Annotated in this window: 113 protein-coding genes and 2 pseudogenes (2 of these 115 running past the window's edge); 40 read left to right on the top strand and 75 right to left on the bottom strand. The window is 35.7% G+C overall.

The genetic code is table 11. The features are described 5' to 3' along the window. Window positions 1–619, top strand: the 3' portion of a protein-coding gene (locus BW951_RS14540; RefSeq protein ID WP_076394096.1) for a hypothetical protein. It extends 59 nt beyond the left edge of the window; only the last 619 of its 678 coding nucleotides appear in the window; the start codon falls outside the window, past its left edge; it ends in the stop codon at window positions 617–619. Continuing rightward, complete coding sequence (locus BW951_RS14535) at window positions 576–1,121, top strand: GNAT family N-acetyltransferase (protein WP_076394095.1); 546 nt, start codon at window positions 576–578, stop codon at window positions 1,119–1,121. The genes BW951_RS14540 and BW951_RS14535 overlap by 44 nt, the downstream gene beginning before the upstream one ends. A 130-nt stretch (window positions 1,122–1,251) precedes the next feature. Here the strand turns inward: BW951_RS14535 and bcp are convergent, their stop codons facing one another. After that, entirely contained in the window at window positions 1,252–1,698 is a 447-nt protein-coding gene (gene bcp / locus BW951_RS14530) for a thioredoxin-dependent thiol peroxidase (protein ID WP_076394094.1), read from the bottom strand. A gap of 33 nt (window positions 1,699–1,731) precedes the next feature. Between bcp and BW951_RS14525 the strand changes: the two genes are divergently transcribed. Then, window positions 1,732–2,352, top strand: a complete 621-nt coding sequence (locus BW951_RS14525; RefSeq protein WP_076394093.1) for an endonuclease III domain-containing protein — start codon at window positions 1,732–1,734, stop codon at window positions 2,350–2,352. Between the two features lie 96 nt (window positions 2,353–2,448). Here the strand turns inward: BW951_RS14525 and BW951_RS14520 are convergent, their stop codons facing one another. The 4 genes from BW951_RS14520 to BW951_RS14505 form a co-directional block, all read right to left on the bottom strand. Then, window positions 2,449–2,889: a DinB family protein gene (locus tag BW951_RS14520; RefSeq protein ID WP_076394092.1), complete on the bottom strand. Its 441-nt coding sequence runs from the start codon at window positions 2,887–2,889 to the stop codon at window positions 2,449–2,451. Between the two features lie 8 nt (window positions 2,890–2,897). Further along, on the bottom strand, window positions 2,898–3,494 hold the full coding sequence (locus BW951_RS14515; protein WP_076394091.1) for a hypothetical protein: 597 nt from the start codon (window positions 3,492–3,494) through the stop codon (window positions 2,898–2,900). A gap of 63 nt (window positions 3,495–3,557) precedes the next feature. Beyond that, window positions 3,558–3,947, bottom strand: coding sequence for a DUF1398 domain-containing protein (locus BW951_RS14510; RefSeq protein ID WP_076394090.1), 390 nt, complete (start codon window positions 3,945–3,947; stop codon window positions 3,558–3,560). A 311-nt stretch (window positions 3,948–4,258) separates the two neighbouring features. Beyond that, the gene (locus BW951_RS14505; RefSeq protein WP_076394089.1) at window positions 4,259–6,055 is read right to left on the bottom strand and encodes a DUF885 domain-containing protein; all 1,797 of its coding nucleotides are present in this window, start codon (window positions 6,053–6,055) and stop codon (window positions 4,259–4,261) included. A 393-nt stretch (window positions 6,056–6,448) separates the two neighbouring features. Between BW951_RS14505 and BW951_RS14500 the strand changes: the two genes are divergently transcribed. From BW951_RS14500 to BW951_RS14480, 5 genes are all read left to right on the top strand, one after another. Next, on the top strand, window positions 6,449–8,599 hold the full coding sequence (locus BW951_RS14500; protein ID WP_076394088.1) for a hypothetical protein: 2,151 nt from the start codon (window positions 6,449–6,451) through the stop codon (window positions 8,597–8,599). Window positions 8,600–8,808: 209 nt separating this feature from the next. Next, window positions 8,809–9,270: a hypothetical protein gene (locus BW951_RS14495; RefSeq protein WP_076394087.1), complete on the top strand. Its 462-nt coding sequence runs from the start codon at window positions 8,809–8,811 to the stop codon at window positions 9,268–9,270. 174 nt (window positions 9,271–9,444) lie between these two features. Continuing rightward, the gene (locus tag BW951_RS14490; protein ID WP_076394085.1) at window positions 9,445–10,149 is read left to right on the top strand and encodes a MotA/TolQ/ExbB proton channel family protein; all 705 of its coding nucleotides are present in this window, start codon (window positions 9,445–9,447) and stop codon (window positions 10,147–10,149) included. 57 nt (window positions 10,150–10,206) lie between these two features. Continuing rightward, window positions 10,207–10,605 (top strand): ExbD/TolR family protein, encoded by a 399-nt coding sequence (locus tag BW951_RS14485; RefSeq protein ID WP_076394083.1) that lies wholly within the window; start codon window positions 10,207–10,209, stop codon window positions 10,603–10,605. 26 nt (window positions 10,606–10,631) lie between these two features. Then, window positions 10,632–11,516 (top strand): energy transducer TonB, encoded by an 885-nt coding sequence (locus BW951_RS14480; RefSeq protein WP_076394081.1) that lies wholly within the window; start codon window positions 10,632–10,634, stop codon window positions 11,514–11,516. Window positions 11,517–11,531: 15 nt separating this feature from the next. Here the strand turns inward: BW951_RS14480 and BW951_RS14475 are convergent, their stop codons facing one another. From BW951_RS14475 to BW951_RS14430, 10 genes are all read right to left on the bottom strand, one after another. Beyond that, window positions 11,532–11,924, bottom strand: a complete 393-nt coding sequence (locus tag BW951_RS14475) for a hypothetical protein (protein ID WP_076394079.1) — start codon at window positions 11,922–11,924, stop codon at window positions 11,532–11,534. Then, a complete protein-coding gene (locus tag BW951_RS14470) occupies window positions 11,911–12,210 on the bottom strand; it encodes a hypothetical protein (RefSeq protein ID WP_076394077.1) in 300 nt (99 codons plus the stop codon). The genes BW951_RS14475 and BW951_RS14470 overlap by 14 nt, the downstream gene beginning before the upstream one ends. A gap of 2 nt (window positions 12,211–12,212) precedes the next feature. Then, window positions 12,213–13,616, bottom strand: coding sequence for a nucleoside recognition domain-containing protein (locus BW951_RS14465; protein ID WP_076394075.1), 1,404 nt, complete (start codon window positions 13,614–13,616; stop codon window positions 12,213–12,215). Window positions 13,617–13,762: 146 nt separating this feature from the next. Continuing rightward, the gene (locus tag BW951_RS14460) at window positions 13,763–14,275 is read right to left on the bottom strand and encodes a DUF6973 domain-containing protein (protein WP_076394073.1); all 513 of its coding nucleotides are present in this window, start codon (window positions 14,273–14,275) and stop codon (window positions 13,763–13,765) included. 54 nt (window positions 14,276–14,329) lie between these two features. Then, the gene (gene accD / locus BW951_RS14455; RefSeq protein WP_076394071.1) at window positions 14,330–15,187 is read right to left on the bottom strand and encodes an acetyl-CoA carboxylase, carboxyltransferase subunit beta; all 858 of its coding nucleotides are present in this window, start codon (window positions 15,185–15,187) and stop codon (window positions 14,330–14,332) included. A gap of 94 nt (window positions 15,188–15,281) precedes the next feature. Next, the gene (fbaA, locus tag BW951_RS14450) at window positions 15,282–16,352 is read right to left on the bottom strand and encodes a class II fructose-bisphosphate aldolase (protein WP_076394069.1); all 1,071 of its coding nucleotides are present in this window, start codon (window positions 16,350–16,352) and stop codon (window positions 15,282–15,284) included. A gap of 71 nt (window positions 16,353–16,423) precedes the next feature. Continuing rightward, window positions 16,424–17,290 (bottom strand): NAD kinase, encoded by an 867-nt coding sequence (locus BW951_RS14445; protein WP_076394067.1) that lies wholly within the window; start codon window positions 17,288–17,290, stop codon window positions 16,424–16,426. Window positions 17,291–17,296: 6 nt separating this feature from the next. Continuing rightward, window positions 17,297–17,872 carry a CBS domain-containing protein gene (locus tag BW951_RS14440; protein WP_228408181.1) on the bottom strand — a complete coding sequence of 192 codons (576 nt, stop codon included), beginning with the start codon at window positions 17,870–17,872 and terminating at the stop codon, window positions 17,297–17,299. A gap of 260 nt (window positions 17,873–18,132) precedes the next feature. Further along, the gene (locus BW951_RS14435; RefSeq protein WP_076394063.1) at window positions 18,133–18,663 is read right to left on the bottom strand and encodes an RNA methyltransferase; all 531 of its coding nucleotides are present in this window, start codon (window positions 18,661–18,663) and stop codon (window positions 18,133–18,135) included. 61 nt (window positions 18,664–18,724) lie between these two features. Beyond that, window positions 18,725–19,606 carry a bestrophin family protein gene (locus BW951_RS14430; RefSeq protein ID WP_076394061.1) on the bottom strand — a complete coding sequence of 294 codons (882 nt, stop codon included), beginning with the start codon at window positions 19,604–19,606 and terminating at the stop codon, window positions 18,725–18,727. 409 nt (window positions 19,607–20,015) lie between these two features. Between BW951_RS14430 and BW951_RS14420 the strand changes: the two genes are divergently transcribed. The 3 genes from BW951_RS14420 to mutS all read left to right on the top strand — a co-directional run bounded on the left by BW951_RS14420 (window position 20,016) and on the right by mutS (window position 24,224). Next, window positions 20,016–20,879 carry a cupin-like domain-containing protein gene (locus BW951_RS14420; protein ID WP_076394046.1) on the top strand — a complete coding sequence of 288 codons (864 nt, stop codon included), beginning with the start codon at window positions 20,016–20,018 and terminating at the stop codon, window positions 20,877–20,879. A 169-nt stretch (window positions 20,880–21,048) separates the two neighbouring features. Beyond that, complete coding sequence (locus tag BW951_RS14415; RefSeq protein ID WP_228427548.1) at window positions 21,049–21,333, top strand: hypothetical protein; 285 nt, start codon at window positions 21,049–21,051, stop codon at window positions 21,331–21,333. A gap of 299 nt (window positions 21,334–21,632) precedes the next feature. After that, window positions 21,633–24,224 carry a DNA mismatch repair protein MutS gene (gene mutS, locus BW951_RS14410; protein ID WP_076394044.1) on the top strand — a complete coding sequence of 864 codons (2,592 nt, stop codon included), beginning with the start codon at window positions 21,633–21,635 and terminating at the stop codon, window positions 24,222–24,224. 8 nt (window positions 24,225–24,232) lie between these two features. Here mutS and BW951_RS14405 read toward each other — a convergent pair whose 3' ends face one another. Continuing rightward, entirely contained in the window at window positions 24,233–24,664 is a 432-nt protein-coding gene (locus BW951_RS14405; RefSeq protein ID WP_076394043.1) for an energy transducer TonB, read from the bottom strand. 40 nt (window positions 24,665–24,704) lie between these two features. Continuing rightward, window positions 24,705–25,136, bottom strand: coding sequence for a hypothetical protein (locus BW951_RS14400; RefSeq protein WP_076394041.1), 432 nt, complete (start codon window positions 25,134–25,136; stop codon window positions 24,705–24,707). A gap of 267 nt (window positions 25,137–25,403) precedes the next feature. On the opposite strand from BW951_RS14400, the gene BW951_RS14395 reads away from it, so the two are divergent. After that, complete coding sequence (locus tag BW951_RS14395) at window positions 25,404–25,814, top strand: ribosomal maturation YjgA family protein (RefSeq protein WP_076394039.1); 411 nt, start codon at window positions 25,404–25,406, stop codon at window positions 25,812–25,814. 110 nt (window positions 25,815–25,924) lie between these two features. On the opposite strand, the gene BW951_RS14390 is transcribed toward BW951_RS14395, so the two are convergent. From BW951_RS14390 to BW951_RS14380, 3 genes are all read right to left on the bottom strand, one after another. Continuing rightward, window positions 25,925–26,842, bottom strand: coding sequence for a YARHG domain-containing protein (locus tag BW951_RS14390; RefSeq protein WP_084196445.1), 918 nt, complete (start codon window positions 26,840–26,842; stop codon window positions 25,925–25,927). Further along, a complete protein-coding gene (locus tag BW951_RS14385; protein WP_076394037.1) occupies window positions 26,839–27,477 on the bottom strand; it encodes a DUF2306 domain-containing protein in 639 nt (212 codons plus the stop codon). The genes BW951_RS14390 and BW951_RS14385 overlap by 4 nt, the downstream gene beginning before the upstream one ends. Window positions 27,478–27,751: 274 nt before the next feature. Then, entirely contained in the window at window positions 27,752–28,954 is a 1,203-nt protein-coding gene (locus BW951_RS14380) for a BaiN/RdsA family NAD(P)/FAD-dependent oxidoreductase (RefSeq protein ID WP_076394035.1), read from the bottom strand. A gap of 177 nt (window positions 28,955–29,131) precedes the next feature. On the opposite strand from BW951_RS14380, the gene BW951_RS14375 reads away from it, so the two are divergent. Together BW951_RS14375 and thiL are read left to right on the top strand one after the other, a co-directional pair. Continuing rightward, window positions 29,132–29,626, top strand: coding sequence for an acyl-CoA thioesterase (locus BW951_RS14375; protein WP_076394033.1), 495 nt, complete (start codon window positions 29,132–29,134; stop codon window positions 29,624–29,626). A 73-nt stretch (window positions 29,627–29,699) separates the two neighbouring features. After that, window positions 29,700–30,761 carry a thiamine-phosphate kinase gene (thiL, locus tag BW951_RS14370; RefSeq protein WP_076394030.1) on the top strand — a complete coding sequence of 354 codons (1,062 nt, stop codon included), beginning with the start codon at window positions 29,700–29,702 and terminating at the stop codon, window positions 30,759–30,761. A gap of 58 nt (window positions 30,762–30,819) precedes the next feature. On the opposite strand, the gene BW951_RS14365 is transcribed toward thiL, so the two are convergent. Both BW951_RS14365 and pepT read right to left on the bottom strand, forming a co-directional pair. Continuing rightward, complete coding sequence (locus tag BW951_RS14365) at window positions 30,820–31,107, bottom strand: hypothetical protein (RefSeq protein WP_076394028.1); 288 nt, start codon at window positions 31,105–31,107, stop codon at window positions 30,820–30,822. A gap of 406 nt (window positions 31,108–31,513) precedes the next feature. Next, the gene (gene pepT / locus BW951_RS14360; RefSeq protein WP_076394026.1) at window positions 31,514–32,761 is read right to left on the bottom strand and encodes a peptidase T; all 1,248 of its coding nucleotides are present in this window, start codon (window positions 32,759–32,761) and stop codon (window positions 31,514–31,516) included. A gap of 190 nt (window positions 32,762–32,951) precedes the next feature. On the opposite strand from pepT, the gene BW951_RS14355 reads away from it, so the two are divergent. The 3 genes from BW951_RS14355 (at window position 32,952) to BW951_RS14345 (ending at window position 35,145) form a co-directional block, all read left to right on the top strand. After that, the gene (locus tag BW951_RS14355; protein ID WP_076394024.1) at window positions 32,952–33,800 is read left to right on the top strand and encodes a hydroxymethylglutaryl-CoA lyase; all 849 of its coding nucleotides are present in this window, start codon (window positions 32,952–32,954) and stop codon (window positions 33,798–33,800) included. 28 nt (window positions 33,801–33,828) lie between these two features. Further along, window positions 33,829–34,230, top strand: coding sequence for an OsmC family protein (locus BW951_RS14350; RefSeq protein ID WP_076394022.1), 402 nt, complete (start codon window positions 33,829–33,831; stop codon window positions 34,228–34,230). Between the two features lie 78 nt (window positions 34,231–34,308). After that, window positions 34,309–35,145: a sulfurtransferase gene (locus BW951_RS14345; RefSeq protein ID WP_076394020.1), complete on the top strand. Its 837-nt coding sequence runs from the start codon at window positions 34,309–34,311 to the stop codon at window positions 35,143–35,145. Between the two features lie 67 nt (window positions 35,146–35,212). Here the strand turns inward: BW951_RS14345 and BW951_RS14340 are convergent, their stop codons facing one another. The 7 genes from BW951_RS14340 to BW951_RS14310 all read right to left on the bottom strand — a co-directional run bounded on the left by BW951_RS14340 (window position 35,213) and on the right by BW951_RS14310 (window position 40,217). After that, window positions 35,213–36,514: a C2 family cysteine protease gene (locus BW951_RS14340; RefSeq protein ID WP_076394018.1), complete on the bottom strand. Its 1,302-nt coding sequence runs from the start codon at window positions 36,512–36,514 to the stop codon at window positions 35,213–35,215. Between the two features lie 12 nt (window positions 36,515–36,526). After that, window positions 36,527–36,916, bottom strand: a complete 390-nt coding sequence (locus BW951_RS14335; RefSeq protein WP_076394016.1) for a hypothetical protein — start codon at window positions 36,914–36,916, stop codon at window positions 36,527–36,529. 160 nt (window positions 36,917–37,076) lie between these two features. Continuing rightward, entirely contained in the window at window positions 37,077–37,403 is a 327-nt protein-coding gene (locus tag BW951_RS14330; protein ID WP_076394014.1) for an SUF system Fe-S cluster assembly protein, read from the bottom strand. A gap of 3 nt (window positions 37,404–37,406) precedes the next feature. Then, window positions 37,407–38,111 carry a 3'-5' exonuclease gene (locus BW951_RS14325; protein WP_076394012.1) on the bottom strand — a complete coding sequence of 235 codons (705 nt, stop codon included), beginning with the start codon at window positions 38,109–38,111 and terminating at the stop codon, window positions 37,407–37,409. A 75-nt stretch (window positions 38,112–38,186) separates the two neighbouring features. Further along, on the bottom strand, window positions 38,187–38,534 hold the full coding sequence (locus BW951_RS14320; protein ID WP_076394010.1) for a tRNA-binding protein: 348 nt from the start codon (window positions 38,532–38,534) through the stop codon (window positions 38,187–38,189). Then, entirely contained in the window at window positions 38,531–39,040 is a 510-nt protein-coding gene (locus BW951_RS14315) for a hypothetical protein (RefSeq protein WP_076394008.1), read from the bottom strand. Before BW951_RS14315 ends, BW951_RS14320 begins: the two co-directional genes overlap by 4 nt. Before the next feature lie 247 nt (window positions 39,041–39,287). Continuing rightward, entirely contained in the window at window positions 39,288–40,217 is a 930-nt protein-coding gene (locus tag BW951_RS14310) for a DUF3078 domain-containing protein (protein ID WP_076394006.1), read from the bottom strand. A 256-nt stretch (window positions 40,218–40,473) separates the two neighbouring features. Here BW951_RS14310 and BW951_RS14305 point away from each other — a divergent pair, with 256 nt between their 5' ends. The 4 genes from BW951_RS14305 to BW951_RS14290 all read left to right on the top strand — a co-directional run bounded on the left by BW951_RS14305 (window position 40,474) and on the right by BW951_RS14290 (window position 44,658). Then, window positions 40,474–41,244 (top strand): rhomboid family intramembrane serine protease, encoded by a 771-nt coding sequence (locus BW951_RS14305; RefSeq protein WP_076394004.1) that lies wholly within the window; start codon window positions 40,474–40,476, stop codon window positions 41,242–41,244. A 36-nt stretch (window positions 41,245–41,280) separates the two neighbouring features. Then, on the top strand, window positions 41,281–42,390 hold the full coding sequence (dprA, locus tag BW951_RS14300; protein ID WP_076394002.1) for a DNA-processing protein DprA: 1,110 nt from the start codon (window positions 41,281–41,283) through the stop codon (window positions 42,388–42,390). Window positions 42,391–42,580: 190 nt separating this feature from the next. After that, a complete protein-coding gene (gene gdhA / locus BW951_RS14295) occupies window positions 42,581–43,939 on the top strand; it encodes an NADP-specific glutamate dehydrogenase (RefSeq protein ID WP_076394000.1) in 1,359 nt (452 codons plus the stop codon). 353 nt (window positions 43,940–44,292) lie between these two features. Then, window positions 44,293–44,658: an iron chaperone gene (locus tag BW951_RS14290; RefSeq protein WP_076393998.1), complete on the top strand. Its 366-nt coding sequence runs from the start codon at window positions 44,293–44,295 to the stop codon at window positions 44,656–44,658. A 216-nt stretch (window positions 44,659–44,874) separates the two neighbouring features. Here BW951_RS14290 and BW951_RS14285 read toward each other — a convergent pair whose 3' ends face one another. The 4 genes from BW951_RS14285 to BW951_RS23050 form a co-directional block, all read right to left on the bottom strand. Continuing rightward, window positions 44,875–45,219, bottom strand: coding sequence for a hypothetical protein (locus BW951_RS14285; protein ID WP_076393996.1), 345 nt, complete (start codon window positions 45,217–45,219; stop codon window positions 44,875–44,877). Between the two features lie 116 nt (window positions 45,220–45,335). Next, complete coding sequence (locus tag BW951_RS14280; protein ID WP_076393994.1) at window positions 45,336–45,824, bottom strand: YkgJ family cysteine cluster protein; 489 nt, start codon at window positions 45,822–45,824, stop codon at window positions 45,336–45,338. Next, window positions 45,825–46,796 (bottom strand): ion channel, encoded by a 972-nt coding sequence (locus BW951_RS14275; RefSeq protein WP_076393992.1) that lies wholly within the window; start codon window positions 46,794–46,796, stop codon window positions 45,825–45,827. A gap of 147 nt (window positions 46,797–46,943) precedes the next feature. After that, window positions 46,944–47,087, bottom strand: a complete 144-nt coding sequence (locus BW951_RS23050) for a hypothetical protein (RefSeq protein WP_228427547.1) — start codon at window positions 47,085–47,087, stop codon at window positions 46,944–46,946. A gap of 249 nt (window positions 47,088–47,336) precedes the next feature. On the opposite strand from BW951_RS23050, the gene BW951_RS14270 reads away from it, so the two are divergent. The 6 genes from BW951_RS14270 (at window position 47,337) to BW951_RS14245 (ending at window position 54,927) form a co-directional block, all read left to right on the top strand. Next, the gene (locus BW951_RS14270) at window positions 47,337–51,068 is read left to right on the top strand and encodes a caldesmon family protein (protein WP_076393990.1); all 3,732 of its coding nucleotides are present in this window, start codon (window positions 47,337–47,339) and stop codon (window positions 51,066–51,068) included. A 75-nt stretch (window positions 51,069–51,143) separates the two neighbouring features. Next, window positions 51,144–53,054, top strand: coding sequence for a zinc metalloprotease (locus BW951_RS14265; protein ID WP_076393988.1), 1,911 nt, complete (start codon window positions 51,144–51,146; stop codon window positions 53,052–53,054). 2 nt (window positions 53,055–53,056) lie between these two features. Continuing rightward, entirely contained in the window at window positions 53,057–53,665 is a 609-nt protein-coding gene (locus BW951_RS14260; RefSeq protein WP_139326163.1) for a hypothetical protein, read from the top strand. Window positions 53,666–54,033: 368 nt separating this feature from the next. Next, on the top strand, window positions 54,034–54,210 hold the full coding sequence (locus BW951_RS22790; RefSeq protein ID WP_175608826.1) for a hypothetical protein: 177 nt from the start codon (window positions 54,034–54,036) through the stop codon (window positions 54,208–54,210). A gap of 16 nt (window positions 54,211–54,226) precedes the next feature. Beyond that, window positions 54,227–54,439, top strand: coding sequence for a hypothetical protein (locus tag BW951_RS14250; protein ID WP_076393982.1), 213 nt, complete (start codon window positions 54,227–54,229; stop codon window positions 54,437–54,439). 107 nt (window positions 54,440–54,546) lie between these two features. Then, window positions 54,547–54,927: a group III truncated hemoglobin gene (locus BW951_RS14245; protein ID WP_076393980.1), complete on the top strand. Its 381-nt coding sequence runs from the start codon at window positions 54,547–54,549 to the stop codon at window positions 54,925–54,927. A 41-nt stretch (window positions 54,928–54,968) separates the two neighbouring features. On the opposite strand, the gene BW951_RS14240 is transcribed toward BW951_RS14245, so the two are convergent. The 11 genes from BW951_RS14240 to BW951_RS14190 form a co-directional block, all read right to left on the bottom strand. Beyond that, entirely contained in the window at window positions 54,969–56,039 is a 1,071-nt protein-coding gene (locus BW951_RS14240; protein ID WP_076393978.1) for a calcium:cation antiporter, read from the bottom strand. A gap of 65 nt (window positions 56,040–56,104) precedes the next feature. Further along, complete coding sequence (locus BW951_RS14235; RefSeq protein WP_076393976.1) at window positions 56,105–56,443, bottom strand: DUF6122 family protein; 339 nt, start codon at window positions 56,441–56,443, stop codon at window positions 56,105–56,107. A 14-nt stretch (window positions 56,444–56,457) separates the two neighbouring features. Next, window positions 56,458–57,687, bottom strand: a complete 1,230-nt coding sequence (locus BW951_RS14230) for a hypothetical protein (RefSeq protein ID WP_228427546.1) — start codon at window positions 57,685–57,687, stop codon at window positions 56,458–56,460. Continuing rightward, window positions 57,687–59,738, bottom strand: coding sequence for a hypothetical protein (locus tag BW951_RS14225; RefSeq protein ID WP_076393972.1), 2,052 nt, complete (start codon window positions 59,736–59,738; stop codon window positions 57,687–57,689). The genes BW951_RS14230 and BW951_RS14225 overlap by 1 nt, the downstream gene beginning before the upstream one ends. Window positions 59,739–59,753: 15 nt before the next feature. Further along, entirely contained in the window at window positions 59,754–60,422 is a 669-nt protein-coding gene (locus BW951_RS14220) for a hypothetical protein (RefSeq protein ID WP_076393970.1), read from the bottom strand. A 182-nt stretch (window positions 60,423–60,604) separates the two neighbouring features. Continuing rightward, entirely contained in the window at window positions 60,605–61,324 is a 720-nt protein-coding gene (locus BW951_RS14215) for a DNA alkylation repair protein (RefSeq protein ID WP_076393968.1), read from the bottom strand. A 15-nt stretch (window positions 61,325–61,339) separates the two neighbouring features. Next, window positions 61,340–62,626 carry a cation:proton antiporter gene (locus BW951_RS14210; protein ID WP_076393966.1) on the bottom strand — a complete coding sequence of 429 codons (1,287 nt, stop codon included), beginning with the start codon at window positions 62,624–62,626 and terminating at the stop codon, window positions 61,340–61,342. Between the two features lie 27 nt (window positions 62,627–62,653). Next, on the bottom strand, window positions 62,654–63,283 hold the full coding sequence (locus BW951_RS14205; protein WP_076393964.1) for a DUF4919 domain-containing protein: 630 nt from the start codon (window positions 63,281–63,283) through the stop codon (window positions 62,654–62,656). After that, a complete protein-coding gene (locus tag BW951_RS14200) occupies window positions 63,280–63,666 on the bottom strand; it encodes a hypothetical protein (protein ID WP_076393962.1) in 387 nt (128 codons plus the stop codon). Before BW951_RS14200 ends, BW951_RS14205 begins: the two co-directional genes overlap by 4 nt. Window positions 63,667–63,669: 3 nt before the next feature. Beyond that, entirely contained in the window at window positions 63,670–64,911 is a 1,242-nt protein-coding gene (gene hflX, locus BW951_RS14195; protein ID WP_076394132.1) for a GTPase HflX, read from the bottom strand. 740 nt (window positions 64,912–65,651) lie between these two features. Continuing rightward, a complete protein-coding gene (locus BW951_RS14190) occupies window positions 65,652–66,086 on the bottom strand; it encodes an META domain-containing protein (RefSeq protein WP_076393960.1) in 435 nt (144 codons plus the stop codon). 87 nt (window positions 66,087–66,173) lie between these two features. On the opposite strand from BW951_RS14190, the gene BW951_RS14185 reads away from it, so the two are divergent. The 3 genes from BW951_RS14185 (at window position 66,174) to BW951_RS14175 (ending at window position 69,635) form a co-directional block, all read left to right on the top strand. Continuing rightward, a complete protein-coding gene (locus BW951_RS14185) occupies window positions 66,174–68,375 on the top strand; it encodes a S46 family peptidase (protein ID WP_076393958.1) in 2,202 nt (733 codons plus the stop codon). 98 nt (window positions 68,376–68,473) lie between these two features. Then, window positions 68,474–69,148 (top strand): hypothetical protein, encoded by a 675-nt coding sequence (locus BW951_RS14180; RefSeq protein ID WP_076393956.1) that lies wholly within the window; start codon window positions 68,474–68,476, stop codon window positions 69,146–69,148. 10 nt (window positions 69,149–69,158) lie between these two features. Continuing rightward, window positions 69,159–69,635: a YdeI/OmpD-associated family protein gene (locus tag BW951_RS14175; RefSeq protein ID WP_076393954.1), complete on the top strand. Its 477-nt coding sequence runs from the start codon at window positions 69,159–69,161 to the stop codon at window positions 69,633–69,635. Window positions 69,636–69,728: 93 nt separating this feature from the next. Here BW951_RS14175 and BW951_RS14170 read toward each other — a convergent pair whose 3' ends face one another. Further along, entirely contained in the window at window positions 69,729–70,067 is a 339-nt protein-coding gene (locus BW951_RS14170; RefSeq protein WP_076393953.1) for a hypothetical protein, read from the bottom strand. A gap of 159 nt (window positions 70,068–70,226) precedes the next feature. Beyond that, window positions 70,227–70,913 (bottom strand): annotated as a pseudogene (locus BW951_RS14165) (ATP-binding protein); the annotation flags it as partial. A 115-nt stretch (window positions 70,914–71,028) separates the two neighbouring features. On the opposite strand from BW951_RS14165, the gene BW951_RS14160 reads away from it, so the two are divergent. From BW951_RS14160 to BW951_RS14145, 4 genes are read left to right on the top strand one after another with little or no spacing between them, the layout of a single operon-like run. After that, complete coding sequence (locus tag BW951_RS14160; protein ID WP_175608825.1) at window positions 71,029–71,676, top strand: TnsA endonuclease N-terminal domain-containing protein; 648 nt, start codon at window positions 71,029–71,031, stop codon at window positions 71,674–71,676. Then, window positions 71,673–73,508, top strand: a complete 1,836-nt coding sequence (locus tag BW951_RS14155) for a Mu transposase C-terminal domain-containing protein (protein WP_084196444.1) — start codon at window positions 71,673–71,675, stop codon at window positions 73,506–73,508. Before BW951_RS14160 ends, BW951_RS14155 begins: the two co-directional genes overlap by 4 nt. Beyond that, window positions 73,496–74,392 carry a TniB family NTP-binding protein gene (locus tag BW951_RS14150; protein ID WP_076393950.1) on the top strand — a complete coding sequence of 299 codons (897 nt, stop codon included), beginning with the start codon at window positions 73,496–73,498 and terminating at the stop codon, window positions 74,390–74,392. The genes BW951_RS14155 and BW951_RS14150 overlap by 13 nt, the downstream gene beginning before the upstream one ends. Next, a complete protein-coding gene (locus BW951_RS14145; RefSeq protein ID WP_076393949.1) occupies window positions 74,379–75,368 on the top strand; it encodes a TniQ family protein in 990 nt (329 codons plus the stop codon). The genes BW951_RS14150 and BW951_RS14145 overlap by 14 nt, the downstream gene beginning before the upstream one ends. On the opposite strand, the gene BW951_RS14140 is transcribed toward BW951_RS14145, so the two are convergent. After that, window positions 75,358–77,049, bottom strand: coding sequence for a hypothetical protein (locus BW951_RS14140; protein WP_076393948.1), 1,692 nt, complete (start codon window positions 77,047–77,049; stop codon window positions 75,358–75,360). The two genes, BW951_RS14145 and BW951_RS14140, sit on opposite strands and share 11 nt — an antisense overlap. A 315-nt stretch (window positions 77,050–77,364) precedes the next feature. Between BW951_RS14140 and BW951_RS14135 the strand changes: the two genes are divergently transcribed. The 4 genes from BW951_RS14135 (at window position 77,365) to BW951_RS14125 (ending at window position 80,471) form a co-directional block, all read left to right on the top strand. Next, complete coding sequence (locus tag BW951_RS14135; protein WP_076393947.1) at window positions 77,365–78,432, top strand: helix-turn-helix domain-containing protein; 1,068 nt, start codon at window positions 77,365–77,367, stop codon at window positions 78,430–78,432. Next, window positions 78,429–78,857 (top strand): hypothetical protein, encoded by a 429-nt coding sequence (locus BW951_RS14130; protein WP_076393946.1) that lies wholly within the window; start codon window positions 78,429–78,431, stop codon window positions 78,855–78,857. Before BW951_RS14135 ends, BW951_RS14130 begins: the two co-directional genes overlap by 4 nt. 190 nt (window positions 78,858–79,047) lie before the next feature. Further along, on the top strand, window positions 79,048–79,221 hold the full coding sequence (locus tag BW951_RS22785) for a hypothetical protein (protein WP_175608824.1): 174 nt from the start codon (window positions 79,048–79,050) through the stop codon (window positions 79,219–79,221). Between the two features lie 8 nt (window positions 79,222–79,229). Beyond that, window positions 79,230–80,471, top strand: coding sequence for a hypothetical protein (locus BW951_RS14125; protein WP_076393945.1), 1,242 nt, complete (start codon window positions 79,230–79,232; stop codon window positions 80,469–80,471). Window positions 80,472–80,533: 62 nt separating this feature from the next. Here the strand turns inward: BW951_RS14125 and qatD are convergent, their stop codons facing one another. From qatD to BW951_RS14075, 10 genes and pseudogenes are all read right to left on the bottom strand, one after another. Next, complete coding sequence (gene qatD / locus BW951_RS14120) at window positions 80,534–81,268, bottom strand: Qat anti-phage system TatD family nuclease QatD (protein WP_076393944.1); 735 nt, start codon at window positions 81,266–81,268, stop codon at window positions 80,534–80,536. A gap of 7 nt (window positions 81,269–81,275) precedes the next feature. Then, entirely contained in the window at window positions 81,276–82,607 is a 1,332-nt protein-coding gene (qatC, locus tag BW951_RS14115; protein WP_076393942.1) for a Qat anti-phage system QueC-like protein QatC, read from the bottom strand. Next, the gene (gene qatB / locus BW951_RS14110; RefSeq protein WP_076393940.1) at window positions 82,607–83,485 is read right to left on the bottom strand and encodes a Qat anti-phage system associated protein QatB; all 879 of its coding nucleotides are present in this window, start codon (window positions 83,483–83,485) and stop codon (window positions 82,607–82,609) included. Before qatB ends, qatC begins: the two co-directional genes overlap by 1 nt. 10 nt (window positions 83,486–83,495) lie before the next feature. Beyond that, a complete protein-coding gene (locus tag BW951_RS14105) occupies window positions 83,496–85,349 on the bottom strand; it encodes a KAP family P-loop NTPase fold protein (RefSeq protein ID WP_076393938.1) in 1,854 nt (617 codons plus the stop codon). A gap of 229 nt (window positions 85,350–85,578) precedes the next feature. After that, window positions 85,579–86,340: pseudogene (locus BW951_RS14100) on the bottom strand (YifB family Mg chelatase-like AAA ATPase); the annotation flags it as partial. A 244-nt stretch (window positions 86,341–86,584) separates the two neighbouring features. Beyond that, window positions 86,585–87,892 carry a Fe-S cluster assembly protein SufD gene (gene sufD, locus BW951_RS14095; protein ID WP_076394128.1) on the bottom strand — a complete coding sequence of 436 codons (1,308 nt, stop codon included), beginning with the start codon at window positions 87,890–87,892 and terminating at the stop codon, window positions 86,585–86,587. Between the two features lie 102 nt (window positions 87,893–87,994). Further along, window positions 87,995–88,741: a Fe-S cluster assembly ATPase SufC gene (gene sufC / locus BW951_RS14090; protein ID WP_076393926.1), complete on the bottom strand. Its 747-nt coding sequence runs from the start codon at window positions 88,739–88,741 to the stop codon at window positions 87,995–87,997. Between the two features lie 124 nt (window positions 88,742–88,865). Further along, window positions 88,866–89,246: a GxxExxY protein gene (locus BW951_RS14085; RefSeq protein WP_076393924.1), complete on the bottom strand. Its 381-nt coding sequence runs from the start codon at window positions 89,244–89,246 to the stop codon at window positions 88,866–88,868. A gap of 152 nt (window positions 89,247–89,398) precedes the next feature. Further along, window positions 89,399–90,847 carry a Fe-S cluster assembly protein SufB gene (sufB, locus tag BW951_RS14080; RefSeq protein WP_076393922.1) on the bottom strand — a complete coding sequence of 483 codons (1,449 nt, stop codon included), beginning with the start codon at window positions 90,845–90,847 and terminating at the stop codon, window positions 89,399–89,401. An 81-nt stretch (window positions 90,848–90,928) separates the two neighbouring features. Beyond that, complete coding sequence (locus BW951_RS14075) at window positions 90,929–91,258, bottom strand: HesB/IscA family protein (RefSeq protein WP_076393920.1); 330 nt, start codon at window positions 91,256–91,258, stop codon at window positions 90,929–90,931. A 273-nt stretch (window positions 91,259–91,531) separates the two neighbouring features. Between BW951_RS14075 and BW951_RS14070 the strand changes: the two genes are divergently transcribed. Then, window positions 91,532–92,386, top strand: coding sequence for a GLPGLI family protein (locus BW951_RS14070; RefSeq protein WP_076393918.1), 855 nt, complete (start codon window positions 91,532–91,534; stop codon window positions 92,384–92,386). A 55-nt stretch (window positions 92,387–92,441) separates the two neighbouring features. Here BW951_RS14070 and ypfJ read toward each other — a convergent pair whose 3' ends face one another. From ypfJ to BW951_RS14005, 13 genes are all read right to left on the bottom strand, one after another. Continuing rightward, the gene (gene ypfJ / locus BW951_RS14065; protein WP_076393916.1) at window positions 92,442–93,293 is read right to left on the bottom strand and encodes a KPN_02809 family neutral zinc metallopeptidase; all 852 of its coding nucleotides are present in this window, start codon (window positions 93,291–93,293) and stop codon (window positions 92,442–92,444) included. Window positions 93,294–93,374: 81 nt separating this feature from the next. After that, window positions 93,375–95,459, bottom strand: a complete 2,085-nt coding sequence (locus BW951_RS14060; protein ID WP_076393914.1) for an LTA synthase family protein — start codon at window positions 95,457–95,459, stop codon at window positions 93,375–93,377. A gap of 162 nt (window positions 95,460–95,621) precedes the next feature. Then, the gene (ribH, locus tag BW951_RS14055) at window positions 95,622–96,140 is read right to left on the bottom strand and encodes a 6,7-dimethyl-8-ribityllumazine synthase (RefSeq protein WP_076393912.1); all 519 of its coding nucleotides are present in this window, start codon (window positions 96,138–96,140) and stop codon (window positions 95,622–95,624) included. A gap of 3 nt (window positions 96,141–96,143) precedes the next feature. Continuing rightward, the gene (locus BW951_RS14050; RefSeq protein ID WP_076393910.1) at window positions 96,144–96,839 is read right to left on the bottom strand and encodes a YfgM family protein; all 696 of its coding nucleotides are present in this window, start codon (window positions 96,837–96,839) and stop codon (window positions 96,144–96,146) included. Window positions 96,840–97,079: 240 nt separating this feature from the next. Beyond that, window positions 97,080–97,616, bottom strand: a complete 537-nt coding sequence (locus BW951_RS14045; RefSeq protein WP_076393908.1) for an adenine phosphoribosyltransferase — start codon at window positions 97,614–97,616, stop codon at window positions 97,080–97,082. A gap of 3 nt (window positions 97,617–97,619) precedes the next feature. Continuing rightward, complete coding sequence (locus tag BW951_RS14040) at window positions 97,620–98,828, bottom strand: NTF2-like N-terminal transpeptidase (RefSeq protein WP_076393906.1); 1,209 nt, start codon at window positions 98,826–98,828, stop codon at window positions 97,620–97,622. 50 nt (window positions 98,829–98,878) lie between these two features. Then, window positions 98,879–99,892 carry a hypothetical protein gene (locus BW951_RS14035; protein ID WP_076393904.1) on the bottom strand — a complete coding sequence of 338 codons (1,014 nt, stop codon included), beginning with the start codon at window positions 99,890–99,892 and terminating at the stop codon, window positions 98,879–98,881. A 161-nt stretch (window positions 99,893–100,053) separates the two neighbouring features. Beyond that, window positions 100,054–101,385 (bottom strand): quinol:cytochrome C oxidoreductase, encoded by a 1,332-nt coding sequence (locus BW951_RS14030; protein WP_076393902.1) that lies wholly within the window; start codon window positions 101,383–101,385, stop codon window positions 100,054–100,056. 8 nt (window positions 101,386–101,393) lie between these two features. Then, window positions 101,394–102,110: a c-type cytochrome gene (locus BW951_RS14025; protein WP_076393900.1), complete on the bottom strand. Its 717-nt coding sequence runs from the start codon at window positions 102,108–102,110 to the stop codon at window positions 101,394–101,396. After that, the gene (locus tag BW951_RS14020; protein ID WP_076393898.1) at window positions 102,103–102,624 is read right to left on the bottom strand and encodes a DUF3341 domain-containing protein; all 522 of its coding nucleotides are present in this window, start codon (window positions 102,622–102,624) and stop codon (window positions 102,103–102,105) included. The genes BW951_RS14025 and BW951_RS14020 overlap by 8 nt, the downstream gene beginning before the upstream one ends. Beyond that, window positions 102,611–104,008 carry an NrfD/PsrC family molybdoenzyme membrane anchor subunit gene (nrfD, locus tag BW951_RS14015; RefSeq protein ID WP_027381049.1) on the bottom strand — a complete coding sequence of 466 codons (1,398 nt, stop codon included), beginning with the start codon at window positions 104,006–104,008 and terminating at the stop codon, window positions 102,611–102,613. Before nrfD ends, BW951_RS14020 begins: the two co-directional genes overlap by 14 nt. Window positions 104,009–104,033: 25 nt before the next feature. Continuing rightward, window positions 104,034–107,093 (bottom strand): TAT-variant-translocated molybdopterin oxidoreductase, encoded by a 3,060-nt coding sequence (locus tag BW951_RS14010; RefSeq protein ID WP_076393896.1) that lies wholly within the window; start codon window positions 107,091–107,093, stop codon window positions 104,034–104,036. Window positions 107,094–107,116: 23 nt separating this feature from the next. Continuing rightward, window positions 107,117–108,481 (bottom strand): c-type cytochrome, encoded by a 1,365-nt coding sequence (locus BW951_RS14005; protein ID WP_076393894.1) that lies wholly within the window; start codon window positions 108,479–108,481, stop codon window positions 107,117–107,119. Window positions 108,482–108,665: 184 nt separating this feature from the next. Here BW951_RS14005 and BW951_RS14000 point away from each other — a divergent pair, with 184 nt between their 5' ends. Then, window positions 108,666–109,205 (top strand): sporulation protein, encoded by a 540-nt coding sequence (locus BW951_RS14000; RefSeq protein WP_076393892.1) that lies wholly within the window; start codon window positions 108,666–108,668, stop codon window positions 109,203–109,205. Between the two features lie 100 nt (window positions 109,206–109,305). Here BW951_RS14000 and BW951_RS13995 read toward each other — a convergent pair whose 3' ends face one another. The 5 genes from BW951_RS13995 to BW951_RS13975 form a co-directional block, all read right to left on the bottom strand. Further along, a complete protein-coding gene (locus tag BW951_RS13995) occupies window positions 109,306–110,580 on the bottom strand; it encodes a DUF6080 domain-containing protein (RefSeq protein ID WP_076394126.1) in 1,275 nt (424 codons plus the stop codon). 81 nt (window positions 110,581–110,661) lie between these two features. Continuing rightward, window positions 110,662–112,203, bottom strand: a complete 1,542-nt coding sequence (locus BW951_RS13990) for a protein adenylyltransferase SelO (protein WP_076393890.1) — start codon at window positions 112,201–112,203, stop codon at window positions 110,662–110,664. A gap of 74 nt (window positions 112,204–112,277) precedes the next feature. Further along, window positions 112,278–114,656 carry a penicillin-binding protein 1A gene (locus BW951_RS13985; RefSeq protein ID WP_076393888.1) on the bottom strand — a complete coding sequence of 793 codons (2,379 nt, stop codon included), beginning with the start codon at window positions 114,654–114,656 and terminating at the stop codon, window positions 112,278–112,280. Between the two features lie 6 nt (window positions 114,657–114,662). Then, entirely contained in the window at window positions 114,663–115,127 is a 465-nt protein-coding gene (locus BW951_RS13980; RefSeq protein WP_076393886.1) for a gliding motility lipoprotein GldH, read from the bottom strand. Further along, window positions 115,120–115,343, bottom strand: the final stretch of a protein-coding gene (locus tag BW951_RS13975) for a PSP1 domain-containing protein (protein WP_076393884.1). It continues 1,207 nt past the right edge of the window; 224 of the gene's 1,431 nt are visible here — the last part of the coding sequence; its start codon lies beyond the right edge, outside the window; its stop codon occupies window positions 115,120–115,122. The genes BW951_RS13980 and BW951_RS13975 overlap by 8 nt, the downstream gene beginning before the upstream one ends.

The raw sequence follows: 115,343 nt of genomic DNA, 5'->3' as shown, positions 1-115,343 counted from the left end.
TTACGCACAGGAAAAGAAGCATTTTTCTAATGTTTCCAGTATTTTACAGAACATTATTCCGAATGTTAAAGCCTCTTCCTGGTTGCTGATTCACAGCAGTTATGGGAAAGACCGTATTTTGAAACAATCCGGAGCGGCGATAGATTATGTTTCACAAACCTCAGGATTCAATATCGGAATTGCGGAAGAAAATGAATTTTATTTCATCGTCTATGTATCCGGAGGAAAAACAGAATATGTTACCACTCTTGAAGGGCTTAAAAACTTTGTGGGAAAACCTGATGACATTCAGGATGCTGCCATTTCTGCAGCTACAGACGGTTATATTATCGATGAAGAATTCAGAGATATTGCGGCGAATTATTACGAAGATAAATCCAATTATTATCTGAATTTAGGAAAGTTGACTTCTACAGAATGTCCTTATCAGAAAAAATATTTTACTTTAACCATCAGTAAATCAACAGGAATAATTACGGAAGCGAAAGATAATGGTTCGTATATTGAGCTTTATAATAAAAAATGCACCAATAACCCAAGATTGCTGAAGATCGAGAAAAAAGAAGAACCGAAAGATGAGCCTAAAAAGAAACCCGCAAGATCCACAAAACGAAAATAATTCTTACGAAACAGAACGTCTGATTCTTCGTCCGATGTCTCTGGAAGATACAGCATTTATTCTGGATCTTTACAACCGTCCGAAATTCATTCAGTTTATCGGAGATCGTAATTTGAAGACACTTTCTGACGCAGAAGATTATATCAGAAACCGTTTTCTTCCTCAAATGGAAAGATTGGGCTACGGAAATTATTTAATGCTTACCAAGGATGGGAATCATAAAATCGGAGGAGTTGGAATTTTCGAAAGGGAAGGATTGGATGTTGTGGATATCGGCTTTTCGCTTTTAGATGAGTTTGAAGGAAAAGGGTACGCTTATGAAGCCGCTTTAAAGATAAAATCTGTCGGAATGGATGATTTCGGGTTGAAAAAGATTTCTGCCATTACAACAAAAGACAACTTTTCTTCTCAGAAATTAATTGAAAAGCTGGGGTTGAAATTCCAAAAATATGTCACCATTCCCAACGATCCGGAGGAACTGATGTATTACGAAACAGAGTAGGATAGTTTTTACTTTAAACAACTTCTTTATTTAACCACAAAAGCCACAAAAAAGATTCAATAGTTCTGAAGATCTCTGATTTTTATTCTTTTAAGCCTTTTGCGGTTAAATTATAAATATTATTTAAAAGCTATTTCAAAATCTGTGCAGCGTGATCTTTCGTTTTTACCTTATCGATAACTTCTGTACAGATTCCGTTTTCATCAAAAACAAAAGTGGTTCTTACAATTCCCATGAATTCTTTTCCCATAAACTTTTTCAGTTGCCAAACGCCAAATTTTTCAATAATATCACGCGTTTCATCGGCAATGATATCAAAAGGAAATTCAAATTTCTCACTGAATTTTTTCTGATTTTTTACAGGATCTGCACTTACACCCAACAATTCAAATCCCTGTTTCTTAAGTTCGGCATAATTGTCTCTCAGATTGCATGCTTCAGCAGTACAACCCGGAGTATTTGCTTTCGGATAGAAAAAGACAACAAGCTTTTTACCGATCAGATTTTCAGAATGTACCGTTTCACCATCCTGATTGGTTCCTTCAAATTGAGGTAATTTATCTCCGACTTTCAACATAATGATTTATTTTTGTTCAAATTTAATGCTTCCATGACAAAAAAGCAAAGAGCCGAACTCGTACAGACCGAATTAGAAAAATTATATCCCGAAGTTCCCATTCCGCTGGATCATACCGATCCTTACACTTTAATGGTTGCTGTAGCACTATCTGCACAGACAACCGATAAAAAGGTGAATCAGGTAACGCCTGAGCTTTTCGCGGTGGCAGGAACTCCACAAAGAATGGCAAAGCTGGAGGAATATCAGATTAAAGAATTAATCAAAGAAATAGGACTTGCCAATACCAAAGCCAAAAATCTCAAAAGAATGGCAGAACTTCTTCTGGAAAGACATAATGGAGTAGTGCCGCAAACCTACGAAGAACTCGAAGCGCTTCCCGGGGTTGGGCATAAAACTGCATCCGTTGTGATGAGTCAGGGCTTTGGATTTCCTGCTTTTCCTGTAGATACCCACATTCACAGATTAATGACACAATGGAAACTCACTTCCGGAAAAAACGTAGTTGAAACCGAAAAAGACGCTAAAAAACTCTGGAAAGAAGAAGTGTGGAATAAACTTCATCTTCAGATTATTTTCTACGGAAGAGAATATTCTCCCGCGCGAGGAAACGGAGCCAAAGATTTCATCACCAAAATGCTGTTCGAAAAATAAACAGTCTTTTCCGAGGCCTGAATTCCCCTCCTTTGGAGGGGTGGCGAAAATTCGGAAGAATTTTTGACGGGGTGGTTAAATAGATGAAGAAGCAAATCAATCCAACAATCTTCGGTGATAATTAATCTGTCCCAGATGATAACTCAGATGCCCGAAAAGATGGATCAGGAAATATTCCGTCGTCATTCCATAACCCAAAGGTTCAAGCGGATATGGTTTCTGGAGGTCTTCATCAGATAGCCTTTCAAGCGTAATCGTTACCGTTTCGATCGTCTTTTTAATCTGCTGAATCAATTCCGCTCTCGGAATATCTTTTAATGAGAATTCAAGCTCCCTGTTTCTTACATATCCGGAATTTCCCAAAACAGCTCCCACAAAATGACTGAGATTTCCCACAATATGCAACGTTAAATTTCCTGCCGAATTTGAAATGTTTGCCTCTGTTTTCCAGAGATTTGTTTCATTCTTATAAGATTCAATTTCCTGTTTCAGCTTATTTAAATCCCTTAGGAATAGCGATTTTAGACTTTCTGTCATTATTTTTCTTATTTAATTTTTGTTTTAAAATATCCTCTGAAATTTTTAGTAACCAGAGAATCCAGCTTCGTCTCATAGTCGATAAACCCATAAATACTGTCGCTTTTTTGAAAGATGTATTTATTAAGAGCCAATTTCTGATAAACCGGATAAGAATTGATAAATTTAATCTCACCTTTTAAGGCTTTAGGGTCAATATCTTGAATTAAAAACTGATGATTAAAAACCTTTACCAAAACTCCGTTTCCAAAATATCCGTTGTAATTATTAAGCCAAATATTGATGGTGTCTCCTTTGTATTCAGTTTTGCATTTATAATCGCTGAACTGAAAAAATCTGTATTGCTTTCTTCGAGGATATAAAAAGCTTTCATAATAACCATCTTCTTGTACAATATGAGCGGTTCTTGTTAGATTTTCTACTTTTTCACTGCTAAATAATTTAAGCTCAGGATATTTTGATAGAATTTTGAATGTATCATTTTTACTTAAATTTTCATCAACAGTAATTTTTTCAGGTTGTGAGATTTCCCTGTTTTCCTTTTTGCAACTTAAAAAACACAATCCAAAAATGAAAGTGATAAAAAAGAGAAATGCTTTTATCATATTCTGTTTTAAAACATAAAGCTAAACAAAAAAGCCACAAAAATTAATTTGTGACTTCAGTTTTTAATGAGGAATTTCTTCTGTCAGAATTTCGTTTCCGGCTTTATCGTAGTAAATGCAGGTAAATTGATCCAGATCTACAATCCATTTTTCAATTCCCGTTTCAGCACAGTCTTCGCAAAATTTCATATAATCCGTTTCTCCTCTCTGATGACTTTTAAGCTGCTGAATAAACTTTTCCTGGTCAGAATCATCAGCGATTACTAAATCTTTATATTGAGGTTCTGAGGTTGTTTTAAAATCATTTTCTCCAAAATATTCGGTATGGCTGTCTTTTACCCATGTTTCAAAAGATTTCACGCCTAATTCCTTAATTTCTTTGATGTAATTTGGAAAATCTGCTCCAGTTTTTACTTTGCCGTGAGCAGATTCAATTTGTTCTACTGTAAACATCTTTTTTCGTTGTATTTTTTTGTTTTTCAATTTTAATTACAAAGGCGCAAATTATAAGTTTTTTAAACTCATTTTAAATTTAACTTCAAAAGAGACAAAAGACATTATTGGATTTATTTAAAGTATTTCAAAAGCCTTCAAAGAGAAAAAATCTTTGATTTTTTTAACTTATGTGATCTTTCTTTCCATTTAAGGATTAAACTTAAACAACTAAAGGGTTACAATCTTTTGCATCTTTTGCGGTAAAAAAGTTTACATTTAAAAAATAAAAATCAATGAAAAACTTTGCGTTTTTAGGATACCTGCAAAAATTATTTCTGTTTTTTTGCCCAAAGTTCCATTTTCCTGTTCAGAACATCCAAAGGAAGGCAACCCTGGCTCAAAACTTCATCATGGAATTTGGCTAAATTAAATTTACTTCCCAGTTCTTTCTGATATTTTTCTCTCAGCTCACGGATTCTCAGCGAACCGATTTTGTAGCCTAAAGCCTGTCCCGGCATTGCCATATATCGCTCTACTTCGGCTGTTGCTCCGGCTTCGTCATAAGAAATATTGCTTAGAAAATATTTGATTGCCTGTTCTCTCGTCATTTTTCCCGTGTGAAGACCCGTGTCTACTACCAGTCTTACTGCTCTTAGCATTTGGTCGCTCAGGTAGCCCATCTTCTGATAAGGATCTGTGTACAGCCCGAATTCCGGTCCTAATGTTTCGCAATAATGAGCCCATCCTTCACCGTAAGCTCCAAACCAGCCGAATCTCATGAATTTCGGGAGTTTGGTGTTTTCCTGTTGTAAAGAAACCTGATAGTGATGTCCCGGAATAGCCTCGTGTAAGAACAAAGATTCCATACCTGAAGTTACGTTGAATTTTGACGGATCTGGAAGCGGAACGTAGAAGATTCCCGGTCTTTTTCCGTCCGGAGTTCCCTGAATGTATTCTGCACTTGCACTTGCCTCTCTGAATTTTTCAGTTTGTCTGATCTCGAATCCTGTTTTCGGTGTTATTGAAAACATGGTTTTCAGCTTCGGCGTAATTTTCGTTAAAATTCCGTTGAATGCAGCCAGAACTTCTTTTGAACTCGTGTAAGGCATTGCTTTCGGATCTGTTTTTACATAATTGATGAACTCTTCCAGTGTTCCTGTAAAACCAACCTGCTGTTTTACTTTTTCCATTTCGGCGCGAAGTATTGCTACCTGCTGAAGTCCGATTTTATTAATTTCCTCCGGCGTTTTATTGGTTGTCGTCCAGCTTTTCGCATAGTATTGGTAAATTTCCTTTCCGTTCGGTAAGCTGTTATAACCGTCTGTTTCTCTTGCTTTTGGTAAATATTCTTTTTCTAAAAAGTTGCCCATTTTAGTATAAGCGGGAATAATTTTCTGCACGATGGCATCCCTGTAAAGCTTAGAGAATTTTTCTTTCTGCTCGTCTGTAAAATTTTTCGGAAACTTTCTGATCGGTCCGTAAAAAATGTTTTTATCCGGATCGGCAGACGTAATTTCTTCGGCTCTCATCTGTGGAATCATCTTTACCACCAGTTTTTTAGGCAAAACCATTTTATTGTTAATCCCTTCACGGAAATTATCGGTCGCTGCATTCATCCATTCCTGAAATTTTTCCATTCTTTTCAGCCAGTCGGTATAATCTTTCTCTGTTTTAAAAGGCTGGCTTCCTTCTCCGCTTCCATACAAAGGAAAATTAAGCGGCAGACCGCCAAATTGTGTAAAAGGAATATATTCCGGATGATAGTTATAGTTTTCAATTTTATCTTTTAACGTAAAATTCAGCACATCATAAATTACCTTATCTTCGTCTGAAAGATTCTTATAATCCACATTCTCCAGTTGTTTTTCTACAGAACGGTAGAAAGCTACTTCTCCAGAGATAAAATCTTTATCGATGTTAATCGGAAGCTGATCGTTATAACGCAAATCTCCCTGCGAAGTCGCATCCAGAGGATATAATTTCAAATACTGTTCATAATAATTGGAAGCAATAGAATCCAGATTGGATGGTGTTACTTTTGTTAAAGGCGAATCGGATTTTTTGCATGAGCCTAAACTGATGATCAGACCTAATCCTAAAATACTTTTTGATATGATGTTTTTCATTCCGGAATCTTTAGAGAACAAAAATAAATATAATATCAACGTAAATTTTCAATCAACTAAAATTAAGATTATAAACAAGAAAATTATTTGTTTTTAATTTATTTTAATGAAAATATTTACCTCAAATCACATCTTATGCGTAAAATAATATTGATAATTGTATTTTTTTAATTTAAAGTTAGGTGATTTGGTAAAAATGTGTTATTGATTGCTTAATTAATTTAAAAATTTATATATAATTAGTATATGTTTAAAAAAAAATAATTATTCGTATGATTTGTTTTGTGTTATTAGTTTTTTTCTATATTAGCGATTAATTAAATAATAAGTAAAAGTGTTGTGAATTATTTTAATTATTGTTTAATTTAATGTGAAAATATAATTTTAATTGATATGACTAAAAAACTACTTAACCTGGCAATTGCTTTCTCAAGCATTTCGGCTTTTTATGCCCAAGTTGGAATAAATTCAACTTCGCCAAACACAACCTTTGAGATTGTTTCTAAAACCAACGGTGTAAGACCGGAGGGTATCTTAATTCCAAGATTAACAGGAGATCAGATTAAAAATATGGAGCCTCTTCTAGGAAGTTCTCAAAATTCTATGATGATTTACGCAACGAGTGCAGCAACCAGTCTTACGGCAAGTACCGTAGATCTTACAGCCCCTGGATTTTATTATTATAATTTCGGATTGGCAAAATGGGTTGCTATTAATAATTTCGGGACGGCTGCAAAAACGCCGATTTCAGGACTTATCGACGGAACAGAGAATAATTCGATAGACAGTAAGAATTTCGCACAAAGTTGGGATTGGACCACAGCAAGTACACAGACTCCTCTTACTTTAAGAGCCAATGCTTTAACTACAGGAACTTTACTGGATATTACTTCTACAAGTACAGCCTTAAATTCAACAAATGGATTGGTGAGAATTATCAATAATGCAGCACCTTCTAATGCAACAGGTATTTTCGCGAGGTTTCAGCCAAGTAATGTTGCAGGAAGTGGAATGTCTCTTCTTAATAATGGAAATTCAGGATTCGGAACAACAGCTCCTTCTGCAAAAATTCACATTTTGGAATCAGGAACAACCAATCAGCCTGCAGCTATTATAAGTCAGTCGAGCAGTGCAGCAGATACCGGAAGTTTAGCAAGTACGGGATCAAAAGGAATGTTCATTGATATGAGTTCAGCTACTCTCGACAGGGCGTTGGTAATTACTCAAAATGGAACAGCGACAAATTCCCGGGGATTAAATGTTGTAATGGCTGCAACTAATCCGTCATTAGGAGCCTTTATTAATCATAATGGAACAGGGGAAGGTTTGAGAATACAGAATACAAATACAGCAACCACAAGTAATGGGATTTTAGTTATTCACAGTGGAAACTCTACAGGAAATGGAGTAAGAGTACAAATGGATGGTACTACTTCTACTGGAGGCGGTTTTAGTGTACTTTCAGCAGGAACGGCTTCCGGAGTATTTACTACTACTACAGCAACATCTACGGATGCAACCGCAGATGTTTCTACAAGAAGAGCAGGAGTTTGGGGGAATAGAGTTTTAGGAAGTGCTGCTGCAAGCAATTCAGGAAGTGGCTATTCAGGACCAAGTTCTGCCGCAACCACTTTAGCACATACTACTCTTTACGGGTCAATGGGGAATGCGGAACCTACAGCTTCTACAGATGCCTACATTTTTGGTGTTTTAGGAGAAGTTCTTTCTGTAGCAAGTGCCGCAGCAGTCGACAGGTCGGGTGGAGTGTTGGGGAATTCACAGGTTGCAGGGACTTTTGGAATTTTAGGATACAGAACATCTGCTTCTGCGAATGCAGGAGTGTATGGAAATGCCGCAATGTCTACAGGAACGGGTAGATCTGCGTTGGGTTCTGAGGCAGCAGGATTTGGGGTAATGGGAGTAGGAGATCTTATGGGAGCTGCTTTTAGGGGTAATGTTTACGGGATTAACGCAAGCGGAAGCCGTTACGGGATGTATGTGGACGGTGCCACGTATACGAATAATGTAATTGCTAATGTAAGTACTGTAGACGGAAGCACAGAAAGAGTTACAACGTATGTTCCTACATCAACCACTGCAGACATTTATACACGAGGAACCGCAACTCTTGATGCGAGCGGAAGGGTAAGTGTTTCTTTTGACAGAAAATTCTCTGATCTTGTTGCGGAAAATTCTGTAGTGGTAACCATTACTCCAATCGGGAAAGGCTCTCAGATTTATCTTGAGCAGGAGCCTACAAAAACAGGATTCAGTGCCAAAACGGATGATAACAATGCTGTAAAATTCTCATACATTGCTGTAGGAACGAGAAAAGGTCTTGAAAATATTGCAGTTCCGAAAGAAATTCTTTCAAAGGATTATGACGAAAATATGACTGCCGTACTTCATAATGAAGCAGATACTTCCTCAAAAGGAAAACCGGTTCACTGGAATGGTTCTGAACTGAAATTTGAAAAATCTGCAAATGCACCAAGCAATGCAAGATTAAATACGGCTCAGCTTAAAGCCGAAAAAATTGAATAACTTATTTTAATAATTAAAATTTTTTAAAAGTGTCGTTATCATATAGCGGCACTTTTTTATAAGATTAAAATTTTAGAGGCTTGTTATATTAATTTAAAAGAGATTTTTTAAAAATACTTTTCAAAAAATTTTTCACGTTCAATCTATTTTTTATCTTTGTTGAAAACGTTTAACAATCATATTATTACCGCTCTTTTTTTTAAGAAATAATGAAAGGGATTTTAAAAATTTACCATCCGGACGAAACGCTAAAGTACAATATCAGAAATACTTATTGCAAGGCGGTTTACAGCAACCAACAACATTTTCTGGAAGTTGAAATTATTACGGATGACAGTCTGGATCATGTAGAGGATGATTCATTACAGTACAACTTTCCGCAGCTTTCTCTTGAAGTGTTCGATTTCCCTATCGATTCCGCGGAAATAGAAGGAAAAACCATTACGATTAATGATTCTGATGAAGATACATATACCGAAGTAGATCTTTTCGATGACGAGGAAGCCTTTATTTATGATAATGAGCTTCAGTTTGAGAAAAATGAAGAAGGAGAACTTCAGGTAATCTGGAAAGGAACGATTGATGATTTCTATACAGGATCAGACACGCCGATTCCTTTCAGGCTGAAATGTGAATTCAAGCAGGAAGAAATTGAGGTAGACGAAGATTAATCATCTTTATTTGTCCCCATTTTTATATCAGATTTCTTTTCAAATCATTTTTGGAAAGAAATTTGCTGTTTATGAAAATAACAAACTTTAAGTTGTTTTTAAGCAATTTTTAAGAGTTCAATTCATAATATTCCATTACTTTTGTCGTTACAACTTTTATAAAAATACACTTTAATGCTGTTAACGGAACTTACTCAGATTTTATTTGCCCAGGTTGCTGCACCTGCAGTAGCGGCAGACGATTTAGAATTCTCATTTTGGAAAATCATGTTCCACGGAGGAGCTTTCGCTAAAATAGTGATGGTAACCGTGTTGTTGCTCGGTGTATTTTCCGTATATCTTTTCTTTGAGCGCTTTTTCTTTATTAAAAGATTAATCTCAAAAACAGATGCCAATTTTATGGATAATATCGAAGATTTTATCAGAGATGGTAAAATAGAGTCTGCGGCAGATTACTGTAAAAGACAAAATTCTCCGGAAGGCAGAATTTTAGAAAAAGGAATTTCAAGATTGGGGCGCCCTGTTTCGGATATCGTAAGTGCGATGGAATCTCAGGCTCAGGTTGAGGTTGCCAACATGGAAAAAAATCTGAATCTTTTGGCGGTGGTTCCAAGTATAGCTCCGATGTTGGGACTTTTGGGAACGGTAATCGGGATGATCATCGCATTCTTCAATTTGTCTCATGCAACGGGTTCTTTCTCTCCGAAAACTTTGTCTGAAGGTATTTATACTGCATTGGGACAAACAGCAGTAGGTCTTGCTGTAGCAATTCCGGCAAACTTTTTTTACAATTTATTATTAACAAGAATTGATAAATTTGTATTGAAGGCGCAAAACATGTCCGGCGAATTTTTAGACCTTATCAATAAACCGTTATAATTTTTTCTTATGAAACCGAAAGGTTCCATCTGACAAACATAAAATCAGAATCAACAGATGAAAATTCAGAGAAGAAATAAAGCAAACCCGGAATTCAGTTTGGCAGCGATGACAGATGTTATCTTGCTGATGCTGATCTTCTTTATGGTAACTTCTTCGGCAGCCAATCAAAGTGCGATCGATGTGAAATTGCCGAAAGCAGATACCGCAGCAGACAATATTCCGAATCCTTTGGTGGTGAGCGTAAAACCGGATGGGTCTTATTTTGTAGACGATAATCCTGTGAACAGAGGAGAATTGGAACAGACCATTGTCAATAAATTAACAGGTCAGGCGAATAAATCTTTCACCATAAGAGCAGACGAAAATACCCTCCATAAAGACGTGGTTTTTGTAATGGAAATTGCCGAGAAACATAAATTCAATATTGCCATTGCAACCGTTAAAGATAAATAACTCTTCGAAGTAAGGAGCATTTTAAAATGAGAAGCCATATAATCAGTAAAGATGAGCAAAACAGAGACAGGATAAAAAGCGCAGTGCTTTCTATTCTCATTTGGTCTGCCATTCTTTTATTTGTTTTTCTGTATAAACTGAAACCGGAACTCGATGAACAGCCAGAAGTTATTACAACCATGCTGGTTAATTTTGGAGATAACAGAAACGGAAACGGGGTAGAAGAACCGGCGGATCAGCCGGGAAGCCTTGCTGCTGCGACAGAAGAAGTCGCTTCTGAACCTGCAGAAACCGCTGTTCCTGAAACCAAGACCGTTATACAGCCTGATCCGCAGCCTGAAACCAAAAAAACAGAAGCGAAAGATAAGGTCATAACCGGAAACAATACTAAAACTTCGGTTCCAAAAAAAGAAGAATCCAAAGCAGAAACTAAAAAGACTTCCACAAGTACCTCTGCAACCAAAAACACTAAAAAATCAGGAGCCACAACCGCAAATTCCAAGACTGGAAATGGTGACGGAAAAGGAAATGCAGCCATTGGAAATCTGATCAGAGGACGCGGAACAAAAGCAGGAAGTCAGGGTGACGGAAACGGAATCGGAAATGCAGGAGATCCTTTAGGCGGAGATGGAAATGGCGACAGCAAAGTAGGAATCGACAGAAAACTGGTAGGATTTATCCCCGGAACGATGGGAAGAGGCGGATCACAACCCGCGAATAACTGTACAGCGAGCGGAACGATTACCATTGCTTACACTGTAGATAAAGCAGGAAACGTTGTTTCGGCGAGAAGATCGGGGGGAACTTCTGATCCCTGCATCAGTTCGAATGCGATATCGTGGGTTAAGAAATATGTAAAAGCAGAAAAAGCGAGTGTTTCTTCCACAGGATCATACAAAATTACCTTCTAAAAATACAAAAGCACTTTACTCAAGTGCTTTTTTTATTTCTGAAATTCTGTTAATAACCGGAAGGGCAAATATTCCACTCGTTTGGAGATACAGTTCGTAGAATGTTTTTGCTTTATCTAAAAAATCTTTATTATCAGATTGTTTTCCGTTAAAATAGAAAAGATTTCCTAACATTTCATAGTAATCTTTATGGTCTCTTTCCTGTCTTTCATTAACAATTTCTATGATTTCCTCTTTCGGTTTTGATGAAAGCGTTGTAAAATCAAATTTGAAAATATCTTTCATTAAAGATTCAAAATCAAGCTCTTTCTGCATTAAGCTTTCTTCAGGCTTATCCAAAATCAGCTTTTCTAATGCCTGAGTTAACTGGCGTATTAATCGTAGGGTAAATTCTTTATCTGTGATCATTTTCTTCTTTATTTAAAAATTTATCAATTTCCGGGGTTGAGTCTGTTTTAGATATAAAATCAATTGTTCCTTTTTTGCTTCGGTAAATCTTAGTAGCTAACTTTATACCGATACCAGTAGCTAAAAGAAGAAGTACAATGGCAACAATAAGGGTGAAATTATTAGGATTGGAAAAGTATATTATCGCCGAAATAGCTGTTCCAATCAAAAATGGAGACAAAAATATTTGTAATCCACCGACTAACTCAGCAGATTTTTCAAAAATATTTTGCGTATCATTTTTCATACTTATGCAAAAAACAGATAAGCCAATATAATAGAAGTAATAATCCCCACCAAATCTGCCAGAAGCATAGCAATTACTGTGTATCTTGTATTCTTTACGGCTACGGCTCCAAAATAAACAGCAATGACATAAAACGTCGTGTCTGAGCTTCCCTGAAGAACCGCTGCCAATTTTCCCTGGAAACTGTCTGCGCCGAAAGTTGTCATGGTATCAACCATCATTCCTCTTGCTCCAGAACCCGACAAAGGTTTGATTAAAGCGGTCGGAAGTCCGTCTACAAATCTCGAATCTAAGTTTGCAGAATACGCAACCCATTTCATCCCATCGATAATTACGTCAAATACTCCGGAAGTTCTTAATAGCGAAATGGCAATCAGCATTCCGACCAAATAAGGAATAATCTTTACACAAGTTGTAAAACCTTCTTTTGCTCCTTCAATAAAAGCATCAAAAACATTGATTTTTTTATAAACAGCGCCAAGAACAATGGCTAAAAATATGAAAAGTATTAAACCGTTGCTTAACACTTTGCTGAAATCATCCAGTTCATCCTTGCTTAATTGAGTGAGGTACAAAACCAACAACGCGATTATGGCAGAAATTCCACCGACGTAGGCAAGAACTACAGGTTTTAAAAGGTTGATTTTCTGATATAAAGAAACAACGATCATCGCGGCTAAAGTTGCCGCAAATGTAGCGATCATGCACGGAAGAAAAATATCAGTCGGCGTTTTTGAACCCATCGAGGCGCGGATCGCAATGATGGAAACCGGAATTAGAGTCATTCCTCCTGCATGAAGACACAGGAACATAATCTGAGAATTGCTTGCCGTGTCTTTATTCGGATTTAAAGTCTGCAAACTTTCCATCGCTTTTAGACCAAAAGGTGTTGCTGCATTATCCAGACCGAGAAGATTGGCACTGAAATTCATCAGCATATGCCCGAAAGCGGGGTGGTTTTTAGGAATATCGGGAAATAATTTTGAGAAAAAAGGCTGTATTAGCCGGCTTAAAAGATTGATTCCGCCTGCTTTTTCCGCAATACTCATGAAGCCCATGAATAGAGTCATGATTCCGATAAGTCCGAGACAGATCTTCACTGCCGTTTCAGAAGTTCCGATTACCCCATCCGATTCCTGAACACGGTACACTTTTACATCCTGTTGTAAAGAATCTGTTTTATAATGAATCCTGCTGTCCGCAAAATCAGTCTTTTTCATGAGGCTGTCGCGCACAAGAGGAGAGAGTGCATTCATTTTCTGAGTGGCAATCTGTACGGTATCACCGCCTTTTCCTACAACCATATCATTGAAAATAGTTTTGTAGTTGCCTGATGAAACGTATTTTATACCTGCAATGGCAATGGCAATGATAATAAATGCCGACCAAATTCTGCTGAGAACCATTCGATAGAATTAAATATAGGTTAAACTTATCAAAAAAACTCCAGATTACAAAGAGGGAAGTGTCAATGATGAATTTCCTTCGGGTGAATAATGAATTTTTAATTGTATTAAATTGACTCGCGAAGTGAAATTCACTTTTCACATTTTCATTTTTCATCCAGATAAACCAGAAATCCTTCAAAATCATCATCCAGATTTTTCAGAACTTTAGCATCTTTCATTTTCTTTTCTAAGCCTTCAATGAAAAAACTTTTCTCGAAAAACTGGCGATGAACTCCCGGAAGCAGTTCTTTAAAGTAATTCATCCCGAATTTGTTGTTGTGAAGATCCATTTTGGTCTCTAGAGGTTTGTTCGGGAATAATTCTTCGTGCATATCGGTGATTCTTTTACAGAATTTCAGCGCTTTCTGAGGCGAGGAGACTTTGGAGCAGTACATCGCAATAAAACAGCACCAAAGAGCGTGTCTGAATGCATTTCCCACACCATTGGTGGAAGCTGTTTCAGGAAATTTTTTCTGGGCAATGGTGTATGCCTGAACGGTGGCATGAAAACTGAGCAATGAGAAAACAGGATGAGGAAGAACAAGCGTTAAAAGACGGATAATCTTTTTAAAACTCATACTTCGGATAGTGCTGAAAAATATCTTGAAAGTTCTCATAAATAAAAATCTCTCCCTAATTAGAGAGAGATTGTGTTATTTTGTTACAAATTATTATGCTTTTACAGCTAATAAATTCACTGTTTTGGCAACAGTATCTCGGATTTCTGTTCTTTTAACGATAAAATCTACAAAACCTTTTTCCTGAAGGAATTCTGAAGTCTGGAAACCTTCCGGTAAATCTCTTCCGATGGTTTCACGGATAACTCTTGGTCCTGCGAAACCGATTAAAGCTCCCGGTTCAGCCATGATGATATCTGCTGTCATGGCGAAAGAGGCTGTAATTCCGCCAAAAGTAGGATCACAAAGATAAGCGATGTATAAAAGTCCTGCTTCTGAAAGCTGAGCCAGTTTAGCCTGTACTTTAGCCAACTGCATCAAAGAATACGTAGCTTCCTGCATTCTTGCTCCACCGGATTGGCAGATAATCATATAAGGAAGTTTTTTCTCGATACAGTAATCGACCGCTCTTCTGATTTTTTCTCCCATTACAGAACCTAAAGAACCACCGATGAAAGCAAAATCCATACAGGAAACCACCATTTCTGTTCCTTTTACGGTTCCTACCGCGTTTCTGATGGAATCGGTAAGTTTAGTTTTAGCTTTTACTTCTTTCAGACGGTCTGTGTAAGATTTCGTGTCTTTAAAGTTCAGAATGTCAATACTTTCAACATTGGCATCCAGTTCCGTGAATTTGCCTTCATCGAAAAGGATCTCAAAAAACTCTGCACTTCCTATTCTTACATGGAAACCGTCTTCCGGAGAAACATAGTTATTTCTCTTCAATTCGTCATGTTCCACCACTTTTCCTGATGGAGTCTGATGCCAAAGACCTTTGGGAACGTCCTTCTTCTCGTTGGTAGAAGTAGTGATATTTTGTGCTTTTCTTTTAAACCAATTCTCGAATGCCATATTGTTTATATAATTGATGAAAAATAAACGATAAATGATGAAAAAACTGTTTAATAGAAATCAATTATCAATCATCATTTATCATTAATGATTTTTATTTTAGCGTATTTACGTTATTTAAATCTTCAAATGCCTGAACCAGTCTCTTAGAGAAAGTTTCCTCACCTTTTCTTACCCAAATTCTTGGGTCATAGAATTTTTTGTTCGGTTTTTCTTCTCCTTCAGGGTTTCCGATCTGAGTTCTTAAATAATCGATATTGTTTACCATATAATCTCTGATTCCTTCTGTGTATGCAAACTGAAGGTCAGTATCAATATTCATTTTAATTACCCCGTAATCAATTGCTTCTCTGATCTCTTCCAGAGTAGATCCGGAACCTCCGTGGAATACGAAATTAATAGGCTTTTCAGCAGTTCCGAATTTCTCCTGAACGTATTTCTGGGAATTATCAAGGATTTTTGGCGTAAGAACCACGTTTCCTGGCTTATAAACTCCATGTACGTTTCCGAAAGCAGCAGCAATCGTGAAGTTATCAGAAACAGCTTTTAACTTTTCATAAGTGTAAGCGATATCTTCCGGTTGCGTATATAATTTAGAATTGTCTACATCCGAATTGTCTACACCGTCTTCTTCACCACCTGTAACTCCGATTTCTACTTCTAAAGTCATCTGAAGTTTTGCCATTCTTTCAAAATACTGAGCTGAAATTTCTAAGTTTTCTTCCAGAGATTCTTCAGAAAGATCCAGCATATGAGAAGAATACAGCGATTTTCCTGTCTGCTTGTAGAATTCTTCGTTAGCATCCATCAATCCGTCGATCCAAGGCAATAATTTTTTTGCAGCATGGTCTGTATGAAGGATTACCGTTGCTCCGTAAGCTTCTGCAAGCGTATGGATATGTTTTGCTCCGGCTACAGCTCCTAAAATAGCGGCTTTCTGTCCGTCGTTGCTTAACCCTTTTCCTGCGTTGTAAGCAGCTCCTCCGTTAGAGAACTGAATGATAACAGGTGAGTTTAGTTTTGCTGCAGTTTCCAAAACCGCGTTTACGTTGCTGGAACCAATTACGTTTACTGCTGGTAATGCAAATTTGTTTTCTTTAGCATGCTGAAAAATATCAGTAACTAATTGACCTGTGGCAACTCCTGCCGGGAAAATTCTGCTCATGTTTTGCTTTTTAATATAAATTATTAGGGTGTTTTTAAATTCCTGTAAAGGTAATAATTTTTAAAATATTCTTAATTTCTTTTATCTCTCCCCCAAAGTAGCTTCTGGCGGATGGTTTCGTAGAAACTTAAGTTATTCGGCTGAACGAGTAATATCTGAAAATCCGCTTTTTTAATCACAATTTCCTGATCTGTTTCGATATGAATCAACCGCGAATCCAGAGAAAGAGAATATTGTGACACGCGGCTTTCAACTCCGAATTTAATTTCAACCCTGTCATTTACCACCAAAGGTCTCACATTGAGATTATGGGGTGCGATAGGAGTGATGACGAAGTTCTCGTTGTTCGGAGAAATGATGGGTCCTCCACAGCTCAAAGAATACGCTGTAGAACCGGTAGGAGTGGAAACGATAACACCGTCTCCCCAGAAAACATTCAGAAATTCATTATTAATATAAGAATCTACCGTAATCATGGAAGTGGTTTCCTTTCTGGACACCGTAACATCATTTAGAGCATACGGGAAAAAATCCTCCAGAACAGGCGAAACAACCTGAATTACAGAACGGCGGCTTGTTTTTACATCGCCTTTCAGAATAGAATCCAGCTCTTTAAATGCTTCTTCTTTGGTAAAACTTGCCAGAAATCCTAATCTTCCGGTATTTACCCCAACGATCGGGATCTCAAGATCTTCAATGAAGGTGAGAGAATTCACAATCGTTCCGTCCCCGCCAAAAGTGAAGAAAAGATCCACTTCTTTCTCCAGAAGGTCTTTTTTATTATTAAATGTCTCAAAAATCTTTGAAAACTGAAGCGCTTCAGCCATCTCATCGTACAAAACAGATTTTACACCTCTGCTTTCCAGCTCGGAAATAAATTTGCTTAAATATAAAAAAGTATCAAGATCTTTTTTCTGAGAATAAATGGCTGCCTTCATTAGTTTTTATATTTCTATGAATTTCTGGAAAAACCCGAATCTGTCCTGCAATAAGTCTGATTTTTCGTCAGAATAGTACTTCTGTACAATGCGGTAATCATATCGGTCGAATGTTTCATCAATAGAACTCAGATTTTCATTGCTGATCTTTATCGTCACCTGAATCACTTCATCCGACATGAAACTGATAAACGCGCCGTAAAATTTGGAATTATTGCTTTCCACAATATTGGCGATCTCCGTCATCGAATATTTTCTTGCCGGCGTTTCAACCGTAAGAATGGCTCCCGATTCGGAAAACAGCGGATATTTTGAAAAATCCTGAAAAATATCCTCACAGCTGATGTATCCCAAATATTTTTCGGATTTATTAATAACAGGAATCACGTTGGAATTGAAGGTATAGAATATTCTGATGCTGTCCATAATATTGTTATCCTCCAGAATGGCAAAACGCTCGATCTGATGTTCGAGGTTTTTCAGCGTCCCTTCCTCTTCATACAGGAAATCCTGTGCAATTGCACCGTAAAAATGATGGGATTTTTTGATGAAAATATGAGAATATCCAAATGCCTCTAACATTTCCCTCGCTGATTCTATCGAGTCAGAAAGGCTGAAACACGGGAAGTCTTTTGAGATATAATCCTTGATAAACATTGTGCTAATTTATAAAAAATTAAACGAAACTTTTTCCGAAAATGATACTTTTTTTCAGGAAAATAAAAAAAAATAATTTTAAAATTTGTTGGTGTAAAAAAAAAGGGTATCTTTGTCGCCTTTCATTTTTACTTTTTATTAGATTTATTTCAAACTGCACTGTCTCTTAGACATATGCAGTTTTTTTATTTTAAAGCCTTTGCAAATTCCCACATCACAATTCCTCCGCAAACGCTTACATTTAAAGAATGTTTGGTTCCCAACTGAGGAATTTCAAGAAAAGAATCAATATTCGGCAGCGCTTCATCGCTTATTCCTTCCACTTCATTTCCTAAAATCACCGCGTATTTTTTTGTTTGATCGATGGTGAAATCTGTGATCATTTGGCTGTTGGTCGTCTGCTCGATTCCCACGACTTCAAATCCCTGAGATTTTAAATCATTAATGGCGGCATTAATATCATTTTCATGACTCCAGTCTACGCTTTCCGTAGCTCCCAAAGCAGCTTTATGGATTTCGCGGTGTGGCGGCTGCGGCGTGATTCCGCAAAGGATAATCTTCTGAACCAAAAACGCATCTGCCGTCCTGAACGTTGCACCCACATTGTGCATGCTTCTGATGTTGTCTAAAACTACTACCAAAGGAATTTTCTCAACCGATTTAAAGGTTTCCACATCAATTCTGTTGAGTTCTTCCAGTTTTAATTTCTGTACCAATTTTATTTTTTGTCAAAATTAGGTATAAATATTTACGATTTTCAGATAAAAACGGATTTTGTTATTTTTTATTACCCATGATCTGATGAACGTTTTTCTCAATATTCTGGGCAATGGTTTCCATCGGAATATCGTTTTCGTCATTATTAAAAGGATCTTCAATTTCTTCGGCAATCAGCTCAAGGCTCATCAGAACATAATAAATGAATACCGTAAGCGGGATAATGTAATTTCCGATATTGATAACGTAAGCAATCGGCAGCGCAAAAACATACAGAATGATAAACTTTTTAATGAACGATGAATAAGAATAGGGAATCGGCGTATTTTTAATTCTCTCGCAACCGCCGCAAACATCCAGAAAACCGGAAAGCTGGGTGTCGAGATACAGCATTTCAATATCTGAGATTTTTCCTTCTTTCTTTAACTGATTTAATTTGTGGCTCATCAGAATGATAATTTCACTCGGACCATGATTTTTCAGCTCTTTCTCGATTTCAGAATAATCTTCATCCAAAGCCAGTCGGGTAGATTCTTTAGATAAATGTTTTGCCAGAAAGTGAGGAAAAAACTTTAAGTATCTTGCAATTTGCTCAGCATTTTGTCTGTCTTCGCCCAAAATAGTATTCACTTTTATGGCAAAATTACGAGTGTCATTCACCAGTTTTCCCCACAGTTTTCTGCCTTCCCACCATCGGTCATAAGCAGTGTTTGTTCTGAAAACCAACAACAAAGAAAGCACAAAGCCTAATAGAGAATGAATTAAACCCACATTGCTGATTCCCGATTTCGAATTAAGCCGGAAATGTTCAATTTCAAGGTATTCTACGCCCCACGAATATAATCCGACGAGGATCATGCTTGGAAATAATATTTTTAAAGTATCGCTTTTATGTAAGCTGAAAAGGATTTTCAGGAAATGTTTGGTGTTGTAAACTCTCATAGATTTCGTTCGTCTTACAAATATAATTTTTTCATTTTATCCTGACTTTATTCATATCTTAAATCTTACAAATTATGATTTTAAGGGTGCTGGTTTTAGTATATGAGATTATTTTTAACGCAAGGTTCACAAATTTCTATGCTTGCAGATATTTTCCGTTCGCAATGGCGTTTCACTCAGCTAATGCTATTGCTGTCATTTGCTGAACACAGTGCCTTCGCGATCAAAAAAATATGCATGAAAAAATTGAAAAAAAATCTTTACGAGCATTGCGTTAAAGAAATTCTGCTTCATTTTAAATCCCATAAAATTCAAGTTTAAAAACCCAGTCGATATTAATTTATCTTCAAAATTTCACCAAATTTCAGAAAAACACTATTTTTATTTCACATTAAAAAATACACACCAAATGATTCTCGAAAGTGTAGATGTTGTTAACGACATCAGTAAAGAAGACTTCCAGAAAAATTATTTCAAAAAGCACAAGCCGCTTCTGATTAAAAATTTTGCAAGCCGTTGGGATGCCTTCGACAAATGGAATTTTGATTTTATCCGTGAAAAGGCTGGAGAACAGGAAGTCCCTTTGTACGATAATAAGCCTGCCGACGCAAATAAAAGCAGCGACGCTCCGGTTACCAGAATGAAAATGAAGGATTATATTGATACGATAAAAAGTAAACCTTCCGATCTCAGGATTTTCTTTTATATCATCACCGACCGGCTTCCGGAACTGCTGAAAAACTTTACATATCCGGATTTGGGAATGAAATTTTTCAAACGTCTTCCGACCTTGTTCTTCGGGGGAAGTGAAGCGCATGTTCTGATGCATTATGATGTAGATTTGGGAGATTTTCTGCACATTCATTTTGAAGGAAAGAAAAGAATTCTGTTATTCGATCAGAAACAATCTGCTTTTTTATACAAAGTTCCGTTATCGGTTCATACCATTTATGATGTAGACTATGAAAATCCTGACTATGAAAAATTTCCCGCCCTGAAACATGCCAAAGGTTTTGAAATTTTCATGGAGCATGGTGATGCTCTTTTTATTCCCGGCGCGTTCTGGCATTTTAACCGATATTTAGAACCCGGATTTTCAATGTCGCTTCGTGCATTGCCCAATAAACCGAATGTTTTTGCCAATATGTTGTATCATGTTTTTATCATGCGATATACCGATAAAATTATGCGAAAAATTTTTAAAGCAAAGTGGGTGAATTACAAACAGAAGTGGGCATATAGGAAAAGTTCGGAAGCTTTGAAGAAAATTTAATCATTTTTCTCCCGCAGATTTCACAGATGATTGTGTTGAATTTTATTAAATAATGTGTCTAATTAATATACAAAAGATCATGAAATTACTTTATCTGAGTTTATTTTTTATATTTTCAATATCTTTTTTTAATTGTCAAAGTTCTTATACCCCGGCAAAAATGTATAAGGTGATTCCAACACTTACAAAATCAAAGCTGATTCTACAAAGTGAAGTTGATTCATTGGTTTCTACAGATAAGTGTAAGTATTTAACAAAAGGAAGGAGTTATGCGGCTCCTGCAGGTCTATTTGCTAAAAATGATTTAAAAAATGCAGCAAAAGGAATTGATGAGTGGGTTCAGTTGGATAAAGGGAATGCATATATTCTTACCAATTATAAATGGATATCAATGGATCATTCAGGATCAACACAATTAAATGTAGATTTCGATACGTTATATTGTAATGAATAAGTTGATATTTTATTAATTGTCTTTATCTTTTTAATTAATATTGGAGAATAACGATTAGTAAGCGGTTTTCTAACAGAGTTCCTTCGACAAGCTCAGGATGACATCTCTAATACTAACAGAAAGATTTACACATTGTCAGGCTGAGTCTGTCGAAGCCTTTATTAGTAAAGGGATAAAGTCAATTTATAAATTTAAAAAATATGCCAAATCATCTGTGAAATCTATGGGAAAAATACAAAGCTCTTTCCTTCTACTATTTTATTTCATACTTTTACGACCCAAATTTAAGAACGATTGTAATGGCAAAGGCAGCGAAGAAAGAAACCCCGTTAATGACGCAGTACAATACCATCAAGGCGAAATATCCGGATGCACTTTTGCTATTCAGAGTAGGGGATTTTTATGAAACTTTCGGGCAGGATGCCGTAAGAACGTCACAGATTTTAGGAATTGTTTTAACGAAAAGAGCCAATGGAGAAGGTCATATCGAACTGGCTGGTTTTCCGCATCATTCGGTAGATTCTTACCTGCCAAAACTGGTGAGAGCGGGAATGAGAGTTGCGATCTGCGACCAGTTGGAAGACCCGAAAATGGTAAAAGGGATCGTAAAAAGGGGAGTCACGGAACTGGTAACACCGGGAGTTACGTTTAATGATCAGGTCCTAAATTCAAAAAAGAACAATTTCCTGCTTTCCCTTCATAAAGAAAAGGAAAAATTCGGGATTGCTTTGGTGGATATTTCTACGGGAGAATTTCTGGTGAGTGAAGGAAATCTGGAAAAACTGCTTCATATCGTCAATACATTTGATCCGAGTGAGATTATTTACCAGCGAAGTGTTCAGATTCCGGAACAGATTAAAAATAAAAACGCTTTCAAACTTGAAGACTGGGCATATCAGTACAATTTTGCCTACGAAAAACTGACGAATCACTTTAAAACCAATTCGTTAAAAGGTTTTGGAGTAGAGAATCAGCCATTGGCAATTACCGCAGCAGGAGCGATTTTCGCTTATCTGGTGGAAGATACGCATCATAATTTACTGTCTCACATCACCAAAATTCAGATCATTCCGCAGGAAGACTTTCTGATGATGGATAATTTTACACTGAGAAATCTTGAGATTGTGTATCCAAGCAATCCGCAGGGAAAATCATTATTAGATATTATCGATAAAACTTCGACTCCGATGGGAGGAAGACTGCTGAGAAGAAGGATCATTCTACCATTAAAATCTGTAGATGAAATCAACAGAAGATTGTCTTTAATTGATTTTTTAAATGAAAATGACCATCTTAAATATGAAATTTCCCAATTATTAAAATCAATTTCTGATCTGGATCGACTGATGGGAAAACTGGCGGCGGAAAAAATTTCACCAAAAGAACTGGGATATCTTCGCCAGAGTTTAATTAATATTCATAAAATCAAAGCGTTGCTTCATCCTCATGCCGACATTTTGGCTTGGTTGGATCCGTTGTACGATCAGGATGAATTGATAAAATGCCTTCAGAACCATCTGAACGATGAGCTTCCTGTAAATTTATCGAAAGGAAACGTCATTAAAGAAGGAATTTCTGAAGAATTAGACCGTTTGAGAGGATTACAATCCAAAGGTCGCGGTTTTCTGGACGAAATGTGCCAAAGAGAAATCGAAAGAACAGGAATTTCAAGTCTGAAGATCGATTTCAACAATGTTTTCGGCTATTATATTGAAGTCAGAAATACCCATAAAGATAAAGTTCCAAATGACTGGCTGAGAAAACAGACACTGGTAAATGCAGAACGCTACATCACAGAAGAACTGAAAGAGTATGAAAATCAGATTCTTGGAGCCGAAGAAAAAATCGGCGTTTTAGAAAACGAATTGTACAGAAATGTATGTTCCGAAACGATGGTTCATATCGATCAGATTCAGGAAAACTCTAAAATTATTGCACAGTTGGATGTTGCCGTTGGTTTGTCGGAATTGGCTGTTTCTGAGAGTTATACAAAACCTGTTTTAAATGACAGTTTTGCCATCGATTTAAAAGAAGCAAGACACCCGATCATAGAAAATGCCCTTCCTTTAGGCGAAAAATACATTCCGAATGATATTTTCTTAGATAAAGATTCTCAACAGATTATCATGGTAACCGGACCGAACATGGCGGGTAAATCGGCAATTCTTCGTCAGACGGCAATTGTTTGTCTTTTGGCGCAAATAGGGAGTTTTGTTCCGGCAAAACATGCTGAAATCGGGATTTTGGATAAAATTTTTACAAGAGTTGGCGCAACGGATAATATTTCTGCGGGAGAATCAACTTTTATGGTGGAAATGAACGAGGCAGCGAATATTCTGAATAATATTTCCGAGAGAAGCTTAATTTTACTCGACGAAATCGGGCGCGGAACTTCTACCTATGACGGAGTTTCCATTGCTTGGGCGATTGCGGAATATCTTCATCAACATCCGACTCAGGCAAAAACGTTGTTTGCAACGCATTATCACGAGCTGAATGAAATGACCGTAAGTTTTGAGCGTGTGAAAAATTTCCACGTTTCTATTCAGGAGAATAAAGGAAATATCATCTTTTTAAGAAAGCTGGTTCCGGGAGGAAGTGAGCACAGTTTCGGTATTCATGTGGCAAAACTGGCGGGAATGCCTTCCAAAGTCGTGAACAGAGCCAATGAAATTCTGAAAACGCTGGAAGCAAGCCGATCCCAAAGCGGAGGTTCTTCTGAAAAGATCAAGCGCGTTACGGAAGAAAATATCCAACTTTCTTTCTTTCAGTTAGACGATCCCGTTCTGGAAAGCATCAAAGAAGAATTAACAAAAATCGACATCAATACATTAACTCCCATTGAAGCGTTGATGAAGCTGAATGCGATAAAGAAAATGATTGGAGGATAGTTTTTATGTTATTTCTGATTAAAAGAAATTGTTAAAGGAATTCGAAATCTGTAACGAACTTTTTCTCCGTTAAGTTCAGCAGGAGTCCATTTATCTTTAATTTTTAAAAGAGCTCTTTCAGCTTCTCTGTTAAAGCTCTCATTGTCTCCGTATGCCTTTACTTCTGTCACAAAACCTTCTTTATCAATTAAAAAAGTAATTGAACAGGATTCTGCTTCAGCATTACTGTGTACTTTTCGCATTCTGAAGTTTTTAGCGATTTTATTTCTCAATACTGTTACCCCAAGAGGAAATGTTGCTGGCTTTTCTGCATCAATCGTCGCCCTGCCATTTTTTTCAGTAATTAAAAGTTCGTTAAGCTGAGTTGTTTGGATGGGTTGTTCCTGAGAAAAGATAAGCACAGGAAAAAATACAGCTAAAAATGGAATTATTTTCATCATTAAAGTTTTTGCAAAAATAAATTTTAATTGCAAACGAAATTTAAAATTTCTTCAAAGTAAGCGGAAAAGTATAAAGAAATCTTACCGGTTCCCCTTTGATTGTTGCGGGTTTCCATTTTACAAAAAGTCTTCTTACAGCAATTTCTGCGGCTTTGGAGTGTTTCGGATCGTCTCCTAATGCAATTACATATCTTACATAGCCTGTTTTTTCGACAATCAAATAAACTCGGGTATTTATTTTTTTTGATTTTACATCGATAACGTCCATTTTTTCTGAAAATTCCCTTTTGAACGTTTCCATTCCGCCGGGAAATTCCGCCGGAGTATCTGCCTTGGTGTAGACATCATCAAGCTTCATTTTCGTCCTTAGAACTGCGTAATCCGGAAGTTCTTTTACTGAATTATACTGCTTGTTTTGTGCAGATAATGAGAAACTTAACCATAAGCCTAAAAAAATAATCAGCTTTTTCATATAAATGTGTTATGAGAAGTAATATTTTTAAAGCATCAAAAATAAAGCCGAATGAAAATTGATTTTTTAATAATAATCAGTGAAAATCATTGGGTTGATGTGGTGTAATGATCCATCTTATCAGTAAAATCAATAAAGCAAGAAGAGCCATCACGATAAACCCTGAAAAAAATCTCAGAAAATGAGTTTTGTTATCGTTATCAATCTGCTTTATTTTTAATTTTGTAAGGGTTATAAAACCTACATAATACATAAAAAGGACTACAAGTGGAAGAAAAAGGATTGGCATTTCGGTTTACATTTAATTATACATATTTTCTGGCTACCGTTTTTATATTTCTGACGGAAGTTTTAATCGCCACCAAACTCAAAGATATTTTCTTTGTGAGAGCGTATCTCGGAGATGTGATTGTTGTGATGCTGATCTATACTTTCATCAAAACATTTTTCAGAATTGAAGATAATAAAAAATTGATTCTCAGTATCCTGATTTTTTCTTTTCTGATAGAATTTGCCCAATATTTCAATATTGCTGAAAAATTAGGCTTCCAGAAAGGAAGCCTGATGTATATCGTTATCGGAAATTCGTTTTCGTGGATTGATATTTTGTGTTACTTAGTTGGATGTTTATTGCTTTTTGTTTTTGTTAAATTGCAGAAAATGAATGGTTTAAGTTGATGAGTCCTTCTTTGAATTCCGGATAATATTTCGAATACTAACCGTTATTGCAGCAAAATAATTGACACATGTTATCATGAACTTGTCGAAGAATCTCTAAATTATTTAAATTACCTTCCGAAACTGTAGTATTTATCTTCAGCGTATTTGATGAAGCGGTTCAGTAAAGCTACATTTTCCTTTTCAAGAGGAGAAAGCTCGCTGTCTACATTATTGGAAACCGGAATGTACCAGTCGGTCTGCTCAAAGAAATTTCGGTAGGTCTGTTTCTTAAAAGCATAGCCGTGTCTCGCGAAAACTGCGTTTTTAATGATTTCCATATCCAGTTTTCTGAGGTTTTTAAGATCTTTTTCCGTTAATTTCTGCTTGGAAGCATTGATTTTAAAAACGGCATCTGAAGCAATTCTGTTTCTGGATTCGGTGTAGGTTTCCGTTTTTCCGGTTTCTTCGTCGGTGTATTTTTCTACGAAATCCTTCGGATTTTCCCAGTCGATGAGGTCGTTGTTTTCATTCAGCATGAAATTCGGGTTGTATACAAACTCTTTTTTCACAAGCTTTAAAATCTTATTCGGAGCTTTTACCGCCGATTTATTGAAGGCATTCCAGCTTCCGGTAAGACTGTCGTTGTTCAATTTTACCTCAAATCTTCCGTCTGTTTTATCATTTCCGGGTTCATCCAGAATAAAGGATTTTGAAGTTTCGTTAAAAACTCCTCTGAATGGTCTTTGATTTCCATCAACAATACTTTGTCCGTATACACTGTCTTTGGTAATCCTGTTGATTTTCAGGGCAATTCTTTTATAAATTTCACCTTCATACGTTTCGCCGTCTTCGGAGGTTACCATTCCTTTTCCGGCAAAATCGCCCATATAAATTCCGTAATATTCTTTGTAAACTTCGGGAACAACTACAGAATCCTTCTTTGCCGCAAGACTGTCTTTTGAAGGATCTGTTGTTTTTACATCCTTTTTACAGGCGGTTAAACCAATTGTAAATAAGGAAATTAACGATAATTTTAAAATTTTCATATGTATTTTTTTGCAATTAAATATTCAATTAATAAGATGTTCGGAATCCAGCCCAACCATGCTATGATCTGATAAACATCCATCGGATTCGGGTGGAATAAATATACAATAATTACCTTCCACATTCTTAATGTTACCGCGGAAAGTGTCAGCGCAAAACTACGCCACATCCATTGTTTATGCTCTTTAAATTTTTTCTGTTGGGCTAACTGATAGGCTTTAAAAGTGGAAAACCACCACAAACAGCCGAGAATGACAAAAGAAATCTTCGATAAAATTCCGCCGTTGGCAAAAATTCCCATATAAATTCCGGACGGAGCCGCGAAAAGCAAAATCAGAAAAATGTAGATCTTTCCTGTGTTTTTGTGGAAACTTTTTATGCCTAAATCTTTTCTGAGAATCGCTAAAAATCCAGTCAGCAAAACAAAAATACTTGTGTAGACGTGGGTATAGAAAAAATAAAGATATTCCGGTCTGTCCGTAACTTCCGTTTGTTTGATCATTAAAAAACTCACATCAGAGCGCAACGGAATATATTCTAGCGTAATTTTCAGCATCAGCCAAAAGAAATATCCAAACCCGATCATCAGAAGGATTTTAAAAGTGTTCGAAATATTTTTGTTATCTGAAAACATTTTTTGTTTTTAAACACTAATGTTACCAATTTCTCACAAATGGTCACAAATGTTTTTTGTAATTCATGAAAAAATTCGCGCAATTCGTTTAATCTAAATACTAATGTCACAAATTTTTCGCAAATGGTCGCAAATAATCTGTGTAATTCGTGAAAAAAGATTCGTGTAATTTGTGTTTTAATCTAAACACTAATGTCACCAATTTCTCACAAATGGGCATAAATAATCTGTGTTATTAGTGAAAAAAAGAATCGTGTAATTTGTGTTAAAATTATTATTTCAGATTCAAATCCTGCGCAATCAGCCATGCTTCACTCCAACACGCCTGAAAATTAAATCCGCCGGTTACCGCATCAATATTCAGCACTTCTCCGGCAACGTAAAAGGTAGGCAAAATTTTAGAAGACATATTTTTAAAGTTAATTTCCTTTAAATCAACGCCTCCCGCCGTTACAAATTCATCTTTAAAAGTCGATTTTCCGGTGACATTAAATTTCTTTTTGCATAGATTTTCAAGAATGGTCTGCATTTCTTTTCCTGAAATCTGGGCAACCTGTTTATTCAGATCCACTTTTGAAACCTCCAGAATTCTCTGCCAGAATCGGTTGGTAATATCAAAAATCTTTGATTGTCCGATGGTTTTCTTTGGATTCGATTGTTTGAAGTTTAGAAATAATTCTTCCGCATCATCAATTGATTTGGAAATAAAATTGACTTCAATTTCAAAATTGTATTTTACTTTCGCCAAATTGATTGCTTCCCAAGCTGAAATTTTCAGAATGGCAGGTCCCGAAAGTCCCCAATGCGTAATAAGTAAAGGTCCGCCTTCTTCGGTTTTCAGTTTCGGAATGGAAGTTTCCGCCATTTCAAAGCTTGTTCCGGCTAAATCTTTCAGCAAATCATCTTTAATGTTAAAAGTAAAAAGCGACGGAACCAGATCAATAATTTTATGACCTAAATTTTCGATCATTTTCAAAGATTTTGGCGAGCTTCCGGTTGTATAAATGATAAAATCAGCTTCAAAATCACCTAAACTGGTTCTAACAATATATTTTTCGCCTGATTTTTCAATTTCTTTTACAGAGCATTTGGTTTTTACTTCAACATTTTTCTGCTGAATTTCATGTAGAAAAGTATTGATGATCGTTTGTGAAGAATTGCTTTCCGGAAAAACACGGTTATCATTTTCTATTTTTAACGGAACATTTCTCTGCTCAAACCAATCCATCGTATCTCCCGGCTGAAATTTGGTGAAAAGACTCAACAATTCCTTGTTTCCGCGGGGATAAAACTGTACCAGTTCTCTGGGATCAAAACAGGCATGAGTCACATTACAGCGTCCTCCTCCCGAAATTTTTACTTTCTGAAGAACATCCGAATTCTGCTCAAGAATGGTAATTTTATATTTTGTTTCGTCCAGATTGGCTGCACAGAAAAATCCTGCCGCACCACCTCCGATAATGATAATTTGCTTCATAATACTTTTAATCTTATGCTCAAGATTACTTTTGCAAAACTACAATTTTTATAAACCATCTTATTTGAGTAATTTTGAAGAATATAATTTTTTCATTTTTACAGTGAAATTATTGACTACAAAAAATGATTTTTGTGATAAAAAATCACACAATTTATATTTTAAAACAAAAAGTAAATGAAATTCTACCATACATTTGAAGTTCGCTGGAGCGATCTTGATGCCAACAAACATCTGGCAAATTCATCTTACGTACAGTATTGTGCGCAAACCAGAATGGCTTTTATGAAGCAGGAAAAAATGGGCGTTACCCAAATGAGCCGATGGGGAATCGGTCCGGTAATCATGCACGAAAGATTTTCTTTTTTCAAAGAAATATTTGCAGACCAGACTGTGATTGTAAGTCTTGAAATTGACGGTTGTGCAGATGACTGTTCTATTTACCGTTTTGTACACAAATTTTATACAACGGACGGAGAACATTGTGCAACTTCAGAAGCAACGGGAGTGTGGATCGATACGATGCTGAGAAAAATGACAACACCGCCCGATGATGTGGTGGAAGCCATGAACAAATATAAATCTCCGGAAACGATAATTTTAACAAGAGAAGATTTCAAAAAACTTCCTTTCCGTCCGGAAAATGTTGATCCGGCAGTATTTACTAAATAAATGATAATTGATAAATGATGCCTGATTTTAGACATCATTTATCAATTATGAATCATCAATGATATTTTAATTTATGTTTGAAGATAAAGATCCAGAATTAACGCCAATTTCCAAACTGGGAGAATTTGGTTTAATTAAACATTTAACGGAGCATTTTCCTCTATCCAATGAATCTTCGGAGCTTGGAGTGGGAGATGATGCGGCGGTAATTAATCCCGGAAATAAGAAAGTGGTTCTTACAACAGATGTTTTGGCGGAGGGTGTTCATTTCAATCTGGGATATGTGCCTTTGAAACACTTAGGCTATAAAGCGGTTGTTGTAAATCTCAATGATATTGCAGCAATGAATGCAACGCCAACTCAGATTTTGGTTTCTCTTGCCGTTTCCAATCGTTTTCCGGTGGAAGCTCTGGAAGAAATCTATTCCGGAATTCAGACCGCTTGCGCAAGATATAAAGTGGACTTAATTGGCGGAGATACAACAAGTTCCAATGCCGGTTTGGTAATGAGTATTACGGCAATCGGGATGGAGAATGATGAACATATTGTGAAAAGAAGTACGGCAAAACCAAACGATCTTTTGGTGGTAACCGGAGATTTAGGGGGCGCTTATATGGGACTTCAGATTCTGGAAAGAGAACACGCTGTTTTCTTAGCCGATCCGAATATGCAGCCGGAAATGGAAGGCTACGATTATATTCTGGAAAGACAGTTGAAGCCCGAAGCAAGAACCGATGTAAAAGGGATTTTAGAACAACTGGATATCAAGCCAACTTCTATGATTGATGTTTCTGACGGTCTGGCTTCTGAAATTCTTCACCTTTCAGATCAGTCGAAAGTAGGATTCAGATTGTATGAAGAAAAAATTCCGATGGATAATTTAACGATTACAACAGCGGATGAATTCAATTTAAATCCTGTGATGGCTGCTTTAAGCGGAGGAGAGGATTACGAATTATTATTTACGATTTCACCAAATGATTTTGATAAAATTAAAAACCATCCGGATTTTACCATCATTGGTCATGCCGTTGAAAAAGAAGACGGAAATTTTATGGTGGCGAGAGGTTCTAATCAGTTGGTTGCTTTAACAGCGCAGGGTTGGGACGCTTTTTTGGGAAATCAGCAAGGATAGATAATCTTATTATTTAGATATTAAAAAACCACTGCAATAGCGGTGGTTTTTTTAGTAATTAATCTTTCTTAATGTCTGCTTTTACATTCTGGTAGGATTTGTCTACCGCATTTGCACCTTTTTTAGCCGTTTTTTTGGTCCATTTTGTTGCTTTTTTAACACCTTTTTTGGTAGCATCATAACCTTTTTCTGCGGTTTTGCCGGTCCATTCGGCGCCGTCTTTAACAGCGGTTCCTACTTTTTTGGCATCTTTTTTTACCTCTTGCTTTACAGAATTCGTTTTTTGTGCAGATACTCCGATTCCAAATAAAAGAATCAATGCTGCTGAAAATAATCTCTTTTTCATTTATAAGAATGTTTTTTATAGTTTATCGTCAAAAATCAAGCCATTAATTTATAAAATTTCAGAATAATTTTGTGACGAGGGATCATAGAAGTATTATAAGCAAAAAATTTGTATTGTGAAGAGGACTTAAATATTGTGAAGCCACTGCTATTGTTTTAAACGGACATCATCATGCAGAAGAATTAGTAAAAATTTTTGTTCATAAAAAAAACAATGTAATTCTAAAAAATGCAGACAGTATTTCTTGGAATCTTTTTGAAAATACTTATGTTGAGAGAAGTTTTAATTGGTAAATGAATGTAGAGAGAATTTTTCAATATATGAAGCATGTGAGGAAAGATTTACTAAAGATCTTATAAAAAATCCGGCTCAACAAAGCCGGATTAGTTATATAAATTAGAATTTTTTAAGCCTTCGCAATATTCAAGATCACTTCCATCGCTTTCTCCATGCTTTCCAGAGCCACATATTCATACGGTCCGTGGAAATTGATTCCTCCTGCAAAAATATTCGGACAAGGAAGTCCCATGTAAGATAACTGCGCTCCGTCTGTTCCTCCGCGGATTGCTTTAATCTTTGGTTCGATTCCTGCTTCTTTCATTGCTGCTGCGGCAAGATCTACGATGTGCATTTTTCCTTCAAACTGCTGCTTCATGTTTCTGTACTGCTCTTTAATTTCAATTTCGGCAGTTCCTTCACCGTGTTTCTTATTAAACTCAGCTACTTTTTCTTCCATGAATTTCTTTCTTGCCTCAAATTTATCAGCGTCGTGATCACGGATGATGTATTGCAATTTAGCCTCAGAAATATCTGCATTTAAGTCCATTAAATGATAAAAACCCTCAAAACCTTTAGTCGTTGCAGGGGTTTCATTGGCAGGAAGCATTTGTGCAAATTCAGAAGCCAGTAAAGCGGCGTTAATCATTTTTCCGTATGCATAACCCGGATGAACGCTCAATCCATGGATTTTTACCACTGCTCCAGCCGCGTTGAAGTTTTCATATTCCAGTTCGCCAACTTCTCCGCCGTCCATCGTATACGCAAATTCTGCCCCGAATTTTGCCACATCAAACTTATGCGCTCCTCTTCCGATTTCTTCATCAGGCGTAAATCCAACGGCAATTCTTCCGTGCTTGATTTCCGGATGAGCCATTAAATATTCCGCAGCCGTTACAATTTCTGCACAGCCTGCTTTATCATCGGCTCCAAGAAGGGTATTTCCGTCTGTGGTAATTAAGGTCTGACCGATATATTTTTTTAAGCTTTCAAATTTTGATGGTGATAAAGTAAATCCTGTTGTCTGATTCAAAACCAGATCTCCTCCGTCATAATTTTCCCAAACCTGCGGTTTTACATTCTCTCCGCTGAAATCCGGTGAAGTATCGTAATGCGAAATAAATCCGATAGTCGGTTTGTCATTATTCTCAAGATTGGAAGGAACGTATCCCATGATATAACCATTTTCATCGATCGATACATTTTCAAGACCTATCGTTTTCAGTTCTTCCGTGATGTAGTTGGCGATATTCCACTGTCTTTCTGTAGAAGGAGTGGTTTCGCTTTCTGCGTCGCTGGTTGAATAGATTTTTACGTAATTAAGAAAACGGTTCAGTAGCTTTTCTTTCCACAAAGGGCTGAATTCTATTGCGCTCATTATATTGGTATAAATTTCCTGTAAAGTTAGCAAATTTGATGCTCAGAATAATTTATTTGTGACCGAATAGAAGCTGTTGAGATTATTAATATGATATAAAATGCTGAAAATCAAAATAATGATCGCTTTGTTTTAATCTTAGATAAACTTGTTTAGTTTTATTATATTTGAGAAAACCTAAACGTAAAAAATGTTTCTTACAGAATGTCCGCGTGATGCAATGCAGGGGTGGGGAGAATTCATCCCGACTGATAAAAAAATAGATTACATCAATTCTCTTATGGATGTGGGTTTTGATGTTCTGGACTGTCTGAGTTTTGTTTCTCCGAAAGCAATTCCGCAAATGGCAGATTCTGATGAAGTGGCGGAAAACATCGATAAATCCCGATCCAATACCAAAGTTTCTGCGATTGTCGCCAATTACAGAGGAGCTGAGAAAGCATTAAAACATCAGTCGGTGGATATTATCGGCTTTCCGTTTTCCATTTCCGAAACTTTCCAGCACAGAAATACGAATAAAAATCAGGAAGAAGCTTTTCAGGAAATTATTAAAATGCTGGAACTGGTAAAAAATGAAAACAGGCAGCTAAATATTTATTTTTCAATGGCTTTTGGAAATCCTTATGGCGAAATGTGGAAGTGGGAAGAGGTAGATTTCTGGGCTCAGCGATTTTCTGAAATTGGAGTTAAGGAGATCTTACTTTCTGATACTACGGGAGTGGCAACGCCGGAAACCATTTCTCTTTTGTTCGGAAAAATTCCTTCAAAATATCCTGAAATTAATTTCGGAGCACATTTCCATAACCGTTACGAAGATTCTTATGCTAAACTGAAAGCAGCCTACAATGAGGGTTGTAGAAGGTTCGACAGTGCCATCAAAGGAATTGGAGGCTGTCCGATGGCAAAAGATGATCTGGTGGGAAATATGCCAACCGAACAGGTGATCAATTTTATAAGCGTAGAAAAAGCGGATCATAAGTTGAATCTGCTGAACTTCGAAAGTTCTTATAACAAAGCGAAAGATATTTTTCATTTTTGAGACAAGTTCTCTTTTATTATTAATTAGTATGACTTCAAAAATTACATATATTGGAGATTTGAGATGTTCAGCAGAGCATTTACAATCCGGAACTCTTATTGAAAGCGATGCGCCGACAGATAATCACGGAAAAGGTGAAAAATTTTCTCCCACAGATTTGTGTGCAACTTCTCTGGCAGAATGTGCGCTTACAACCATTGCGATTTTAGGCAAAGAAAAAAAGATTAACATTGATGGTGCTTATTGTAATCTTCAAAAGATTATGAAAGGCGAGCCACGAAGAATCGGCGAAATTGTTTGCAATTTTGTGTTTCCGAATTCTTATTCCGACAAAGAAAAAGCTTTTATAGAAGAAACAGCGCATAATTGTCCGGTTGCGAAAAGCCTTCATCCGGATTTGGTACAGACAATGATTTTCATTTATCAATAAAATAATAGACCGTAGAAATTTTCTGCGGTTTTATTTTTGTTGAAAACTTCCGCGATATTAATTTAAACCAAGCAAAAAATGTCACCAATAATCTCACCTTCAGAACTAAAAAATCTTCCAAAAGAAAATCTTATCATTCTTGATGCAAGAGCAGGAAAAGATGTTTATCAAAATTATCTGAATAAACATATTAAAGGAGCGAGATTCATCGATCTGGATGAAGACCTTGCTGAAATCGGAGAGAACGCTGCTTTTGGAGGAAGACATCCGCTTCCGGAAATTAAAAAATTTGCAGAAACACTTTCCCATCTTGGAATTTCAGAAAATAACCATCTTGTTATTTACGATGATAAAAACGGGGCAAATGCCGCGGCAAGAGCTTGGTGGATGCTGAAAGCTTTCGGTTTTGAAAACGTTCAGGTTTTGGATGGCGGTTTTCAGAATGCAGAAAAAGAAGGTGTTGAATTTTCTTCCGGTGAAGAATCTTTCGAAAAAGCTGAATTGATCCAGAAAGAAAACTGGCTTCTTCCTGTTTCAGATCTGGAAACTGTTGAAAATGAATTAGCAAAGCAATCGTCAACGGTAATTGATGTGAGAGATGCGTACCGTTACAGAGGCGAATCTGAGCCAATTGATCTCGTTGCAGGACATATTCCCGGAGCGATTAATATTCCTTTTTCTGAAAATCTTGATGAAAACGGAAATTTCCTGTCGCCTGAGATTTTAAGAGAAAAATATTCAAAATTACTGGAAGGAAAACCCGAAAATCTCATTATCCACTGTGGTTCCGGAGTAACGGCTTGTCATACCATTCTCGCTTTGGATTACGCAGGCTTTAAAATCCCGAATCTGTATGTAGGATCATGGAGCGAGTGGAGCAGAAGAGAAAATAAAGAAATTGCTACAGAAATATAAAAACTTCCACAGACCGAAATCTGCGGAAGCTGAAGGGTAGGTTAATAAAAAGGTTATTTTTTTAGTTCTATTTGGTCACAGCCAAACCTTCAAAGTAATATTTGAATGCATTGATTTCCAGTGCGAAAACTCCGTCGTTTCCAATCATGTTGATCGGTCTCCAGAAACTTCCGTCGAAGAAGCTGATGAGTCCCTGATAAGAATTTAAACCATTCGGTTCGGTAACTCCCCACGGATTTCTCAGGATGATGTAGTTTTTACCATTGAAAGTTGACCATCCCAAAATGGTATAAGCATGGTTTCCTACAATATTCGAACCCGTGTAATCTCTTCCCGATCCGTACGTCCATGCAACCATTGGATTGATGGTTTTAAAGCTCATCGAATTCTCTCTTACCACGCCAAAAAGATCTAGCGCTGTTCTTAGTGAAGTGTAATAATAATACGGGGTTTTGTTCGTAAGTTGTGCAACAGCTTTGGCAGGATCTCCGAATGCGGTTTTGGAAATGTCCGGTTTATCGTCATTTACGTTCGTGATCCATTTGGCAAAGGCTTTTTCGTAAACAGCCGGCCAGATTTCTGCGGCATCATTGCTTCTGCAGTACACAGGATTGTTGGACGAGTTAATGATTGTATTATCAGTAACTTCCACGAGTCTTGTTGCCGCATCTTTTCCTCCGCCTTTCGTGAAAAACTGGATGGCATTGGTACGGTCTGCTTCTCCGGTTCCGGTTGCTCTTACTTTATGTTGAATGGTGTAAGGATCTGCCCATGCAATGGCTGCAATGGCTGCAATAAAATAACAGTTGCCCACTGATCCCTGAATCGGGTCATTGTATTCCGTAACGTCGTTGAAGAAATTTCCTCTGTCGCTCCATGAAGTTCCGGCGGGAGTCCATCCGTTGGCATTCGTCATTCCGAAAATGATATTTCTAATAGATGGAGAGATCAGTTTATTGCTAAAAGTGTTGTTCAGTTTTGGAATGTTCAAAACAACTTTTACTTCACCCTTATCCAGTCTTGCATTTTTTACGACAACCTTATTCAGATCTTTTACTCCGGTGCCGGATAAGTCATTAAGGGTTTTAATCGTCGAGAGGTTGACGGTTTCCAGTTTATCTGTTGCTCTTACTTTAATATCTTCGGTTTTTAAAGCTTTTACCGTGTTGTCGCTGTTAAGTTCAAGTCCGGCATAAAGGGGAGAATTGAATTTAATGTCGAAAAGTTCTGCGTAGTTTTTTTCTAGAGTTTCTTCAAGAATCTGATAAGATTTTGCGTCTTTCCAGTCGAAGGTTCTTCCTGTGATGGCTTCAGTTAATGCATAAGGATTGATAACTCCTACAAACATTTCTTTAGGTGCTTTGTCCATGATAATTGGTTTTTAAAGGTTAAGGTTAGAATTAATCTGGTTAATGAAATCGGGATGATACAGATATAAAAACCGGTTGAACAGAGAAATTCCAAAATCATCATTGGGTTCGACCATGATTTTTCTTGAATTCACCTCAATCATTCTCTGGCTTCCTCCCACCATTGCTGGATCTTTCACAGAATCCTCTATTTTGCTGATTAAAGAAAGAAGCTGAAGAAAAATTTCTATATTGAATTTTCTTTGTTCGGATACAATCATTTTTTCATCCGCGTCATATCCTCTGAAGAGTTTCAGATCTGCATTTCCGTCCTGTTCGGAAAAGACAATCTGATATCGGTAAGCATACTGTGGCGGAACACTTCCGTTATTAAACGATACGATGATGGTATTGGCTTTCATACTGTTGATTTCTGAAACCAAAATTATATCAACTTAATAATCTGAATGTTAGGGATTTCACGAAATGTGTATGGGGAAAAAACGGAAAATAAAAAAAGCTGCTTCAAAATGAAACAGCCAATTATTTTTTAATGGAAAAATTGTTTAAAGAAATAAAATTTTAAAGCATTCCAAGCTCAAATTTAGCTTCTTCGCTCATCATATCTTTATTCCAGCTAGGTTCGAAAGTAAGTTCTAAGTCTACGCTTTTTACATTTTCCACTTCACCAACTTTATCTTTTACCTCCTGCGGAAGCGTTTCTGCAACCGGACAGTTGGGCGTCGTTAACGTCATGATAATTTTTACGTCCGCTTCATCGGAGATCTGAACATCATAAATTAACCCCAATTCGTAGATGTCTACCGGAATCTCAGGGTCATACACGGTTTTTAAAACACCGATGATTTCCTCACCGATGTCAGCAATCTGATCGTCTGTAAATTTCATTTTTTAATCTAAATTGATGTACCTTTTCAACAAATCTTCCTGACGCATACGCCGGAAAACATTCGCCAAAGTTAAGACATCTTTTTCACAATAGTCAACTATTCTTTGCAAGTCTTTCTCTATGTAGTAGATTGATGAAACCATTGAGCCGTCGATATCATCTTTTGGAGTCGGTATTCCGAAAACATGAGCCAGCAATTCCAACGATACAAAACTTTTGTAATCCCCGAATTTCCAGAGTTCCATCGTATCGATATGCGGAATTTCCCAAGGCTTTTTTCCGAACATCTGAAACGGAGTAGGAGGCATCATTCCATTAATTAAATATCTTCTGGCAATCCACGGAAAATCGAATTCTTTTCCGTTATGTGCGCATAAAATGACGTCGCGAAGTCTCGGACTGTTAAAAATTTCGCCAAACTCCAGAAGCAGCTTCTTTTCATCGTCACCCGCAAAACTTTTGATCTTCAGCGTATCATTCTTTTCGATCATTCCGATCGTTATGCAGATGATTTTCCCGAATTCTGCCATAATTCCGGCTCTTTCCACATAAAATTCTTCAGGAGAAATCTCATCTTTTCTCTGGAATCTCGTTTTTTTATCCCAAAGCATCTGTTCGGCTTCCGATAGTTCTTCCCACAATCCGAATCCCGGAACCGTCTCGATATCAAGAAATAAAACTCTTTCTAAAGGAATATTTTGTATCATTTTTTACTTCTTCGTAATTTGTTTGAAACTAAACCTCACAGGTTTCAATATTTTCATTAGATTTTTTGAAAAACATTATCCTACCTGCATTCCGTTCTTTGTGGGTAATGAAGGGGTTAAAAGGGTAACATCTTTTTTATTTTCACCATAAACACCCAAAACCAGACATTCGCTTAAAAAATTGGCGATCTGTTTTTTAGGAAAATTAACGACAGCCAAAATCTGCTGACCAATTAATTCTTCTTTCTGATACAACGAAGTGATCTGAGCGGAGGATTTTTTAATGCCTAAATCTCCAAAATCTATTTCGAGCTGATAAGATGGATTTCTTGCTTTCTCAAAATCATTTACAGAAATAATGGTTCCGCAGCGGATGTCTATTTTTTCGAAATCTTCCCACGAAATTTCAGGTTTTATCATCATGATAACGAGTTGATTAATTGTTCTACTTCAAGTTTCTGTTCAGCATATTTTTTCTGCAGTTCAGAACCTTCACCCATTCTTTTATAATATTCAAGGGCTTTGCTGCCGAAGTCTTTTTTGTAAAAATCAGATACTTCAGGAATCTGCGGAAAAATCTTATGGAAAAGCATTTCGTAATACGCCTGAAATTCCCTTTCGCTTTTTTCTTCAATAACGTGTCCCGGAGCTTTCTGCCGTACATGCAGCATTTCGTGGGCAATTAAATTTAAAACCAGATTCAGATCAAAATCGAATAAATTTTTAGGGATCATTACTTTTTGCGGGCTTCCTAAAACGCCTTCTGCCGTTAGAACGAGAGAATTCGGAAAAACCTCATCGCGAAGACCAAATCCTTCAAAGTTTTCATGTTCGAGATTGAAAGAGCGGATGATGTATTCTGCCGCATCAATGATCTGGTCATGTTCTCTGTAAGCTTCTAAATGTAAAGCAACCTGTTCGAAATTCATCTTTAAATATGTTTTAACAAATGTATTAAAATCAAAAGATTATCCCGGTTTTTTACAAGGGAAAATATCAAATGAAGACGAAAATATTAACGTGGGTTCAATATAAAACAATACAAAAACATCAATAGGAATGGGCTTTAGCCAATTTTGATTCGGAATCTTTACATTGAACTCAGTAAAATTAAAGGATATTCAAAAAAAATCCCTCAATAAATCTGTTGAGGGAAAAATATGATCATTGATGATTTTATTTTTTAATCCACCATTGGCTGTCCTTTCTGTCGGAACGTTTTACGCCGTTATTCAAAGTATAGGCAAAACCAACGCCCAATGTCTGTTTCAGCTGTGTTTTCTGGATCTGATTATGGTCGTACATTAAATCCACAGTAATATTGGATGAAATAAATTTGTTAACCTTTAAATTTAAGATCATTCCATACGCCAAAACCAGTCTTTCCGGATGATCGAGATAATTGGAGAAAACAGATGCCGTATTGGTGATGTTCACATTCTCCATCAGCTTAAATTTATAATAGGCTGTTCCCAGAAAACCATATTGTAAAATCGAGGAATCTCCGTCTGCTTTTAAACCGTAATTTCCTGCAAGCTGGAGATCTTTATCCAGCACAAAAGCCCATCTCGCGTTGCTCGGACGAAGGGTAACATTTACGTTATCATTTGGTCTGTACGTAATCCCCATCCCGACATTCAGATAACCGGGAGCCATAAAATTGGATATTTTTTTCGCTTCCGGATTATTTCCGTCCTCATATCCCGCAGAAAACTGAGAAATCAGTCCCGCTCCTACAGAAAGATACCAGCTTTTTGAAAACTTTCTTCCGTAATTTGTGGAAACATTAATAACGTCCTGTGTTTTTCTTACACCTACACCTTTCGTATCATTTTGTCCGTAATTCAAAAGGATGATGTTTTCCCAAAGATCATTGTCTTTTTCATACGTAATGTTGTAATCCAGTGCAGCAAGCCACCCTACGTTGTTGGCTCCTCCGCCGACCCAATTCGAGAAGGCTGCCTGATTGATCATTAAGGACTGTTTTCCTAAAACCGACCAGTGTTTAATGGTGTCTGCTTTAATGGTTGCGGTGTCTGTAATGACAACCTGTGCGTTGGCGAAAATTCCCAGAGAAAGAGAGAGAATTAATAAAAACTTCTTCATGAGTTCAGGATTTCATTGTACAAAATTCCTTACAAAAATATTAAATATAATTTTTATGAATGTAAAACCATATTTAAGAAGTGAATGTGATCAGGCTTTTATCCGGTTTTTGAAGTTTTCAATGACAAAATAAAAGGAATTCCTTCGAAAGCCATGAAAATCATTACTTTTTGGCTGAAATAAATTTCTGAACAGAGATTTCATCGCCAATTTTTCCGAAATTTATCGTTGGCTTTTCATTTGACGTAGAATCTTCATGTTAAAAAACAATATAATTTCCAAAAAGGCTCTTTTATATCCTTTGCTGATGCTTTCAGCGATGTGGCTGGGCTTTTTTCTGCAGATGCAAGGCTTTTTTCAGAGCTGTTTCGGGGCGATTATTCCATTGTTGCCGGAAGGCTTGCTGGGAATTATAACTTCACCTCTTTTACACGGAAACATGGAGCATATCGTAGGAAATTCTATCCCGATCGCGGTGCTTATGTTTTTACTATATCAGTTTTATCCTTTGGTTGCCAATAAAGTTTTTATCACGGGATGGCTCGCTACAGGATTTTTGGTGTGGCTTCTTCCGCCGATTGACATTATGACGGGAGATTATCTTTACACCTGTACCATCGGAGCAAGCGGAGTGGTGTACGTTCTTGCTTTTTTCCTTTTTTTCAGTGGGGTTTTTAAATGGAATACAAAACTGCTGACTATTTCTCTGCTGGTTGTTCTGTACTACGGAAGTCTGGTGTGGGGAATGCTTCCCGAAGAACTGTTCTCTAATCTGCAGGAACCCAGTAAAATTTCATGGCAGGCGCATCTTGCAGGTGCAATTGTGGGAGTAATTCTGGCTTTGCTATTTAAAAAAGTAGGAGATAAAAAGAAAAAATTCATTTGGGAATTTCCAAATTATTACAGCGAAAAAGATGATAAATTATGGCAGGAATACAAAGAAAACCATCCTGAAGATTTTATGGAGCTGCCGTACAAAAAGAAAGACGATATCTGGGAAAGACTGGATGAACTAAGAGGTAAATAATTTTAAAAATTTTCTACATTTGTGAAAACAACACAAATGTATTCTGAAGAACATCTTTATTCTATCGCTCTGCGCGAGTGTAATTTAATCGGGGATATCAATTTTTATAAGGTTGTCCGTACTTTCGGAAGTGCAAAGAACGCTTGGGAAAATACCAAAAAGGAATACAAAAAGCTGGACGGATTCGGATCTAAAATGATTTCAGACATCGGAAATCCTGCTCATCTGAAGTTTGCCGAAAATGAACTGAAGTTTTGTGAGACCAACCATATCAAAATTAATCTCAGACATCTCCATGATCTTCCCAAACTCTTAAACGAATGCGATGATGCTCCTGTAATTCTCTATCAGAAAGGGAATTATGACGATTCTAAGCAAAAAGTAAGCATGGTAGGAACAAGAAATATGACTTCCTACGGAAAGCAATTTATTGAAGAGTTTTTTCAGGAAACGTCTTCCGGTAATTTTATTTCGGTGAGCGGTCTGGCTTTAGGCGTCGATAAAGAAGTTCATGAGCAGTCTATTCTTCATCAGGTTTCTACGGTTGCCGTTTTAGCCCATGGTTTTCACACATTGTATCCTTCAAAAAACAAAAAATTATCAGAAAAAATTCTTGAGGAAGGAGGGGTGTTATTTACAGAATTCAATTCTTCAAGAAAGCCGGATCGTGAAAATTTTATTCAGAGAAACAGAATCGTAGCCGGAATTTCTCCTGCGACAATTGTGGTGGAAACAGCTTTTGGCGGAGGTTCAATCAGCACGGCAACTTATGCAAATCTGTATAACCGTGAAGTATATGCGCTTCCCGGAAAAATTACGGACAAGCAGAGTCAGGGCTGTAATCATCTGATTTTTCAGAACAAAGCTTCGGCAATTTCCACGATAAAAGATCTGGTTGAAAACTTAGGATTTAATCATCCGAAGGGAAGAACTGGAGAATTATTTCCTTACAGTGAAATTTTAATTCAATTAACTGAGAATCAAAGTGAGATATTCAGAATAATAGATGAGAATCCGCAGATTTCTCTGGATGATCTTGCCGATAAAACAGCACTTGCCTCACACAAAATTTTACCGGTAATTTTAGAATTGGAACTTTTGGGGAAGGTAAAATCACTTTCGGGGAGACAATTTTTGGCAACCTGACAATTAACGATTTCTTAATATTGCATTATTTTAAACATAACATTTAATTTTTAATAATATTAATGCGTTAATTGTGGATTTAATAATATTAAGTCATTATATTATTAAATTTTCAACAATTATTATTTAGGGTGTTGTGAATCTTGAAAAAAAAATTAAATTTGTTGGCAATAATATTCAACCCTAATATATGGAACAATATAATATTGACCAGAAAATCCAAGAATTTATAGCAAAAATTGAGGCAAAAAACCCTAATGAGCCAGAATTTTTACAAGCAGTAAAAGAAGTTGCGGTAACTGTAATTCCGTTTATCTTAACGAAAAAGGAATATACGGGAATGAAGCTTCTTGAAAGAATGGCGGAAGCTGAAAGAATTATCATCTTCAGAGTTCCATGGGTTGACGATAAAGGAGAGATCCAGGTAAACAGAGGGTTCAGAATCCAGATGAACTCTGCGATCGGACCTTACAAAGGAGGAATCCGCTTCCATCCTACAGTAAACCTTTCTGTTCTTAAATTCTTAGCGTTCGAACAGGTGTTTAAAAACTCTTTAACTACGCTTCCTATGGGTGGTGGAAAAGGAGGTTCAGACTTTGATCCGCAAGGAAAATCGGATATGGAAGTAATGCGTTTCTGCCAGGCTTTCATGACGGAAATGTGCAAACACATTGGTCCTGAAACAGACGTTCCTGCGGGAGACATCGGAGTAGGAGCAAGAGAGATCGGATATTTATTCGGACAATACAAAAAAATCAGAAACGAGTTTACGGGAGTTCTTACAGGAAAAGGTCTTGCGTACGGAGGTTCATTAATCCGTCCTGAAGCTACAGGATACGGTGTTGTTTACTTCGCAGAGCAGATGCTTAAAACGATCGGACAGACTTTCAAAGATAAAACGGTAACGGTTTCAGGTTTCGGAAACGTAGCTTGGGGAGTTATTAAAAAAGTAAACGAACTGGGAGGAAAAGTAGTAACGATTTCAGGACCGGACGGTTATGTGTATGATAAAGACGGAATCGACGGAGATAAGATCGATTATTTATTGGAATTAAGATCTTCCGGAAACAACAGAGCGGAAGATTATGTGAAGAAATATCCTTCTGCAGAATTCTTTGCAGGAAAACGTCCTTGGGAAGTGAAGTGTGATGTTGCCATCCCTTCTGCAACCCAAAACGAATTGGATCTTGATGATGCTAAATTGTTGGTAGAAAACGGATGCGTTTGTGTAACAGAAGCTGCAAACATGCCTTCTACGCTTGATGCAATTAACTATTTCTTAGACAATAAAGTATTGTTCTCTCCGGGGAAAGCTTCTAACGCAGGAGGTGTTGCAACTTCAGGTCTTGAAATGACGCAAAACTCGATCCGTCTGAACTGGACTTCTGAAGAGGTTGATGCAAGACTGAAAGAGATCATGATCGGAATTCACAAAGCGTGCAGAGACTACGGAAAAGAAGAAGACGGCTATGTAAACTACGTAAAAGGTGCCAATATCGCCGGATTCGTGAAAGTTGCTGAAGCAATGTTAGCTCAGGGAGTAGTATAAAATACAAAGGTTGGGAAATTCCCGACCTTTTTTCATATAACCTGTTCCCGGGATTATAAATGGGAAAAAAGTAAAAAGTGAAAGGAGAAAGCGTTGATTATTCAGCGCTTTTTTTATTTTTAACGCTACGTTCGAAAGGTCTAGTTTTCGAATGATGCTGAATATTTTTCGATCGCAAAGGCATTTCATTCAGCTAATGATAATCATTTTAATTCAAATGAAATTAACATCTTCATGTCATTTCGACATAGGAAAATCTATAACGTCTCAACCAAAGACAGATTCTTCACTTCGCTTCGTTCAGAATGATAATAAGAACTGCCAAAAAAGTGAAAAATCATTACATTTAATTTATGAAAAATACATTTGAAAATATTGATGAATATATTGCTCTGTTTCCTGAAATTAAGGATAAATTAGAAAATCTCAGAAAACTGATTCTTTTGCAAAGTTCTGAAATTGAAGAATATATTGGCTATCAGATGCCCGCTTTCAGATACAAAAATAAACCCTTGGTGTATTTTGCGGGGTATAAAAAACATATCGGATTTTATCCCGGAGCAGAAGGAATAAAAGAATTTGAGGCTGAATTTAAAAAAAGCAATTATAAATTTTCAAAAGGAGCGGTACAGTTTCATGTAAATGAGGATCTTCCTGAAAATTTAATAAAGAAAATTGTTCAGTTCAGACTTGAAGAAATACATCACAAAAAATCCTGAAAAATGATTCAGGATTCTCTTTATTTGCATATCGATTATTTATTCAAAATTTGATATTATGTTAAATGCAACTTTCATACAAAGTTTATTGTTTCTACTTCTTTTAACTTGATTTATAATTATTTAAGATAAATTATGCCGTTTTATATTTATATAAAAAAATCCTGAAACATTACATTTCAGGATCTTCTTTCTACTTCTTAAAAATTTAAATACTTACTTCGACTTTTTCTTCTTGGATTTCTTTTCTTCTTTTATAGCGTCTGTAGATTTGGTGGTGTCTGCTACTGCTTCTGTATTGGCATTTACAGTGGTTTCTGTGGATGCTGTTGTGGCGGGTGTTGCTGATTCAACAGTGGCAGTGGTGCCTGTATTTTGGTTTTGGCTTGACGTTCCCGAAGTTGTCTCCCAGTTGGTGGTTGCCTGTGAATTCTGCTGGGTTTGAGTGGTCGATGGATTATTAGAATTTGTTGACGGGCTTTGTTGTGTTGTTCCCGTCTGAGCCGATACTGCGATTACTCCGACTAATGTAAACGCTGCTGTTAAAACTAACTTCTTCATAATATTAATATTTAAATGGTTGTTTAACTTAAACGCCGGCATTTTGTCTAATATTATACGTGAAGTCTTTATTTAACGGACTTTATAATTATTTAAGACGGATTTTGAATTATATATTATTTTCCTAAATTTTTCATAATTCGCTCTACAAATTCGTATGCAGCGGGACAGATCACGGTGTTTTTGATCATTAAATTATTGATCTGGTAGATCTTCTTTCTGTCGGTATGGGGATATTCTCTGCACGCTTTCGGACGAACCTCATAGATGGAGCAGGTATTGTCTTCATTTAAAAAAAAGCACGGCAAATTTTGCAGAACTTTATCATTATCTTCATCTACACGCAGGAATTTTGCTTCAAAATCGGCAGGTTTCATGCGGAGATGCTTAGAAATTCTTTCAATATCTTTTTCGGTATAAAGCGGTCCTGTTGTTTTACAGCAATTGGCACATTGCAGACAGTCTATTCTTTCAAAAACCTCTTCATGCGTTTCCTGAACGATATAATCCAGATTTTTGGACGGTTTCTTTTTCAGCCCGTCCAGAAATTTTTTATGTTCCTTTTGTTTTTGTAATGCCTGTTTTTTATAAAATTCTAAATCCATTTATTCTTCTTCTTCCATGAATACCGGAAGTTCTGCTTTTTGATAGTCACTTATTTTATCCAGATTCAGCACCGTGGAAAGATTATCTTTATCGGGATAATACATCGGGATAAACTTTGCACCGTATACAATTTCTTTCGTTACATAAGAGGTTCTCTGTACTACCGTATTTGAAAAAACCTCGTCAAAAGCACGGATATGAACAATAATTTCAATGCCCGTATTTTTAAAATCCTCCTCTGAAAAACCGTAAAACGGAGACTCTTCATCAATTTCATGTACAATTGTCCAGTTCAGAGCCAAAGTATTGATTTTGCTGAGCTGTGTTTTCAGCTGATAAAAATTAATTCTCGGTGAGCTGTTTTCCATCACCTCAATTGCTGTAGTAATAACAACATCTGCATCCGTTAATGCATTGTTTTTATAGGGAGCCAGCCTGAACATTAATGCTGAAGTTTCTTTAAAAGGTGCGACAACGGCAACATCAGAAAACTTCAGATACGCTCTCGGTCTTGAAAATCTTCCGTAAAAAAGTCCCGTAGCAATGGCAAAGGTAAGCAATCCTAAAAAAGCCTCAAAAGTAGCCACCAGACTTGCCATGAAGCCTACCGGAGCAATTCTTCCGTATCCTACTGTGGTAAACGTCTGGGAGCTGAAGAAAAACACATCGATGAATTCATTTACCGGATTACTTTTATCAATTCCCGTTAAATGTTCTACACCAATGAGATAATAAATTAAAGCAAAAAATAAATTCACTAAAACATACGCAATCACCAGATAAGAAAGAAAATTGAATGTGGATAAATCCAGCATCGTATGATACCAACTGTATCTGTTGAAAATATTCACTCCTTTTCTGTTAACGTTCGGAAGACCGTCCTTATTAATGAATCTTCCCGAAACATTGCTGCCAAAACCACTGTTTTCGGTGTTTTTCTGCTGAATTTTTTTTCTAAATCCCCGTGCCATTTTTTATATCATTTTGTTTTTACTTTTTCTGTTGATTCTAAAATTGAAAAACAAGTTAATCTACCGATTTATCCATTTGAATTCAAATCAACATACAAAGATAAAATATTGTTGTGATGAAATTTGCAAAAGTCTTTATGAATATTTTTAGTTAAAATATGAAAATTTCAGCTTGATTTTAATGGCAAAAAGCAGCTCGTAGAATTCTTTCATCTCTTTCTGAAAAAGGTTAAAAAATAAGATAATTTTCTCTTCAAAATTTCCGAAAAACCTTTCGGAAATTTTTCTCATTGATTTTCAATTATCTATGAGTTTTTATCGAAAATAATTATAAATCAATTTAATACGACGAGTTTTGTCGCCACGCCGGACGATATTTGCTATATAGAAAAACACAGAAAGTGAAAAGAGACTTTAAAACTCATGGTGGACATGCTTTAGCCTGAAGACCACCTAAAAAAATAAGGCTAAAACCTGAAGTGACTCTACTAAAAAGAGGCTTCAAATCTTAACCTTTATAATGCAAAACAAATTTACAAAATGTCAGGAAAAAACGATGCGTCTCAGACGCTTTTCAGATTCGTGAGCTTAAGAAATCCACAGCTTACAGAAACCAAAGAAAGAAATTTAGGATTTATCCACAGACCAAAAGGAGCTATCGGAATTTTCGATACTGCCATTGCAGGAAAATCTTCAAGAGCATCGAAGCTCTCGGAAATGGCAAATGCGGCAAGAACATTCAGTAATTCCGGATTTGAAACCGAAAAGAAAATTGAAGAGGGAGAATTCGGGAAACTTCTGATCATCGGAAGAAAGATTTCTAAAAGAGAAGAGCTTAACGCCAACGAATTAAGCGATGTAAAAAATTATTACAGTCATCTTATTGATAACAATAAAGAGCTTACAGCAGATGGAATCAAAGTCTTTTCAACTCTTTGGAACAATTATATTTTCCAGATCGTTACTCAGGGAGATTTCTATGTGAAAGAAGCAATCAGCCATATTTTAATGGCAATCCATATTGGCTTTGCCCAAAGTATGAATTTAGCGGATCCTGAAATTATCAAGGTTAACGGACCAAAACCATTGGAAAAAGCCTTGGACGGAAAAATCGTTTTGCCTAAGTTTTTATTCTCTGAAGATGCTGTTACCGCGGGGTCTGTTTCTTCAAGAGCTGCTTCCGGAATATCGGCTAACGCTTTGAGTGCAAGAACTTCGCAGAGATTAGAATCTGAAGCACAGGTTTTATTGGCAGCCAACAAAGCGCTTCATCGAAAAGAAGCACTGGAAAAGCTTACTACAGAACTGGAAAAGCTTCAGAAAAAATATCACAAATCCTCTTACCAGGCGTATCAGGATGAATATGCAAAATATCAGAAAGAAAACAGAGAAGCACTGGAAGCTTACGAAAGAAAACTTGCAGAAATCGAAAGTAAGATCACCGAAGGAACTACGGAAGAAGAAAAAAACCGTATGTATGAGGAGTTGAAGAGATCTGAGGTCGCTCCTTTTCAGTTTTCTTATAAAAACGAAATCAATTTGCCGGATCTACAGGAAAAACTCTCCCCGGAATCTTTTGATCTCTTTATCGAACTTTTCACAGAGATTGATATGGACAGGACTTCTCAAGAAGCGGAAAAAGAGAAAGTTACAATTATTTCTGACAATACGTTAAGAATCGGTTCCCAAAACATCACGCTTAATGAGGAATTAGAAAGTTATTCAGATGCCTTAAATATTGTAGGAAGTCATATTTCTTCTTCTATGCAGACCGCACTGGAAAACACTCCGCTTCAGCAGCAGCAGTATGTTAACCTTGCGGGGGCGTCTGTTCCGGTGGTGCAAAGCACCGCAAGAACACCAATGGCATATAGTTTTTATGCACACAGCTCATCAGCATTTTCGGGATCAGGAGGATTTGTTAACTTTTCTTTTGAGGTCGCAGATTCTTCATGGAGCGTTGCTTCTGCAAAAATTATTGCCACAACCGATAAGGCAGGAAGTTTTGAAGAAAACTTCAGCAACATTCCCGTGATCAATGATAAAATTACGCTCCCTATGTGTCTTGTTAACAAGTTCAGATCAAGTATTAATTTCAGAATCGAAATTATTTTTGATAACGGAAGCAAGGCATCCGCAGATCTTGGACAGCTGTACACAAAAGGAAATCTGGGACTTACGGGCATGCTTACTCTGACAAGAGGGGTAGTGGAGAATCCGGAAGAACCTGAAAACGTAAAAATCCAGAAACGCAGAAGCTTCGGAATCAAAAGATTAGGGGTTGCCGATTATTTGAAAGTCGTGCAAAGTGTTCACGCCTACGTTCCGGGAGAAGTTTCCAATATTGAGAACGTGATGGCAAGTGAACTGAGACACAAATCTTCCGTAGCAAGGGATTATTCTGAAATTACCGACACGACTTCCAAGTCTCAGGAAACAGAAAAAATTTCCGATACGACCAAAACCTCCAGAACGGATATGCAGACGGAAGTTGCGAAAGAACTGGAAAAAGACCAGAGTATCACGGCTTATGCAAGATACAGCTATGGTGCGGGTAAAACAGTATTTGAGATGGGGGCAGACTATGCGAACAATACAGCTCAACATGACAGCACGAGACAGGCGGTTGCTAAATCTCAGGAAATCACGGAAAGAGCGATGGAAAGAGTGTTAACCAAAGTTTCTGAAGAAAGGGTACAAAAGATCATTAAAGAATACACGGAAACCAATGTTCATGAATTTGACAACAGAGGAAGGGTAACCAAAACGGATAATGCCGATGCAGCGCAACCTAAACATATTACAGGGGTTTACAGATGGATCGATAAGAAGATGAAAAACCAAATTTACAATTATGGTAAACGTACTATGTTTGAATTTATGGTTCCTGAACCTTCAAGACTGCATCGTCTGGCGGTTGCAGTTGCAAAAGCTCAGGTGCTTACAGCCCCGGTAGATCCGAGAACAGCTCCGGAACCATGGAATATGGCAAGTCCGAAAGCTGCAACGAAAGACTTACTTCAACATTGGGCAAATATTTACGGAGTAACTTTAACCGACCTTCCAAAAGAAAATGTGGAAGTATATCAGGAAATTGTTGGGCGTCCAAATTCAACCGGTTCATTCGGTGCGGTAGGAACACCTATCAATATTACACAAAATTATGCTGCCAAAGATATGAAGATCCAATATTATATGGATCGAAATACCAGATTTCATAATAGTGAGTTTTATTGCAGCAACGGTAAAGGAGGAGAGAGAAACTTAAATTTTGGAGGCAGAATCAACCAGAGTACGATTTGGGAAAATGGCTTAAACCTTTCCGGGACGTTTAACTTTCTGTACCGAGGCAGAAATATTGAAGATGTAACGCTTAACGTGACGTTGTATTGCAAACTTTCGGATGCATTTATGCTTCAATGGCAGACAGAAAACTTTAATGCTATTATTAAAGCCTATGAAGAAGCGTACAAAAAGTTTCAGGAAGAACAAAAACGTTTAGACGACGAGCAAAAAGCTAAAGAAGCAGAAGCAAAAGAAAAACAGGGAAACTTCTACCGTTATATGGAGCATGATACCCTTAAGCATAACTGTATCGCTTACCTGTTGCAGGATTACCTTAACTCAAATACACTGGGCTATGAATCAACAAACGCATTAAATGATAATACCAAAATGGATAACTTCCAAGTTTACCTGAATGATAATCTTGATCAGTATGCTGCTTTGGCGAAGTTCATGGAACAGGCATTTGAGTGGGAAATCATGGATTATACCTTCTATCCGTACTATTGGGCGAACCGTAAAAGCTGGCAGGAATTCTATCTTACCGAAAGTATGGATCCTCTGTTCAGAAGTTTCCTTCAGGCAGGGATGGCGAGAATCATTGTTACCGTAAAACCGGGCTTTGAAGCTGCTGTACAGTTCTTTATGGAAACAGGGATTATCTGGAACGGCGGAGCAGTTCCTGTGATTGGAGACCCAATGTATATGTCTATTGTAGACGAGATGAGACAGCCGACAGGAGTTCCGCAAGGGAAATACTGGATCACAAGAGTTCCTACAACGTTGACGATTCTTCAGGCATCTTCTACAGGATTACCGGTTGATCCGTTGCATCCGCTTCCACTATTCCGTGAAGATTATCCGGAAAATTGTGAAAATCCTAAGGAACTGGAGTTTGAAACTAGCTTCAAATTGGATACAGAGGCGCAGTTGGCTCATAGTGATGGAGCGACAACGCTGCCAAGTACAATTATTAAACCTGTATAACAACGGTTAAACTTTGTTTTGAAAGTGGTGGGAAACCACCGCTTTCTTTTTTACTAACATTTAAAATTAACAAAAATGAAAACAGGAAATATAGGAATTAGAAACCTTGCGGATATTGGTGTAGAAGATATTGATGTGTATGGGACGAGAAGAAGTAGAAAATCAGTTGAGATTAATAATCTAAAAGTAAGAGTTAATAGTACATATAATGGTGAATTTGGTTTTGATTGGATTGATGTTGATCCTAAAACTGGAGAAATATTAAAAATTCAAGGGGTAAGTTTTTCTGAAGCAGAATATTTTTACAAAAAACCCATAAATCAAAATGACATTGGAAACTTTATCCCAATTTCTTCTGACATTAATAGTGCTAAAAATGCGATAAAAGAGCATTATGAATTGTTAACAATAAAAAATAGCAATCAAATCGTTGATATCCCTTGGGTTCTTATGAAACCTAATCAAACAATAGAATTATCTTTAGAAACTAGTCTAGAGGAAAAATCTAACTCTTACTTTGATAAAATCAGTATATTTGGAGATGAGTATTATGATTTTGAAATAATAAATAAAAAAAATACAGGTAAAAAAGCAGGCAAAAAAGCGGAAATGGAAGTTTCTGAGTTAAGTGAATCTATTTTGTTGAAAATAAAATGTTTGAAAGAAGCTCCAGAGAAAAAATATGAAATTCTTGGAGAAGCAACTTCAGGAAGTTCTTTGAAAATAGGAGGATTAACAATGATGGAAAACAAGGTATTGAAATTAAAATTCAGAGTAATTGCATTGGTCTCTTCAGATGGTAACCCTTCAGCCAAAGCCAAAGCACTATTTCAAAAATTTAAGGATAGTGATGTGAAGAAATATCTTAATGAAAATTCTCTGAACCAAGCAGGCTATGAAATAGAGATAGAAAACCAAACAATGTTTGATACATTAGGAAGCGGAGATTTGGATGATTATTTCTATGCTTTTGATAAAACTGATTGGACAGGCAAAAAATACTTTGCCAATATAAATAAAGAAAAACAGGATGTTGATGCCGCAGGTAATTGCAAAATAACTAGTTGGGATCCAGTAAAGAAAGAGTGTGCAAAAATAATTGTACCAACAGATGTTATTGTAGACAATCAAAAAGATATAGGATTAGCTGATAAAGATAATGATATGGATGCTGTTACAATTCGTGAGTATAAAAATAAACTAAAAACTAAAAGCAAAAGCTATGAAGGCGGAATTATCATCTTAAGTGATTTTGAATCTTCTGATAAAGAAACAGGAGCGTACAGTCGAACTTCTCCACTAGATCATTATACATTGATGGTGTACTCTACAAATACTGAATCAAAAGATACTTATGCTCACGAGATTGGGCATATGCTTGGATTAGATCACTTATTTTTCAATACAAAAGAATTGAATAGTTTTAATAATTCAAAAAATTACTATCAAACACTAAAAACAAATATAATTACTAAAACAAGAGAATCTTATCCTTTTTATATTTATAAGGAAATCAAGGCTAAAGTGACCACATTAAAAGAATCATTAAATAACTTTATAAATAATAGAAAAAATTATATTATTGGTAAAGAAAGAGATTTAGCTCAAGGGAAAGCTTCAAATGGCAATTTTACATATAATGGAAAACCTGTTACTAAAGCTCAATACTTAACATTACTTCAAGAAGATATAGATAAACAAAAAGCTTATATTACTGAAAATAAGAAAGCTATTGAAATTATAAATACAAATAAAATAAAAGATTTTGAAGAGTTAAAAACGAACTTCAACATATTAAAAAATGATAGTATAAAGCTTGATAAAGAATTCATGAAGTTTTATGAAAAAGAATGGGAACAGATAGAAGCAAATTTTTTAAGATTTAAGAAAGCCTCAACGAAGAATATAATGGATTATGATAACACAAGAGTATGTTTTTTAAGCCATCAAATAAAAATAATGCGAAACGATATAAAAAATTATTAAATATGAAACGATATAAATTTTTCATTGTTATACTTTTCATCTTAGGATGTAATGTAATGTATTCTCAGTCTCAACTTCCTTTATACAAAATGGTTATGAATAGTGATGCTATACTAATAGCCGAAACAACAGAATTTTCGTATAACAACAATCAACAAAATGAATTTTATGTAGAAAATAATATAAAATTTGGAAATACATTCACTGTTTTAAAAAATAGATATAATCAAGATTTTAAAAAGCTAAAAGTTAAAATTGAAACCAATAATAATGATTTTTATGAAAATATTAATGGTGAAGAATGCTCCGGAATAAGTAATATTATAGAAAAAAATAAAAAATACTATAATATATTTTTTATCAAAAGAAAAGATAAGAAATATTTTATTATTGCTCATTTATGGAATAATATTCTAGTAGAAGATTTACCTTTTTTTGAAAATAATGTAAATAAGATAAATTTAATTTCCAGAGAGAAAAATTTAACAAATAAATACAAGAAGATAAAAGAATGGTTTGATAATTCAAATAAAAATCACCCTGCTGGATATATTATAGAAACTCCTTTAACAGAGGAATTCATCAACTTTTTCAAAAAAGATAATTTATAAATGGTCTCGGTTGCAAAAATCAGTAGCATTGACTATCTACTTTCGGTTTGAATTGACCACCAATTATAAAATTTATGGCATAATACTGAAAAATGCTTGTATCATTGAGGAATTAATACTCAATTCAATCCGAAATTACACTAGAGATTTATTGAATCTAAAAAAATAAATAAGAACAAAATAGGTTGTCTCAGAAAAGAGGCAATCTTTTTGTTTTTCGTAAATTGAAATCGTAAAAACTGGAAAATAATTATGTTAACAGAACAGGAAATTATCCAAATAGCTCAAGATCATATTGATAAATCCGGTAAAAATCCGGGATTGAGCTTTCTCTTTTCAAAGAAGCTACTATTAAAAAAAGTTATGGAATGATTTTTTTCTATGTAAGCAAAGAATTTTATGATACAAGAGATGAAAAGTATAATACATTAGTTGGAAATGTTCCTTTTTTAGTCAAAAATGTTGATGGAGAAATTATAGAATTTGGCTCCGGCAATACGATCGAATATTATATTCAGGAATACGAAGCGGGAAGATATTGTTAGATTTAAATTTATTAAAATGAAGAACTCTTTTACAGAATATTTAATAAAAAACGGATGGTTAGAAGTTAGTTGTTTAACGTATCAATTTCAAGAAAATAAATCTGTAGAATTGTTTTTTGATACTTCAAATCAGATCGAGTTATATATCAATAAAAAAAGAATATCCGGAAAATATCTTAAAAGCATTGAAGATTTGGTAAGTTTTTTATCTGATAAGAAATTAATCTGATTTACAGAAAATTGAATACTGTTTTCGTAAAAAACAAAATCCCAAACCTGAAATGTATCAATCCAGCCACAAAACATTTCCACACAATTTTATGCTAACTTTGGTGTATGAAAAAATTAGAATCAAGAGAAGATATTGAATATCTGGTGAATTCGTTTTATGCCAAAGTCGTTAAAGATGAGGTTATTGGCTTTTTCTTTAATGATATTGCTAAAGTAAAATGGGACAGTCATTTGCCGAAGATGTATTCGTTTTGGGAATCCATTCTTTTCGGACAGATGTCGTACAAAGGAAATCCGATGGGCGTTCATTTTCCGATCAATGAAATTCAGGCGATGGAACAGCATCATTTCGATCGTTGGCTGAATCTCTGGAAAACAACGGTTGAAGAAAATTTTGTGGGAGAAAACGCAGATCTGGCAATTTACAAATCTGAAAACATTGCCAAACTGATGGCTTTCAAAATGGAACTCGCAAGAAGACTCTAATGGTTTAAAGTTCTTTGTTGTGAGTTCAGTGTTTTTTTAAGTTACGGAACAATTACCGTGAAAATGTAGGCTGCAAGGTTTACCAATAAAACCGTTCCGTAGAGAATATTTGTTTTTCCGCGGCTTAAAGAAAGCATCACGATAAAAACAGAAAGAGAAAGCAGAATAATATCTTTCTTGTCCAGACCTAAAACCAGCGGAATATCATACAGGATACAAACCACAGAAACCGCAGGAATCGTGAGTCCGATACTTGCTAAAGCAGAACCCAGAGCAAGATTTAAACTCGACTGGATCTGGTTGCTTCGAGCCGCCCGAATCGCCGCAACACCTTCCGGAAGCAGAACTACCGCCGCGATAATGACTCCGACCAGAGATTTTGGAGCGCCCAAACTCTGCACCATATTTTCAATTGTGGCAGAAAGACCTTTTGCCATCATCACAACAATCGCCAGACAAATCACCAGAAAAGTAAAACTGATTGCCGTTTTTGAAACCGAAGGAATATAATTTTCTTCTGATTGCTCTTCCGGAACGATAAAATAATTTCTGTGACGGATCGTCTGAACCATCAGAAAGACTCCATAAATCACAAGACAGGCAATAGAAACAAAAATCAGTTGTGCCTGATTATAAAAAGGACCGTTTACGCTGGAGGTGAAATTCGGAAGAACCAAAGTCAAAATCAGGATGGAAACAATACTAACCAGATAAGTTGTGGCGGAAGTTCTTGCAAAAAACTGTTCGTAATATTTCACGCCGCCCACCAAAATACAGATTCCTAAAATTCCATTGAGAATAAGCATTACCGCAGCAAAAACCGTATCTCTTGCAAGCGTAATCGCCTGATCTCCTCCCGCAACCATCAGTGAAATAATCAGCGCCACTTCAATGATTGTAATACACAGCGCAAGAATAATAGTTCCGAAAGGTTCACCTACTTTATGTGCGACAACTTCTGCATGATGCACTGCAGATAAAACACTGCCCGTTAATAAAATTCCGGCAATTACATCAGACAGAACACCCGTCCCCATAAGTCCGGAAAAATAATAACCAACTGCAAGAATGGGAAAAATATACGTATAATGTAAAAAGTCTTTCAATTTCATAACTGTTCCTAAAATACAAAAAATCGATGACTTTTGAAATATCAAAAGAAAATATTAATGGTATTTTAATGATTCCAGAAATAAAAATCCTGAAAATCCGTCAACATATGAAGCAGTAATCCGATGGCTGCAATCCTGATATTTCCTTTAAAAAAAAGCATCAAAAAATACACCGCAATCGCATAATAAGAATGCAAAAAATGAAAACCGATGCTTCCGCGGTTAGGATCAAATATAGGATTCGCGAAAAGATGATCCACATCTACAAGCATGGTTGCTAGCAAAATAAGATACACTTTTTTCCAGTTCTTCCTGTAAAAGATTAGAGCAATAAACACGGGAAAAACAAAATGCAGGAAATAATGCGTGACGGGTTTTAGTAAAGTAATATGCAAAGCATCCATTGATTTTTATTTTTTTACCACCTTAAAATCAAAGGAAGGTCATCTTTTTTAAACTGTACTTTCAGACAATAATCCTGATCTCTGTTTCCGTAAAAAATATAATCAATATCGGAAATCATTTTCTTTTCCTTAGGTGATAATGTTTTTAAAAAAGACAGCAATAACGGATTATTTTTTACAAAAATATAATTTTCATTCAGATTGAAAGACTGCTGAACTGGTTTTCTTGTAGATTTTATTTTAAAACCTTTGCTATTCTGAGTGATGAGGTTAGGCTGAAAAGGAATTGCTGTGAACTGATTCTGGGCATTGATCCATTTTTTATTCTGAAAATACAGTTCCGTCTTTTCAGGGTTTAAGCTTTGAAAATCAATGATATAATTCGGCTGAATGATCTTCTGAAATGTTTTCTTTTCAACTTCATTAAAATTGTCATCGTAGCTGTAAGTAATGATCGTGTCATTCACCTCTTCCAGATGTACGGAAACTTTCATCTGATTAATGGATGAAGAATCTGCAAAAGTTTTATCAAAAAAAGAACTAAAAATTTTAATATTTTCAGCATCCAGTTCTGTTTCTAAAAAAGAATCGGTCTTCAATAGTTTTGAAATAGCCGGAGAGGGATCATAAGAATCAGACTGATTCCTGATTTCAATTTCATCATGTTTCAATTCGATAGAAAGATTATGGCTGCCTTTTTTTGTGTTCAGAATAATACTTCCTAATCCATTGGTAACGAGCGCGTCTGCATCAAAAAGATTTGCCTGAGAACTGTGAAATAACTGGTTGTTAATTCGCTCAAAATCATCACTGGAACTTCCGATAATGAGGTTTTTTCCAAGGATTTTAATAAAAACCTGATCTTTCCTGAACATCTGATTTCCCAGATCCGTAAACTTCTGCTGTTTCAGAAACGATAAAAAAGTCTTCGTGTCTTCCAGTTCAAAAACACTGTACCAGTTCGAAACTTTTGAATTTTTCAGATGGAAAACCTGCAAAAAATCGGGAATTTCCACTCCCGATTTTCTAAAAGATATTTTGTTTTTTCCTTTGCTTTCAAACCATAAAGAAGGATGCTCTATAAGGCTGTAAACATATTGTCTTGTCAGCTTTTTTGTATCAATCAGAATGATCGCATCTGCTTCCTGCGGAGAAAAAATCTTCGTATTTTGTTTATGGTAAAAAACGAAATACATCATCCCCGCAAAAAGTAATAGAACGAAGACAAAAAGTTTCTTTTTCATTATAAAATAGGCTGCTTTTTATCAGATTCTTTCATTTTATATACTTCATCAAAAACATCGAAGAAATACATTAAACTGTTTTCCGAAGCATTTTTAATGTTGTAATTAACTTCTGTTTCTATCTTTTCTCCTTTGGCTTCTGTTTTAAAATACACTTCGCCCAGATTTTTCTTCAGAAGATCCAGTGTTTTTCTTTCCGACGGAGTTTTAAACTCTTTCTCAAGTCCGACCATTAGTTTCTGAATGTCAAACCTTCCCGACAAAGGATATTTCGCCGAATCTTTTGCCCATTTTTCAGAGATTTCCGATTGGTTTTTAGCTGAAATATTCTCTGTTGAGGTCGTTGCGTAGACAATTCCGTCTTTTACCGTAAAGAATAACTTGTCGAAATATCCGTCATTTTTTCCTTCACTGAAGGCATAGAAATCTCCGTTTTTAGAGAATTTCTTAGCCGTTACTTTATTCGTGGTCAGCAGATTGAAAATACGGTTCCAGTACCCTTCATTTTCCGTAGCAAAAGCAAACGTGAAATTCGGAACAGCGATTTCTTTGGTTTTCTTCACTTCCTTTTCATTATAATCATCATCGTATTCATAATCCGTGTATTCTACGGTTTTGGATTTCAATTCGTTAAGGACGAAAATTCCGTTTCCTGGTGCGATCTTGGTAATGGCCTTTTCATCCAGAACAATCTTCATGGTTTCCATTAAAAGTTCCATTTCTTTCTGATAATCGCCTTCTCCGGAATCTTTCAACAGGCTGTACATCAGATCAAAATACTTATTTCCGTCTACATTAATGGCGTAATATCCGATGCTTTTATCGTTGATGAGAGCCGTCAGCTTTTTATTCTTTTTCCCTCTGTAAACAGAATTGATGCTCTTCTGAACCGCTTCATTTTTATGCTGATAACTGTTCACCAGTCTTACTTTATCATTGTCAAAATACAGATTGTAAGAAGAATTCGAATCGTATGCTTTCCCCATAAGATTTCCGAAAGGGTAGTGGCTCATAATTTTACCGTAAGCTCCGTTATTTACGATTCTTCCGTAATCCGTATACACAAAAACATCGGAATCCGCATCACGGAAAGACAATATTTCTTTGGAAACATCAAGCTCCGGTGCAGAACTGAAATAATCATCAAAATCCTTTTCCGCCAGTTTTTTGGTGATCTTAAACTTTTCGATCTTCAGAGAATCCATTTGTTTCAGATAAATGCCGTCTTCTTCCGTCTCCTCATCCATTTCTTCCTCCATATGCGGAAGTGTGTATTCGCTTTCTTTTTCAGAATAATTTTTGTCACTCGAATCTTTTTCTTCTTCAGGATATTTGTGGTGCTTTTCCAGATATTTAATGTCTTTTTCTTTCTTGGCAATTTCAGCCTTGTATTCTTTAATGTCTTCCTTTAGATATTGAATATCATCTTTCAGATATTTGATTTCTTCCTTGTAATCGAATGCTTTTTCTACGTATGCGCTGTCAACCGCAACGGCTGCGCTGTCCATAACAATTGCCGCACTGTCAATTGTTGCAGCGGCACTGTCTATCATCGCTTCATCATTCCAGTCGATTTTATAAGGTTTTTCATAGCTGATTAATTTCAGAACCGCTTGCTTATCATTCCAGGCAACGAACATTTCATCATCAAGATTAACGTACGAGTAATTTTTTCGTTTCGAAATTTCCAGTCCTTTTTTCTTGGATGAATTAATGAATTCCTGAAATTTTTCTTTGTTATCCAGCAGAAAATGAGCGGTATACGTTTTTACGGAATCATTGAAATTGGCGTAATGATATTGTGTGGCATCATATTTTATCCCCGTTTTGGAATAATCGTTCCACGATGCCTGTTTTTCTTTGTCTTCTTTGGCTACTTCAAGCAGAAAAGGGTTCAGTTTCTGCCAGTTGATTTTCTGGTTAAGCTGCTTTCCGTTGATTTCCATGTAAAAAAGAACGTCTTTCGGAAGCTTCATTTTCTGTTGCGAAAAGACGAAGCTAAAAGCAAAAAGTAAAAGTAAAATTTGTGTTTTTTGTAAAATAGATTTCATGGTTGTCGATTGAAATTATTGAAAGAGAATGGTATTTCGTAATTGTTTTTTCTGAAGGATAAAATCCAGAACATGGGCTTCCAGTTTTACTGCTTTTTTGTTCGGAGAAAGCAGGTAAGCATTATTGGTCTGGGATTTTATGGTATTTTCAAACTGCATCACGGAAGTATATTTCGCATCGTTAAAGACTTCTTTATCCGCTTTGCTCATCTTGTCGTAATCATTTTTAAAACTGCTCACTTTATTTCTGGTGAATGTTTTTTTCTCCGGACTCTGACTGTAAAGCTGTACCGGAACCATTTTTCCAACGATGTTTTTTGCTTTCAGCTGTTCCAGTCCGGCATTGATGTTTTCAATTTTTTTGAAGTTACAGCTTAGTTTGATAATGTAGTTATCAAAATCCATTGAAGTCTTCACATTCGAAATTCCGGGTGTAGCTTTGAAAATTCTTGCCGCTTCATTAATTTTAGCTTCAATTTCAGACCTTTTCGGAACTTTTTTACCGTTAATTGTTTCCATTTTCGAGATGGATGCCAGTCGGGTTTTGCTTTTACTGGCGTTCAGGATAAGCGAATATTCTCCGCTTCCGTCTGCTTTTACGTTGATTTTGTCTAAAATATCAAAACAGCTTGTAAGCAGCAACAGAGGCAATAATAAAAGCAACTGTTTAATAATGTTTTTCATATTTGAGTTTTTAAATAATTTTCAAATTTACCAACAAAAGTTGAGAGTTCTTTATTTAAAGTTAACGGGGACAAATTAAAACCCACATAATAACCTCTAAAAATCAAAGATTTTTAAAACTGTTGAGAGCATTTTTATTTATAAATTTCAACTTTAAATAAAATTTTAGGCAGACCAGATGTTTAAATTCTGCCTTTCAGATAATCCTGCCTCAGATCCTCATCCAGTTTTTCAATGGCGTATCGAAGGCTTGTTCTGGGCATTTCTTTGTAATGTTTATTCAGAAAATTAATTAATTCCGCTTCGTTTTTTTCTCCCATTTCGCGAAGCAGCCAGCCGTTGGCTTTGTGCATCAGATCATGGGTATGTTTCAGATTTTTAGTAACGAATTCTTTGGTAAGATCAAATGATCCTTTTTTTACATAATGCATCGTTCCCACAACAGCAATTCTTTTATGCCACATTTCTTCAGAATCCGAAAGCGTTCTCAGTAATTCATCTTTCTGGTTTTCAAAAGCATAGCGTCCCAGAATTTTATAACAGCTTGAATCTACCAGATCCCAGTTGTTAATGTGCTGTAAATGATTCAGATAAAACTCAACAATTTCATCTTTTACCGCTTTGTCTTTTGTTTTTTCAAACTTAGAAATTAACATGAATAAAGCCGTCAATCTGTGTTCATGATATTGGGAAGACAGTAATTTGCTGAGTTCTTCCATCGAAATTCTGGCGTAAAATTCTTTTGCAACAGAACGCTGATCCGGAACTTTTACTCCTAAAAACAAATCGCCTTCTCCGTATTCTCCTTTTCCGGTTTTGAAGAACTTCGGGAAAAATTCTGCTTTCTCGGGAATTAATAAGGTAACTAAAGCTTCTTTTATTTCTTTTAAAATGTCATTCATTTGATAATTAATAATTTAATCAACATTATGTAAAGCAACACTTTCCTGTTCCTCTTCCTCTTTGGCAATCTTCTTCGGATTGGCAACTTTGGCTATCGTAAGTCCCTGAACGATAATTGAAAACACAACCACACAGTAAGTAATGCTTAAAACAATCGTGCTGTTTTCATTTTTCGGAATAGAAAGCGCCAGAGCAATCGAAACTCCGCCGCGAATTCCGCCCCAAACCAAAACTTTTACTGTTTGCGGACTGAATCTTGTTCTGAAAGACATGAACTTAGTAGGTCCCCAAATTGAAATAAATCTTGCCAGTAAAACCACCGCAATTGCCAATAATCCCGGAATCATATAATGGCTTAAGTCTTTGATCATCAATAATTCAAAGCCAATAAAAAGGAATAGAACTGCATTCAGGATTTCGTCGATAAGTTCCCAGAATTTGATCAGATAATCCTGTGTCACAGATTTCATTTTGAATTTTACATTAAAATTACCCATGAACAATCCGGCGGCAACCATGGTTAAAGGTCCCGAAATATGCATCTGTCTCGCAATAAGATACCCTCCCATTACAACAGAAAGCGTTACCAGAACGGAAATAATATAATCGTCCACTTCACGCATCAGTCGGGAAGTAATCCATCCCAGAACAACGCCGAGTAAAAGTCCGCCACCTGCTTCTTTCAGCAATAGCAGACCAATGCTTTCCATATTCAGCGTTACTTCGTTTCCGATCGCAAGCTGAAGAACAACTGTAAAAACCACAACCGCCATCCCGTCATTAAAAAGTGATTCTCCCGCAACTTTGGTTTCCAGAGATTTTGAAACGTTTGCCTGTTTTAAGATACTCAGAACGGCAACAGGATCGGTAGGAGAGATCAGAGCGCCAAAAAGCAGACAATAGATAAAAGGCAGCGAAATGCCGACAAGAGGCAACAGATAATACATGCCGAAACCCACCACAAAGGTAGAAATCACGACTCCTGCCGTTGAAAAAATCACGACAGGAACAAACTGCTCTTTGAGATCGTCGATATTAATATGAATTCCTCCCGCAAACAGAAGGAAATTTAGCATGGCTCCCATCAGAACTTCTGTAAAGTCGATGCCGGTCATTAAATTGTGAAGATGTCCGAAAGTTATCGGCAAAACCGTTTCTCCGAAGGAAACTAAAAATATGGAAACCACAATGGCGATCACCATAATTCCGATGGTACTCGGAAGCTTCAGAAATCTGTAATTAAGATATGAAAATATGGATGCTAAAACAATTAAGGCTGAAAATGAATAGTATAATTCCACTAATTTGGTGTTTAAAATTTTTTGTGATTAATAATCGATATATAATACTTTGATGTGAACTTTGTTGCTGTCTTTTTCCCAGATATCAAGAATTCCGTCTTTTGCGGATTTTGATCCTCTTGTATATTCTTTTCCGAGATTCAGGATGTTCAGCAGAATATATTCGTCGCCTACTGAATTCACGAGATACGGTGTTTTTTCTGTTTTTCCGTCTCCGGAAGACTTCATTCCGTCGGTTAAAGCGCGGAACTGACTGAGATGATACAGAAAATTTTCTCCGTCTTTAATGCTGTCATATGCTTTCAGAAGAATCAGCAGAATATCCAGATTGGTAGGATCTTTATCATACAAAGCTTTTCCCTGTCTGATGCAGTCCTGAAAATTATTGCTCTTGAAAGCATCGGCTAAACTTTTAAATGCTTCATCTGTTGTAAAAAGCAGATCTTCTCTGAAATTTCTTCCGTAGTAAAGATGCTGTGCTTCAAGCGTATCTAAAGATTTTGGATAGGCTTTGTATTTAAAAATCAGCTTGTTGTAGTTGTATTGAGACTTTTCGCTTTTAAGATCTTTCTCAATAGCTTTAAAATCAATTTTTGATTTCTGAGCAAAACCACTAAGCGAAATCAGAAGAAACAGGAGAAAAAAGTAATGTTTCATCGGTTCTTTTCTATTTTGTATTTGTTGTATAAAACGAGCATAACAAATCCTAAAACCAGCCGGAACAAAGCGGGCATAAAATAGGTTCCGGAAACATATAGGTCGTTGGTTATTTTTTCGTAAAGAAAATAAATCAATAAATAAAAAGGAGAAAGCAAACCTTTACCGTAGAGATAAATTTTAAAGAAAAGATGATTGAATTTAAGATCTGTAAAGAATGATAACAGTGCCAACAGACAAACTACGACTGTTACCATTCCTAAAATTTTTACTATTAAAATATCTGTTTCTTTGCTGATTCCTCCGATGCTTCCCAAAAAATTAATTCCTACCACGATCAGAAAAAAGTAATAGAATGTGTTGTTGGAAAACAGCCTGTTCATGAATTATTGCTCTTCATGATCTTTTTCTGCACTTTCTTCCTCATCGTTATCGAAATATTCGAAAAGGAAATCGTTGTACGGGAATCTGGAAATATGGATTTTCATCACTTCATCATAGATCAGCTTTTTCATTTCAGGGAAATTTTCTTTCGTAAGTGCCGAAATGAAAACCGTCGGATATTTGGATTTTGCCATCCATGTTTTTTTCCATTCTTCCAGAGAAATATTCTTTTTTGTGGAAGGCGTTAAATCGTCCTCGTCTTTTTTCTCATAGCTAAAATCATCAATCTTATTGAAAACCATGATCATCGGTTTCTGATGGGCATTGATCTCCATTAAAATCTGATTCACAGAATCAATATGATCTTCGAAACTTTCATGAGAAATATCCACTACGTGAATCAGCAGATCCGCTTCACGAACCTCATCCAAGGTAGATTTAAACGATTCAACCAATTGGGTAGGTAATTTTCGGATAAATCCAACCGTATCCGTTAAAAGGAATGGTAAATTTCCGATCACTACTTTTCTTACTGTCGTATCCAATGTCGCAAACAGTTTATTTTCAGCGAAAACTTCAGATTTAGACAAAGCGTTCATCAAAGTAGATTTCCCGACGTTGGTGTATCCTACCAAAGCGACACGAACTACTTTTCCACGGTTGTTTCTCTGGGTTGCCATCTGTTTATCGATGGTTTTCAGTTTGTCTTTTAACAATGAAATTCTATCGCGGATAATACGTCTGTCGGTTTCAATTTCCGTTTCTCCGGGACCTCTCATCCCGATTCCCCCTTTCTGGCGTTCAAGGTGGGTCCACATTCTCGTTAATCGGGGTAAAAGATATTGATATTGAGCTAGTTCTACCTGAGTTCTTGCATATGAGGTTGTTGCTCTCTGTGCAAAAATATCAAGGATAAGGTTGGTTCGGTCTAAGATTTTGACTTCCATTTCTCTTTCCAGGTTTTTAAGCTGTGAAGGAGATAATTCGTCGTCAAAAATAACGGTTCCTATGTTGTTTTCTTTTACGTATTCTTTAATTTCCTGAGCTTTACCGCTTCCGATGAAGGTTTTGGAATCGGGCTGTGTGAGTTTCTGTGTAAAACGTTTATCTACCGTTGCTCCGGCTGTAAAGGCTAAAAACTCCAGCTCATCCATATATTCCTGAAGTTTATCCTCATCCTGATGTTGTGTAACAACCCCTACCAAAACTGCCTTTTCGTAATTATGTTCTTTCTTTTCTAGCATTAAATTCTGTCTGTATTTGTGAGATTTACAAGATACCATTTTTCAGGAAAAAATCCAAAACGAATTTTTTGGGGAGGATAGTGTACGCTTCGGCTCCGCTCAGCGCACGGTGGCGGGTTTTATTTACAATGATCTGTTTAAAATGGAATCGCACTAAAGTACGCTGAGCGAAGCCGAAGCGTACGGTTACTTTAAAAATATCTGCATTAAAATTTTATCGGAGATAAAATCTTTGCGCCTTAAATAGATAGAGCGTGTTAAAAAATATTGCGTCTTTGCGGGTTTAACAACTTTAGGAATAATTATTTACGATAATGTGCGCTTCGACTCCGCTCAGCTCATGGTGAATGTTTGGTTTACAATAATTTGTTTAAATGGAATCGCACTAAAGTACGCTGAGCGAAGCCGAAGCGTACAATTAAAGAAATAAGGTAATCAAAATTCTCCCGAAATCCTTCGACTGTTGTTCGGTATTCCTTCGGAAAAAATCCCATTTTTCCGAAGCCGATCCGAAGCCGATCCGAAGAAGACCCGAACAGGATCCGAAGAAATGGGTTTTCAAACCGGTCAAAAGCAGTCAAAAGCAGTCAAACCGGTCAGAATTTTTTATGGTGGTGGAAAATGGACATTTTTTTGGTAATTTTAAGTCAGCTAACCGGAAAAGGCAGGCAAAGCAAAATGATAGAAATTTTTAAGTAAGATAAAAATGCAAACTGAGAAATTAAATAAGAACAAAGAAATCAATCCCAGTCAGACGCAATAAACTTCATCCTATTTCCCTGATCATCATTTAAAGTCAGAAAATGTCCTTCCACTTTGTAATGATTCATCTTTTTGATGTTCTGAGAAAAATCGTTTTCCAGTTTCATATTTGGACACGCCATTTCTGTTGAGGTAACTTCTGAAATGTGTAATTGATTCTCTTTTTTAAATTCAGTTGTGAAAAACATTTTATTGCACCCCATGAAGGCAGAAGTTTTTATTTTCCCGTTGTCGGGAGGAGAGGTAAGATCAATTTTTGCATTGTTTTTAATCAACTCTTCTTTGGAGTAATCTGCAAAAGAAACCAGCATCCATTCTCTCCGGATCTGTGGATTTTTTACAGTTACGGAAGAGCAGTTTAAGATAAAACTCAGGCATAAAAATGTTAAAATTGCAATGAATCTCTTTTTCATAACTCACCGGAATCCATTTTCGTACCATCTCAGACATCAGACAGTAAAAAAATTAGTAAATTAGCGACACAAAAATTATTTTATAAAATGAAAAGAATATTACTACTATTCACTTTCCTTTTAAGTTTTGCCCAGATGAGGGCGGACGAGGGAATGTGGCTGTTAATGCTCGTGAAAAGACTGAATGGGGTAGATATGCAAAAAGAAGGATTGCATCTTACACCGGAAGAGATTTATTCTGTCAATAATTCAAGCTTAAAAGACGCAATCGTAAGCTTTGGAGGATTCTGTACAGGAGAAATTGTTTCCAATCAGGGTCTTATTTTTACCAATCACCACTGTGGATATGGTGCTGTAGCTGCCGCTTCTACACCGGAAAAAGATTATCTGAAGAACGGATTCTGGGCAATGAAGCAGAAGGATGAATTCAATGCAAAAGATCTTTACGTAAGATTTTTGGTAAGAATGGATGATGCTACCCAAAGAATCAACGCTAAACTAAACAACAATATGTCCGCTGCAGAGAGAAAAGCTGTGATCGACGCTGAAACAAAAGCGATCCAGTCTGAAAACTCTGAGAACGGAAAATACACAGTAGTTGTAAGAGATTTCTTCAACGGAAATGAATTTTACTATTTCGTTTATCAGGACTACAAAGATATCAGATTGGTAGGAGCTCCGCCTTCTGCATTAGGGAAATTCGGGGGCGATACAGACAACTGGGAATGGCCAAGACACACCGCAGACTTTACGGTTTTCAGAGTGTATGCTGATGCAGCGGGAAATCCTGCGGAATATTCTCCAAACAACGTTCCTTTGAAGCCGAAACATTTCTTACCGGTTTCTCTGAAAGGAGTAAAGCCCGGAGATTTCTCAATGATCTTAGGATATCCGGGAAGAACCAACCGTTACCTGACTTCTTACGGAATTCAGCAGATGGTAAACAAAGATTATCCGGCTTGGGTTGAAGCTTCTAAATTAGCCATGGATGTAATGAAAAAATACATGGATAAAGACAAAGGAACTCAGCTGAACTATGCGTCCCAATATGCTTCTGTAGCGAACTACTGGAAAAACAGACAGGGTACTATTGATGCCGTTATTAAAAACGGAACCATTACAGACAAGCAAAAAATTGAAGAAAGATTTAAAACCTGGGCGGTACAACCTGAAAACGTAATTGAGTACGAAACGGTTTTAGAAGATATCGGACTTTATTACAAGCAGACTTCAGACAGAAACGTGGAGAGAATGTACATGACGCAGCTTTCCAGAAATTCTAAATATTTCACACTTGCATTGCAAGTAGGAAGCGTTCTGCAGGCATATGCAAAACAGGATATGGCAGGAAGACTGGCTATGAAACCGAAAGTAGAGGCAGCATTGAAATCTGCTTACGAAAACATTAATATCAAGCTTGAAGGAGAAATGATGAACTCTATGGTAAACCTTTACCAGACAAGAGTAAACAAAGATGTAGCTTCTGAAACCATTATGGGACTGGATGCTAAAAATCTTTCGAATGTAGCGTATTCTTCCATCTTCGCCAACAAAACTTCTGCAACAAACTTTATGCTGAATCCGGATCCATTAAAACTGGATGCAGATCCGCTTTGGAAAATTGCAAACGGAATTATGGCAGACCAAAAAGCTTCTGCAGAAAGATTCGTAAAAATTGATGATAATTTTGCTAAAAACAACAGATTATTCTTAGCAGGATTAATGAAGGCAATGCCTGAGAAAAAATTCTATCCGGATGCAAACTCTACCATGAGATTAACGTACGGAACGGTAGATAAACTGCCAATCCGATCAGACAGAAACTACTTCGGGATTACCGATAACTATTATACTGATATGACAGGTCTTGTAGGGAAATACAAGAAAGGGGACGAAGAGTTTGATCTTCCACAGAGAGTGATCGATCTTTACAACCTGAAAGATTTCGGACAGTATGCAGATGCAAAAGGATATATGCCGGTAAACTTCCTTTCCAACAATGATATTACAGGAGGAAACTCCGGTTCTCCGGTGATCGATGCAGACGGAAACTTAATTGGTATTGCATTCGACGGAAACAGCGAAGCATTAAGTGGAGATATCGTTTTCGAACAGGAATGGCAGAAAACCATTAACGTAGACGTTCGTTTCGTTCTTTGGACGATCGACAAATATGCGGGTGCAAGAAGACTTATCGACGAATTACAATTGGTAAAAGACGAGAACACTCCTGCAGACACCAAAACAAAAATGCCAAAAGCAACTCCTGCAAAAGGAAAGAAAAAATAATCTTTAAACAGATATGGGAGCCGCGAAAGTTTACTTTCGCGGTTTTTTTATGCTGAAATTTTATTATTTTAACCCGATCAAAAAATATATTATTAAAAATGAAAAGTAAAATTTTCGCAGCCTTGCTAATGTTTTTAGCATTATGGAGCTGTCAGAAAAAAGAGAAAGAGAATTTAAAATCTGTACAAGGCAATGACTCTTTACAAAGTATTATCAAACAAGACAGTTTACATAAAGAAACGATATCGGGAAATGAAACACCTAAAGCATTTACAGATGATTTCCTGAAAATTGAAAACGTTCAGGTGAATGGAAATGATATTATTTTACCCCAAGAACAATTCCAAAAACTTTATCCAAAGCATGATTCTGTAAAAACTGAACCATGGGACTGCGGAAGCCCTTTTGAATGGCTTGATAAAACGTGGATGGAAAAAACATACGGAAAGGATCTTATAAACTTTGACGGGAAAATAACCACTTTCTATACCAACAATGCTGAATTTATTTCAAACAATCATACCGTCATTTTCAGCAGTACGAAATCCGGAAACAACCGTTTTGAGATCAAGTCGCATCATATTATTCTTACACAGGAAACCACTGTTGAAGATTTCCAAAAGCTATTTCCCAAACTGAAAATCGAAAATACCGATCAGAAGAATATTCAGCGTTTCAGCATTCCGGTGGGAAAGGAGATAGAAGATTCCTTTATGTTCTATTTTAAAGACGGAAAACTGGATAATTTTAATCTGTGGTGGTTATTGTGCTAAATTTTAAGTTATGAAAACAGATTCTGTACAATTTAAAGCAGTTATTAAGCAAAACGGCGAAATGAATGCGGCTTTTGTAGAATTCCCTTTTTCCACGGAAGAGATATTTGGTAAAAAAGGTCAGGTAAAAATAAAAGCTGTTTTTGACGATAAAGTTGAATATCGGGGAAGCCTTGCCAAAATGAAATCGGATTGTCATATTTTAGGCTTAACTCAGGAAATCAGGAAACAGCTCGGAAAGACTTTCGGCGATGAGGTTTCCGTTTCTTTAACGGAAGACAAAGAAGAAAGGGTCGTGGAAATTGCGGAAGATATTGTATTGCTTTTTAATGAAAATCCTGAAGCGAAAGAATTATTCGACAAGATGAGCTATACCCACAGAAAGGAATATATCGGCTGGATTGAAGAAGCGAAAAAGCCGGAAACAAGAGAAAACAGAAAAGTAAAAATGATAAGAATGATCTTGGATGGAAAGAAAGGAATTTAAAAAATGCAGTTCTCCCTTGAACAGGTTTTATCATAAAGAACAAGTCCGCTCATTATTTTGGCGGACTTTTTTATTCAGCTAAATTTTTTACAATTAAATCATAAAATGAATCGTCAGAAACTGTTTCACCCCACCATTAATTATGGCAATAGAATCTTCATTATGATGAACGGTCACTCCCAGATCATTCATTATTTCCTTAAAATAGCCACTTTCCGTATTGGAAGAAATAATATTTTTCTGCCATGAAAATTCTGCCGTCTGATCCTGACTGTTTTTAATGATTAAGATTCCGAAATCATTTTTGAGGATGGCCGTGTCGATCTCTGCTACCGAACTTTCATGCGGAGCAAAATCTTTTGACAGAAGAATGACAGATTTGAAATGATGTTCCTGAGCATCTGTTTCGGAAATTTCTACAGCAGTTTTCATTTTTTATTTTGAGTTTTACTTGATCTTTATGCAAACATGAATCTTTATAACGACAAAACTTGTCGTATTAAAAAATATTTTAATAAAAGTTTCGGGGCAGCAAAGCTGCCCCGAAACCACAAAAAATTATAATTAAAACAAAAAAGAGATATTCTATGATCAGGCATTCCAGAATTCGCGGTCTAAACTCCTGTATTGGATGGCTTCCGAAACATGATGAGAAAGAATATTCTCAGATTCTTCAAGATCTGCGATGGTGCGGGATACTTTTAAAATCCTGTCGTAAGCTCGTGCGGAAAGATTAAGCTTTTCCATAGCCATTTTGATGAGGTTGAAAGATGCGGCATCCAGTTCACAGAATTTTTCAATTTCTTTCGGTCCTATTTGAGCGTTGTAACTGATTTTTAAATCTTTATATCGCTCTCTTTGAGTTTCGCGGGCAATGAGAACCCGTTTTCGGATGTCTTCACTTTTTTCACCTTTTCTGCGTTCCGCCAACTGTTCAAATTCCACTTTCTGCACTTCAATATGAATGTCAATTCTGTCCAGAAGCGGCCCGGAAAGCTTATTCATGTATCGCTGCATTTCGTAGGTTGAGGAAGTATTATTCGGGTCGTCGGGAAAAAATCCGCTCGGACTCGGATTCATCGAAGCAACGAGCATAAAACTGGCAGGATAATTTACCGTAAATCGGGCTCTTGAAATAGTAACTTCACGATCTTCCAAAGGTTGTCTCATCACTTCAAGAACCGTTCTTTTAAATTCCGGCATTTCATCCAGAAACAAAACACCGTTATGAGCCAGTGAAATTTCACCCGGTTGCGGATAACCGCCGCCGCCATGTAAATTGCATTACTTTTTGATAATATCTAATCCTTTAACAACACTTTTTACAAAAGTAAATGATAATTGAAACTTCTTAAAATAATTTTTAACTTTAATTACACAAAAGATGTTGATTATGAGCCATAAAAAAGTTAGGCAAATTGGGTTATCCAATTTAAGTTTAACAGGAAACATATATAGCGCTAAAGGAAATGAAATAGTAAATTTTGAATCCTCATTGGAACGAGATTATATTCATCTTTTAGAATATGACACTAAGGTTTATAAATACTATGAACAGCCATTAAAAATATATTATGGGAATAATCAATATTATGTCCCTGATTTTTTCGTGCAATACCATTCAAAAGATGTAAAAAGCGAACTTATTGAAATAAAATATGTAAATGACCTTGTTGAAAATAAAGAAAAATACAAACTAAAGTTTGAAGCAGCCCAAGCATTTTGCTCTGATAATGGATTAAAATTTAATATTGTTACCGAAGAGCAAATACGTCAAGGTCATAGATTACAAAATGCAAAATTTCTATTAGGATACAGGAGTCCCAAAGTTGGATTTGATGATGGTCTTATGACTGTTTTAGAAAGAGTTATAGAAAATCATAAAATAGTTTCAATACAAGAGACTCTTGATTTAGCAATTACTTGCGAAGAGAAAAAAGCTGAACTATTATACGTTTTGCTTCATATGTTATCTAAAAGATATATAAACTTCGATGAAACAACTAAATTAACAATGGATACTCTAATATTTTTAGAATGATGGAAAGAATTTTTATTAGTAAAGGTGAAAAAGTATTGTACAATAATACTTTATGTATAATCGTAAGAATTATTGATATAGATACGTTGTCAATTGAAGAAATTAAAACAAATATCATACATACCGTTAAAATAGCCGAACTAGAAAGCATTAAAAACTTCAGCGTAAACAACGAAAAAAACCTTGTTTCCTTGTCTGACAAGGAATGGGAAAAAGCACAGCACAGATATAATCTAATCAGTCCAATATTAAAAAACAGGGGTGATTACAAACTGATCTCTTCAATTTCCAAAAACAACAAGATCAGCGTTCCAACAATTTATAGATGGGTTAAGATATTTGAAACCTATGGAACAGTTTCGTCACTTGCCGGGAAGAAGAAAAATGGAGGACAAGGAAAGAGTAGATTATCAGATGATTTGGAAAACATTATAGCAAATAAAATACATTCAGTTTACCTTAATCAATCAAAAAAGTCAATAAATAAAACTATAAGAGAGGTGAATTTAGAATGTGATAAATACTCTATTAAGCCACCACATCCCAACACAATCCGTAATAGAATTAAAAATATTTCTGATGAAGAAAAAGTAAGAAAAAGATTAGGAATAAAGGAAGCTAAATATAAGTATGAACCTCATAGAGGCAGTTTTGAAGGGGCACAATACCCATTATCCATAGTACAAATTGATCACACATTGGTTGATATTATTCTTGTAGATGAACAATATAGAAAACCACTGAAAAGACCTTGGCTCACACTAGCAATTGATGTTTATAGTAGAATGGTTACTGGCTTATACCTTTCTTTTGAGCACCCAGGAGCACTGGGTACAGGAATGTGCATAGCCAATTCTATATTACCAAAAGAATCATGGTTAAATTCATTAGAAATATCTGGAGAATGGCCCTGTTGGGGAATAATGGACACTGTACATTTAGATAATGCCAAAGAATTTAGAGGAAATACTTTGCGAAAATCCTGTGCTAATTATGGAATTAATATTGAATTCAGACCAGTTGCTACTCCACATTTTGGAGGACATATAGAGCGTATTTTAGGAACATTTTCGAAAGAGATTCACAATTTACCCGGAACAACTTTCTCTAATATTCAAGATAGAAAGAATTATGATTCGAAAAAAAATGCATCTTTCACACTATATGAATTTGAAAAATGGTTAGTCACATATATTACTAAAATCTATCATAAAAGAATTCATTCTAGTCTAGACATCACTCCTGAACAGAAATTTAAAAGAGGAATTCTGGGAGGATCCGACGTTATAGGACGAGGAATTCCTCCTAGAATTAATAATGAAAGAAAAGTAAGATTAGATTTCATGCCAATAATTAAAAGAACTATTCAGGAGTATGGGATTGTTATTGATCATATCCATTATTATAGTGATGTATTAAAAAGTTTCATACATGATGCCAATATCAAAGGGGAAAAAATACAACATTTATTTAGAAGGGATCCTAGAGATATTAGTTGCATTTACTTTTACGATCCACAAAAAAACGATTATTACGACATTCCTTATAGAAATATGTCTTTACCTAAAATATCGATTTGGGAATATCGGGAAATTTTAAAAATAATAAAAAGTAAAAAAATAAAGGTAGATGAAAAATCAATCTTTGAAGCTTACCGAGAATTAGATGAGATAGAAAAAAGAGCTATGAGAAATACAAAAATCCAAAATAGTAAATCTTATAGTAAAAACAAAATACAAACAAAATTAGACGAGGAATCTCTAATACAAAATGAGCAGAAAAATTATCAAGATATTCAACCTTTTGATGACATTGAAGTATGGAACATTTAACAAATAATTTAAAGACATTCATTGACAATTCTTCTAATGAAGAAAGAATACTATACACCAAAGAGTTTAAATGGATAGGCTATACAAAAGCTAAAATCATTTTAGATAAAATGGTAGATTTAACAACATATCCCAAAGGGCATAGAATGCCAAATTTATTGCTTGTTGGAGAGTCAAATAATGGAAAAACTGCCTTACTAAAAAAGTTTTGCAGATCACATCAATCATATGTTGATGAAAAAACTGCAAAATTAAAATGTCCTGTATTAATGATTCAGTCTCCTCCAGAACCAGATGAAAAAAGGTTCTATAATGCTATATTAAATTCAGTATTAGCGCCAACAAAAACATCTGAAAAAATTGAGAATAGACAAAATCGAGTAATACATCTTTTAAAAGAACTTGAAGTTAAAGTCTTAATTATTGATGAAATCCATCACGTTCTTGCCGGTACGATTTCAAAGCAAAGATTATTTTTAAATGTTATAAAATATTTATCTAACGAATTAAACATACCATTAGTTTGCTCCGGAACAAAACTAGCTTTCAATGCTATACAAACCGATTCACAACTATCAAATCGATTTGAACCTAATATCCTTGTAAGATGGGAAAACAACACTGATTACAAAAGACTTCTAGCAAGTTTTGAAAAGGTACTCCCAATCAAAAAGAGATCGGATCTCATAGAAGATCGACTATCGAATAAGATCCTTCTGATGAGCGATGGCTTAATAGGGGAAATTTCCAAAATATTAGAGCTCTCAACCATATTAGCTATTAATACGCAAAGTGAAAAAATAACTTTAGAAATATTAAATAACATCGATTATATAGCTCCACAAAACAGGAAAAAAGCTTTTTTTAACAATGGTATATATTAAATCTTTTGATAAAGATATTTTTCCTCTGTATATCGCACCAAACAAGAATGAGTTATTTAGTTCTTGGATAAACAGATTATCTATTAACCATCAAGTTAAAACACAAACTTTTCTTAAGAACTTCTTCCCAAAATCAAGAAGCTATTTTACAAGAGATATAGATATTTTAGCTCCTAATAATTTGATAGAGATAATTAACAGATATACTCCCTTGTCGATCTCACAAATTAATAACCTTTTTTTAAAATCTTTTGAGGGTTATGCCTTCGAAAACATTAATACTAAAACAATAACAATAAATGTTTTACCAATCGGAATAGTTAATAGGTCCAAGTTTAAACACGGTCTCCAAGCTTGCGTTAAATGTTTAAATGAATATAAATATTATCAAAAACAATGGAGACTAAGCTCATCTATATTATGCCTAGACTGTAAATTATATTTGATTGACAGATGCCCTGAATGCAATCACCCTCTACATTTTTTTAAAATTAATAAGGGAGGAAATAGATTATATCCAGCGAATGGTTTTAGACCATTTAATATTTGCTACAATTGTTTTTTCGATTATACTTTAATAGACTTAAATCATTTAGTCGTAAGTAATAAATTAGATTTACAATATCAAAAGTATATTAATTCAACTATTAATATTGGATACAACGAATTCACTTCGTATTCATTTTTATTTTTAAAAGTATTATTAATCATTGCCTCTAGACTTAGAAGCAATTCACATAAAGGAATATTTAAACAATTTCTTAAAGATATATACCACTTCGATCTAGAAATAATTAATGAAAATATTAGCTTTTGGGATCTTCAAACAAGAATTGAGACTTTTCCACTTGCCTATAAAATACTTAAAGAACAAAAATTTTATGACCAACTTAACCACTATAAAATAGCAAAATCTTATATATACTCTGAAAAGTCTGGAATACCATATTGGTTTGAAAAGAAACTTATTTATTAATTTTTTTATATATATTGTCACCAATTTTTTGGATTGTGTTTTTCTCTGTAAGTCCATATCTATGGTTAACAGGTTGTAGGACTTCTAAAAACATTTTTTCTCTTATATATTCAAATCTTATTTTCTTATTTTGATAATCCTTACTTAATCTACCGTCGTAAAATATTGAACTCCAGCTAAATTTTACACTTCTATGATCAAGTATTTTAATAAGTTTGCTTAGATTTTTATCGTTCCTTTGCTGTGCTGGTATATTTGATAAATTTTCTACTAACCCAATATTCCGATACAAACCTGTTTCAATAATGAAAAACTCCTTATCATTTAACCTAGCAATAGCAATTATCATATATGGTATTTTAGAGTTCTCAGGCTCATAAAATGAGAACTTCTCATCTGCAGAATCATTAATTGTTGCGAAAACAATATTTACTCCCTTTTCTTTTAGATATTCAAGTATTTTCAAAAAAAGATCAGAAGAATTTTCTTGAATAGCAGTATAATCAATAGCTTGAGTATTATTTCCCGTTGTTGTCTGATTACTTAATATTCCATGCTCTTCTACTGTATTTACAAGTGTATTTCCTTTTATGTAATTTTTATCGTTTTGTATTTTCTTGGTTTTTTTATAATTAGGAGACTCTAAGAAGATATCATTATCAACTGTTATCTCTTCAACGCCCAAATTAGGATTTGTAGAGACCGCAGGAGAATCTGATATCAAATCTAATATCTCTTCTCCATCAATTGTTATATTGTCAGTATATGTCTCAGAATCTCCGTGATTGTTTTCAGCTGAACGAGTATCTACAAGTGCTATTGGTTCAATATCTTGGTCATTAATAAAAAAAAGATAATCTTTTTTATTGGGTTCGATATTTAACAATCTATAGGCGAAAAATTTATTTTTAGCAAGCTTTTGTCCTATAACAGTGGCTTTAATTGGAAAGTTAAATGGTATATTATAGAAGATTTCTCCTGAAAGGTGCCCTCTTTTATCTTCTTTTTGCTTCCATAATAAACTATAAAAACTATTAATCGCTTTCCTTAATAAATAAATCCCTGTTTTGTTTTCATCTTTATGGGTAAACCAATATTTACCTATAAACTTTGCCTCTTTTTGCCCTATACCGATAGTATTATCAAAAACGAATTTGCTTTCTAGCACATCTCTATTTACAAACCCTTTATTAAATTTTTCAAAATCTGTAATTATATTAATAACTTTAGTGGAATAGTAGTAGAAAAACTGACTAACCAAGCTTAAAGAAATAAACGTATCATTATTAAAGAGATAATATGCTTTATTATTAATTTGATTAGCAAAAGGGGTATCACTAAAAAACTCTTCACAAGAACCTACTTTGAAATTTCTATAGTTTGATAAGATAACTTCCCTTTTTTCTATTTTATTATGATTTTTATTTAAATCGCATACAAACTTTCCATTGCAATCATAAATATCTGCGAGTTTAAATTTATTTACTATTTGCTCTGCTATTTCTTCTATGATAATTTCATCTAAACTCCACTCTTCTGAATCATAATAATCAGATGGATTTACTTTTATAAACTTGATTTCTCTATATAAAATTTCATCTCTAAAAGTGATCTTTCCAAAATTAAAAAGCATCCAAAAATCACCTTCCCTAGAATAACTCTTTATTTTTTTTAAAACCATATTAAATTCATGTTTTGGTGAAATTACAAAAGTTGAAGATAATAATTTAATTATAAAATGGAAATATCAAAATTATAAATCAACCTATAATAACATAGCTTCAATAACCGGAAAATTTATTATTAAGATTTCTGCTCTTTGTTGAATTTATAAGTAATGTTTGTTAAACTAGGTTAGATAAAATCGTGTAGATAGCAAATAAAAAACAACTTGTAAACAATGATAATTTCAGAACGCGGAAACACACAAAATATTATTTTTTTTAAATTATTTGCCATATTTGTGTGTTTTTTATATATTTGTAAAAAATTTGACATGAACATAGGAGAAAGAATAAGAGAACTGAGGATAAAAAAGGGGTTATCACAAGAAGACCTCGCTATCCGTTCTGATTTTTCAAAATCATATATTCAGAAATTCGAAGAAGGGCATAGAGAAATTCGTTCATCCCAACTAGTCCAGTTATCCGGGGCATTGGGAGTGAGTATTCCTGAAATATTAAATGGAACAAGCTATAACTCAGATGAATTCACATTAAGAAATATCGAATTCAGAGAAGGGTTTAAAATTAATTTCGACCGAACTTTTTTTGAACGTAAAATTTTAGGAGAATTGCATGAAAAGTACAATTCTTATAGTAATTTAGAAAAACTTGTAAATTCAATAATTATATTTCAAAATCCACTTAAAAATTTTGATCCAATTACTAACAAAAAGCAAGTTGAAGATGCTGCTAAAATTTTGAGAAAAAAATGGAAATTTGAAACTACACCTATTTATAATTTAGTGAGTTTTTTAGAAGATTTAGGAGTTAAAATTTTTGAAGTAAATGAAGACGAAAGCTTTGCTGGTTTTTCTTGTTGGGAAAAGAATAATCCTATAATTGTCATTAATGTTAAAAATGCAGATATACCAAGAAGACGATTCACTGTTTTTCATGAATTAGCCCATTTACTGTTAAGATTTGAAGTAAATGAAGAAATAGAAAGGATAGAGCGTTTCTGTGACCACTTTGCCGGGGCAATGCTTCTGCCTTATGAAGCTCTAATGAACTATATAGGTGATAAATCTAGCATTACATTGGAAGAATTGAAAAGAATTAAAACCATGTACGGAATATCAATATTTGCTATCCTTATTAGAATTTTAAGCCTAGGTCTTATTGGGTGGGAAAAGTATCAAGAATGGAAAGATCAGTATGACTCTTGGAGAGACAAAGACATCCCACATGAAGACACCGAAAGAGTAAGTAGATTCAATTATTTGCTTGCTAAAGGGCTAAATGAAAAATTATTTAGCAAAAGTAAGGCAAGCCAGTTATCCGGAATGACGATTACAGCATTGAGTAGAGAATCATTTACCACAGAATTTACATTGAGATGATAGTGTTAAATGACATAGAGCTTATTATGCCATTGCGATCTTTGCAACTTATTAAGAACGGTTTTTTTGGTATTTCTCAACTTTTTTTAACTGAGAATTATTTTGAACCGAATGAAATAATCGCAATAAAAGATTTAGAAGGAAATGGAGATCTAACCGTATTTGATCTTTCAAACGATTTTTATAATTTTTACAATAAGAATCACAATGATCATCCCGAGATAGCAATTACGGACATCTCCTCCGTTTATTATGCTCAAAAATATGGATTAACAGTACTGTCCAGATGTAAGCATGTAGAAAAATTTGCAATGGAGAATAAAGTTAGCTTGTGTGAACCAATTGAAGCCGTGAAAAAAATGAATGCACAACCAGATCAGATAAATCTTTTAGAATATATAATAACATCTATGATGAAAAACTAAAATAACAGCTTTAAAAAGAAAAGCCTAAATCTAATGATTAGGCTTGTATTGAAGAATAATTTTCTTTTACCTTCTTGATTTGAGACCTCAAAGGTAAATATAATTATACTTTTTTCCAAGATTTTTCATAAAAATTAAATCGTTTTTCTTTTTAAGTTGCTCATTTATAAACAATTATTAAATTTTAATTATGGCAACTAATGCACCAAAAGACGGAAGTCGTAAAGGAGCGGTAAGAGACCGCTCTCAAGTTCAAAATCCTAAAACAGGTTTATGGGTAAAGAGAGATACTACAACAGGGCAGTTTATTGATGTCAAAGTATCAAGTCCAAAACCCTTTAAAGGAGTAAAAAAAGAAAAATAATCATTTTTATGAAGCCAGAGTTTTTTCAAAAAACAGTACAGCTTAACCCTGAAAAAAGTACGGGAAAGCTAAGAGTTAGCAAGTTATGTGAATTAATAGATTCCCATCCTTATAGGGATGAAATTTATAGTTCATTTAAAATTAGTGAAATTCAAGATGAGATTATCTGCATCGATTACATTGATCTTGTATATGAAAGAGTTAAATATTATAATGAAAATTATAATAGATCCTTTATATATGCTCAAGTAAAGGACATTGATGTTTACGACGATGAACAGATCATTGATGGAGAAATCAATACTGATATAATTTTCAATTTTGAAGAATATGTTGAAATTGATGAAGTAAAGAATAATCTCCGTACAATTGCTATTTATGATGCAAAGAACACTTTTTTGGATAGTTATGAGATGACAAAATATGCCAATAACCTTTTTAAGATTAGGGAGGGTGCATTGGCAAGACAAAACATTCAATATTTCAAAGAAAAAGCTAAGACTAATTCTAAAGTTAATAAACATAAAAGTTATAGGCTTGTAGAATATAATAGTCAATTTTATTTACGAGGAATTACGTCAATAAATAAATATTTTGAATATGGTGTTGATTTTACCTTTGTGGTAAGTATGTTGATTTTACACCAGAATATGAAATATAAAGTTGGAGTCGAATATACAATAAGAAGCGCTGCATTAAATGAATCTAAACTTGATATAATTGTTTCTGAGAAATTCTTGAAAGATGCCGGAGCCTTCGGTAGCATTTCAACAGCGGTTAAAATATCTACAAATGATTTAGGGCAAGGCTCACTTAGCTTTTCTAACATTCTCAGTGTAGGTAGAATTGAAAAAGGTTTTTTTATCTATAGAAGAAAATCCGAAGTTGAAAAAAATAAAGAGATCATTCCACATACAACAAAACCAGAAAATGTATTCTCTACGTTTAATAATATGGAAGGAGTCTTGAATACGAGTGACGAATTTATACAAGAATTGAACGAAATAAAGTCAATAAAAAGACCTGATGAGCTTAGAGTCAAAATCTTAGCTAAAATTAAAAATCCTCGAAGTGCTCTGAAAGGTATAACGAAGCTTTCAGATATTTTTAAATGGAAGATTGATAATGAAATTTCAAGTTTTGCAAAGCTAATTGAGATGTGTGAAAATGCAGAGGACTTGGAAATTGAGTATGATTTAAAAGACAAGTTACGTTATATAATCTCCGACATAATGCTTTATGGAGGTTAAAAGGAAATCCATTGTAATTCAACTACAATGGATTTTTTGTTTAGTTTTTAATAAGATTTGCATCAGTGCTTAATTGATAAAACATTTTTAAAATTATCAAGTAACTTTCCCTTTAATATTTCTGACTGGAATTTCTTTACAGCACTTAACTCCTGAATAAGAAATTCTGCATTGTATGGAATTTTGCTACTCCTATCAACTCCTATAAATGGACTATCGGACTCCAATAATAATCTGTCATCTGGTATGCTTTTTATAATATTTAAACCATTCTTGGACTTCAGCATAGCTGAATTTATTGAAAAATAAAAGCCATAAGATAGAGCAGTCTCTAATTCTTTTAAAGAACCAGAGTACCAATGTAAAATAACAGTCCCAGGAAAATTGTTGCCTAAAATTGATAAAACTTCCTTTTCAGCCTTTCTTGAATGAATGGTTAATACTTTATCCCGTTTGTCAGCACATGCAAAAATGATTTTTTCAAAAATCTGCTTTTGCTTAGCAAAATCATCAAATGATTTTTTTTGATTATCTAACCCAATCTCACCTATATATCTAGTCTCGTTAAGATACTTAAGAAACAAATCTAACTGATCACTAAATTTAAAAACTAATTCTGGATGATAACCTAAGGCGGGACGAATATATTTACACCCTTCACATAATTTTTTTGTATGAAAAAAAACTTTTGGAAGGTTTGTTACAGCTATCGTATAAACTTGCCTTTTTTCAATATTTTTAATAAGTGAGTATGGATCTTCAAATAAGTCTAAGTGGAAATGAGTATCAAATAACATTAAGCATTTAACTGTTTAAAAATTGTTCAACTTCTGACATACCCCTTTGATAAACTGATATGTATTCATTTAGTTCATTTAAAGTGGAGTAAGGAATAGGACCTGATCTTATAATTTGCAAAGCTAGTGAATGTTCATTATTAATGTCTGATAATTTTTCTAATCCTATCTTAAATGCACGATAATCAGAACCTTTTTTATATTTTTGAGACGGAACCGATTCTCTCACATCTCCAATTGCATAGGTTGTGAAAATTTCTCCAGTTTGATACTCGGATGCTTGACGAATTATGCACGGAACGCAATATCCACAATTAAGAGGTTCTCTTCCTAAAAACCTCCCATTTTCTGGATGGGAACATGACATTGTTGTGGCAATATGTTCTTTTAAAAAGTCAATATCTTCACATTGCAATATCATTTCACCCTTAGTTTTAAACCTATAAGGATTTTCAATTTTATTGTTTATTCCTAATTTTTCAAATATACTATTTAATCCATCCACAAAAAACGGATGGGTAGTTCTTGTACTGTGGCTACTAAACCTTGATTTTGTAAGAGGTATATTTAGTGAAATAAGACCATTCTCTGGAAGAATCATCTGAATACCATCACCAATACTATTAGCAACGGCAACCCCAAGTGTTATAAATAAGAAAGAGCGAGCTCTTGAAGAGTTCTCTTTTTCTGCTGTAGAGTTTTTTTGATTTGGCTGTACCCAAAATTTTTGAGATTTAAAACTTGTATTGCCAAACTGAGCTTTTAAAGCCCCTAAAACTTTATCTTGAATTTTGCTTTCAGAAGTTTTGTGATGACTTACAAAAAATGGTATTTCCCCATTTGATAGAAGATCTATTGCTCCAATAAACGAATCTAGACCACCTGAAAGTAATGATACTTTTGTAATACCATTTGGATTTCTATTTTCTGGCAATACAAAATCTCTAATTTCTTCACTCTGTCTGAATACAAATTCCCATTTATCCCCACTTAAAAAGCTTAAATATTTGTTGAACTCTTCACTTACAGCATCCCAAATTTCAAAATCTTGTACTGGAAAATTGACAATGAAATATCTAGACCATCCTTGAAAACCATTGTTCTTTCTTGATACAACCTGATCAATCGTGTATATGGCAAGGGCAAAATTTAGTAAGTCATAAATTACATTATTGGGTACAAGACCTGAATGACTTAGATCTCTTAATATATTTTCCTTGACCATTTTATTCACATCTGTATGATCAAGCTGAATTTCCAGCACGTCTTCTTGCTGATCTTCACCATATTGAAATGTATCAGAGTTATGTATTTTTACTATTATATTTTTTGTTTTCATTATTCAAGAGTTGAGTATGCAGTTTGAAAAATTTCTTCTATTATTATGTAATTCACACGATCATTTAAATTAAATGTTTCAATTGGAATATCTCGATATCTCTCAATTGTCTCAGCTCGAATAAAATCTTTAACTTGTATTTCTAAATTTATAACTTCTCTTTCTGTAACATCACCTCTTTCAATTGCTCCACCAAGCTCATACATCCATTTATTAAAAATATAGTTACTAACAAACTCAATAAGTGTATCTTTTATTTGTTCTAGATTTAATTGGCTTATACTTGTAAAATCACTTCCTTCTTCTTGCATTTTCCCATACAATGAGTCCAAGGTCGAGATAAGAGCTTCACGTGCTATAGCTTCATCATTTGTAGCTCCAATTGGTGCTAATGCGTTAGCTATTGCTATACAAACCTCTTCCGAGGTTCTCCCAATAAACTCATCTATTCCGAGCCCCTGTAAAGCATTTGCTATCCCTCCTTCAGCTATACTTCCTAAGAAGTTCGCATAGTTTTTACCTGTTATTACACCTTGCACAGCGGCTCTTGTTGCTCCTCTACTTCCGCCTAAACTGTTTACATAATTTTTGCCAGCCTTTCTAATTGATGCTCCAGATCTTGCATTTGATAGCCTAGTTAGAGCTCCTTTAGATTTCCCCCAATCTTTGGATTGATTCAATGGATTTATTTGTTCTAAAGCTTCATCTTGAGATTGCTCTTCTTGCTGATCATTATTTGCCGTATCATTCTCAAGATCATTATTTTCGGTTTCCGGTTGTTGTTCATTTTGTTCTCTTTCTGGTGGATTAGGACTAAACCAATCAGGTAAAAGTGGTGGAGATCCTGTTGGTCCCCCGTTTGAAGCTGATGTTCCCATGATTTATTAATTATTTTATTTTTTTTCTAACAATCTTTGCAAAGTTTTCATTAGCAGATTTACTCCATACACTAAAAAGATGGTTTAAAGCTTCAGGATTAGAAGTCCTCAATAGCCTATCAGTAAGTGTTATAGCGATTAATGGTAATTTATGGTCTGGATATTTTGTAAGAAAAGTAATAGCTTGTGATTTCAAATCTGATTTTTCCTCACATAAATAAAATAATGCTTTAAAAGCTTTGCTGTCATTAAGATTTTCTTCCTGTTTCACCTTTTCTGTCAAAGCTTCAAAAACAGATGCTGCTTCGCTAGAAGATAATGTACTTAGTGATTTTATTGCAGACTTACGAACAATTTCAGAATCACCTAATAATCTCCGAATTGTTTCTTGTGCCTTTGGGGTCATACGCTGAAAATTAACTGCGCTAATTGTTAATTTATCTCTAGAGAAATAGAAGTAAGGTTGTAAATTTTCTTTTCCTAATTTAGGTTCACTTTGGATCCACTCAACAATCCAATTATCTTCTAATAATATCTTCTCTTCTGAGCTTGCTTCATCTCCTTCTGATGTATCTTTAGACTCAGCATTTTCTTGTCCATAAGTAATTGTTTCTAACTTATCTATCAGAGGAATAGCACCATTATTCTCTGCTTGAATATCATGAAAATCTGTAAATGTTTCTGGCTTGAAATATTCTAACAACATTAATTTTGCAAGCACTCTTTTCTTTAATTCTATTCCTTTTGCAGAAGCCATGCTAATTCTTATTAACAGAGTATTAAGAAATCTTTTTGCTTGTCTAGGGTTTCCATTTAAACCAGTGCTCAAAACCGGTACTATCTGAGAACAAAGAGCAATTGCATCTTCAAACTCCTGATTACCGATACGAAAAAAATCAGAAATATTACTTTGGTCTAAGGCAAAATCAAATCCATTTGTTGATTTTGCATTTATAACCTCATTTCTTCTCAGTTCAAAATCATCTGTATCTACAGAATATAATTGAGAAAATAACAAATTAACATATGTCGTCAATTCTATTTTATTTAAAGGGGGAATTCGAATAGGATATTGAATTAACTTTTCTAGATAATCTCTACCTATCTCAAGATTTTCCCCAGCTAATTCCGGGAATCTTCTTTTAACAGCATATTTGATTAATCTTTCATCTGCTCCAATTACAAAAGCCGTTTTCTTCGTAAATAAAAAAAGCTTAATAGCTTCAAGAGTACCTATTATTGTATCAGGAGAACAGCGATCAAGATCATCTATAAATACTATAATTTTGTCTATTTTTGTTTCATCAATAAGTGATTCAAAATTTTTGTGAAATTCCTGGATATTATTTCTCAAACTCTCGTCTGAGTCTTCTATTTCTTTTCCTTGTCTTTCTTTTATATATTTTTCATAATCCCCATCGCTCATTTTCCCCATTGCATCAGCCAATGACACCCCAGCAAGTCCTACCGGTCCTAATGTTAAAAAACTCATTCCATATTTCAACGATGATCCTGCGACTTTAATCCAATCTATTCTTTTTAATAATTTAGCCGCATATTTAATAGCTTTCTCTGAAAATGTTCGTTTGTTTATTATTTCATCTACAATCCGCCCCATTAATACAGATTTTGCATCTTCATATCCCTCAAATAACCATCCGTTAAATTTAATTACCAAAATATTTTCTTCATTTTCATATTTTTTTTCAATCATTTTCATTAAACTAGACTTTCCACTTCCCCAATCTCCATAAATTCCAATACTACAAGGCAATAGATTATCTTTATCAATTATTGTTGTTACTGCTTTCATTAAATAACTATAATCAATATAGTCCGAAAGAGATTCGTTGTCATTCCACATACTTTAGTGATTTATATCAAAATTAATATCTAATCTTTATAACTTTTTACGGTAAACCGTAATTCATGTATTATTTTTGAGAAAATATACAATTGCGCTAAAATTCTTAAAAATTAGTGAATAAATATCTAGTAAAAACACGGTATTTCATGTTGCACTAATACAATGATATTATTATGAATGTTATAAGTTTATCATTTTTAGTTGTATATTATCATTTACTTTTGTAATTGACATTTGTTGTTTCCAGCGCTTCTTTTAAAGTTAAAGGCGGCAAAATACTCGGAACTCTTTTGGCAAGCATTGTTTTTCCGCTTCCGGGTGGTCCGATCAGGATGATATTGTGTCCTCCCGCTGCGGCAACTTCCATTGCTCTTTTTGCAGCTTCCTGTCCTTTCACTTCAGAAAAATCAAAAGGAAAATCGTTAATCTTTTCCTGAAATTCTTTCCGTGTATCTACTTCGATTTTTGGGAGTGGTTTTCCTTCATTAAAAAAGTCAATAACTTCTTTGATATTTTCAGCGGCAAAAACATCAAGACTGTTAACAATTGCTGCTTCGCGGGTGTTCTGTTTGGGCAGAATAATTCCTTTAAAACCTTCTTCACGAGCCTGAATCGCAATGGGAAGAACCCCTTTTATGGGCTGTAAAGTTCCGTCCAGAGAAAGTTCCCCCATAATCACATACTCATGAATATTTTCGGCAACAATCTGATCTGAAGCGGCAAGAATTCCGATGGCAATACTCAGGTCATAAGCAGCGCCTTCCTTTCTGAGATCTGCAGGAGCCATATTGATCGTAATTTTCTTTCCGGGAATCTTAAAGCCGACGTTTTTCAGAGCAGCAGAAATTCTATAACTGCTTTCTTTGATGGCGTTATCCGGAAGTCCGACCAGATGGTAGCCGACTCCGCCTGTATCTATATTTACTTCTATCGTAATGGTTTGTGCCGCGACTCCATGAATGGCACTTCCATAGACTTTAATCAGCATTTTTTATGTGTTTGCCGTAAATGTAGAAAAATTTTTAAATAATGATTTTCTTAAAAGAATTTACCTGAATATTTAAAAAACAAAATGAGATTCACTGAAATGATCCATTCCTGATGTAGATTTTCTATGAATTTATAAATCCATTGAAAAAAATAACTTATGTGATGTAAATTTTTAAGAGTAAAAAAAAAATAAAAGCTGTTCCAAAAATGAAACAGCCTTCGTATTGATCAATTATATATTGTTAAAACTCTATATCAACCTGAAGCTTCTTGGCAAGAAGTTTTGAAATTTTTTCTTTTAATGGCTCGATGTCAATGTTCTGCATGGCATCGTTCGCAAAAGCGTATAACAATAACGCCTGAGCTTCCTTTTTAGAAATCCCTCTTGCTCTCAGATAAAATAACGCATCTTCATTCAATTGTCCTACTGTACAACCGTGAGAACATTTTACATCATCTGCAAAAATTTCAAGCTGAGGTTTGGTATCAATCGTTGCTCCTTCGCTGAGTAAAACGTTGTTGTTTTGCTGATAAGCATTCGTTTTCTGGGCAATTTTATCTACGAAAACCTTTCCGTTGAAAACCCCGTGAGATTTTCCGTCGAAAATACCTTTGTAATTCTGGTAACTTTCACAATTTGGTTGATTATGGTGAACCGCCGTGTGATGATCTACCAACTGATCTTTTCCGATAATGGTAATTCCGTTCATGAATGAATTGATATTCGATCCGTTCTGAATAAAATCTAAATTATTTCTTACCAGCTTACCTCCGAAAGAGAACGTATTTACAGTCGTTAAGCTGTCTTTTTCCTGTTTTGCGAAAGTATTGTCAATCAGATAAGAAGTATCGTTATCGTTCTGAACTTTATGCCAGTCCGCTTTTGCGTTCGGATAGGTGAAAATTTCCGTAACAGAATTTGTTAACACATACGTGCTGTCAAAATTATGATGACTTTCAATAATTTCCACTTTGGCGCCCTCTTCTACGATTAAAAGGTTTCTCGTATTGTAGAACGTGTTTTCTTCCTGATTCTGAGAAATGTAAAAAACATGAATCGGTTTTTCAATCACTACATTTTTCGGAACTTTAAGAAAGAAACCGTATTTGCAGTATGCCTGATTTAAATTCGTGAAAGCAGATTGATCTTCAGCAATCGTGTTGAAATATTTCTCGAAAACATCTCTGTGTTTCTCATCATTCAATGCATAATTGAATGAAAGAAACTCAACATTTTCAATGGAAACTTTAGATAATTCTTTATGAAGTTTACCGTTCACGAAAGTAATCCAGTCGAAATTCTCTTCACCTAAATGAAGCTGATCCAACTGCTCTTTGGTGATGTTATGACTTTCTTTTGGGAAAAAGTTGTAGTTTTTCTCAGTAATTTCCTTTAGGTTGGTATATTTATATTCTTCGTCCTTTTTGGTAGGAAAACCAGCTTTTTCGAACCTCTGAAGAGCTGCTTTACGATCTTCATCCAGAAATCTGTGACGAAGGCTCTCCAAAAATTCATTATGGTTTTGTATGATCTGTTCTTTTAATGCCATTACTGGTATATCTGTGGTTTGCACCATTTTTTCTTTTTTTGTTTGGCTGAAATTGTTAAACTAAGAGATCAAATAAAATCTCTGAATTTTTTAATCTTTTAATTAATTTAAAAGCCAGTCGTACCCTTTTTCTTCAAGCTCTAACGCAAGAGATTTATCACCGGTTTTGATGATTTTTCCGTTGGCTAAAACGTGAACAAAATCAGGCTGAATATAGTTCAGCAATCTCTGATAGTGGGTAATCAGAAGAACTGCATTCCCTTCGTTTTTGAAAGCATTTACACCATCTGCAACAATTCTTAACGCATCAATGTCCAATCCGGAATCTGTTTCATCCAAAATAGCCAGTTTCGGATCCAGCATCATCATCTGGAAAATTTCGTTTCTTTTCTTTTCACCTCCGGAAAACCCTTCGTTTAAAGATCTTGAAAGGAAATCTTTTTTAATGCCTAATTTTTCAGATTTCTCACGAATCATTGCCAACATCTCTTTTGCCGGCATTTCTCCCAATCCGTTAGCTTTTCTGTTTTCGTTCATCGCTGCTTTGATGAAGTTGGTTACAGAAACGCCCGGAATTTCTACCGGATACTGGAAAGAAAGGAAAATTCCTTTGTGGGCTCTTTCTTCAGGAGCATCTTCGATGATGTTTTCACCTCCGAAGATAATTTCTCCGTGTGTAACTTCATAATCTTCTTTTCCTGCGATAACAGAAGAAAGCGTAGATTTTCCGGCTCCGTTCGGTCCCATAATGGCGTGAACTTCACCCGGCTTTATTTCAAGATTAATTCCTTTTAAAATTTCTTTGTCGCCGTCTTCAATTTTGGCGTGTAAGTTTTTTATCTCTAACATACGTTTAAATTTATCGCAAGGCTAGACTAAGATTTTTTAATCTTCCTTTGCTTTTATAAGATAAACAAAGGCGCTAACGCTTATCAATGAAATACTATTTGTTTAATTACATTTATATCTGAAATTAATCAAGACCATTTGCAATTCTCATAACTCCGTTTTTAAAAAGTTGAGAATTGAAATTGATAAGCATTCCTAACTTATAATTTCCAAGTCTTACATAATTTTTTATTTGTGCAGCGTGAAAATTGGTTAAATTTTCAACAGATTTTATCTCTAAAACCACTTTGTTTTCAACTAGTAAATCCATTCTGAAAGCATTTTCTAAAAATAGTTCTTCGTATTGAATATTGAGAGATTTTTGCTTTTCCACATTAATCCCGGCTTTTTTCAATTCATAAAATAAACATTCTTCATAAATGCTTTCATACAAGCCTATTCCTAATTTTCTGTGAATTTTTAATCCACTTTCAAAAACAATTTTTGAAATTTCATTTTCTGTCATTTGTATAATTTTCGCAAAGATACACAAGTTAATTGTAGGAATTCAATTTAAAAACTTTGTATCACTTTCCTAAGCGTTAGCGCCTTTGTTTATCTTGAGAATAAATAGTAAGCGACTAAAAAATCTTAGTTTAGCTTTGCGATAAAATAAAATTATCCCACAGAACCTTCTAATGAAATCTCAAGTAGTTTCTGAGCTTCAATAGCAAATTCCATTGGCAGTTTATTTAAAACTTCTTTGCTGAAACCGTTTACAATCAGAGCAATAGCTCTTTCTGTATCAATTCCTCTCTGGTTGCAGTAAAAAATCTGGTCTTCCCCGATTTTTGAAGTCGTTGCTTCGTGCTCCAGTTGTGCAGTCGGATCTTTAATTTCAATATACGGGAAAGTATGAGCTCCACATTCATTTCCCATCAGTAAAGAATCGCACTGAGAGAAATTTCTTGCTCCTTTTGCAGAAGGCATTACTTTTACAAGACCTCTGTAGGAATTATTGGATTTTCCTGCGGAAATACCTTTGGAAATGATGGTAGATTTGGTATTCTTACCGATGTGGATCATTTTGGTTCCTGTATCTGCATATTGGTGATTATTCGTAACGGCGATAGAGTAGAATTCACCGATGGAATGATCTCCTTTCAGAATACAAGACGGATATTTCCATGTTACCGCAGAACCGGTTTCAACCTGAGTCCATGAGATTTTTGCATTTCTTTCACAAAGTCCTCTTTTGGTTACGAAATTGAAAACCCCTCCTTTTCCTTCTTCATTTCCCGGATACCAGTTTTGAACGGTGGAATATTTAATTTCAGCATCATCCATTGCGATCAGCTCAACAACCGCTGCGTGAAGCTGGTTTTCATCTCTTGACGGTGCTGTACAACCTTCCAGATAAGAAACATAGCTTCCTTCATCCGCAATCACAAGCGTTCTTTCAAACTGACCTGTTCCTGCCTGATTGATTCTGAAATACGTAGACAATTCCATCGGACATCTTACGCCTTTCGGAATGTAGCAGAAGCTTCCGTCAGAAAATACTGCAGAATTAAGAGCTGCATAGAAATTATCTCCTCTCGGAACTACTTTTCCAAGATATTTTCTTACTAAATCAGGATGGTTTTTTATTGCTTCGGAAATGGAGCAGAAAATAATTCCTTTTTCCATCAAAGTATCCTGAAACGTTGTTTTTACAGAAACGGAATCCATTACAATATCTACGGCAACACCTGAAAGTCTTTTCTGTTCTTCAATATTGATTCCTAATTTTTCGAATGTCTTCAGTAATTCAGGATCTACTTCGTCCAGACTTTCCAGCTCAGGTTTTACTTTTGGCGCAGCATAATATTTAATCGCCTGAAAATCCGGCTTTTCATATTTAATATTTGCCCAGTCCGGCTCCGTCATTTTCTGCCAGATTCTGAAAGATTCCAGACGCCATTCCGTCATCCATTCCGGCTCTTCTTTTTTAGCAGAAATTGCACGGACGATGTCTTCATTTAAACCCGTTGGGAAATCTTCGTAGTCGATTTTTGTTTCCCAGCCGAATTCGTATTTTTTATTTTCCAGATCGACTCTTAGATCGTCTTCAGTATATTTATTCATTATTTTTTTTTAAGATTTTAGAAGACAGATTTCAGATCTGATTTTTTATCCAAATCTGAAATCTGCATCCAATGTCTTTTTTTACAAAGAAAAACTCTCACCGCATCCGCAAGTTCTGGATGCATTCGGATTGTTAAAAACAAATCCTTTTCCGTTTAAACCTCCCGAATACTCAAGAATGGTTCCTGCTAAATAGAGGATTGATTTTTTATCTACAATAATTTTGATATCATTGTCTTCAAAAATCTGGTCGGTATCTGTTTTTTCGTTGTCAAACTTAAGAACATATTCTAAACCAGAGCATCCTCCGCTTTTCACCCCAACTCTTATATAGTCTTCAAAAGGCTTAAAACCGTCCTCTGTCATCAGCTGAATGGCTTTTGCTTTTGCTTGATCTGATACTTTTATCATTGTATTTATTTAGAATGATTTAATGATGCAAAAATACGAACTAATTTCCGCAATCTCAAATCGAAGATATCTATTTTGATGATTCTGTTCTTAATAGATGTATTTCAGTGATAAATTTACGGTTAAAAATATTTAAATTTTCTTAATAAACGTCGTAAAGCCTGTTTTTGATTTAACTTTGATCGGGATTTTAAATCTATAAATAAAACAAAGATTTCACTGTTTTTTTGTGTAGTCTTTAAAATTACAGTTTACAATAAAAATATACTATAAATGAAAAAATTAGGCATTCTTGCTTTGGCTTTGTTCATGCAGACGGCTTTTGCACAGACCAACAGATTTGTATATCAGGTGACGATGAAACCCGATGCGTCCAATAAAACAGATACGAAAACAGAAAATGCGTATCTGGACATTTCTCCGGAAAAATCTGTTTTTTATTCCGAAAACAGAATTAAAAGAGATTCTGTGATTCAGGCTGCCATGCAAAGTGGAGGAGCAAGAGGTTTTAACAGGGATCAGATGGAAGCTTTACGATCCAACATCAATTATTCTGTTGAAAAAGATAAGAAAAGCCAGAAAATGACGTTCAAAGACAGAATCGGAAGAGATATTTATACTTACGAGGAAGACCGCCCGATCAACTGGAAAATTTCTTCGGAAACCACAAAAATCGGAGATTATAAAGTTCAGAAAGCAGAAACGGATTTTGGAGGAAGAAAATGGACGGCTTGGTTTACCACAGATCTGCCTTATCAGGACGGACCATATAAATTTGGTGGACTTCCGGGACTTATTGTGAAAGTAGAAGACGATAAAGGAGAATATTCTTTCGACTTAATGAAAAATTATAAAATCGCAGATTTCCCAACAATGAATCAGTTCGGAAATACCATTAAAGTAAAAAGAGGCGATTATGTAAAACAGCAGAAAAAGTTTATGGAAGACCCGATGTCATTTATGACGCAGGGCGGCGGAATGGGTGCGCCGATGAGAATTGACGGCGGTGGTGGAAACCGTGGCGGTGGTGGATTCGGAGGAGGAAATTCCGGAGATTTCAGAAAACGGATGGAAGAAAGAGTAAAAGAGGAAGCAAAAAGAAACAGTAACCCGATAGAATTACAATAAAAATTAACCCTGAAGATTGGTTCTTCAGGGTTTTTTATTTGGCTGATTTAAATAATTATTTCAAAAGCTGGTTGAAAGTATCTCCCTGTCGGATGTCTCCGGTGTTATATCCTTTCATAAACCATTCTTTACGCTGCGCAGAGGATCCGTGCGTAAAACTTTCCTGATTAACGTATCCCTGTGATCTTCTCTGGATATTATCATCACCTACCGCTTCAGCCGCTTCAATAGCCGACTGAATATCTCCGGGTTCAAGAATGTGCTTTTCTGCATCCGTTCTTCTTGCCCACACTCCTGCGTAAAAATCTGCCTGAAGTTCTGTGGCAACAGAAACCCTGTTCATTTCTGCTTCAGAATATTTTCCGCTTCTTCTTAGCTGATCTACTTTTTGCGTTGTTCCTAAAAGCGTCTGAACATGATGTCCCACTTCATGCGCCAAAACATAGGCTACCGTAAATTCCGTTACTTTAGCTCCGAATCTTTGCTGTAGTTCATTAAAAAAGCTCATGTCCATGTAAACAGACTGATCTGCAGGACAGTAAAACGGTCCCATTGCAGACTGTGCCACTCCGCAGCCGGATTGTGTGGTTTCCGAAAAAAGGATAATTTTCGGTGGAGTATACTGCATTCCGTTTTCCTGAAAAACCTGATCCCATGTCGTGATGTTCCATTTTCCCATCATGTCTACCATTTCTCCGATTTTTTTGTCTTCCGCAGTCAGTTCTCTCTGCTCCGTTCTCGGAGATCCGGAACCCGCTCCCGAAGAAAGAATCGAGGAAGGATCACCTCCCAAAAAGAATATAATTGCAGCAATAATAAGCGTTCCCAGTCCGCCTCCTACAACGGCTCCGCCGCCAAGTCCACGTCTGTCTTCCACATTACCACCTCTGTCGTCAGTCCATCTCATAGTTTGTATTTTTTATTTGTTGGTAAATTTAAAAATTTAAACCATACAATTTTTGTGCGGATTATGATATTTTCAAAATATTTATCGATTCAGCTGATTTTTTTTCAGCCAGAAAGAAGTCGACTGATATGCTGAAATCGTTGCATCCACCATCGGTTTGTTCTGTTCTTTTTCCTTTAATGGATTTTCATCAAAATAAATATTAAATTCCGGAGCAAGATTGTTTTTCTGCTGGACCAAAGCGTATTGCTTAATTTTTCTTAAAGGAGAAATAACCGTTAAATAATTATCTTTTACAAATCCTAAATCCTGATACGTTGCTACATAAGCTTTCGGCTGAAATTCTTTGCTGAAAACGTCCTGACCTAAAAATTTCGATTGATAACTGAAATTCAGCAAACCTAAAACAGTTGGCATCACATCGATCTGAGACATGGTTTGGGTAAATTTCTGCGGCTGGATAAATCCTTCCGAGAAAACCATCGCAGGAATTCGGTATTTATCCATTGGAAGTTCTGTATCTCCTGCACTGGAAGCGCAATGGTCTGCAATGACCACGAAGACCGTATTTTTATACCAGTTCTGTTTTTTAGCCATTTCGAAGAATTTTTTCAAAGCATAATCTGTGTATTTTACACCGCCTTCACGGGATTTTGCATTTCCGGGGATATCAATTTTTCCTTCAGGATAGGTAAAAGGTCTATGGTTGGAAACTGTCATCCAATGATTGAAGAAAGGCTTTCCGGATTTTGCTTCGGCATTCATGGTTTGGATGGCTTTTTTTGCCATGTCTTCATCGGCAACGCCCCAAACGTTTGCAAACGTGATTTCTTCCGGCTTGAAATTATTTCTGTCGACAATGTCATAACCGTTTCCGGCGTAGAAATCCTGCATATTATCGAAATAGCTGTATCCTCCGTACAAAAATTTTACATCATATCCTTTCGATTTGAAAACACTTCCTGTGGTAAATTTGTTTTTGTTGTTCTCTCTTTTAATAATGCTTTCTCCGGCTGTAGGCGGAATACAGAGCGTTAATGCTTCCAGACCACGAACGGTTCTGTTTCCGGTAGCGTAAAGATTGGTGAACATTAATGATTTATCGGCTAAACTGTCTAAAAAAGGAGTGATTTTCTGCGTATTTCCATAATGTGCTAGAAAATCTGCCGATAAACTTTCAATAGAAATTAAAACCACATTTTTTTTCAGTTCCGGTTCCGCAGAAAGAATATTTCTTTTCAGAACAGGCGGCGCAAACTGGCTTAAAAAGTTTTTTTCTGCCTGACTCTGATTGATTTCTGGATAAAACTGGAAATAATCCAGCTCGTTGTGGGTAAATGCCCAATAGAATTTCGGAAGACCGTTTGCCTGAATCTCTTCTTCAAAAACGCTGTTTCCTTTAATCTTTGTTGTGAAATTTAATCCGAACAAGCTTACTCCTACCAGAAGAATAAACGATCCCAGTAAAATAAATTTCTGTTTCAGATTCGGAAGATCTGAAAGTTCTTTTTTTGTTTTCTTAAAAATGAAGAATGTAATGGAAAGTGTTACGATAAAAATTGCTGAGAAAAGAGGAACAACGGGATAGCTTTCCATGATGTTTCCAATCACTTCGTTGGTATAGATGAGATAATCTACCGCGATGAAATTGTATCTCAATCCGAATTCGTTATAGAAGAAATATTCACTTACTGCGTTGAATACGATGAGTAAAACATACAGAAACAGGGTTATGAAATAAAGTATGTTTCTTATTTTCAAACGTTGTTTTGGGAGGAAAAGCATTAATGCGAAGCATATAATTTTTAACCCGATAAAAGCCAGAGCAATTTCTGCAACTGAGCCACCATATTGTTTGAAGATATTGTTCGGAATCAGAAGGATGTACAGGAAAAAGAGCACTAAAATTCCCAAAATAATCTGTCCGTAAGGTTTCTGATATTTTGAATTGGAGAGAAATAAAAAATAGAGGGCTAAAAAGGTACTGGCTAAAATAAAAACCAAAGCATCATTGAGAACACCCACCAAAATTATTTTTAAAATTTCAAACACTCCAAAACTGGCTGTGGTAATGGGATGGAAGAAAAATACAATCCTTATGATTAAAGAAATGATAAGGTAAAAGATTCCTAAATAAAGAAATGGTTTTGTTTTCTGAACAAACATTGTTATGATTTGAATATGAATTCTTACAAAAATAAGTATTGAATATTACTTGAGCGTATATTTTTTTAAAATACCACAATATATATTCGGGAGATAACTTTCTGGGACAAAAAAAGAACTATTGAAGAATAGTCCTTTTTAAATATTTTTCACTTCGGAAAATTACGAATTTCCAAATCCGATATTTCCTTTTCTGCCGGAAAGATTCTTTTTAAAATCAATCATTTGCAGAGCCGTAACAGCCGCTTCAACTCCTTTGTTCCCAAGATCGCCGCCGCTTCTCGCAATCGACTGTTCTTTTGTATCGTCTGTTAAAACACAGAAAATCGTCGGAGTATCCGTCAGAACATTACAATCTTTAATTCCCTGTGCAACTGCGGAGCAGACATAGTCGAAATGTGGTGTTTCTCCACGGATCACACATCCGATCGCAATTACTGCATCAAAGGTTCGTTCTTTACAAAGCTGCATACTTGCATAGCTTAACTCAAACGCTCCCGGAACCGGAAAAAGAGAAATTTTTTCAGATTTTACTCCCTCTTTTTGAAGAATTTCCAGAGCTGCATCACGAAGATTGTAGGTTACAAAATCATTCCACTCAGAAAAAACAATGCCGATAGAAAAATCATCGGCATTGGTTATGTTAAGTGGCTTGTAATCAGAAAGATTAACTGTTGCCATTGTTTAGTAATATTTAGTCATTTCAATATAAGAATCAGACATTCCGTTGTCGTAGTCCTGATATTTTTCGTCGATTGTTGCAAAATACTTTTTAGCTTCTGCATTTTTCTTTAATCCTAAAGCTAAAATACCTGCTTTTCTTGTAAAATAATACGTTGTGTAAGGATCGTCTGAAGCTGAAGCCGCTTTGTCTAATAACTGAAGTGCTTCATCATTTTTGTTAAGACCGGATTTTGCATCTGCCATTGCTCCGTATTTCATTGCCATCAACGTTTTGTTGTCGGATGAAAAACTGTCTAAAAGATCGTAAGCTTCCTGAAACTTTCCTTCCTTGAATTTCACCAATCCAGCGTTGTAAGCTGAAAGCTTTCCTACGTTGGTTGCAGAATATTCGTTATAAGTTCCTAAGAAACCCGGATTTGCAGCAGATTTTCCGCCTAAAGCTTCTTTATCTTTACCGTCAGCAAGATTTTTCTGAGCAGCCAGGAAACTTTTTACAGCTTCTGCATTTTTAGGAGCTACAACAAATTGTTTGTAACCGAAGAAACCAAGAACCCCTAAAATAAGTAGTCCGAAAACAATTCCCAAAGGTTTTGAATATTTTTCAAGGAACCTTTCTGTGTTTAAAGCTTCTCTGTCAAGATCTTTAAAAAACTCAACCGTTTCTTTACCTTCCTGCTCGTTTGTAATTTTTGCCATAAATTATTAAAAATTGAAATGCAAATTTAATTGTTTCTGAATGATTTACAAAATACTTTGTGCGTATTGTTGATTTTATTTGAATTAATCAAGTAGAATTGTTAATTATGAATCGTGAATTTACTAAAAAGATGCTTCGACAAGCTCAGCATGACATCTCTGATACTATATATATTGATGTAACGTTAAATTATTAGCGTTGTCATGCTGAGCTTGTCGAAGCATCTAATTTAATTCAGTTTAATATTCTAAAATATGATAAATTTCTGCATTAAATTTCTTCAGTTTTTCTTCGCCTTTTAAATCTTTTAATCCAATTAGGAAACTGAATTGGGAAACGGTTGCGCCTTGTTTTTCAACCAATTTAGCGGCAGCTTCTGTTGTTCCTCCCGTTGCTAAAAGATCATCATGAATCAGGACTCTTTGTCCGGATTTTAACTGTCCTTCTCGGGTTTCGATAACAGCACTTCCGTATTCCAGATCATATTTTTCTGAAATGACGGGTGGCGGAAGTTTTCCTGCTTTTCGGATTAAAATAAAAGGAACTTCTAATGCAACAGCGATGGCAATCCCGAAAAGATAACCTCTGCTTTCAATTCCGCAGACTGCATCAACTTTTCCTTTGCTGAATTGTACCAGATCTGCAATCACCTCTTCATACAGTTTCGGGTTCAGGAAAATAGGAGAGATGTCCTTAAACTGAATTCCCGGAATCGGAAAATCAGGTATATTTTCAATGGTTTCTTCCAGTTTTGTGATGAGCTGCTGCGATGCCATTTTTTATGGATTGATTTTGTAGCTGGAAATTTTCCAGTCTCCGTTTACATTTTTAAGTCCGAAAGTTGCTCTCAGCGAAGTTGTTTTTCCACTTTTATCCGTTACATCATACGTTGCACTCACACTTGCAGAAGTTGCATTGGAAGCATTGGTGGTGATGTTTTTTACGCTTACGTTTTTCACCGAACCAAATCCTGAAGTCGGGTTTGAGAATGACTCATAGCTTCCCCAACTCGGGTTGCTTGCAGAGTTGTACGCAGCTTTTAGGTTTTGAGCGCTTACGTTATTTAAAAATCCTGAAACGGTACTTTTCGGATCTGAAGCTGGCTGTTTTGGTGCTGCAGGAGTTGTAGGTGTGGCTGCATTTGGATCTGTTGTGGAAGGAACCGTTGCATTCGGATTATTCGGATCGATTACAGCGGGATCCTGAATAACTGCTGTTGAATCTACTTTCGGTGCAGCCGGAACTTTCAGTAAAAGAGGATTTACGTCTAATCCGATTTTTGTCATTTTGAAAGTTTTTGCTGTTGTTTTTACAGAAACTGTGATGTCGATTTTATTATCAACAACCTGAGCTGCAGGAAGTGAAGAGAATTTTAAATTAAATCCTTTGAAATTGTTATCCTGCATTAAATTTTTTGCCGTAGAAAGCTTTACTCCATTGCTGAAAACTTCCAGCGTTGCTTCCAGACCTGCTCCTGTAAAGGATACAGGATTTCCTGCGTTATCAACTAATCTCGGAACGATCTGAAGCGCAGTAGGCGCACCTGTTCCGTCATCTCCAGTCGGTCTTGTGGTAATACTTAATGAATTGGCTTTTACGTCATTCGGGTCGCTTTCTTTAGCTGTTTCGTTTCCGAAGATGTTCATTTCTCCTAATGCTCCTAATGAAGGCGGCGCTGTACTTGCCCATTCGATTCCGTTTTTCTGGGCTACCTGATCTGCCATTGCCATAATTTCGGGCACTTTTTTTCCGTCAATCAGTTGTCCTAAAGCTTTCAGTTCGGCAAAATCGCCATCGGCTTCCACACCGAAAGTTTTTAGGATGTAAAGTGCTTCGTTAAATTTAATCTGTTTAATGGTAGGTAAACTTGCCGTCATATCATTGATACTCGCCTGCAAGGTTTTAGTATTGGTAGCATCTACATGATCTTTCTTGCATGCTGTGAAAAGCAACAGGCTGAAAATTAGTAGAAAAGAAAACTTTTTCATTTTTTTTCGGTTTACCACAAAAATAATAAAACCTTTATTAATAGCGGGTTTTATTTTTTATTTTGTTGCTCTTTGAGCTGATCTCTGAAAAACGAACTGAAAACAGTCTGCATATTCGGAAAAGATGAATCTTCCCAGTATTTAGTTGTATAGCTGCTTTTACTGGTATTCAAATTTACACTTTCGATATCATTATTGTCTCTGAATTCTATTTCTGCAGGATAAAAATTGCTGTAGTAAATCAACTGATTGTAGTCCGGTTCACTTTTGTGTTTTAATTTGATAAATCGAATGTCGTTAAATTCCAGAAGCTCTCTTAAGGTCTTACTGCTTTCTTTTTCGTAAGAAGCATTTGAGATTACTCTTACATCGTAAAAACGGTATCCTAAAAAATTTACTTCTTTTTCCTGTAAAGCACTGTGAGCAATTTCGATCTGATCTTTCCGGTCTCCTTTCAGTTCTTTAATGACGGCATTCTTTTTTTTATATTCCTGAATATTTCCGACATCTTTCATCTCAGGAACATTCATCATTTTACCATAATCAAAAGAAGCTGTCAGTTTTTTATCAACATTTTTATCTTCAATCCTGAATGCTCTGTATTGTTCTACATTGGCACTTTTCAGTTTTTTTGTTTTATTATCAAAAATGTAAGTAATGATTCCGTCTGTGTAGCAGTTTAGTTTATTGTTTACGGTAACGTAAGTGTTAAAATTTCCTTTTACAAAAATGTATTTTGCGGGTTTGTTATTTTTTATGACAACACGTTCGATATCTTTTACCCTGTCATCCACTTTAATAATTTCTTTGTCGAAATCCGCATAGGACAAAGTAGCAACAGACATATTATCGTAGATGAGCTGAAACTTTTCCTGATCCGGTTTTATGGACTGCCTGTCGATTTTTCCGTCGATATCCGAATAAGCTAAAATGCTCCCGTCTTTCCCAAACACAGAAACCTTAGGAAGGGGCTTATTGGTTTTTTCTGAAACGAAAGTGATACTTTGTGCATTGATGAAGTTTACGAGGATTGTTAAAAATAATAACAGGAGATTTTTTTTCATGATTGATACAATTAATGTTTTTTTAGTTAAATCATTCTTTGATTATATGACAACGAAAACTTAAAAAGGTTGCATTGTTTTTTTTATTTCTGCACAAAAAAGCAAAAAAAAGACTGATCATTACAATCAGTCTTTTTTGTTTTTATCTTGTTACAAATTCCTTAGAAAGGATATTCATAAATTTCAGATTCGTGAAGGTAAGGGTTACCTGTAGGGATCAGTTTAAGTTTAGATAATGCTGAAAGCACAGTGAACATAAATAATCCAACTACGAATAAGATTGCTCCTAAGATTAAGATGAATACTTCAGGAGTTTTCCAGTATGGTCCTACTGTTCCCGGCATTACCATGTTGAAGTAATCTAAGATGTGACCACAAATTACGACTACTGCCATTGTTGTAACCACTTTGTAGTTTCTCTTGATGCTGCTGCTTACTAGTACCAATAACGGTAATAAGAAGTTTACAATAAGCATTGGTAAGAAAGTAGGAGAGTAGTGCTGGAATCTTCCGAAGAAATAGTTAACCTCTTCCGGAATGTTTGCGTACCAGTATAGCATGAACTGTGCAAACCATGTATACGTCCAAAGCATACTTGTCGCGAAAAGGAATACTCCTAAATCATGTAAGTGGTTATCGTTGAACTGTGGAAGGAATCCGTTTTTCTTTAAATAAACACTTAAAAGAATAATTACCGCAATACCACTTGAAAGGCAGCTCACCATTGAATACCAGATATACATGGTAGAATACCAGTGAGGATCAATAGACATCAACCAGTCCCAAGCCCAAGCTGCAGAAGCAAAACCGAAGAATGCGATATATCCTACTGCCCATCTGTAAAGCATTTGATATTCTACTCTTGATTTTGTTTCGTCTACTTTTTTAGACTGAGCTTTCAGTTTCCAAGCGAAGAAAGAAGCACCTAATACATAGATGAAAGTTCTTACTGCATAGAAAGGGATATTTAAGAAAATTCTTTTTTCAAATAAGATCACATCGAAATGAGCAGAATTTGGGTCTGTTAATTCCGGATCCATCCAATGGAAAAGGTGACCTTGGTGTGTGATGTTTAAAATCATTAGAATGATTAGAATAGCACCACCGTAAGGAATATAAGAAGCAATAGCTTCCATTACTCTTGTAATGATAATTGGCCAACCTGCGTGTGCAGCGTGCTGAATAGAATAGAAGAATAATACGCAGCAGCTTACTCCAAAGAAAAATACAGCTACAAAATGTATTGCCGCTAAAGGCTGGTTGTGAACCTGAAGAGTAGCATGCTCAAGGTGAGCTGCGTGATCCTGAGGTCCTACCATTTCACTAGAATGTGTAGGCGCCGTATGACCAGAAGCATGAACCGCCTCCATCATATGTTCTATTTTTTCAGTAGTAATTCCTTTATTCATAAAGAAACCAACAGCAAAAAGAACTAAACCTACAACAAGAAGGATTATAGAAGTTGATTTTAATTTTGGTGAAAAACTATACATTTCTTTTCTTATTTTTTAGTTTCGGTAGTCATCGTTTCAGATTTCGCAGGGGCAGCCGCTGTCGTAGCTGTTGCTGTAGCCGCCGCAGGTGCTGCAGCTCCTTTTTTGAAAGCATCCATTACATACATGGCAACTCTCCATCTGTCTCCAGCGCTAAGTTGTCCTGCATAAGATCCCATTGCGTTTCTACCGTTGGTTATTACATAATGAACAGATCCTACAGTAATATCTCTGTCTGCATAGTTTGGTACACCAGAGAATGCTCCGGACTGAACGATTGGCCCTTGTCCGTCTCCTCCTACACCGTGACAAGCTGAACATGTTTTCTCGAAAAGGCTTTTTCCTCTTTCAAGATCTTTTGCAGCGTTTGCTGGGTTTAAAGGAGAGCCTGTTACTGTTTTTGAAGCATCATAACCAGCATTGTATTCATCCGGTGTTTTTGGAAGTAATCCTTCTTCGAAAACACCATCTTTATTTTGAGCTACGGATCCTTCTACAGGAGAAAGACCTGTTGCAAAATTATTTTTAACAAAAGCAGGAATTTCATTTTCATGATCTGAATAAGCATCCTGAGCTTTCATCAATGGATCGTATGCTACCGGAAAATACATATCCGGGAAATAGACCAGCGGAGTGTTCTCTTTTGGTCCGCAAGAGTTAAGTAAAACTGTTGTTAAACCTAAAACTGCTGTAATTTTTAATACATTCTTTTTCATTTTAAGCATCTTTAACAGTTATTTCTTCAACTCCAGTTTCAATAAGCAACTGCTTTACAGATTCTACATCTTCAGTTACAAATTCCATTAAGAATTTATCATCCGTTGTTCTTGGATCCGGGTTTTGTGCAGGCGCTCCTGGATACATTTTGTTTCTTACCAAGAAAGTTAATGACATCATGTGTGCTGCGCAGAATACCATAAGTTCGAACATAGGTACTACGAAAGCCGGCATATTGTGAGCCCAGTCGAAAGCTGGTTTACCCCCAATGTTCTGAGGCCAGTCGTGGTTCATTACATACCATGTAAGAGTAGCACCGATTGTAACTCCATAACAAGCGTAGATGAAAGCGGCATCAGAAATTCTTGTTTTCTTTAATCCTAAAGCTTTATCTAGTCCGTGAACCGGAAACGGAGTATACACTTCGTTTATTTTGATTCCTTTATCGTTGAATGCTTTAACGCCGTTCATTAAATCGTCGTCGTCCGCATAAAGTCCGTATACAATTTTAGTGGTGCTCATCTCCTTCTTTTGCTTTATAAGTTTCACCTGAGATTTTCAAAATCGATTTTAATTCAGCCTGTGCAATTACAGGGAATGTTCTTGCGTATAATAAGAATAATACAGAGAAGAATCCGATTGTTCCTAAATATACTCCCACATCAATGATTGTTGGCTTAAACATCGTCCAAGAACCAGGCAAGTAATCTCTTGAAAGGTTGATAACGATGATGTCGAAACGCTCAAACCACATACCGATGTTGATGATTAATGCAACGATGAATGTCCAGATAATGTTCGTTCTTAGTCTCTTGAACCAGAAAGAAGCAGGAACAACAAGGTTACAGATAATTAGTGACCAGAAAGCCCACCAGTAAGGTCCAACAGCAGCACCAGGAGAAAGATATGTGAAATCTTCAAATCTTGATCCTGAATACCATCCGATGAAATATTCAGTGGCATAAGCTACCGTTACCATACCACCTGTTAAGATGATTACGATGTTCATAATTTCGATATGATACATAGTGATGTAATCTTCAAGGTGACATACTTTTCTTGCAACTAACAATAGCGTCTGTACCATTGCGAATCCTGAGAAGATCGCACCGGCAACGAAGTAAGGAGGGTAAATTGTGGAGTGCCATCCTTTAATAACCGAAGTTGCGAAGTCAAAAGATACGGTAGTGTGTACAGAGAATACAAGCGGAGTTGCTAAACCTGCAAGAACCAAAGATAGTTCTTCGAATCTTTGCCAGTGTTTTGCTTTACCACCCCAACCGAATGCAAGGAATGTATAAATTTTCTTAGTCCAAGGTGTCTTCGCTCTGTCTCTGATCATTGCAAAGTCAGGGATCAATCCCATGAACCAGAATACTGTTGATACCGAGAAATACGTAGAGATCGCAAATACGTCCCAAAGTAGAGGAGAGTTGAAGTTCCCCCAAAGAGAACCGAACTGGTTTGGTAAAGGGAATACCCAATATCCTACCCAAACTCTACCCATGTGGATAACCGGGAAGATTGCCGCCTGTACAACCGCAAAGATCGTCATCGCCTCTGCAGATCTGTTTACAGACATTCTCCATCTCTGTCTAAATAATAATAATACCGCTGAGATTAGGGTTCCGGCGTGACCGATACCAACCCACCATACGAAGTTAGTAATATCCCATCCCCAGTTAATAGTTCTGTTTAGTCCCCATGCTCCAATACCTGTTCCGATAGTGTAAGCGATACATCCGAATCCATAGATGAATAGAACTAAGGCTGCATATAATGAAATCCACCATAATTTACCTGCTCTTTCTTCGATAGGTCGTGCAATATCTTCCGTGATATCGTGATAAGTTTTGTGACCAATAATTAGAGGTTCCCTTATCGGAGCTTCGTAATGTCCTGACATTTTTTACCTATTTATTATTTAAACTTTATTTTTCTACTCTGTTTCTTACTTTAGTGTGATAGAACACATTTGGTTTTGTTCCGATCTCCTCCAGTAAATAATATCTTCTGTTTGAAGCATATTGCTTTCTCACTTCAGATTCTTTGTCATTCATATCTCCGAACTTGATTGAACCTGTAGAACAAGCTTTAGAACAAGCTGTCTGGAACTCTCCGTCCTTCACGATTCTATTCTCTTTTTTAGCTTCAAGAATAGTAGTCTGAGTCATTTGGATACACATAGAACATTTCTCCATAACCCCTCTCGTTCTTACCACAACATCCGGGTTCAGAACCATTCTTCCAAGATCGTTATTCATGTTGAAATCGAACTTGTCATTCAGGTTATAAGTAAACCAGTTGAAACGTCTTACTTTATAAGGACAGTTGTTTGCACAATATCTTGTACCGATACATCTGTTATAAGCCATGTGGTTTTGTCCCTGCTTACCGTGTGAAGTTGCCGCTACCGGACATACTGTTTCACAAGGTGCGTGGTTACAGTGCTGACACATTACCGGCTGGAAGATTACATCAGGATTGTCAGCCGGATGGTTCAATGCTCCACCGTCTCCGAACGCAGTACCATACAATTCCGGTACAGCCATTCCTTCTTTTAATCCTTCATAAACTTCTACCTTCTGTCTTGATGAATAGTAACGGTCAATTCTTAACCAGTACATATCTCTCGACATTCTCATTTCTTCTTTTCCTACAACCGGAACGTTGTTTTCTGCCTGACAAGCAATGATACATGCTCCACAACCAGTACAAGAGTTCAGGTCAATTGATAAGTTAAAGTGAGGTCCGTCTGTATCATCAAAAGCATCCCAAAGGTCAATTTTTCTTGCTGGAAGAGCTCCGCTGATGGTGTGATACTCCAAAGGTTTGTTCCATCCGTCGTGTTCATCATCAAATGCTACGTTTAAGAAATCAGCCAAAGGTACTTCTTTAGCAATTTCGTAACGTCCCATTAATGTATTCTGAAGCTGGATACCTGCAAATTCGTGATCTTCTCCTGTTTTCTCGATTTTAACATTAGAAACAACTAAGTTAGAACCATCGAATAAAGGATAAGCATTTACACCGGTATCTGCCGTAGCTCCTGAGTTTTTCTTACCGTATCCAAGCGCAAGACCTACTGATCCGTCTGCTTGTCCCGGTTGTACAAATACAGGAACGTCTTTTATTGTTACTCCGTTTACAGTAAGGTTTACAAGAGAACCGTCTAACTGCATTCTTGCGTTAAGATCGTTATCAATACCCAATCTTTCTGCGTCTTTCGGAGACATTGTTAAGTAGTTATCCCAAGACATTCTTGTGATTGGATCCGGTAATTCCTGTAACCAAGGGTTGTTTGCCTGAGTTCCGTCTCCCATTGCTGTCTTCGTATACAATACCAATTCTAAATCTGAAGGTTTGAAGCCGCTTAATTCAGCAACAGCCTGTGCACCGTTTCCTCCTGCGTACGATAATGTTGTCGCATTTGATGAAGCATTGATACCGTTATATAAAGCTTTGTTGAAAGAAGTTGCTCCTAAGATAGAAGTAGCATTTGCTTTTAAATAATCATAATAATTATTAGCAGCATTGTTTTTACCGTTTTTCCAAACCAATAAAGATTCTTCAATCTGTCTTGATTTGTAGATTTTCTGGATCGTAGGCTGCATTAATGAATATACTCCTGTCTGTGGTTCGATATCTCCCCAAGATTCCAGCCAGTTGGCTACAGGAATTACAGCTTTCGCTGCTTTGTACATTTCATTTTTCTTATCTGCAACAGCGATTACATAAGGAACTTTAGATAACGATTTTTTGAAATCTTCTCCTTTGTGGTAAGAGTAAATAGGATCTACATTGTTAGCGATCAATACACCAACCTGTCCTCCGTTCACCCATCCAAGGAATTCCTCGAATCTTGCTTTGTCAAAATCTTTTAAGAAGTTTGCTTTCCCGGTGAAAGCTACTGATCCTAATTTTTGGTTAATTAAGTGAGCTAAAACCTGAGCTCCTTTAGAACCATCAGCGAAAACAACTGCTTTGCTTCCTTTTGCCAATAATTCTTTTGCAATTTCAGATGCTGTTTTATCTGATGTACCGCCACCAACGATTGCATTATAAACTTCAACTAAAGTTTTGTTTATCTGGCTTGGTTTTAGTCTGATTCTTGAATCTGCGTTTGCTCCTGTTAAAGACATATTGGATTCAACCTGAACGTGTCTCAACATATTTTTTCCCGGAGTTCTTGCCACTGCGTAAGAAGATTCTAAACCTCCCGCATTGTAATCTCCTAAGAAGTCAGCCTGGAATGCAACCACCAATTCAGTTCCTTTAAGATCGTAAATTGGTAATGCTCTTGTTCCGAAAACTTCCTGAGCCGCGTCTAATGCTGCAGCATAAGGATAAGCATCATATGTTACTAGTTCTGCTGTAGGATATTTAGCTTTAAATTCAGCAAATAATTTTTTGAAAGTAGGGGATGCAAAAGAATGAGATAGTAAAACAATTCTTTTACCTGCTGCTTTAGCCTCATCCAGTCCTTTGATAACGAAGCTGTCTACTTTGTCGAAAGTTTCGTCTTTCCCTTCAAATTTAGGCTGCTTTACTTTATCATTATCATAAAGAGAAAGTACACTTGCCTGAGCTCTTGCATTTGTTTTACCTAAATCTCCTGCTGCCGGGTTTGGTTCAATTTTGATAGGTCTTCCTTCTCTTGTTTTTACCAATACGCTTGCGAAATCGAAACCGTCGAAATACGTTGAAGCGTAATAGTTTGGAATCCCCGGAATGATTTCATGCGGCTTTACCACATAAGGAATCGTTTTGATTACCGGAGCTTCACAGGCAGCCAGTGTTACTGCTGCAGTAGAGAAACCTAATAGTTTTAAGAAATCTCTTCTTGAGGTTGCGGAACCGTTTTTTTCCGCATCATCAAGGAAATCTTCTACCGGAATTTCTTCCTGGAACTCTTTCTGAGCCAGCTTATTGTTTAAAGCCGGATCTTTAAGTTCGTGAATACTTCTGAATTGTATTTTGTTTGAAGCCATTTGATACTTCTAATTTTTAGTTATTAATAATGACATTTACCACACTCAAGACCTCCAATAGCATCTACCGTAATCTTACCACCATCTTTAGGGTATTGTTTTTTCAACTTGTCGTGTAGATTTTTGAAGTATTCTTTATTATAACCGTTGTTCATGTCAACTTCTGTAGTTCTGTGACACTCGATACACCATCCCATTGTAAAGTCGTTAGCCATCTGAACAACATTCATTGTATCGATTTTTCCGTGACAAGCTTTACATACAACATCAATTTTGTTGTTAGGGTTCTTTTTGTTGAAAGAATTGATGATTGCCTGTTCACCTGCTACTACGTGCTGTGCGTGGTTGAAGTATACGAAGTCCGGCATGTTGTGGATTCTAGTCCATTCAACCGGCTGAGTTTTTCCTGTGTACTGTTGTTTTTCAGGATCCCAACCTGTAGCGGCATAGATTTTCTTGATTTCTCCGTCATAGAAAGCCTTATCTTTTCCTGGCTCCATGTAGTGATCTGCGTTGTATTCAGAAATTGTTCTGTGGCAGTTCATACAAACGTTCATAGAAGGGATTTCAGATACTTTTCCGTATTTGGCACTGGAGTGACACAACTGACAGTCGATTTTCTGTTCTCCAGCGTGAATTTTGTGTGAGAAATAAATAGGCTGTTCCGGCTTATATCCTTTGTAAACCCCGATCCACATGATCCAGTTCCAGATTCCGTAAGTTGCCAGAAGCGCAAGGATTGCGATTAATCCTTTTCCTACATAGTGATATTTTGCATAGATTTCGCTGAAAGATTTTACTCTTGTTTCATTAAGACCGGCTAAGTCCTCAGACTGACCCAGTTTTACCAACTGTCTTAATTTTACCAGAATCCAAACCAATAGCGCTGCGATTGCTAAAAGTGAAATGATTACTACGCTTGTTGTAGTGTTGTTTGCAGGAGCAGCCTGATCAGTTGTTGCTGCTGTTGCTTTTGCATCATCCTTTTTAGGCTCTTCAGCCGGAGGATTTGAGGTGTATGCCAAGATATCGTTGATATCTTTTTCTGAAAGTTTCCCTTCAAAAACCTGCATTGCCGCTTTTCCGTTGGCTTCGTATACTTCATTGGCATACTTGTCTCCGGAAGCTCTAAGTTTTTCATTGTTGGTTATCCATTTTTGAAACCAGTCAATGTCTAGATTTTGATCTTTTTTCAGTCTTTCAACTACTCCTCCAAGAGCAGGACCTACCAGTTTCTTGTCTAGTGCGTGACATGCAGTACAATTCGCTTTGAAAAGCTTCTCACCATTCTTAGGATCGCCGTCCTGCCCGTAAATTGAAGCACTGGTCGATAGCAATAAGCCTATTGCGATCAACGTCTGTCTATAATGCTTTCTCCAACTAATCATTTAAATTATCTTATGTTAGTAAATATTGAACATTCAATCAATCCCGCAAAAATAATATTTTTAACAGGAATTTAACGGTATATGGAAAGGGGAAAATGTCATTTCCGTTTAATTTGTAATTATTCTAAATAACCATGTTTGGTATAATTTTTTAATTTGTATAAATTTGCGCAAACAAGTTTAAATGAAAAATTTAATCAAAATAATTTCGATGCTGTCTGTGCTTGCATTTTATGGTGTTGATGCACAACAAGTTGTAAGGAAAGATACTTTGGCGGGAACGGAACTTACCATGACGATGGATTCTAAGGTGAATGCGGCTCTGGAAAGCATAGAGGATAAGTGTTCCAAAACAACTTTGGCAACTTCTTCAAGGGAAGATGACGAAGATTACAGCCCTTCAAAACCAACTAAAATTTATGTTCCGAACAGGGAACTTACCAACGCTGAGATATGCAGAAAAAATCCAAGAATTTTAGGGTATAAAATTCAGATTACAACGGTAAAAAGTAATGAGGAAGCCAATGAGGTAAAGGCTTATTTCAGAAAAAGATTTCCTAACCTGAAAGTGGAAACGGATGCTTCTTTAAGACCGAATTATAAAATTTTAGCGGGGAGTTATTTCACAAAACAAAGTGCGGCTTCTGACCTTTCCAGAGTGAGAGAATATTTTAAATCTGCGCTTGCAGTACAGTACAGAATTTTCTGTGCGGAAGCAAAATAGTAGAAATTATTTAGCATAAAGTAAAAAGCTGGGAAAAATTATTTCTCAGCTTTTTTTTATTGATTTTGAATTTTAATTTTTCAAAATAAAAAGTAAAATTTTAATAAAATTTATTTAAAAACCAAAAGAATTCAGTCATCCTTAAATAATTATTAGTGATGAGATAAGCAAATAAAATGAGGAAGATCACCGTTAAAAAAGACAGAATTTTTGGTGATTGCCTGTAGTAATGAAATAGCCATCCTAATAACAGTGGATACACAAAAACAAAATGACCTCCGTAGATGTATGACGTGTGAAGTCCGAATCTCATAACACAGTGAATGATAACGTCAAACAGAAAAGAAATCATGAGAACCTGAACGAGTTTATTTCTGAAATTTTTAAAATAACTCCAACAAATCAGGATCAATAAAACGGCAATAAAAATATAAGGAATCCATGATGAATAAACAGTCATTATAATCCCTTTATAGTGGTAACCGCTCATGTTATGTTTATCGCGGATCAGGAAATTTGAAAAAAGTATATTTCCCCCGAAAAAGTACGAAAGGATCATATCCCATGTAGGAGTAGAATTTACATTGGAGAATTTTTCGTACTGTTCATTGGTTTTGCTGAATATATTCTGATATTTAAAATCGATTCGGTTTAAGTATAATAAAACAAAGCAGACGCAGGTAAAAAGTCCTCTGAAAACCGCATTCCCAAATTTTTTCCAGTTTCTGAAAACTCCCTTTTCAAAAGCGACGGGAATAAAGACTTTAACAATATTCGTTACCGTTAAGCCTCCGATGGTAACCCCTGAAAAAGCTAATGCTAAAGCCGGAATTTTCTTCTCTTTCTTTAATTTTATAGCTGAATAATGATGAAAGAGGGTCAGGAAAAATAAAGTGTAGGTAAAGTTTTCCGGAGTGAAAGAAAGGAGAATATTCGTTGAAAATGCTCCGAAAAACAGAATTAGTAAAAGGTTTAAAACTAAAGGAAGACGGATAATATTTTTAAGATATTTAAACACCTGAAGAATGCTTAAACTTACGGCAAGATTACTCATCCAGGCTAAAGCGAAACGGAAATTTCCATCCATTTTTCCGTTAGAGAAAAGTAAAGCCAGTTCTCGGATCCAATTAAAAAAATAGTAGGAAAGCGGGTGTCTTTCAAAACTTCCGCCGGTCATCACAATAGATTTGTTGTCGAAGCTGAAATACGCATCCCAGGGAATTCTTCCGTCAAAGATAATTTTGTGATGAATCGCAATGTATGATCCCATATATCCGTAAGCGACGAGAAAGAAAAGAAAAACAATAAGTTCAATTCCCGTCGACGGAAAAAGCAATTTGAAAAAATGGATAAATTTTGTTTTGAATTTTGACACCTGCAAAAACTTTCTGCAAAAGTAAAATAAAAAACCCACCAAATCTGATGAGTTTTTGTATTGATTTTTATGATTTTAAAATTAAGAGCTGCACGAAAGCGTTGAACATCCCGATACATCATCATAATCTGAAGGTCTTTTTGCTGAAAATTCCGGATAAACAGTGTGGTACGGATTTTCTAAAGCGTGGGTTAATTTTTTCAGCATTTCTGTTTTTCCGTCATTAATTTCCTCAATGCACTGGTAGAGAAGATAATTTCTTAAAATAAATTTAGGATTGGCTTTATGCATGATTTCCAAAGATTTTTCCCTTGAAATAATATTTTTTTCTAGTCTTGACTGATAAGCTTTCATAAAATCCTCCAGTTTCGAAAGTTTCTCATCATTTAAAAATGTGTAAGAGACATTTTCAAATTGCAATCTGAGATCTTTCTGGTCATCATATTTTTCGAGTTCGTTGAAAAATAAGGTATAATCTAATTGAAGATCCTGCATCAGACTTTGCCATGTGGTAAAGAATTTTTCATCGCTGGTTAACAATTGATCAAAACCGAATTTTCTGCACAGCATTCTGTCGTGCGATTCCCAGAAATAGCTTCCGTAATCATTTAAAACATCTTCCAGAAACTTTTCATCTTTAATTAAAGGATGAAGTGCATTTGCCAATTGCCATAGGTTCCATTGGGAAATCTGTCCCTGTTTTCCGAAAGCATATCTTCTTCCGGGAAGATCGGTGGTATTCGGAGTGAAATTTAAATCATATTCATCCATCATCGAATAAGGTCCATAATCGATCGTTAAACCTAAAATCGACATATTATCTGTGTTCATTACTCCATGAACAAATCCTACACGATACCATTCTACCATAAGATCTGCTGTTCTTCTGCATACATTTTCGAAGAAATCTTTGTACTTCTGAATTCCTTCCGAAGAAATTTCTTTGAAATAATGATCAATGGTATAATCTGCAAGTTCCTGCAATGTTTTGTATTCCTGTTGGGCAGACATCAATTCAAAATGACCGAAACGTAGGAAGCTTTCTGCGATTCTGATGACTACCGCTCCTTTTTCCAGTTCAGGATTTCCGCTGTACATGATATCTCTTACGACTTCTTCTCCTGTAAATGCCAAACTCAATGCTCTGGTTGTAGGAACTCCTAAATGAAACATCGCTTCGCTCATCAGATATTCACGTACCGAAGATCTTAAAACGGCTCTTCCATCTGCGTGTCTGGAATAAGGAGTTGCTCCGGCTCCTTTCCACTGTATTTCGTTTTTCTTTCCTGAATTGTTTTCAATTTCTCCGGCAAGAATGGCTCTTCCGTCGCCTAATTGTCCAGCCCAGTTCCCGAACTGATGTCCCGCATAAGCAGTGGAGTAGGTTTTGATATTTTCGGGAAGATGTGTTGCTGCCAAAAAATTAAGATCTTTTTCTTCAAGCGCTCCAAGTCCGATTTCTTCTGAAAGTTTTTCGTTAAAGGCAATTAACTCTGGATGATCAAAACCAACCGGCTGAACAGTGGAAAATAAAACCTTCGGAGTATTTCTCTGTAGGGTATTGCCGGAAAAATCTCCGGGAAACTTTTTTATAAAGGATTGTTGTATGTTTTCAAGATTCATAATTCAAAGGTATTAATTAAAAAGAAAAGACCTTCCAAATGATTGAAAGGTCTTGTATATTTCTAAAAAAGAATTTATTTATTATTGAAGTCTATGTCTTCCCCTGTATTTAGGTTTTCGTTTACATTTTCTTCTTTTTTACCCGGTGTTTTTGGTCCGCTTGGATCTGCCGGTTTCGGATTTTTGATCTCATCAAGCGTCTGTAATCCGCCATCATCTCCGTAACCTGCGCCTAATCCTTTAAGATTTGAACAGCCGTCTTTCCATTCTGAAGGTTTTACGAATTTATCATCCGGAGAGATTTTTAAGCTTTTATCTGCCCATACTTTCTTCATGTAGATTGCCCAGATTGGTAATGCCATTTTAGCTCCCTGTCCTTCTCCTGTTCCGTAGAAGTGGGTGGCTCTGTCTTCCCATCCAACCCATGCTCCGGTTGCCAGTTTTGGTACGATTCCCATAAACCAACCGTCTGAGTTGTTCTGGGTAGTTCCTGTTTTACCGGCAATTTCGATATCTTTTGAAATTCCTTTTCTTCCCAGTTCCCCTGAAGCGGTTCCGTATTGCGCTACTCCTTTCATCAGTTCAATCATGGTATAAGCGTACAGCGGATTCATCACTTCTTTAGGTTCTACATTTACTTCCTTAATTACGCGGCTGTTGGCATCTTCAATTCTCCAGATCATTTCCGGTTTGTTGTAGTTTCCGTAGTTTGCAAAAGTACTGTAAGCTCCTACCATTTCGTAGATGGTAATATCCGAAGCTCCTAAAGCCATTGGTAAGCTTGTGGAGATTTCTTCTGTTACTCCCAAATCTCTCGCGGTTTGTATTACGCTTTGTGTTCCCGTCATTTCGGCAAGACGAAGTGCAACAGGGTTTTGTGAGTGCGCCAATGCATCTTTTAAAGTAAGCATTCCGCCTCTTCCCGGAACACGATAGTTTCCTTTTGTAAATGTTGCATTAGAAATAGTAGAACAAGGTGTTAAACCTAGTTTCATAATCGCAGTTGCGTAAACGAAAGGCTTAAATGTTGAACCTACCTGTCTTTTACCTTGTTTAATGTGGTCATATTGGAAATGCTGCCAATCGATTCCTCCAACCCAGGCTTTAATTTCTCCTGTTCCCGGAATTACAGACATCAATCCTGCCTGAGCAACTTTCTTGTGCCATCTGATAGAATCCCAAGGAGACATTTCTACTTCTTCTTCTCCAGCCCATGTAAATCTTGAGGTTTTAACAGGTTTTTTAAATTCCATTAAAATAGAATCTTCCGGCATTCCGTCTGCTTTAAGAAGTTTGTAGCGTCCTGTCCTTCTCATTGCCTGAAGCATCAGATCATTCACCTGCTTATCATTCAGGTAATAGAATGGCCAGTTTTTTCTTCCTCTCTGCTCAGCGTCAAATCTTTTCTGAAGATCCGTTAAATGCTCTCTGATTGCATCTTCTGCATATTTCTGCATTCTGGAATCAAGAGTTACATATATTTTTAAACCGTCTTTATAAAGATTTAATTTTTTACCGGTTTCTTTTTCGTAATCGTCAAGATATTTGTCGATTTCTTTTTTCAGATAAAACTTATAATATGCGGAATAGCCTTCTGTAATATTACTTATAGGATGAAAATCAACTGTAATTGGCGTTGCTGTAGCTTTATCAAAGGTTGCCTGATCGATATATCCTGTTTTCAGCATTTGATCCAAAACAACATCTCTTCTTGTTTTTGCTCTTTCAGGATTTCTGTATGGATTATTTTTTCTTGGATTTTCAAGCATGGCAACAAATGTTGCTGCCTCCGGTAAAGTAAGCTCAGAAGTTTTTTTATTAAAATAAATCTTCGAAGCCATTTCAATTCCGTTAGCATTAAATAAGAAATCAAACTTATTGAAATACAGTGTTATGATTTCTTCTTTCGTATATCTTTTTTCAAGACTTACGGCAACAACCCATTCTTTTAATTTCTGGAATGCTCTTTCAATTCTGTTTTGAGAAGCATTTCCGGTGAAAAGTAATTTTGCAAGCTGTTGGGTTATTGTGGATCCACCGCCTCTTTTACCTCCATAAGCTACCGCTCTTACAACTGATTGTAAATCAATTCCTGAGTGTTCTTTAAAACGTTCGTCCTCTTTTGCCTGTAAAGCATAGATTAAGTAAGGCGGGAGATCTTTATAAATGATAGGCTGTGTTTTCTCTTTTTCAAATTTACCCAAAAGAACTCCGTCTGAAGAGTAGATTTGTGAGGCAACATAAATATCCGGATTTTCAAGCTCTTTTACATCCGGCATTTCTCCTACGAAACCTTGCGATACGGCAAAGAATAGCCCTGAAATTCCTAAAACCAAAGCAAAGAATCCGATCCAGATAAATTTAACCCACCTTTTCCAGGCAGTGTCTTTCTTTTTAGGAGGAAGAGGGAAGGTTTTCCCTTTGTTCCCAGTATTTTGTTTGTTCACTTCCATTGATGATTACGGTTTAGCCGTTTCTATTTTTACTCCAATGTCTTCAATTCCCGGAAGGTTGTCGTTTCTCATCGCTTGAGTAAGACCGATTTCATATTTTCCTTTTGCGGGAAATTTATAATTCAGTTTATATTGAAACAAAGTTTCCTTCGTATCTCCAAATCCTGTTCCGAGCCATTCTCCGTTAGGTTTTGCCAACACATAATTCAACGTATCCGTTTGCTTTTTCTTACTTTGAAGGTCGGTAAAATTGACAATAAACCTTATATTGCTGTAAGGATAATTGTTATTATTTCTTACAACAAATATAATATTTTTAGGATTTTGCGGATCTGAAATTTCAAGATTAAATTTTTGTTCACTTTTCTTATTCCATTTGTTATCAACAGAATTCATAAAAACTTCTCCTTCGGTGGAAGAATTACAGCTAAAGAAAAGAATAAGAGTAAATAATCCTAAAATTTTACGCATTGTTATCTTTTTTTGGAGGAAACTTCTTTTTAAATTTCTTTTTGTTTGGATTTGGTTTTTTATCAGTTTCAGCACCTGCAGCAGCTTCTGCTTTTTCCAACTGAGGTTTCGGCTGTTGAGGCTTTTGCGGTCTCGGTTGGTTGTTATTAGAATTGGCTTTTGGATTTTGCTGCTGTTTTTCCTGTCTTTGAGGTTTTTCAACAGATTTTTCATTTC

The organism is Chryseobacterium gambrini (genome assembly GCF_900156825.1).
GTDB lineage: Bacteria > Bacteroidota > Bacteroidia > Flavobacteriales > Weeksellaceae > Chryseobacterium > Chryseobacterium gambrini.
Note: the sequence above shows the minus strand (reverse complement) of the source record. Positions and strands in the feature narration are given on the sequence as shown.

Bases quoted from the DNA above. Each gene is read 5' to 3' on its own strand.
- BW951_RS14325 (WP_076394012.1), bottom strand. From the start codon at position 38,111: ATGATACAAAATATTCCTTTAGAAAGAGTTTTATTTCTTGATATCGAG.
- BW951_RS14400 (WP_076394041.1), bottom strand. From the start codon at position 25,136: ATGAAAAAGCTGATTATTTTTTTAGGCTTATGGTTAAGTTTCTCATTA.
- BW951_RS14000 (WP_076393892.1), top strand. From the start codon at position 108,666: ATGAAAAATTTAATCAAAATAATTTCGATGCTGTCTGTGCTTGCATTT.
- BW951_RS14445 (WP_076394067.1), bottom strand. From the start codon at position 17,290: ATGAAGGCAGCCATTTATTCTCAGAAAAAAGATCTTGATACTTTTTTA.
- sufD (WP_076394128.1), bottom strand. From the start codon at position 87,892: ATGGCATTAAAAGAACAGATCATACAAAACCATAATGAATTTTTGGAG.
- BW951_RS13980 (WP_076393886.1), bottom strand. From the start codon at position 115,127: ATGCGTAAAATTTTAGGATTATTTACTCTTATTCTTTTCTTTAGCTGT.
- BW951_RS14310 (WP_076394006.1), bottom strand. From the start codon at position 40,217: ATGAAGAAGTTTTTATTAATTCTCTCTCTTTCTCTGGGAATTTTCGCC.
- bcp (WP_076394094.1), bottom strand. From the start codon at position 1,698: ATGTTGAAAGTCGGAGATAAATTACCTCAATTTGAAGGAACCAATCAG.
- BW951_RS14040 (WP_076393906.1), bottom strand. From the start codon at position 98,828: ATGAAAAAGTTTTCTTTTCTACTAATTTTCAGCCTGTTGCTTTTCACA.
- BW951_RS14245 (WP_076393980.1), top strand. From the start codon at position 54,547: ATGAAAAAATTAGAATCAAGAGAAGATATTGAATATCTGGTGAATTCG.
- BW951_RS14355 (WP_076394024.1), top strand. From the start codon at position 32,952: ATGTTTCTTACAGAATGTCCGCGTGATGCAATGCAGGGGTGGGGAGAA.
- BW951_RS14290 (WP_076393998.1), top strand. From the start codon at position 44,293: ATGAAAAATACATTTGAAAATATTGATGAATATATTGCTCTGTTTCCT.
- BW951_RS14160 (WP_175608825.1), top strand. From the start codon at position 71,029: ATGAGCCATAAAAAAGTTAGGCAAATTGGGTTATCCAATTTAAGTTTA.
- BW951_RS14375 (WP_076394033.1), top strand. From the start codon at position 29,132: ATGAAATTCTACCATACATTTGAAGTTCGCTGGAGCGATCTTGATGCC.
- BW951_RS14060 (WP_076393914.1), bottom strand. From the start codon at position 95,459: ATGTTTGTTCAGAAAACAAAACCATTTCTTTATTTAGGAATCTTTTAC.
- BW951_RS14535 (WP_076394095.1), top strand. From the start codon at position 576: ATGAGCCTAAAAAGAAACCCGCAAGATCCACAAAACGAAAATAATTCT.
- BW951_RS14475 (WP_076394079.1), bottom strand. From the start codon at position 11,924: ATGATCACAGATAAAGAATTTACCCTACGATTAATACGCCAGTTAACT.
- dprA (WP_076394002.1), top strand. From the start codon at position 41,281: ATGTATTCTGAAGAACATCTTTATTCTATCGCTCTGCGCGAGTGTAAT.
- BW951_RS14515 (WP_076394091.1), bottom strand. From the start codon at position 3,494: ATGATAAAAGCATTTCTCTTTTTTATCACTTTCATTTTTGGATTGTGT.
- BW951_RS14335 (WP_076394016.1), bottom strand. From the start codon at position 36,916: ATGAAAGCCAATACCATCATCGTATCGTTTAATAACGGAAGTGTTCCG.
- BW951_RS14420 (WP_076394046.1), top strand. From the start codon at position 20,016: ATGATTCTCGAAAGTGTAGATGTTGTTAACGACATCAGTAAAGAAGAC.
- BW951_RS14460 (WP_076394073.1), bottom strand. From the start codon at position 14,275: ATGAGAACTTTCAAGATATTTTTCAGCACTATCCGAAGTATGAGTTTT.
- BW951_RS14345 (WP_076394020.1), top strand. From the start codon at position 34,309: ATGTCACCAATAATCTCACCTTCAGAACTAAAAAATCTTCCAAAAGAA.
- BW951_RS14200 (WP_076393962.1), bottom strand. From the start codon at position 63,666: ATGAACAGGCTGTTTTCCAACAACACATTCTATTACTTTTTTCTGATC.
- BW951_RS14125 (WP_076393945.1), top strand. From the start codon at position 79,230: ATGAAGCCAGAGTTTTTTCAAAAAACAGTACAGCTTAACCCTGAAAAA.
- BW951_RS14275 (WP_076393992.1), bottom strand. From the start codon at position 46,796: ATGGCACGGGGATTTAGAAAAAAAATTCAGCAGAAAAACACCGAAAAC.
- nrfD (WP_027381049.1), bottom strand. From the start codon at position 104,008: ATGTCAGGACATTACGAAGCTCCGATAAGGGAACCTCTAATTATTGGT.
- BW951_RS14150 (WP_076393950.1), top strand. From the start codon at position 73,496: ATGGAACATTTAACAAATAATTTAAAGACATTCATTGACAATTCTTCT.
- BW951_RS14170 (WP_076393953.1), bottom strand. From the start codon at position 70,067: ATGAAAACTGCTGTAGAAATTTCCGAAACAGATGCTCAGGAACATCAT.
- qatD (WP_076393944.1), bottom strand. From the start codon at position 81,268: ATGTTATTTGATACTCATTTCCACTTAGACTTATTTGAAGATCCATAC.
- BW951_RS14500 (WP_076394088.1), top strand. From the start codon at position 6,449: ATGACTAAAAAACTACTTAACCTGGCAATTGCTTTCTCAAGCATTTCG.
- BW951_RS14050 (WP_076393910.1), bottom strand. From the start codon at position 96,839: ATGGCAAAAATTACAAACGAGCAGGAAGGTAAAGAAACGGTTGAGTTT.
- BW951_RS14235 (WP_076393976.1), bottom strand. From the start codon at position 56,443: ATGGATGCTTTGCATATTACTTTACTAAAACCCGTCACGCATTATTTC.
- fbaA (WP_076394069.1), bottom strand. From the start codon at position 16,352: ATGAGCAGAATTTTCCCGGCAGGAGTTGCCACAGGTCAATTAGTTACT.
- BW951_RS14070 (WP_076393918.1), top strand. From the start codon at position 91,532: ATGAAAAAATTAGGCATTCTTGCTTTGGCTTTGTTCATGCAGACGGCT.
- qatB (WP_076393940.1), bottom strand. From the start codon at position 83,485: ATGGGAACATCAGCTTCAAACGGGGGACCAACAGGATCTCCACCACTT.
- BW951_RS14280 (WP_076393994.1), bottom strand. From the start codon at position 45,824: ATGGATTTAGAATTTTATAAAAAACAGGCATTACAAAAACAAAAGGAA.
- BW951_RS14185 (WP_076393958.1), top strand. From the start codon at position 66,174: ATGAAAAGAATATTACTACTATTCACTTTCCTTTTAAGTTTTGCCCAG.
- BW951_RS14130 (WP_076393946.1), top strand. From the start codon at position 78,429: ATGATAGTGTTAAATGACATAGAGCTTATTATGCCATTGCGATCTTTG.
- BW951_RS14220 (WP_076393970.1), bottom strand. From the start codon at position 60,422: ATGAAAAACATTATTAAACAGTTGCTTTTATTATTGCCTCTGTTGCTG.
- BW951_RS14390 (WP_084196445.1), bottom strand. From the start codon at position 26,842: ATGAAAATTTTAAAATTATCGTTAATTTCCTTATTTACAATTGGTTTA.
- ribH (WP_076393912.1), bottom strand. From the start codon at position 96,140: ATGGCAACAGTTAATCTTTCTGATTACAAGCCACTTAACATAACCAAT.
- BW951_RS14215 (WP_076393968.1), bottom strand. From the start codon at position 61,324: ATGAATGACATTTTAAAAGAAATAAAAGAAGCTTTAGTTACCTTATTA.
- BW951_RS14250 (WP_076393982.1), top strand. From the start codon at position 54,227: ATGAAGAACTCTTTTACAGAATATTTAATAAAAAACGGATGGTTAGAA.
- BW951_RS14030 (WP_076393902.1), bottom strand. From the start codon at position 101,385: ATGTATAGTTTTTCACCAAAATTAAAATCAACTTCTATAATCCTTCTT.
- BW951_RS14320 (WP_076394010.1), bottom strand. From the start codon at position 38,534: ATGATGATAAAACCTGAAATTTCGTGGGAAGATTTCGAAAAAATAGAC.
- BW951_RS14405 (WP_076394043.1), bottom strand. From the start codon at position 24,664: ATGATGAAAATAATTCCATTTTTAGCTGTATTTTTTCCTGTGCTTATC.
- BW951_RS14380 (WP_076394035.1), bottom strand. From the start codon at position 28,954: ATGAAGCAAATTATCATTATCGGAGGTGGTGCGGCAGGATTTTTCTGT.
- BW951_RS14340 (WP_076394018.1), bottom strand. From the start codon at position 36,514: ATGGACAAAGCACCTAAAGAAATGTTTGTAGGAGTTATCAATCCTTAT.
- BW951_RS13985 (WP_076393888.1), bottom strand. From the start codon at position 114,656: ATGGAAGTGAACAAACAAAATACTGGGAACAAAGGGAAAACCTTCCCT.
- thiL (WP_076394030.1), top strand. From the start codon at position 29,700: ATGTTTGAAGATAAAGATCCAGAATTAACGCCAATTTCCAAACTGGGA.
- sufC (WP_076393926.1), bottom strand. From the start codon at position 88,741: ATGTTAGAGATAAAAAACTTACACGCCAAAATTGAAGACGGCGACAAA.
- BW951_RS14085 (WP_076393924.1), bottom strand. From the start codon at position 89,246: ATGACAGAAAATGAAATTTCAAAAATTGTTTTTGAAAGTGGATTAAAA.
- BW951_RS14270 (WP_076393990.1), top strand. From the start codon at position 47,337: ATGTCAGGAAAAAACGATGCGTCTCAGACGCTTTTCAGATTCGTGAGC.
- hflX (WP_076394132.1), bottom strand. From the start codon at position 64,911: ATGCTAGAAAAGAAAGAACATAATTACGAAAAGGCAGTTTTGGTAGGG.
- BW951_RS23050 (WP_228427547.1), bottom strand. From the start codon at position 47,087: ATGAGAAAAATTTCCGAAAGGTTTTTCGGAAATTTTGAAGAGAAAATT.
- BW951_RS14440 (WP_228408181.1), bottom strand. From the start codon at position 17,872: ATGTTAGAGGCATTTGGATATTCTCATATTTTCATCAAAAAATCCCAT.
- BW951_RS13990 (WP_076393890.1), bottom strand. From the start codon at position 112,203: ATGAATCTTGAAAACATACAACAATCCTTTATAAAAAAGTTTCCCGGA.
- BW951_RS14140 (WP_076393948.1), bottom strand. From the start codon at position 77,049: ATGGTTTTAAAAAAAATAAAGAGTTATTCTAGGGAAGGTGATTTTTGG.
- gdhA (WP_076394000.1), top strand. From the start codon at position 42,581: ATGGAACAATATAATATTGACCAGAAAATCCAAGAATTTATAGCAAAA.
- sufB (WP_076393922.1), bottom strand. From the start codon at position 90,847: ATGAATAAATATACTGAAGACGATCTAAGAGTCGATCTGGAAAATAAA.
- BW951_RS14240 (WP_076393978.1), bottom strand. From the start codon at position 56,039: ATGAAATTGAAAGACTTTTTACATTATACGTATATTTTTCCCATTCTT.
- BW951_RS14135 (WP_076393947.1), top strand. From the start codon at position 77,365: ATGAACATAGGAGAAAGAATAAGAGAACTGAGGATAAAAAAGGGGTTA.
- BW951_RS14315 (WP_076394008.1), bottom strand. From the start codon at position 39,040: ATGAATTTCGAACAGGTTGCTTTACATTTAGAAGCTTACAGAGAACAT.
- pepT (WP_076394026.1), bottom strand. From the start codon at position 32,761: ATGAGCGCAATAGAATTCAGCCCTTTGTGGAAAGAAAAGCTACTGAAC.
- BW951_RS14520 (WP_076394092.1), bottom strand. From the start codon at position 2,889: ATGACAGAAAGTCTAAAATCGCTATTCCTAAGGGATTTAAATAAGCTG.
- BW951_RS14525 (WP_076394093.1), top strand. From the start codon at position 1,732: ATGACAAAAAAGCAAAGAGCCGAACTCGTACAGACCGAATTAGAAAAA.
- BW951_RS14025 (WP_076393900.1), bottom strand. From the start codon at position 102,110: ATGCTTAAAATGAAAAAGAATGTATTAAAAATTACAGCAGTTTTAGGT.
- BW951_RS14480 (WP_076394081.1), top strand. From the start codon at position 10,632: ATGAGAAGCCATATAATCAGTAAAGATGAGCAAAACAGAGACAGGATA.
- BW951_RS14225 (WP_076393972.1), bottom strand. From the start codon at position 59,738: ATGAAATCTATTTTACAAAAAACACAAATTTTACTTTTACTTTTTGCT.
- BW951_RS14495 (WP_076394087.1), top strand. From the start codon at position 8,809: ATGAAAGGGATTTTAAAAATTTACCATCCGGACGAAACGCTAAAGTAC.
- mutS (WP_076394044.1), top strand. From the start codon at position 21,633: ATGGCAAAGGCAGCGAAGAAAGAAACCCCGTTAATGACGCAGTACAAT.
- BW951_RS14465 (WP_076394075.1), bottom strand. From the start codon at position 13,616: ATGGTTCTCAGCAGAATTTGGTCGGCATTTATTATCATTGCCATTGCC.
- BW951_RS14175 (WP_076393954.1), top strand. From the start codon at position 69,159: ATGAAAACAGATTCTGTACAATTTAAAGCAGTTATTAAGCAAAACGGC.
- BW951_RS14145 (WP_076393949.1), top strand. From the start codon at position 74,379: ATGGTATATATTAAATCTTTTGATAAAGATATTTTTCCTCTGTATATC.
- BW951_RS14485 (WP_076394083.1), top strand. From the start codon at position 10,207: ATGAAAATTCAGAGAAGAAATAAAGCAAACCCGGAATTCAGTTTGGCA.
- BW951_RS14350 (WP_076394022.1), top strand. From the start codon at position 33,829: ATGACTTCAAAAATTACATATATTGGAGATTTGAGATGTTCAGCAGAG.
- BW951_RS14490 (WP_076394085.1), top strand. From the start codon at position 9,445: ATGCTGTTAACGGAACTTACTCAGATTTTATTTGCCCAGGTTGCTGCA.
- BW951_RS22785 (WP_175608824.1), top strand. From the start codon at position 79,048: ATGGCAACTAATGCACCAAAAGACGGAAGTCGTAAAGGAGCGGTAAGA.
- BW951_RS14045 (WP_076393908.1), bottom strand. From the start codon at position 97,616: ATGGCATCGCAGCAGCTCATCACAAAACTGGAAGAAACCATTGAAAAT.
- BW951_RS14205 (WP_076393964.1), bottom strand. From the start codon at position 63,283: ATGAAACATTACTTTTTTCTCCTGTTTCTTCTGATTTCGCTTAGTGGT.
- BW951_RS14330 (WP_076394014.1), bottom strand. From the start codon at position 37,403: ATGAAATTTACAGACGATCAGATTGCTGACATCGGTGAGGAAATCATC.
- BW951_RS14260 (WP_139326163.1), top strand. From the start codon at position 53,057: ATGAAACGATATAAATTTTTCATTGTTATACTTTTCATCTTAGGATGT.
- BW951_RS14365 (WP_076394028.1), bottom strand. From the start codon at position 31,107: ATGAAAAAGAGATTATTTTCAGCAGCATTGATTCTTTTATTTGGAATC.
- BW951_RS14010 (WP_076393896.1), bottom strand. From the start codon at position 107,093: ATGGCTTCAAACAAAATACAATTCAGAAGTATTCACGAACTTAAAGAT.
- BW951_RS14305 (WP_076394004.1), top strand. From the start codon at position 40,474: ATGTTAAAAAACAATATAATTTCCAAAAAGGCTCTTTTATATCCTTTG.
- BW951_RS14230 (WP_228427546.1), bottom strand. From the start codon at position 57,687: ATGAAAAAGAAACTTTTTGTCTTCGTTCTATTACTTTTTGCGGGGATG.
- BW951_RS14190 (WP_076393960.1), bottom strand. From the start codon at position 66,086: ATGAAAAAGAGATTCATTGCAATTTTAACATTTTTATGCCTGAGTTTT.
- BW951_RS14505 (WP_076394089.1), bottom strand. From the start codon at position 6,055: ATGAAAAACATCATATCAAAAAGTATTTTAGGATTAGGTCTGATCATC.
- qatC (WP_076393942.1), bottom strand. From the start codon at position 82,607: ATGAAAACAAAAAATATAATAGTAAAAATACATAACTCTGATACATTT.
- BW951_RS14510 (WP_076394090.1), bottom strand. From the start codon at position 3,947: ATGTTTACAGTAGAACAAATTGAATCTGCTCACGGCAAAGTAAAAACT.
- BW951_RS14075 (WP_076393920.1), bottom strand. From the start codon at position 91,258: ATGATAAAAGTATCAGATCAAGCAAAAGCAAAAGCCATTCAGCTGATG.
- BW951_RS14155 (WP_084196444.1), top strand. From the start codon at position 71,673: ATGATGGAAAGAATTTTTATTAGTAAAGGTGAAAAAGTATTGTACAAT.
- BW951_RS14430 (WP_076394061.1), bottom strand. From the start codon at position 19,606: ATGAGAGTTTACAACACCAAACATTTCCTGAAAATCCTTTTCAGCTTA.
- BW951_RS22790 (WP_175608826.1), top strand. From the start codon at position 54,034: ATGATTTTTTTCTATGTAAGCAAAGAATTTTATGATACAAGAGATGAA.
- ypfJ (WP_076393916.1), bottom strand. From the start codon at position 93,293: ATGAGATGGACTGACGACAGAGGTGGTAATGTGGAAGACAGACGTGGA.
- BW951_RS14105 (WP_076393938.1), bottom strand. From the start codon at position 85,349: ATGTGGAATGACAACGAATCTCTTTCGGACTATATTGATTATAGTTAT.
- accD (WP_076394071.1), bottom strand. From the start codon at position 15,187: ATGGCATTCGAGAATTGGTTTAAAAGAAAAGCACAAAATATCACTACT.
- BW951_RS14005 (WP_076393894.1), bottom strand. From the start codon at position 108,481: ATGATTAGTTGGAGAAAGCATTATAGACAGACGTTGATCGCAATAGGC.
- BW951_RS14385 (WP_076394037.1), bottom strand. From the start codon at position 27,477: ATGTTTTCAGATAACAAAAATATTTCGAACACTTTTAAAATCCTTCTG.
- BW951_RS14470 (WP_076394077.1), bottom strand. From the start codon at position 12,210: ATGAAAAATGATACGCAAAATATTTTTGAAAAATCTGCTGAGTTAGTC.
- BW951_RS14020 (WP_076393898.1), bottom strand. From the start codon at position 102,624: ATGAGCACCACTAAAATTGTATACGGACTTTATGCGGACGACGACGAT.
- BW951_RS14265 (WP_076393988.1), top strand. From the start codon at position 51,144: ATGAAAACAGGAAATATAGGAATTAGAAACCTTGCGGATATTGGTGTA.
- BW951_RS14285 (WP_076393996.1), bottom strand. From the start codon at position 45,219: ATGAAGAAGTTAGTTTTAACAGCAGCGTTTACATTAGTCGGAGTAATC.
- BW951_RS14035 (WP_076393904.1), bottom strand. From the start codon at position 99,892: ATGAAAAAAAATCTCCTGTTATTATTTTTAACAATCCTCGTAAACTTC.
- BW951_RS14180 (WP_076393956.1), top strand. From the start codon at position 68,474: ATGAAAAGTAAAATTTTCGCAGCCTTGCTAATGTTTTTAGCATTATGG.